Source organism: Microbacterium sp. JB110, assembly GCF_003335195.1.
In the GTDB taxonomy this organism is placed as follows: domain Bacteria; phylum Actinomycetota; class Actinomycetes; order Actinomycetales; family Microbacteriaceae; genus Microbacterium.
In genome coordinates this window covers 167,892-281,602 of record NZ_QPGM01000002.1, presented here as the reverse complement: position 1 = coordinate 281,602, position 113,711 = coordinate 167,892, and the positions used below count along the sequence as shown (strand labels likewise).

The window sequence follows — 113,711 nt, the reverse complement described above, 5'->3', positions numbered from 1 at the left end:
CGATCGGGATGATCACGAGGTTCGCCATGTAGCGCATGTCGCTGAACCAGTAGATGATGCTGCGCGCGGCGATCGCGCCCGCGGCCACGCCAGGGGTGAGGGCGAACCAGCCGAGCCCGCCTCGCTGACGGACCTCGACGGGGTTCTCAACGGTTGAGAGCAGGTGACGGACGAACCAGAACCAGAACCAGACGACCAGCCCGGCGGCGAGCACGCCGACGATGCTCGCCCACCAGCTGACGAAGCCGCTGCCCATCGCGATCGCTCCCGGCGCGCCCGCTGCCGCACCGAACGGTGTCAGCGCCAGGATCTCGACCACGAGCCGGATCTGCTCCGGCACCCGACCGTCCCATTCCAACGAGGAGAGGAATACGGCGACGGGGAAGACCACCACGATGACGCCGAGCACGAACAGGCTCGACAGCTCCCTGGTGCGGCGGCCGCGCATCAGAGTCGATGCGAGGCCCATGGCGATGCGGGCGAGGACCACGCACGTGACGACGTGCAGAAGCGCAGACACGACGGCGACCAGCGCCGGCACACCCAGCCTGACCCAGACGACGGCCGTGGAGACGTCGATCGCGAGCAGCGCGACGGACGGCACACTGATGAGCGAGCCGAGCAGGAGCGTCCCCGCCAGCGGCGTCGGTTCGGCGCCGAGCACGGAGAATCGTCGCGGATCGAGCTGATCGGTCGCCCCGGCGAGGAACGGTCCGACGGCGAAGCCGATGAGCAGCGCCGCACCGACGAGCGTCAGGACCGCGGAAGCGACATCGAGGTGGTCGTCGTCGAGACTCAGCGCGCCGACGCATGCCGACATGACGAGAGCGCCGATGACGACCAGGCCGGCGACCTGACGGATGACATGCCATGCCGAACCCCGGAGTGTGCCGAGGAACAGCGCGAGCCTCAGTTGGAGGACGCGTGCAACCACTCGAGGCCCCCCACATCACCGGTAGCGCCGGAGAGCTCGACGAAGCGCTCAGTGAGCGTCGCGCTGCCCTTCACTTCTTCGACTGTTCCCTCGGCGAGCACCTGACCCGACACGATCACTGCCAGCCGACTGCACACCTGCTCGACGAGGTCCATGCCGTGGCTCGACAGCACCACGGTGCCTCCCCCTCGCACGTACTCGCTGAGGATGCCGAGGATCGTCTCGGACGAGACCGGATCGACAGCTTCGAATGGCTCGTCGAGGACCAGCAGTCGCGGCGAATGGATCATCGCCGCAGCGAGCATGACCTTCTTCGTCATACCGGCCGAGTAATCGGAGACGACGCGGCCGAGCGCGTCGGTCAGCTCGAGCACTCTGGCGAGGTCGTTCGTGCGATCGGCGATGACGCCCGGCTTCAGACCGCGCAGCACGCCGACGTAGTAGAGAAGCTGCCGCCCGGTGAGACGGTCGAAGGTGCGCAGACGATCCGGAAGCACGCCCATCAGTCGTTTGGCGTCGCGCGGATGCTTGCGCAGGTCGACGCCGCACACCTCGAGGGTGCCAGCCGTCGGGCTCAGCAGCCCGGCGATCATCGACAGCAGTGTGGTCTTACCCGCACCGTTCGGGCCGACGAGTCCGTAGAACGCGCCGCTCGGCACTGTGAGATCGATTTCGGTGACGGCATCGGTCCCGCCGTACGTCTTCGTCACCTGGGTCAGCCGCAGCGCGGAAGGCACAGGCTCCGCCTCCTCCGGCGCCTGCGGAGCGGACTCGGGATCCGCATCGGGTTCCGCAGGTGAACCGCCGACCGGTCGCGCCGCGGCCTCGGCCGCATCCGTCTCCGGCAGCGGTGGCATCGGAGCGGCCACGACCGGATTCTCACGCGTATCGACCGACAGCTCTGAGGCACCGACTTCCCGACCGCTGCGCGCACCCGCCTGTTCGTCGGACAAGCGTGCGTTCGACGGAGCTGTTGCGAGAGATTCGTCGCGGGATTCGGAGGTCACTAGAAAACAGTACCCATCCGACTCGGTCACTTCACCCAGGCGTCGCCGTAAGACCGCAGAGTCGTCATCAGAATGTAGCCGATCGGTCAGGGAAATCCGCCAAACCGACGAATGTCCTGCCGTTGTCCAGCGTTCACCGCTACCCTGGGTTGCACACCGTACGGTGAACGGTGCTGGAACGTGCAGTGAACACGCTCCGACGCGCACCGTGCAAACACACGAAAGCTTGAGAACCATGAGCACTCAGATCGTCATTCTCGCCGCCGGCATGGGCACGCGGCTTGGTCGCGCCCTGCCGAAGTCGCTCACGACTCTGAACGACGGCCGCTCGATCATGCAGCAGCAGCACGACAACATCCGCGCAGCGTTCGGCGACGACGCGCATGTGACGGCGGTCGTCGGGTACCGCGCCGAGGAGATCGTCGAGCGCTTTCCTCAGGCCGACTACGTCTACAACGAGCGCTACGACCAGACCAACACGTCGAAGAGCCTTCTGCGCGCCCTTCAGGCCACGGGCCGCAACGGCGTGCTGTGGATGAACGGCGATGTCGTCTTCGATCCGCGCGTCCTCGGCCGTGCGATCGCGCACGTCGAGGCTGACCAGTCGTTCGTCGCGGTGAACACGGCGAAGGTCAGCGACGAAGAGGTCAAGTACACGGTGTCCCGCACGGGCCACATCGATGAGTTGTCGAAGCAGGTCGTCGGCGGCATCGGTGAGGCCGTCGGCATCAACTACATCTCGCGCTCCGACAAGAAGGCACTGATCCGCGGTCTGCAGCGCGTCGACGACCAGGAGTACTTCGAGGGCGGCATGGAGCTCGCGATCGCCGACGAGGGCGTTCGTGTGCTGCCGATGGACATCTCGGATCTCTACGCCGTCGAGGTCGACTTCGCAGAAGACCTCGAACGCGCGAACGAGTTCGTGTAACCCTCACCAGACTCGGCGCCCCGCCGGTGATGCTCAGGCATCGCCGGCGGGGCGCGTCGTCTCCTCACCAGGCGACTCAGCACGACGAGTTATCCACATCCGGATGCCTCAGCGCTGTTTCCCTGCCTGAGCGTCGCAGGTCGTTCATAGCGTCGGGGCATGACGACATCCGCCTCTCCAGGAGAGCCGCCCTGCGGCGTGTACGCGGTGCCGTGGAAGGTCGATCGCAGCGACACCCGGCACCCCGTCGTGACGAACGTCTCGGCTGATGTGCTCGACACCGTGCGCTGCTTCATCGGCGACCGGCACGGCCGCGCCCGCACTGACGGATTCGGGGCGCTGCGGCCGGGTGACGCCGTTCAGGTGTGCCTGTGCCGTGCCGATCTCTCCAGCGCCATCGTGACGCTCGCCTGGTATCGACCAGGAACCGACGAGGAGTTCCTGTGGCGATTCGTCCTGTGACTGCGGACTGCCGTCCGCCCCTCAGGTGCGAGCGCTCCACTCTTCCCACTCGCGCATGAGACGTGCGATCGCCTCATGGAAGCGGCGAGTCGGCGCCCCGCTGCTGGTATCGCCGAAGTAGCGCTGCGACCAGGCCTCGAGGCGGTGGAACGTCTCAGGGTCGTTCTGCACCCGGTCGATGTGCGAGACGATGTCTGCGGCGTCTTCTGCAGTGAGCCATTCGCACGCACCGAGGTATCCGCCCTCGTCGATGCTCGCCCGCTCGTCCTCCGGCCTGGTGATCAGGAGCGGCTTGCCGACGGCGAGCCTGTCGTACACCATCGCCGAGATGTCCGTCACGGCGACATCGGCACCCGCGAGCTGCCAGCCGAGCGATGGCCCGTCGTCGAACACATGCTGTGCCGTCGCGTCGTTCTTGTTCGCCTCGGCGATGGCACGGATGATGCGGCGGTTGGCGTCGCCGAATGCCCGATCGAGCACACCGCTGCGCGGGTGGGGCCGATACACCAGCCGGAACCGGTCGTCGGCGAGCAGAGCGCTCACGAGCTTCTCCCCGTGGCTGAGGATCGAGCCGTAGTGCGCGGCCGGCCGGTCGCCCTCCCACGTCGGCGCGTACAGGATGACGGTGCGTCCGTCCGATTCGTAGGGCGGTTCCCCCGTGTAGTGGTCCGCCTGCGGGCGGCCGATCTCGATCGTGCGCTCGTCGAGATCGTAGGCCCACAGCGTTCGCGACAGCCGCTCGCGGGCCGCCGCACCCGCGACCAGCGCGTAGTCGTACGCCTTGAACTGATTCGTGGTCATGTACATCTTGTCCGACTCGCCGTGATTGATGTACACGTGCCAGCGACGGCCGTACCGGAACATCTGGAAGTTGCGCGCGTTCTGGTTCACGTAGAGGACGATGCGGATGTCCTCGTGCTCCAGGAACTTCTCGATGCCGCGCACCTCGGGTTGGAAGGTCACGGGCAGCTCGCCGTCGTCGATCAGCGCCCGCGCACCGCCGGGATTGCGCGCGATCACCACGACCGGCCACTCCCGTGCGATCTCCTTCAGCGGCGCGTACCACTGGCGCATCTGATACATGTTCACTTCGCTGTCGGCGAAGTAGACCGCGACGGTGAACCTGTTTCGTTCCAGCGGCCCCCTGGCTTTCAGATCGCGGACGACGCTTCGGTACATGAGCCGCATTCGCGCCGCTTTCTGCACCAGCGCAACGGCTTTGCGGACATCACTCACAACAGACACGCGTTCCAGGCTAAGTCGGGAAGAACACCGGGAAGGCATGGGATGATCGTCGAATGGGTAACGATCGTGGTGAGGGCATCGCGCCGAAGCCTCATCGCAGCGCTCCCAGGGTTCCCGCGAGTGCCGGCGTGTCGTTCGTCATGCCCGTTCTCAACGAGCGCGAGTATCTCGCACGCGCGGTCGAGACGGTGCTCGCGCAGGATGTGCCTGGCCCCATCGAGCTCGTGCTCGCCCTCGGCCCTTCCGCCGACGGCACGACGGAACTCGCGGGAAGGATCGCGGCGGACGACGCTCGCGTGCGGCTCGTCGACAACCCGGCCGCCGACATCCCCGTCGGCCTCAATGCCGCGATCCGCGCCAGTCGCTACCCCACGATCGTACGTGTGGACGCGCACTCGGAGCTCGCCGCCGGCTATACGGCGCGCGCGCTCGACACTCTCGACCGCACCGGCGCGGCGAACGTGGGCGGTGTGATGCATGCCTCCGGCCGCACGCCCTTCCAGCGCGCTGTCGCCCGCGCATACAACTCACGCATCGGGCTCGGCGGCGGGGCGTACCATTCCGGTGGTGACGACGGTGAGGCGGAATCCGCCTATCTCGGTGTGATGCGCCGTGAGCCTCTCGAAGAGATCGGACTGTTCGACGAGTCGATCCGGCGCGGAGAGGACTGGGAGCTGAATCTGCGCTTCCGCACCGCAGGGTACCGAGTCTGGTTCGACCCGGACCTGTCGGTCACCTACTGGCCGCGCGAGAGCTGGGCGAGACTGGTGCGCCAGTTCTTCTCGACAGGCACCTGGCGCGGTGAACTCGTGCGACGGTACGGCAGCCGCAACTCATTGCGTTTCTTCGCGCCGCCTGCGCTCGTCGTCGTCGCGTTGTTCGCGCTCGTCATCGGCGCGCTTCAGCTTACGGGGGTGCTGGCCGGGATGTGGTCGGTGCTCGCCTCCGTCGTCTATGTGCCGCTGGCAGCATACGTGCTGCTGATCCTCGCGGTTGCGGTGGGGCGCGGCGGCGGCTCCGGATGGCGGGACAAGCTGTGGAGCGCCGCTGTGCTGCCGACGATGCACCTGTCGTGGGGGTTCGGCTTCCTGCGCGGCGCTGTCACGGGTGCGCGCGACAACGTCGACACTTCGAGGTTGTCCGGCCGCAACACTCCCCTGCCGTAGAGCCTCTCGCAATCGGTCGCCTACGGCGTGATCATCCCTGCATCGATCAGTCGCGCCACAACGCGCTCTGACGCGTGCCCGTCGTCGAGGCGGTTGAACGCGGCCTGCCACGTCGCGTATCTCTCGGCATACTCCGCACGGTCGTGGTCGAGCGCCGTGAGCAGTTCGTCGTAGGAGCGGACGACAGGGCCGGGAGCTCGGGCGAGCAGGTCGAAGTAGAACCCGCGCAGCGCCCCTCGGTAGTGCTCGAGATCGGGCACGAGGAAGTGCATCGGCTTGCCTGTGACTGAGAAGTCGAACATCACCGAGGAGTAGTCGGTGATCAGCGCGTCGGCTGCGAGCATCAGCTCTGCGGTGTCGGAATAGGCGGTCACGTCGATCACGCGAGGCGCCGTCACGTCGTGACCTGGCAGCAGCGTGCGCGTGTGGCCCCTCACGAGGACGACGGCACCCCGTTCGGCGGCGAGGCGCTCCGGATCGACGAAGTCCACCATCTCCTCGCGATCGTCGCGCCAGGTCGGGGCGTACAGCAGCACTTCCTCGTCCGGAGCGATGCCGAGCCGCGCGCGCACCGCTGCACCGTCGCCGGTGGTGAGCACGTCGTTGCGCGGATACCCCTCGACCCACAGCTGCCTGTCGAGCAGAGGCCGCCCGCCGAGGTACGCATATGCCTTCCGCAGCACCCGGAACGCATAGCCGTTCTGCGCGAGAAGCACATTCCAGCGCAGCGACTCGCGCACGACCGCGGCCCACCGTCTGGGCTGGAACCCTCTGCGATGCAGAGCGAGTCGCTTCAGCGGCGTGCCGTGCCAGGTCTGCAGCACGCGCTGGCCGTCACGGCGCACGAACGGTCGCCGCAGCCAATCGTTCACGACCAGCAGTCGTGCCTCGGCCCGCGCCCGCCACCACTCTGGACTGCCGTCGACCACCGCGATCGCGCCGTCCGGCACCTGCACAGAGCGGTCGACGACGCTCCAGTAGCGCGTCACGTGCGGGGCGACGCGCGCGATCTCGCGGTCGATCGCCAGCGGGTTGCACCCCGCGACACGGCCGTAGAAGCTCTCGAAGAACACGGCGTTCTCGAGCCGGTGTGCGCCTGTGTTCCCGCCCATGTAGCGCAGCTCGAGCGCGCGGCTGCCCTCGCCCGATTCGTACGCCGGGTCGATGGGCGGCCAGACCAGCAGCTCGCCGGCGGCCAGCTGCGCGTGGAACAGCTCGAACATCTCTCTGCCGATGGAAGCGTCGGCGCCGAGCTCGGCGCCGCCTTCTGTGGTCAGCGACATCCGGTATGCGCCGCTGGGCGCCGGAAGCGCTGGACCTCCCCAGCGCGAGACGAGGAGGCGGAAGCGCACGCTCCACGTCCCCTCACCGACGGTGATCTCGCCGACGATGCGCGCACGCGCCCCCTCGAGGCACGCACGCTCAGGCGGTGCGCCGGAGCCGGAGACGATGAGCGATGCTCCGCCGATGTCGAACCGCGCCTTCGTCATCCGTGGCTCGTCCCCTCTATTCGCGCCGCGCTGCGTCGCCCGTGTTCGTCCTGATCGACGCGGGCGCGCACCGCGTCGTAGACGCGCCGTGCGTTCCCTCCGTCACAATACGCGTGCACGCGCTCACTCAGCGCCTCCGACCGCGCCACGAGCGCGTCTCGCTCACGTGAATCGCCCAGTACACGGTCGAGGCGCTCGGCTGCCGCGGACCAGTCGCGCGCGTAGTCATCTCCTGCCACGGCCTCGTAGCGTCCGTACAACCCGCGCGTTGCCGCGTACTCCTCGGCATCCGGAGCGAAGTACACGACGGGAAGCGGCACCAGCGCCGCGTCGAACGCGAGCGACGAGTAGTCCGTGATCAGCGCGTCGCACCCGGCGAGCGCCGGAGTGATGTCGCGCAGACGCTCCGCGCCGAGGTCGCGGATGAGCGGGGTCTCGAACGGCGGCTCGTAGCTGCCTGCGCCCAGCCGATGCGAGCGGACGAGCAGAATCGCACCGTGGCGCTCGAGCACGCCACGGATGAGCGCCCACTCCTGCGCCGACGGCACTGCGGGGTCGGCCGCGCCGTCGCGCCAGGTCGGGGCGTAGAGCACGAGTGGCGCGCCATCCGGGATCTCCCCCGCGGCGTCAGCGATGTCGCGCCGCGCCCGTGCCCGTCTCGCATGTGCGTCACCCGTGCTGAGCGGGTCGACGCGCGGCTCCCCCGTGACCAGGACACGGCCGTGCGGGAGTTCGAAGGCGGACTCGAGACGCCCCCGGATGAGGTGGTGCGATGCGGGCATCAGGTCGATGCGCCGTGCGGAGCGTGCGTAGGCGAACGCCAGCAGCGCACTGACCAGGCTCCGCGCGAACGGGACGGGGCTTCGCGTGGTCTCCGATGAGTCCATGCCGATGCGTTTGAGCGGGATGCCGTGCCACAGCTGCACGACGAACGCGCCAGACGCGCCGTAGGGGTTCACGTCGCCGAGCCCGAACGCGACCACGACGACTCGTGCGCGGACGGTTGCCCAGAAGCCTCGCCACGAATCGCGGCGGATCGTGGGGATGCCGATGGCTGCGACTTCCCGCGCCTCAGCATCGTCGGTGACGAGCCAGACCGCGGCGACGCCGTCCTCCTGCGCGACGCGCCATACCTCGAGCGGTCCGTCGCCGATGCCGGCGCCGCATCCGAACACCCAGCGCTCGCCCCTGGGCACGAGAAGCGTGACGAGCCGGCCGAGCGCGTACAGCGGTGCGCGGAGCAGCTTGGCCGCGTTTCCGGCGCGGAACGAGAAGGACGCCACCCCGCGAGCCTATCCGGATCTCGCGGGGCGGCGCCTCAGGCCGATCTCAGTCAGAGCGTGCCGAGGGTCAGGTCGACCGTGTGGCTCTCGCCGTCGCGCACGTAGGTGAGAGTCGCCTCGCTGCCTCCGGACGCCGCGCGCACCTGCGCCGTCAGGTCGGTCGAACTGCGAATCTGCTTGCCGTTGAACTCGGTGACGATGTCGCCTTCCTGCAGGCCGGCGTCCTTCGCCGCACCGTCAGGAAGCTCGACGATCGCGGCACCTTCGACGGTCGCCTCCTCGTAGGCCGATGCCGTCGTGACGCTCGCGCCCAACAGGCCGTGCGTCGCCTCACCGCCGTCGATGATCTCCTGCGACACCCGCTCGGCCACGTTCGACGGGATCGAGAATCCGATGCCGACCGATCCGGATTCGCTCTCCGAGCTGCCGTTCGCTGTCGCGATCGCCACGTTGATGCCGATCAGCTGGCCCTCGCTGTTCACGAGCGGACCGCCGGAGTTGCCAGGGTTGATCGATGCGTCGGTCTGGATGACGCTGAGCGAGATCGACTGCTGCTGTGTGCTCTGCTGATCCTCTTCCTGGCCCGGCAGATCGAAGAACCAGGGCGACTCCTCCTGTTCGCCCTCGTCCTCCTGCGTGTCGGGCGAGTCCGGGGCCGCAGAGGACTGGATCTGGATGCTGCGGTCGAGCGCGCTCACGATGCCGGTCGTGACCGTGTTCGGCAGGCCGAGCGGTGCACCGATCGCGACAGTGGTGTCCCCCACGTTGAGCTTGTCGGAATCGGCGAACTCGATCGGGGTGAGGTCGGAGGCGTCCTTGAGCTTGATCACCGCCAGGTCGTACACGGGGTCGGTCCCGACGATCTCGGCATCGTAGATCGTGCCGTCAGATCCGGTGACCCGGATGGTGCCGTCCGAAGCCGATCCGCCGAGGGTCACCACGTGCGTGTTGGTCAGAACGTAGCCGTCCTCGCTGAGCACCACACCCGTACCGTTGCCCGATTCCTGCCCGTTCGCGACGGTGATCGTCACAGTGCTGGGCATCGCCTCGGTCGCCACGGCGGTCGCCTCGTTGACGGAGCCGGGGTTGTTCACCGTGATCGTCGATGGACCCTCGGATGAGGCCGTGCTCGACGGCTCGCCGCCCCAGATCGCGTTCCCCGCATAGGACCCGCCGAGGCCGGCCGCTCCACCGATCAGCGCCGCGGCGACGAGGAGGCCCGCAACCGCGGTGCCCCGCTTGCGCGACGGGCCCTGCTCTTTCTTCTCACCGACCGCAGTGCCGAATGAGCTGCCGGGCTGTGCCGGCGGGCCGTACGGCGGCAGCGGCTGTGTCGGCTGCTGTCCGATGGGCGGCGTCGGCGGCACCACCTCGGTGTGCTGAGAATCCGTGGGCGCGGCGGGCCGCTGCGCCGCGGCTTCGGCCGCGGGCATTGCGGGGCGCGGCGGGACGGAGCCTGCGCCGCCGCCCGACGTCGGGCCGACAGCGGGTGAGCCGTTATCCGGCTCCTGGTTCGAGAACGAGTTGTCCATCGTGTGCTCCTTCTGACGATTCCCCTTAAGACTGATCCCGAAACCTTTGCGGAACCTATGACTCGGTTCAGATCTGGGAATGAGTCGATGACGTACCGTGATGACATGCCAACCGTGCCTGGCGCCTGGCGGCGCACCGCATCCGGAGCTGGTCTGCTCGGAGACGACGGATCCATCGCTCCCACCATTTTCGCAGAGATGTCGCACCTGGCGGCCGAAACGGAATCGATCAATCTCGGGCAGGGCTTCCCGGATGAGGACGGTCCTGCCGAGGTGCTCGAGGCCGCGCAGCGCGCGATCGCGGACGGGCACAATCAGTACACGCCAGGGCGCGGCGTTCCGGAGCTGCTCGAGGCGATCAGCGAGCACCAGAATCGGTTCTACGGGCTCAGCGTCGACCCCGCCACTGAGGTTCTCGCAACCACGGGAGCGACCGAAGCACTGTCGGCGACGCTGCTGGCGCTGATCGACTCCCCCGAGGACGAAGTCGTGGTGTTCGAGCCCTACTACGACTCCTACGCCGCCTGCGTCGCACTCGCGGGAGGACGCCTGCGGACGGTGCCGCTGCGCCGCCCCGACTTCCAGCCTGACCTGGATGAGCTGGCCGCCGCGGTCACGGACCGCACCAGGGTGATCCTGCTCAATGACCCCCACAATCCGACGGGAGCGGTGTTCACCGCGGAGATCAGACAGCAGATCGCTGATCTCGCCGAACGGCACGACGCCGTCATCGTCACCGACGAGGTGTACGAGCACCTGGTCTTCGACCAGCCGCACGTGCCGATAGCGACGCTTCCGCAGGCCGCCGCCCGCACCCTCACGATCTCCTCGGCGGGCAAGACGTTCCGCGCGACCGGATGGAAGATCGGCTGGGTGTCCGGCCCTGCCGAGCTGATCACAGCGGTGCTCACCGTGAAGCAGTTCCTCACCTTCGTCAACGGCTCGCCGTTCCAACCGGCCATCGCCGCAGGGCTCCGGCTGCCCGATGCATTCTTCGCCGAGCTCCGTGAGGACATGCGCTGCAAGAAGGACTTGCTGGGTGCCGGGCTCCGTGCCGCGGGCTTCGACATCTTCCAGCCGGCAGGCACCTACTTCACGGTCGCCGACGGCGCATCGTTGGGCTTCTCAGATGCGGCGGCGCTGTGCCGTGAGCTGCCGCAGCGTGCGGGGGTCGTCGGCGTGCCGCTGACGGCATTCGTCACAGACGAGAACCGTGCCGACTACGCGAGCCTGGTGCGGTTCGCGGCATGCAAGCGGGTGGACGTGCTCGAGGAGGCCGCCGCACGGCTGGGCCGACTCGGCGCGAGCTGAACGGCAAGGGCGCATCTCACGATCAGACGTCGGCTGCGCAGGTCGCTGCGGCTCGACCTATGAGACGCGCCCTACGCCTCTGGCAGCACCCGGTACCGACGCAGCGACAGGGCGGGGTTCTCACGCCGCGTGGTGGCGATCTTTGCCGGGTCGACCTCCGCGACGGCCACGTCCGTGTCGACGGCGAGGCGCGCGATCGACACACCCTGCGGGTCGATGATCGCGGATGCTCCGACTCCGATGGGTGCCGGGTGGTCGGCGGCGATGACGTACATCGTGTTCTCGATGGCCCGGGCGGTCAGCAGCGTCGACCAGTGGTGCTCCTTGAGCGGCCCGCGCACCCACTCCGCCGGCACGACGGCCGCATCCGCGTCGGCATCGGCGAGCATGCGCGCAACCTCGGGGAATCGCAGGTCGTAGCAGGTCATCATGCCGAATGTGAGCCCGTCGAGCACGAAGGTCTGCGGTTCACCGATCGCACCTGGTTCGATCCACTCGGATTCCCGCTGACCGAATGCGTCGTACAGGTGCTGTTTGCGATAGACGGCGAGGATGCCTGTGGCGTCGACGGCGACCACGGCATTGCGCACTCGCGTCGCGGAGCCCTGTTCCACCAGCCCCGCGACGATCGTGATGTCGAGCTCGGTCGCCAGCTCGCGCAGCCGCGCCGTGAACGGGCCGTCGAGCGGCTCCGCGTTCGCCGCGCAGCGGTCGTCGAGCGGATTGACGAACCAACTGGAGTACTCGGGGAACACCGCCATGCGCGCGCCCCGCGCCACCGCGATGCGCGCCAGCCGCTCGATCTCGTCGAGGTTCGCACCCTTGTCGTCTGTGGGCGCGAACTGAGCAACGGCAACCAGGGTCATGCCCCCACCTAACCACCCCGGCCCCACCCCCGCCAACACCCGCACCTGCGGCCGAGATGCGCACTTCTCGCCGAGATGCGCCGCTTCGGACGCGGCCTCGTCGAAAACGTGCGCATCTCGCGGACGCCCCGCTGCGGATCATCCGGATGTCTCGGTCGCACCTGAGCGGGCACCTGCCATTCGGCTGACAGAATGCACCCAGGTGTTGCCGAAGGAGACGACCGTGGACGAAGCAGACGAAGAACGCACGCCGACGCCGGGAAGCGTGCCGAAGCTGGCCCGCTGGCTGCTGGGTGCGGGGCTCCTGGTGGGCTTCGCGGCCGCAGGCGAAGCGCTCCGCGCGCTGACCCATCTGCCCGTCCCCGGGTCGACGCTGGGCATGATTCTGCTGCTGGCTGTGCTGCTGCTTCCTCTCGGCCGCCGCCTCACGCGCATCATCGCTCCTGCCGCGGACACCCTCATCGCGGTGCTGCCGCTGCTGCTGGTGCCGCTGGCCGTCGGGGTGATCGCCGCCTTCGGGCCGCTCGCCGAGCACGCCATGGCGATCATCGCTGCACTCGTGGTCGGCTGGCTCGCGACGTTCCTCACTGCGGCCTTCACCGCGGACCTGCTGATGCGGCGGGTGCGTCGTTCATGATGTGGGCCCTCGCGCTCACCCTGCTGGTCTGGACGGGCGCCGTATGGCTGGCACGATTCGGACGCGGGTGGGTCAATCCCGTACTCGTCAGCACGATCGTGATCGTGGTCGTTCTCCTCGTCACACGTGCACCGCTGGCCGAGTACCAGGAGGGCACCCTGCCGCTCACGGCCCTCCTCGCTCCCGCAATCGTCGCGCTGGCACTGCCCATCCGGCGCCACGGGCGTGAGCTCGGTCGACTGCTGCCTGCGCTGCTCGTCGCCGGCCTGGTCGGCACGATCGTCGGCATCGCCGCCACCGCGCTCGTGGCATGGCTGCTCGACGTGCCGCACGACATCCTGCTGACCCTCGCTCCCAAGCACGCGACCTCAGCGGTCTCCGCGGCCGTCGCCGGAGTGCTCGGCGTCGACGTATCGCTCGCGGCGGTGTTCTCGATCCTCACCGGCATCCTCGGCGCCGTGGCCGGCCCGCCGCTGCTGCGGCTGCTGCGGCGGAGGGACCCGGTATCGCAGGGGCTCGCGATCGGTCTGTCAGCCCACGCGATCGGCACCGCACGGGCGATGGAGCTCGGAAGGACGACGGGTGCGTCATCGGCGCTCGGCCTCGCCCTGGCCGCGCTGTTCGTCCCCGTCGCGATGCTGATCGCGTCGCTGCTGGGCTGGTTGTAGCCACGACGCCCGGCGTGGAGCTCGCGAGATGCGCCGTTGTCGGTCATCCGCGCGTCCGAAGCGGCGCATCTCGACAAGATGTGCGCATTTCGGCGGACACGTCAGCGAGCGGGAACGACGAAGGCCCGGATCTCGACTGAGATCCGGGCCCTCGTTCTCTGTTGCGGGGGCAGGATTTGAACCTGCGGCCTCCGGGTTATGAGCCCGGCGAGCTACCGAACTGCTCCACCCCGCGGCACATCCACCAGTCTAGACGGGGTGCGGCCAGAAGGCGAATCAGCGGCGGGTCGATCGCGCCGTGTCGGACGGGTGCTTCGTCGAAACGGATGTCCTGACGACATCCGCACATTCGCTGCTCCGCGGGAACGACGAAGGCCCGGATCTCGACTGAGATCCGGGCCTTCGTTCTCTGTTGCGGGGGCAGGATTTGAACCTGCGGCCTCCGGGTTATGAGCCCGGCGAGCTACCGAACTGCTCCACCCCGCGGCACGTCCAATAGACTAACACGCGGGTGAACAGCCGTCGAACTCGGCCCCCTCCGACACGCCCTACGGCGCGTCGCCCTCCAGGTCGATGAGCGTCTGAACGGCCTCGCCGAGCCGCTCGTTGGCCTCGGCGATCGCAACCTGGTCACCGCTGGCGAGAGCGTCGTTCCGCTCTGCGATGGCGTCCTGGGCATCGGCGAGCGCCTGCTGCCACTCGGCCGACCCCGCATCGGTGCCGCCTGTGTCGGCGCCGTCTTCTGTGCCCTCGTCGCCTGCGTCCTCGTCGCCGGTCCCTTCGGAGTCATCCGGAGTGTCCGGAGTGTCCGGCGTGTCCGGCGTGTCCGGCGTCGGGACGTCCTCCGCCTCGTCCGGGTTCTCCGCCACCTCGGAGTCACCGGTCTCGGTGCCCGAGTCGCCGCCGAAGATCTCGTCGAGGCCTTCGGCGAGCGTGTCCGTGAATGCGAGCTGGTCACCGAACGAGACGAACACGCGTTGGAGCAGCGGATACGAGGTGCCAGCAGTCGACTGCACATACACGGGCTGCACATAGAGGAATCCGCCGCCGACCGGCACGGTGAGCAGGTTGCCGAGCTCCAGCTCCGAATCACCCAGTTGCAGGATGTTTCTCTCGTCGGCGATCGACGGGTCGGAGTCGAAGGTGTTCTGCACCTGTCCAGGGCCGGCCACCGTGGTATCCGACGAGATCTGCAGCAGCCTCAGTGTGCCGTAGTCATCGCGCACTTCTCCGTCCGCCGACCCAGCGTCCGCATCGGCGGAGAGATAGCCGAGCAGCACGTTGCGGCTGTCCTCGCCCTCCCCCGGCGGAATGAACGTCGTGTACAGCGAGTACGACGGCTCGTCCTGGTTCGGCATCTGCATCGTGAGGTAGTACGGCGGCTGCTTGACGTTGGTGTTCTGCGGGTCGTCCGGCGAGTTCCACACGTTGTCGCGCTGGTAGAAGCTGTTCGCGTTGTCGACGTGGTAGACGCCGAGCATCTCGCGCTGCACCTTGAACAGGTCCGTCGGGTAGCGCACGTGACTCATCAGCTCGCCGGACATCTCGGAGATCGGCTCGATGGTCGACGGGTACACGTTCTGCCACGCCTTGAGCACCGGATCCTCGTCGTCCCACGCGTACAGCGTGACCGATCCGTCGTAGGCGTCGACGGTGGCCTTGACCGAGTTCCGGATGTAGTTGATCTCGTCCAGACGCACCTGCGGCTGAGGCACGTTCGAGTCGCTGATCGCATCGCCCAGGCCGACAGGCGTCGAGTACGGGTACGTCGCGCTGGTCGTGTAGCCGTCGACGACCCACTTGACCTTCCCATCGACGACCGTGGGGTACGGGTCGCTGTCGATGGTCAGGTACGGCGCCGCCTTCTGCACGCGCTCGACCGGGCTGCGGTCGTAGAGGATCTGCGACTCCTCGTTCACGTACTGCGACAGGAAGATCTGCTCCGACTGGAACTTCAGCGAGTAGACCAGCTGATTGAGGAAGCTGCCCACGCTGGGACCCCCGTCGCCGGTGAACGTGGTGCGCGTCTCGCTCGCACCGTCCTCACCGCGGGCGTAGTCGAGCTCGAGCGGCTCCGCACCCTCAGGCTGCCCCACCACCGAGTACTCGGGCGAGTTCTCGCCGAAGTAGATCCGCGGCTCGTAGTCCATCTCGCTGAAGATGCCGCTGGTCGGGATGCCGCTCTCGAGGAACACCGGCCATCCGTCGGTCGTGCGCTCGTTGCCCTTCGCGGCGACCAGGCCGTAGCCGTGGGTGTAGACCATGGCGGTGTTCTGCCAGGTCTGGCTCTCCAGGTTCTCCTGGTTCAGCTCGCGCACCGCCACGACGGTGTCCTGCGTCTCGCCGTCGATCTCGTAGCGGTCGACGTTGAGCGTCTGCTCGAAGCTGTAGTACGGGAAGTGCTGCTGCAGCTGGCGCACAGTCGGGCTGATCACCGCGGGGTCCATCAGGCGCAGCGACGCGGTCGTCGCGACGTCGTCGCGGAGCTGACCGGCCTCCGTATCGGTCGAAGCCGAGTACGACTCCACCTCGATGTCGTCGATGTCGTACGCGGTGCGCGTTCCGTCGACGTTGCGCTGGTAGTACTCGCTCTCGTAGGCGAACTGGTTCGGCTGCACCTGCAGGGTGTTGATGATGGCCGGGTAGGCGAGGTTCACCACGATCGCGGTGACCAGCAGCAGGCCGGTGCCGACCAGCGGCAGCCGCCATCGGCCGATGAACGCAGTGACGAGGAACAGCGCCGCGACGAGCACGGCGGCGATCGACAGAATCGTCAGGCCGGGGATCTCAGCGTTCGTGCCGACGTAGCCGGGGCCCGTGATGCGGTCGCCTGGCTCGATGAGCTTGCCGTAGCGATCGAGCCAGAGGCTCACTGCCTGCAGCAGGATGTACACCGCTGCGGTGATCGCGATCTGGAATCGAGCGGCCTTCGAGATGCGCAGTTCGCCCTGACCGATGCGCACTGACCCGTACAAGTACGACACGACGAGCGTGAGCACGAGGCCGATCAGCACCACCGCGGACGCGAATGCGAGCACGCCCTGGAAGAACGGCAGCGTGAACATATAGAAGCCGAGGTCGAGGCCGAACTCGGGGTCGACCTCGCCGATCGCGCCGCCGTTCAGCCACAGGGCCGCCGTCTCCCAGTTCGTCGCGGCCGAGAAGCCGGCGAAGAAGCCGAAGAAGATCGGGATGCCCCAGGTGGCCAGGCGCCTCAGCGGCTCGATGACCTCTTGGTAGCGATCGAGCTGCGAGCTCAGCTGCGCGTACACCGGTCGCAGCCGGTGCGCCAGGTGGATCGACAGCCACAGCGGCACCGCCATCGCGACGAAGCCGATGACGAACATCAGCCCCCGCGCGCCCCACTGGGTGAGCAGCACGCTGTCGAAGCCTAGCTGGTCGTACCAGAGGAAGTCTGCGTACAGATTCGCGAACAGGAAGAAGCCCGCAACAAGGGCGGCGATCACGATCACCGCGATCGTGATCACTCTCCGCATAGTGCTGGGCGGTGATTTGGGAGTCGGCGCTGTCGTCGAGGTCACCTGTCCATCCTATGAGTGGATTCAATGCCTGGGCTGACAACGCCCCGATTCAGGGGCTCTCGCAGGTCGCCAGATCATCGGTCTGACCGGATGCGATCGCCTCCACCGCGTCTTCCGCCTGCGACAGGGTCGCGACGGAGAAGACGCTCAGGCCGTCCGGAACGTGCCCGACGACGTCTCCGCAGTTATCGGCGGGAGCGAGGAACCACTCCGCGCCCGCGTCGCGCGCGCCGTAGAGCTTCTGCCGGATGCCGCCGATCGCGCCGACTGTGCCCTCCGCGTCGATCGTGCCGGTTCCGGCGATGTTCTCGCCGCCGGTCATGTCCTCTTCGGTGAGGGTGTCGATGATGCCGAGCGCGAACATCGTGCCGGCGCTGGGGCCGCCGACGTTGTCGAGCTGGATCGTGACGTCGATCGGGAAGTCGAACGTCGTCATAGGCGTCAGCAGCACACCGATCGCCCAGCTGTCCTCACCGTCGATCGAAGCGCGGGTGGGCGTGACCGACGTCGTGTCCTGCTCGCCGTCGCGCTCGTAGGTGATCTCGACGGGCTCGCCGTCGCCCGCCGCGATGGCGAGGCGGAGATCGTCCGCGTCGGCGATCGGCTCCCCATCGGCGGTCAGCACGATGTCGCCGGGCTCGAGCCTGCCTGTCGCGGGCGCACCTTCGGTGACGTCGACGACGGAGATCTCCGTCTCACCGCCGACGTCGTAGCCGAGCTCGGTCAGCGCGGCGGCGGTCGCCTCAGCCTGTGAGTCGACCATCAGCGCGGCGTTCTGCTCCTCGCGGTCCTCTGTCGTGACGCCCTCCGGGTACACGGAGTCCAGCGGCACAACCGCCTTCGACCGATCGAACCAGGCCATCGCCAACTCGAACCAGCTCGGCGTCCGCTCGCGGTCGCCTAGCACCTGGACGGTGGTCAGGTCGAGGCTGCCCGTGGTCTCATACGACTCGGCGTCATGCACCTCGATGAGCGGCATCTCCTCGCCGTCTGCCGATTCGGCCGTGCCGATGGTGTTGTAGACCGGGCCAGGCTGCTGCACCACGAACGAGGTCGGCAGGAACGACATTCCGAACAGGCCGACGAGCGCGACCGCCAGCGCAGCAGTGCCGACCGTGGTCCGCTTACTCGTATTCACTCGGTCTCCTGTCGCACCTGTTCCGCGAGGCATTCCCGACCCGCGCCTGCGGCCCGTTCGCGAGCGGCGTACGATTCGCCGGCCGGTCGACGCGCCGCGAGCACTAGCGTAGAACGTGACAACCTCTCCGCACGCTGACAGCGGAGCACGAAAGGCGGCTGACGTGACCAGCGACGACTCCCCCCGCCCAGAAGACGACTTCCCTGAGTTCCTGCGCAAGCTGTTCGAGGACGCGGGCGCCGGCGGCAACCCGCTCGCCGATGGCGGGCTCGATCCCGAGCAGCTGAAGCGGCTGTCGGAGCAGATGGGTGCGGCAGGCATCGACCCTGCCATGCTGCAGCCACTGATGCAGAGCATGCAGCAGGCCTTCGCGACCGCCGGCGACGGCGGCATCTCGTGGGACGCGGCGAAGCGGCAGGCCCTGCATCTGGCCAATCAGGACGGCCACGCGATCACCACGGGTGAGAAGACCGACCATGAACAGGCCTTCGCACTCGCCGAGCTGTGGCTGAGCGAGGCGACGATGATCTCCGAGCTCGCGGAACCGGCACGCCCGATCACTCGCGGAGAGTGGGTCGAGCTCACCCTGCCCGTGTGGCAGGAACTCGCCGAACCGGTCGCGACGAGCATGGCGGACGGCCTGATCGACGCACTGCGGGCTCAGTCGCCTGACGACATGCAGCAGATGCTCGACGGAGCGGGCAGGATGCTGCGCGGCATCGGCGGACAGATGTTCGCCGGCCAGTTGGGCCATGTGATCGGCAAGCTCTCGCGCGAGGTGGTGTCAGGCGGCGACGTCGGCATTCCTGTGATGCCGGCGGGCGCGGCGGCGATCGTGCCGCAGAACTTCGCGGATCTGGGCCGCGGCCTGGAGATTCCGGATGATCAGCTCGCGCTGTACATCGCGGCACGGGAACTGGCGCACGCCCGCCTGTTCCGCCACGCGAAGTGGCTGCGGCTGCAGGCGATCGGGCAGGTGACCGATTTCGCCCGGGGCGTGGATATCGATGTCGAGCGACTCGAAGACCTCGCGAGCCGCTTCGATCCGCAGAACCCGGATGAGCTGCGAGAAGCTCTCGAGTCCGGTTCTCTGCTGCCGGAGCAGTCGGAGGCGCAGCGACGGGCACTGGAGCGGCTCGAGACCCTGCTCGCACTGATCGAGGGCTGGGTCGACGTCGTCACGGCAGATGCGACGAACCGGATGCCGAGCGGTGACCGGATCGCCGAGGTGATCAGGCGCAGGCGCGCAGCCGGCGGACCGGCAGAGGACGCGCTGGAGGCACTCGTCGGGCTGCGGCTGCGACCGCGTCGACTGCGCGAGGCCGCCGCCATGTGGCGGGCCGTGACGGATGCCGTCGGCATGTCCGCTCGTGATTCTCTGTGGGACTACCCCGACCTGCTGCCGGACTCCGCCGACATCGACGACCCGAGCGGGCTCATCACGAGACTCCAGGCGCGGGCCCGCGGCGAAGAGCCGGCGCCGGACGATTTCGATCAGGCACTGGCGCAGCTGCTGGAGGAAGAGTCGGGCGACGGAGGCGACGTACCCGACGACGACGCAGACGACGAGCCGGACTCGGGAGACGAGAAGCCGTAGGACGCGCTTCGCGCGGCGCCCTCCACAGGGCACGAGATGACCGGATGTGTCTGGCTGGTCTGTGGATAAGGCGCCGTCGCGGGTGCCCAGCGGCAAGAATCGGCTCATGAGCCTCGTTCGCATCGATCCCCGCCACGGCCCGCTGTGGCGGGATGCGCGCACGATGCAGTTCGGGCTCGATGGCACCCTGTCGCTGCGCGACCCCGCACCGTGGCAGGAGCGCGCAATCGCGCAGCTCGAGCATGGATTCCCCAGTGCGGGTGCCGAGCAGCTCGCCGTCGACCCGTCACCGCTCGCCCGCAGCGCAGACGGTCCGACTTCCGCGGTCGGCGAGCTGCTCCGTCTGCTGGCGCCGGTTCTCGAGACGATCGTGCCCGACGAGCACGGTGTGGTCGTCCGCGCGGCCGACGCCGTCTCACCCGTCGTCGCAACAGCAGTGATCGACGCGCTGACGGACGACGGCTGGCCAGCCGCATGGCTGGCGCCCGATGAAGAGCCCGTCGACCCTGCCACGCCCGTTGTGCTCCTGGCCGCGCATGTCGTCCCACCCCATCTCGGTGCCCGGTGCGCCCGTGACGACGCACCGCATCTTCCTCTCGTGTTCACGGCGTCCGGCGCCGAGGTCGGCCCCCTCGTGCTGCCTGGTCGATCAGCGTGCCTGGCATGCCTCGACTCCCACCGCACCGCCGCAGATTCCGCCTGGCCCGTTCTCGCCTCTCAGCTGCTGCTGCGATCCGCGCCCGCCGTCCCGCTCTCACTCGCCGTCGGGGCGGCGAGTCTCACCGCCCGCCTGCTCTATGACGGTCTCGTCGCCGAGCAGGCCGAGACCACCGCGGACGAACCGCTCGCCACGCGTTCAGCGATGATCGAACGCGCACCGGCAGACCCCACCGCACCCGAGTGGGCGCCGTCCCGCCGATGGCTGACGCATCGCCCGCACCCCGAGTGCCTCTGCCGCTCGGCCGAACGCGCGGCGGTCGCCGCGCAGGTGCACGCTGCCTGAGAGATCCGGCTTCCGCTTCTCGCGGCTGAGGAGTTCGTGTGCAGGTATCAGTCTTCGAGGGGGCGCAGCGCGACGGATCCGGATCCTGCGCGCAGCGCCTTGGGGCCGACGATCTCGCCGATGAACCGCGAAGGCGTGCGCTCGTTCCTCCCCGTTCCCCTCGCCCACGTCACCGACAGCGTGCGCGCCGCGCGGGTGATGGCGACATAGGCGAGACGACGCTCCTCATCGATCTGCTCGAGCGTCGTCGCATAGGAGATCGGCATCAGACCCTCGGCGACGCCCGCGAGGTGCACGTGCGGCCATTCGAGGCCCTTGGCGGCGTGCACCGTCGCGAGCGTCACCGTCTTCAGCGCCGGCTCGTGCTGGTCCTTGGCCCTGGCCAGCATCGCGTCGGCGAACGCGCGCATCGTCGTACCGCTGGGAGCCTCGTCGGCGAGGCGCATGATGGCCTGACGCGCCTCCCATGTGTCGCGCAGCGCACCGCCGGCCTCCGGCGGATCCTCACTGTGGCCGAGACTGCGCAGCACGTCTCGAACGTTGGCGATGCGCACCGCGTCCTCTCGCGTGCGCCCCGGCTCGACGTCCCCGGCGATCGATGCCGTCGACGGGGCGACGGCCGCCGCGCGCAGCCCGAGGATCGCCTGACGCACCTCGGGGAGGTCGAAGAAGCGCTTGCCGCCGAGCACAGTGGTGGCGATGCCCCGTGCGGCGATGGCCTGCTGGATCGCCGCCGACTGCGCATGCACCCGATACAGCACCGCGATCGCGTCCGGTGCGGCGCCCGCCGTCAGCTGCCGTTCGATCGCCTCGGCGATCGCCTCCGCCTCGCGCCGTTCGTCGTCGTGCGCCGAAACCGTCGGCGTCGGTGCATGGGCATCCGAATCATGGGCGACAAGCCTGAGCGCACCCGGGCGCCCTTTCACCAGTGCGTTGGCGACATCGACGATCGCTCGATCGGAGCGGTAGTTGCGCTCGAGCCGTACGACCTTCGCGTCGGGGTAGCGCCGGGAGAAGTCGAGCAGGAACTTCGCGTCGGCACCGGTGAACGAGTAGATGGTCTGGCTGGCATCGCCGACGACGCACAGGTCGCGGCGGTTGCCGAGCCACAGTTCGAGCAGCCGGTTCTGCAGCGGAGAGACGTCCTGGTATTCGTCGACTGTGAAGTGCCGGTACTGCTCTCGAACGGCGGTGGCGACCTTCGGCTCGCCCTCGAGCATTCCCGCACATGCCAGCAGCACGTCCTCGAAGTCGAGCTGGCGACGCTGATCCTTCAGCTCCTCGTACGACGTCATCATCGCGACCAGCGCATCCGGGCTGAGTTGGCCGACTCGGCGTTCGAGTTGGGCGTATGCGTCAATGGATCGCATCGTGACCTTGCGCCATTCGATCTGCGATGCGACGTCGCGCAGCGTCGCTGTATCGGGTTTGAGGCCGATGCCGTCGGCGGCGTGTGCGAGCAGACGCACCTTGTTGTCGATGATCTTCGGTGCGACGTCGCCTGCGACGGTCGGCCAGAAGTAGTTCAGCTGGCTCAGCGCGGCGGCGTGGAACGTCCGCGCGACGACGCCCTGCACGCCGAGGTCCCGCAGCCTCCCTCGCAGCTCCCCCGCCGCTTTCGTCGTGAACGTGAGCGCGAGCAATCGACTCGGCGTGTACGCGCCGGTGTCGACGCCGTGCGCGATGCGATGCGTGATCGCGCGGGTCTTGCCTGTGCCTGCTCCTGCGAGGATCGCCACGGGGCCGCGCAGGATCGACGCCGCCTCGCGCTGCTGCTCGTCGAGCGCATCGAGCGGGCTCACGCGCCACCGACCTGGCCGGTCGCGCGGCCTTCCTGCGCCCATTCGGCGATGAGTCTGTGAGCGATCGATACCGGACCGGGCAACCCGAAATCGGCGCGTCCGGCCAGACCGGAACGGATCTCGTCCCTGGTGAACCAGCGCACGTCGATGATCTCGGTGCCGTCCGGGCGCACCTCGTGCTCGGCTGCCGCCGTCGCGCGGTAGCCCAGCATCAGCGAGCGCGGGTACGGCCACGGCTGCGATGCGACGTAGCGCACGTCGTTCAGGCGCACGCCCGCTTCCTCGAGCAGCTCGCGATGCACCGCCGTCTCAAGCGACTCGCCGGCTTCGACGAAGCCCGCGAAGCACGAGTACATCCGCCCCTTCCATGCGGCGTTCGCCCCCAGCAGCAGTCGCTCTCCGTCGCGGCTCTCCGTCGCGACGATGACGGCGGGATCGGTTCGGGGGAAATGTTCGGCGCCGCACTCCGGGCAGGCCCGTGACCAACCGGATGTCGCGAGCGGGGCCTCGGTACCGCATCGCGAGCAGAATCGCTCGCTCAGGAATCGGCCCAGGCTGACGGCGACCGTGAACAGGTCAGCGATCGGCGCAGGCAGGCTCGTGGCGGTCTCGCGCAGCGATGCCCAGCCGTCGCCGAGATCGAGGGCCGGCCGTTCGCGTCCGCGGGCCGCCGCGACGAGCACCGCGCTCCCCTCATCGTCACGACCGAGGAACGCCCAGCCGACGGGTGAGGTCACGAGTGCTGCGACGTCATCGGGCGACAGCCAGCCCAGTCCGTCCGTCGCACGCGGGGCGGCATCGCCGTGGATGAGCAGCACGCGAGTGCGCGGATCCGCCAGTGCCCGTTCGAGAAGGTCGCTCTGCTCCCGTTCCTCTGCCGCTCGATCGACGATTCCTGCGGGGGCGGGTTGGAACATGCGGTGCCTCTCCTTGCGGGCGTGGCGTGAAGCAAATGCGGCCGGTCGACCTAATCTGAATCGCATGGCACGCTCTCCCCTCACTCTAGCGGCGGCTGTCACGGCGGCGGTTCCCGGCGCACGAATCGCTGGCGCGCGCCCGCTCAGCGCGGGAGGCGATGAGCGCTACGACTCGGCCGTCGCCACGCTCGGCGACGGGCGCGAGGTCGTCATCCGAGTACCCGTCGACGAAGAGGCAGAGCACGAGCTCGCCTCGCAGGTCGTCGCGCTGCGAGCCCTGACTCCCGGCGTGCGCGGCCTGCTCGGCATCGACGCCCCGGAGTTCCTCGGTCAGACATCGATCGATGGTGTGCGAGCCGTCGTGACCACGATGCTTCCCGGCTATCAGATCGATGCGGGCGAGATCCCACCGGGTGAGGGAGCTGCCCGTTCCATCGGCCGCGCGCTGGCCGCCATTCACTCGCTGCCCGCATCCGTCGTCCGTGCCGCGGGCCTGCAGGAGCATGGCGCGGCAGAGGCACGCGCCGATGCCGCGCACGTGCTCGACAGGGCGGCTGCCAGCGGACATGTGCCGGTGCGCCTCACGGTGCGTTGGCGCGAGGCGATCGACGACGACAGGCTCTGGTCGTTCGAGCCGACCATCGTGCTGGGCGGGGTCGGCGCCTCGGCGTTCCTGTTCGGCGACGATGAGCGCGGCGCCCCCGTTGTGACCGGTGTGTACGACTGGCACGGGCTCGCTGTCGAAGATCCCGCCATCGATCTGCGCTGGCTGTCGGCGGCGCAGACTGCGGAGGACGACGTCATCGATGCGTACGCGGACGCCGCGCACCGCGCTCCCGACCCGGCCCTGCGCGTGCGGGCTCGACTGCACGCCGAGATGGAGTTCGCTCGCTGGCTTCTGCACGGAGCGGACTCGCGGCGCGATGACGTCGTCAGCGACGCCGCCGGCCTGCTCGAGACGCTGGCCGACGACATCCGGGACTACGGGCTGCTCGATGAGCTTCCCCGCGACGGCGAAGTCGACGTCAACGAGGCGATCGCGCTCATCGGGCGCGTGCCGGAGCGCGCCGAGCAGCCGCACACTCCGACGGCGATGGAGACCGACGCCTATTCCCCCGAGGATCTCTCGTTCGCAGAGGGCTCGAGCTGGAACGAGGACGCTGACGACGACGCGGACGACGCGGAGCATCGCCGTCAGCAGGAGTTCCAGCAGACGGAGCCGGTGGAGTTGTCTGGCTTCGAGCACGGCGTGCTCGCCGACGACGCCGAACACGATTCGGACGACCGGGACGACGCTGGCCGCGCGTAGGGGCTGTCAGCCGCCCTCGCTCCTACCCCGCACCCTCCCGTGCCGCGTTCCAGCGGGCGATGATGTCCGCCTCACCCGGCACGTCGGTGTCGTCGCGCAGCACGAGGTCGTCGGCGACGTAGAACAGTGCGACGTCGATCCTGTCCAGCGGGATGCCGTGCCGCCGGTGATAGGCCAGCCGGTAAAGCGCGAGCTGGATCATCCGGTCTTCTCGCTCGGCCGCCGTTCGCGGCGCGCGCCCCGTCTTCCAATCGACGATCTCGACGCGGCCGTCGCGTTCATACACGGCATCGAGTTTGCAGATCACGATGTGGGGCGGCTCGCCCTCGACCGTCGGGAGGGCGAAGTCGATCTCTGTCTCGACCTCGATCGGCTGAAGGTCCGCCCACTCGCTTGCCTCGAAGATCCCGCGGAGCCGGGCGAGATCTGCCTCATCGGCGGCAGATGCATCCGCCGCGCCGCTCTCGTGCTCCGCAGGCGACGCTGTGGGCGCGGCGGTGACGAGCTCGTCGTCGTCCTCCCAGAGCAGGTCGTCGAGCGCATGGCCGCTCCCCACCAGACCTGAGCGCTGTTCGACCCATTGATGGAAAAGGGTTCCCAGCCGGGTCTGGCGATACGGCTTCTCCGGCATCGGGCGCACGATCTCGCTCACGGTGCCCGCGTAGTCGGTGACGTAGTCCTTGAACCGCGACGCAGGCAGTCGTGTGGGGGGCGCCGGCGCCTGCCCTCCCTCGCGCAGGCGGCGCTCCTCCAGCAGCCGGCGCAGCTGCGGGCTCGGCTCGAACGGCTCGCCTCGGTCCGCGGCGAGCGCGTCTCCGACGAGGCGAGCGGCGCCGTGGACGGCCGGTCGGCGCGCACCGAGCGGGTCGAGCGGCCACGTCACGGTGCGCCCCTCGCCCTCGTACGGGTTCTCCTCGCCCGCGTCGAGTTCGACGTCGTCCAGCCCCAGTTCGTCGATGATGTCGATCAGGTAGTCGCTGGCTGCGCGCGGTCGCTTCCCGCCCGACCACGACGAGCCGGTGAGCAGCAGATGCGACTTCGCGCGGGTGACGGCCACGTACGCGAGCCGTCGCTCCTCGGCGAGGTCGTGCTCTTTGTTCAACTCCTTGAACGCCTTGATCTGCCTGGCGAGCGTCTTGCCGTCCTCACCCGGTTCCCAGTCCAGCAGCGGCAGCGCCCTCCTGTCGCCCCGGAACGCGTACGGAAGCTGTCCGAAGCCGAGCCACCCCAGCGTGCTGCGGGGCTTCTTGGGAACCTCCTCCTCGACCATCCGGACGACCGCGACGGCGTCCCATTCCAACCCCTTCGATCCGTGGATCGTGAGCAGCTGTACGACACCGGGCTCCGGCGGCTCGCTGCGCGGCTTCAGCTCGTCGGTGTCCTCCGCGTGCTTCAACCACGCCAGCAGACTGCCGACCGTGCCGTGCTCGTCAGCCGAGAGGAACCCCCGCACCTCGTCGGAGAAGGCGCGCAGCTGCGTCGCTGCGGTGCGGGCCGGGCCGCGGCTCTCGTTGGCCGCGAGCTCGATGTCGAGCCGCAGCTCCAGTTCGATCAGTCGGATCACCTCGGGCACCGGTTGCCCCGCGGCGGCCCTGAGCCTGTCGAACATCGCGGCGGCCTCGCGCATCCGGGCTCTGCCTGCGGCGCTGATCTGGTCGAACAATCGGTAGTCGTCCGGCATCTGGCGCAGGAAGTCCAGCGCATCGATGATCGACACCTGCTCGTCTGCCCCCGTGGACGAGCGGATCTTTGCGCGCATCTCATCGCTCAGCGGCGCAAGCGCCTCGTCGCGCTGTGAGAGCGTCGTGGCGAGATCGTAGAGCGCACCCATGTCGGCTACCCCGATGCCGAAGCGCGGACCCACCAGCAGTCGGATGAGTGCGGAGCCCTGGGTGGGGTCGTGCACCACCCGCAGCGCCGAGATCACGTCGACGACCTCGGGTGTGGCCAGCAGGCCGCCGAGGCCGAGAATGCGATGGGGGATGCCCAGCCGATCGAGCGCATCGGCGAACTTCTGCATGTGCTTCTTCGCGCGGAACAGGATCGCCCCGGTGTGCGGTTTCGACTCGGCGTGCACGGCGCGCGCGTCGGCGAACCATTCTGCGACGGCTGCGGCCTCATCGTCGATGGTGAGCTCGAAGCGCACGTCGACGTGCCCCTCGCCCACGCCCGGACGGTCCTCGAGCGGTTCGACGCGGAAACCGCCGTCGGCGCGGAAGGGCGCAAGCAGGCGGTTCGCCGCGGACAGCACCGTGCGGTCGTTGCGCCAGCTCGTCATCAGGTCGTATCGGCTGGCCGGCACCCCGCGCGAGAACGCGCCCGAGAAGGCAGGCAGGTTGTCGGCGCTCGCGCCTCGCCAGCCGTAGATCGACTGGTTCGGGTCGCCGACGGCCATCACCGCCGTGTCGCGGAACACCGTCGCGAGCAGCTCCGTCTGCGTCACTGAGGTGTCCTGGTACTCGTCGAGCAGCACCACAGGGTACTGCTCGGCGAGCTCCGTTCCGACCTGCGGTGACCGCTCGATGATCTCGATCGCTCCGGTCACCTGATCGGCGAAGTCGAGCGCACCGCGGCGCTGCTTCTCTGTGCCGTACTCCTCGACGAGCTGCAGCAGCCGGCCGAGCGAGCGCAGGTTGCCTGCGGCGCTGCGTGCGTCCTCGTTCGTCGCGATCGCTGCCACTGCGTCGCCGAGACCGGCCGCGTACTCCGCCACGGCGGCGACGTCGGCGCGGTGGTCGAGCACGTCGCCTGCGAGCGACTTCACGCGTTCGATGATCGTGTTCAGGCCGTTGTCGATCTCGTCGAGCCCCGCCTCGTCAGCCCCCATCACGATGTCGCGGACGATCAGCCACGATGCGGAGTCGCTCAGCAGCGCCGCTTCCGGGTCGCGCCCGATCCGTGCGGCGTGCTCGCGCACGATCTGGTCGGCGAAGGCATTGTAGGTCGACACGCGCGGACGATCGAGCACACCGCGCATCTGCTGCCCCGTGGTCGGACTCCACCCTGTCCGGTACCGTTCGGCCAGTTCGTCGAGCACCGCCCGCCGCACGGCGTGGGCGCCGCGCTCTGTCGCCGCGTGCGCGCGCGTCAGCTCGCCGGATTCGACGATGCGGGTCAGATGAGGCAGCAGGCCGCGGTCGGCGAGTTCGCCGATGCGCTCGAGACGTGCGGCGATGCGCTCCGCCAGCTCGCCTGCGGCCTTGCGAGTGAAGGTGAGACCGAGGATCTCGCTCGGCGAGACGTGTCCGTTGGCGACGAGCCACACGACCCTGCCTGACATCGTCTCCGTCTTGCCGCTGCCCGCCCCGGCCACGACGAGCGCCGGCACAGGAGGCGCCTCGATCACGGCCTTCTGTGCGTCCGTCGGCGACGGCAGCCCGAGTGCTGACGCGATCGTCCTTGCGTCGAGCCGCAGCGGTCCCGACCATTCCGGCGCGCTCACGATGCGCTCACCGCCTTCACTGTGTGGGATCGGCAGAGTGTGGGTCGATGCGACCCCTGGCAGTGCGCGTCGACGCTCGCCGTGAAGCCGGCAGCCGACATGCCACGCGCGGCGTCGACCACACGCTGCAGGAAGGCGGCCCGCTCCTCCGGGCCGTGCGCACGCTGGTGTGCGACGCGGTACGCCGCCTTGCCCGTGGCTTTGGAGACGACGACGAGCCTCGCCCCCGCCAGCGCCGCGGGGGATGCGTCAGGGATCAGACCTGCCTCGACGGCGAGTTGGTACGCGGCCAGCTGCGCATCGTCGGTCACCTTACTGTCGCCCAGGCGGTCCTCGAAGGTGCCGGTCTTCAGATCGGCGATCACGACCTGCTCGCTCGCTGCGGGGTCGCGCGGGGCGATGGCTTCCCATGCGCGGCCGCGCGCACCGCTGTGGTCGCCGTGCCCCGCCGGATAGGCCTCGACGCGGTCGATCACGCCCCGGATCAGAGCCAGCGGACCCGCATCGTCGGGACGGCGCTCGCCATCCGGCACACCGATCACGGTGTGCTCCGCACCATCGGCGGCCACGGCATCCGGATCGAAGGGAATCACGACTTCGAACGGCGCCTCGACCTGGAGCACGCGCCCGCCGTCGGACGTGGTGGCGCTGGCATAGCGGTGCAGGTTCTGCAGCGAGAGTTCGACGCGGTCTCGGCTCTGCTTCTCGAGCCACCCCGCTTCGAACTCGAGCTCGCCCCACCGCTCGTCGACGACGCGGCGCATCTCGTCGATGTCACCGCCGGGCGAGGCCTCGAGGGCGGCATGCAGGATGGTGCCGATGCCCGTCGAAGCCGACTTCGACGTGTCGCCGCCGAGCATACGGATGGCCCAGTCCAGCCCGCAGTCCTCGAACGTCTGCATCATCGAAGGTGAGACTCTCACGGGCCGTTCGTGCGCATCGATCAGCGGTTCGACAGTCGTCGGCTCCGCCGCACCGTACCAGTCGGCAGGGTCGGCGCCTGCAACGCCCTCGCGCGCGAGCACCGCGAGCTGTTCCGCCGCGTGCCGTCGGCCGGCTGCTCCGGTAGTGGTGCTCGTCAGTGCGCGGCGGTGCCCGGCGACCAGGCCCCGCAGTGTGAGCGGATGCTCGAGCCCCGCTTCTCCGCCCGGCTGCCCCGTCTCCTGTGACGGCGGTTCCGGGACGAGGTCGAGCAGCGGACTCGGCGACTGGTCGTCATCGCTCACGGCCGTGAGCAGCACGCGTGAGCGGGCTCGAGCGATCGCTCGTACGAACAGCCTGAGCTCGTCGTGCAGCGCCGATCTGCGCCGGTCGAGGGAGCTGGGCGGCTCCGATTCGGCTCCGCCCCCTCGCGAGGCGCCGACCGCATCTGCGAGGCGCCATGCGTCGAGCATCCCTCCCCGCAGGCGCACGTTCGGCCACACGCCGTCCTGCAGGCCCGCGACGACGACCGCGTCGAACTCCCGCCCGAGGGCGGACGCCGGGGTGAGGAGCGTCACGGTACCCGGCCGCTCTGGGGCGTTCAGCGAGTCCTCCGGAACGTCGCTGTCAAGGATTCCGTGGATGAAGGGCGTCGGTCCCTCCCCCGGCGAGCGCTCGACGAAGCGCTTGGCCGCAGCGAACAGCGCGACGAGCCCGTCGAGCGCGCGCCCCGTCTCCGCCGCGAGGGGACGCGAAGACGTCGCCAGTTCCTGCCATGCCCGCGACAGCGTCCGACCATCGAGCGTGCGTGCGCTGCTCCATGCCTCCCAGAGCAGCTCGTGGATCGTTGCTCCCGCTTCGCCGAGCTCGGCCAACCGGCGCAGCGCCGCCCCGAATCGTTTCGCCGCGCGTGCCTCCGAGGTGTCGATCGCGTCGAACAGGTCGGGCTCGTTCAGTGCCTCAGCGAGGAGCTGCTTCGCCGAGCGCGTACCCCCGTCGGCGAGTTCGCGGTGACGCAGTCTCGCGCGCAGCCTGCGCAGCGCCACCCCGTCGAACCCGCCGTACGGCGAGCGCAGCGCTGTGACCAGCGCCTCGGGGTCGCGCTCCGACGCGTGCTGCAGCCCGAGGCGCACGATCTCGACGAGCTCCCGCACTGCACGCTCCTCGCCGAGCGGCTTCTGCACCCCGGCCGCACGCGTCGGCACCTCACGGGCGGCGAGTTCCGCCTCGAGCACCATGATCTGGCGGGTGTCGTGTGCGATCACCGCCATGTTCTGCCATGGCACCTCCTCGTCGAGATGCCACGAGCGCAGCGCCCACGCGATGCGATCGATCTCCTCGTGCGGCGATCCGGCGATGAGGCGCCCGACCGCCCCTGACTCCTCGACCTCCTGCCCTGGCGGGCGGCGATGGTCGACGCGACCTGCGGCGCCGATCTGCTGCGTGACGACACGGGCGAGGCGCGAGATCGCCGGATGGCCCCTGTGGTCCTCACCGAGCACGTGCACGCCGCCGAGAACACCAGCCAGCTGCGCGAACAGCTCGGGCGTGACGCCCCGGAACGCGCCGGACCCGATGTCGGGGTCGCCGAAGGCGAGCACCGCGACACCGCGGGCACGCAGCGCCTCGACCAGAGCGATTCCGCCGCGGGTGAGCTCCTGCGCGTCGTCGATCATCACCACGCGCAGCCGGTCGACCTCGCCGAGCGGGCCGTGCCCGTCATCGCCGAGCGCCGCCGCGGCTTCGCCGTACAGCTCCGAACTGTCGCGATGCGCCTCGCGCATGCCGACGAGCACGTTGCGATAGTCGCGGACGAACTCTGCCACCGCCGCCCACGTCTCGTCGCCGAGCCCCGCGAGCTCCGTCGGCTCGACGCCCATTTCGGTGAGCTCGCTGAGAAACGCCCGCAGCTCGGAGCGGAAGCCTGCCGAGCGCCGCACCAGCGGCCCGAGGTGGGACGGCCAACGGGCGCGGCCCTGTTCTTCGTCGCTCTCGTCGCCCGCGAGGATCTCAGCGATGATGCGATCCTGGTCGGCTCCCGTCAGCAGCTGCGGCGGTGCCTCGCCGCGGCGCACGGCATCGCCGCGCACGATCTGGAACGCCAGCGAGCCCACCGATCGCGCCAGCGGACCCGGCGTCGCGACCTCGACGCGCACGCCCAGCTCGTCGCGCAGCCGAGTCGCCGACGTACGGGTCGGTGTGAGCACGACGATCTCGCCCGGCTCCACCGCCCCGGCCTCGAGCATCCTGCCCACGCGTTCGACCAGCACCGAGGTCTTGCCGGTGCCGGACGCCCCGATCACCGTTCCCGATGCCGCCGCCGGCAGATCGAGCACCTCGCGCTGGTCGCCACTCGGCTGAGATCTCATCACGCGTCCACGCTATCCGCAGCCTCGGACATCGTCCCGGCGTTCGCCGTCAGCGTGCACGGGCCGCAGCGTCCGGGGCGTGCCATAGGCTGAGGAAAGGATCGGCAGGCGCCGGCCCCGACGTGACGAAAGGTAGCCCCGTGGACATCCGCATCGGCCTCACGAACACCGCCCGCGAGCTCAGCTTCGAGTCCACTCAGACCGCTGAGCAGGTGAAGAAGACTGTCGCAGAGGCGCTGACGAAGGGCACCGTGCACATCGATTTCGCCGATGTCAAGGGTGCCAGCTACCTCGTCCCGACGGCGAACATCGCCTACGTCGAGGTGGGCGCCGAAGCCAAGAACCCCGTCGGCTTCGTCTCGTAACCGATCATGTACATCCTGCTCGCGCTCATCACCGCAGCGGCCTTCGGCATCGGGCTGCACTTCCTGCTCCCGCACCGAAGCGACCGAGGCGTCATCCTGACCCCCGGCGTCGCCGTTGCCGCAGCGGCTGCGGCCTACGCGCTCCTGACCTGGGTGCAGTGGGGCGAGGGCAACGTCTGGCTGTGGGTCGTGACGTTCGCCGCTGCGATCATCGCCTCGACCGCCGTCACCCTCGTCGTCGGCATCAGGCGAGCGCGCTTCGATGCCGCAGAACGAGAGCGCCTCGGCATCGCCTGATCACCGCGGCCCGCTCCCCGGCACCTGCGACATCGGGCGCTCAGGAGTTGAGGCCGAGCTCGTCCATCCGGCGCGAGTGCGCCGCCATGAGCGCCGTGAACACGGGTTCGATGCGCTTCTCGTCGGTGGCGAGCCGCTCAGGGACAAGCGCGCTGCGTGCCACCAGAAGAGTGTCGCCCACCAGCCGTCGCGCCCACATCGAGAGCAGGTCGCGCCACTCCTCGTCGCTCGAGATCGTGTCGCGCAGGATCTCCTCGATCTGTTCGCGATCGCTGCTCTCCCCCAGGATCCGCTCGACGCGGCGCCCGACCTCGCCGTAGCTGGACGAGAGCGCGAGGTAGAAATCGTCGAGCATGCCTGCCGTGATGAGCACGGCGAGCATCGTCTCCCTGGGGCGCGCACCGATCGTCTTGCCTCGGAACTCGTCGAGCTGCTCACGGAACGGTTCCATCGCGTCCGTGGGGTCGCCGACGCGATCCCGGATCAGGTCGACCAGTCGGCGATGCTTGGCGAGCGCGCGTCCCGCTGCGAGCGAGATCGCTTCCTTCTCACCGAGACCGGGCGTGGCCCTGACAAGGCGGCCGAGCGTCTCGAAGTATCCCAGCTGCAGATACGCCGCCTGGCCGAGGAACGTCGACACATCTGGCGCCAGTTCCGCGAAGTCGACGCGACGGGCGTCGCCGAGATCGCCTCGGGCGCGAAGCCGCAGCACGCGCGCAGGCGGCCGTCGCCTCCAGAACCAATTCACCACGTCGCAAGCATACGGCCCGACTCAGCGTCTCCCTGCAGACGCGGCGCCGCCGCGAGCTTGGGCGCTCAGCGGCACGCGAAGGAGGTGCCGTAGTCTGGGTGGTGGCCCTGGCGGTGTGTTCGGGCCGCCGCGCCTGGGGAAGCAAAGGCGTGGAACCTTACTTCGAGGCGGCAGCGGCCGCCGGACAGGCAGTACATACGTGACACGTTTCGCAGATCTCAACGTCGATCAGGACATTCTCGATGCCCTGACCACCAAGGGCATCGAGGACTCCTTCCCGATTCAGGAGCAGACGATCCCGCTCTCACTCCCCGGTCAGGACGTGATCGGCCAGGCCAAGACGGGCACGGGCAAGACCTTCGGCTTCGGCATCCCCGTCGTGCAGCGCCTCGGCGAGACCCCCGAGCCCGGTGTGAAGGCCCTCATCGTCGTCCCGACCCGCGAGCTCGCGGTGCAGGTGTACGAAGACATGGACATGCTCACCTCGAACCGGCCCACGAGTGTCGTCGCGATCTACGGCGGCAAGGCCTACGAGGGCCAGATCGACCAGCTCAAGGCCGGCGCGCAGATCGTCGTCGGCACGCCGGGTCGCCTCATCGACCTCGCCAACCAGCGCCTGCTCGACCTGTCGAACGCGACCGAGGTCGTGCTCGACGAGGCGGACAAGATGCTCGACCTGGGCTTCCTGCCCGACATCGAGAAGATCTTCCAGATGGTGCCGGCCAAGCGCCACACGCAGCTGTTCAGCGCGACGATGCCCGGCCCGATCCTCTCGCTGGCGCGCCGATTCATGTCCTCTCCCATCCACATCCGCGCGACGGACCCGGATGAGGGCCTCACGCAGGCGAACATCAAGCACGTCATCTACCGCGCGCACTCGCTCGACAAGGACGAGGTCATCGGCCGCATCCTGCAGTCGCGCGGCCGTGGCAAGACGATCATCTTCACGCGCACGAAGCGTGCGGCTCAGCGGCTCATCGATGAGTTGAGCGACCGCGGTTTCAGCACCGGCGGCGTGCACGGCGACATGGGTCAGGAGCAGCGCGAGCGTTCGATGGCGGCGTTCAAAGCGGGCAAGAAGGACGTCATGGTCGCCACGGACGTCGCCGCTCGCGGCATCGACGTCAACGATGTCACCCACGTGATCAATCACACGATCCCGGATGACGACATGACGTACCTGCACAGGGCGGGCCGCACGGGTCGTGCCGGCAACGAGGGCACCGCAGTCACATTCGTCGACTGGGACGATCTGCACAAGTGGGCGCTCATCAACCGCGCCCTCGAGTTCGGTCAGCCGGAGCCGGTCGAGACGTACTCGTCGAGCCCTCACCTGTACACGGACCTCGACATCCCCGAGGGCACGAAGGGACGCATCTCGTCCGCGCCGAAGTCGGACAAGCCCCGCCGCCGAAGCGGCGAGAACCGCGGCCGTTCGCATGGCGGCTCCGATCGCCCCGCCGGCCAGGACGGTCAGTCGTCGCGCCGTCGCCGCCGCCCCGGATCATCCGGAGCCGGTGAGCAGGGCGAGCATCACGTCGAGGGCGCCGGCACCCACGACGGCTCGGGCGCGGAGCACCGCGACGGCAAGTCCGGCGGTTCGGCTCGTCGCCGTCGTCGTCGCCGTTCCGGTTCGAAGGAGCCGAACCAGGGCGCCTGACCCCGCCCCGGCGCGGTTCCGGTGTGCCGAATTGCGCCACCGGAGCCGGACATCCGGTTCAGGTGTGCGGAAGTGCGGCTCCCCCGCGGGTGTGCCACACTTCCGCACACCTGAACGAGGGTGCCGTCACCCGGAGGAAGGCCGTCAGCTGGAGACGAGCGCGACTCCGGTCGCCTGCGCGATGATGCGGGCGACCATCTCGTCGCTGGTGGTGTTCTCGCCGGGGCGGTTGAGCTTGCCTGTGCCGTGGTAGTCGCTCGACCCGGTCGCGATGAGGTCGCGCTCGGCGACGATCCTCGCCAGCCTCGCCCGACCATCCGGAGTGTTCTCCCTGTGGTCGAGTTCGAATCCCGCCAGCCCGGCATCGAGCAGCTCCTCCAGCACGGGCACTGGCAGCATGCCGCGCCCTGCGGGGTGCGCGATGATCGGCACTCCTCCCGCCGCCCGGACGGCGCGAACCACGTCGATCGGCGTCGGTGCAGGGTGCGAGACGTAGTACGGTCCGCGCGGCGACAGCAGCGACGCGAACGCTTCTTCTCTGGAGGAGACGATGCCGCGGGCGATCAGCGCGTCGGCGATGTGCGGCCGCCCTACGGTCGCGTCCCCCGTGCGCTGAGCGACGACGTCGTCCCACGTGACATCGAGATCCCGTGCCAGGTTCGCCACCAGCTGCTCTGCCCTGCCGTTGCGGTTCTCGCGCACGTCTGCCATCAGCGCGACGAGGTCGGCGGCATCCGGATCGAACAGGTATGCCAGCACGTGCACGCTGCGCCCTGCGTGCTTCGCCGAGAGCTCCGCGCCCTGCAGGAGCGTCAGCCCGAGCGTGCGCGCCGCATCGCCTGCCTCCGCCCAACCGGCAGTCGTGTCGTGATCGGTGAGGGCGACTGTGCGCACTCCGGCGCCGTGTGCCGCGGCCATCACTTCCGCTGGCGGCTCCGTGCCGTCGGAGCACCATGAATGAAGATGAAGGTCGCTGGGGCCGGTGAACACTCATCGATCGTCGCACACCGCCTGCTTCGCTTCCGCTCCGGCGTCGTCCAGCCGACGTGCATCTCCCACTCGGGTGCCATTGGACGTTTCCACAGGTGCCGGTCATAGGCTCGAAGCGTGCGATTGATCGGGGTGCTCATCACTGTGCTGTTCGCATGCGCGACCGCAGTGCTCACCTTCCCCGCGTTCTTCCGCGTCGAGCAGATGTTCCCCATCACGCAGATCGTCGCGATGCGCGGTCTGATCGTCGTCGGTTTCGCCGCGCTCACCGTGCTGTTCCTGCTGTTCGCCACGGCCAAGCCGATCCGGGGCTTCGCGCTCTCGATGGCGCTGGTGGCCGCGCTCGGCTCCATCTCGAGCGGCGTCATGCTCGGCGCGCGCGGCTACGGCGAGGACACCCTGCCGGAGGCGACCGACACGAGCGTCCGCGTGATGACATGGAACACGGCAGGCGAGGCGACCGGCGCGTACCGGATCGCGCAGACGGCAGTGGCAATGGACGCCGACGTCGTCGCGCTGCCGGAGACGACAGAGGACGGCGGTGAGCAGGTGGCGCTCGAGATGCGCGAGCTGGGGCGACCGATGTGGGTGCACCACGTCGCGTACAACGCCGCAGACTCGCCCACCCCGTATGCGTGGGAGACCACGCTGCTGATCTCGCCGGACCTCGGCGACTACTCGGTGATCGACTCCTCCGAGAACCGCTCCAGCAACACCACGACCCTTCCGAGCGCCGTCGCGATGCCCGTCGACGGCAACGGCCCCGTGGTCGTGGCCGTGCACGCCGTCGCCCCTCGCCAGGCGTACATGGACAGCTGGAGCAATGATCTGCAGTGGATCGCCGACCAGTGCGCGAGTGACAATGTGATCCTCGCCGGCGACTTCAATGCGACGCTCGAGCACATGTCGCGCCTCGGCGTCGATGGCCACGACCTCGGCTACTGCGACGCCGCCGCCCCTGAGTCGGGCAACGGCGGAATCGGCACTTGGCCGACTGATGTGCCCGCGCTGCTCGGCGCGCCGATCGACCATGTGATGCACACCGATGCATGGAAGGCGACGGGATCGATCGTGATGACGAACCTCGATGATGCAGGCAGCGACCATCGTCCCCTCGTCGTGCAGCTCGAGCCCACGGACCGGTGACGATTCGAACAGTGCATCCGGATCGCGTGCGGTGAGAGACTGGTGGGGACGCCGGAAGCGAACCAGGGAGCATACGTGAGCGATACCGTGACGACAGAGTCCGTCGACAAGCCTTCGAGCCGCCGCCAGCCGTACGGGCAGGGGTTCCTCGACACGATCTCGACCGGATGGGCGCCGCGGCAGGATCCGGAGCCCCGCGCCCGCGCCCAGGCACCGTTCGCCGCGAAGCGCCGCGCCGCAGTGTCAGCCGCGTTCCTCGGAAAGCGCGTCGTCATTCCGGCCGGTTCGCTGAAGCAGCGCTCCAACGACACCGAGTACCCGTTTCGTGCGCACAGCGCCTTCGCCCACCTGACAGGGTGGGAGGCGGATTCCCAGCCGGATTCGGTGCTCGTCTTCGACCCGATGGGCGACTCGCACGAGGCGACGCTGTTCTTCCGTGAGCGCGCCGACCGCACGACCAGCGAGTTCTACTCCGATGCGACGATCGGCGAGTTCTGGATCGGCCCCCGCCCCGATCGCTCAGGTGTGGCACGAGACCTCGGCATCGCGACGGCGACGCTCGAGGAGTTCGAACAGCGAGACGGCGATCTCGTGGTCGGCGAGGACGACGAACTGGACACGTTCCTCGACGAGCTCCGCCTGGTCAAGGACGACTTCGAGACCGCTCAGCTGCAGCTCGCCGTCGACGTCACTGCGCGCGGGTTCGACGACATCATCAGGGAGCTCCCCCGCGCTGCGGCTCACCGCCGCGGCGAACGCATCATCGAAGGCGTCTTCCACCAGCGCGCCCGCAGCGACGGCAACTGGGAGGGCTACGACACCATCGCCGCCGCAGGGCCGCACGCGTGCTATCTGCATTGGACGCGCAATGACGGGCCCGTGGTGCCGGGCGATCTGGTGCTGGTCGACGCCGGCGTCGAGGTCGACAGCCTGTACACGGCCGACATCACACGCACGCTTCCGGTGAACGGCACGTTCTCCGCGACGCAGCGCAAGGTGTACAACGCGGTGCAGGAAGCGGCGGACGCCGCGTTCGCCGCGGCGAAGCCCGGTGTGAGGTTCCGCGCCGTGCACGAGGCCGCCATGGAGGTGATCGCCGCGAAGGTCGCCGAGTGGGGACTGCTCCCCGTCACGGCCGAGGAGGCGCTCGACGCCGACAACGGCGGCCACCACCGCCGCTACATGGTGCACGGCACGAGCCACCACCTCGGCATCGACGTGCATGACTGCGCTGCGGCGCGGCGGGAGATGTACTACGACGGCGTGCTCGCACCCGGCATGGTGTTCACGATCGAACCTGGCCTGTACTTCCAGGCGGACGACGAGACGGTGCCGGCCGAGTACCGAGGCATCGGCGTGCGGATCGAGGACGACATCCGGATGACCGAAGACGGACCGGTGAACATGTCGGCGGCGATCCCCCGCACGGCCGACGAGATCGAGGCCTGGATGGCGAAGCTGAGCTGACGCGCCGGTCCTCCGGGGTCGGCGGGCACCGACCCATCTCACTGCGACGGGCTACGGGCGACCGAGATGCGTCGACGCTCCGATGCGACGGTTCCTGCGCACCGGATGGTGTGCAGCCGTGGACACCCGAACGTGGCCAGTGCCTATGCCGGTGGGGCCTGGTCCGTCCGTCTCGCGTCGTCGGCCTGCGAGTCGTTCGTTTCCTGCCCATGGTCGGCGCGCACCTGCTCGTCAGTCGAGCCCTGCTCATCCGGTCGCTCCTGCTCCGCACCGCGGGGCGCAGGAGGCACCGGATCGGCCGGACGCGGCGGCACGACCGGCGCCTGCGGCGCAGGCTGGGAGTTCGCGTCATCCGGTGCCAGCGGCGGAACGTCCGCATCAGCTGTTTCCGGCGGCGCGCTCGTCTGCGGGCGCCCATACTCGGCTGCTGACGGATCAGTCGGGTTGGGAACGGGGCTGTTCGTCGCGGGGTCGATCCGGATGCCGTACTGCGGCGGAGGCAGCGGACCAGTCGGCTGCGGCGCCCGACGCTCCTGGCCCGGCTGTCCCAGCACGCGTCGCGCCGTCGCAGCGTGCTCCTGCTGCACGGCGATCTCGTAGTGGTCGGCGACGGGCGACGTGGCGCTCATGTATTCACGGCGTCTGCGCACGATCCGGTAGCTGAGCAACTGCATGACCATCCCGAGCGCCATGCCGACGAGCATGAACCCGACGAGCAGCTGGAGCGTCGCCTCGGGCGACAGCAGCGTGTAGATCGCGCCGAACAGCAGGCCGAGAATCGCACCGTTGAGCGCGCCGGACCAGGCAGCACGGCCGTAGCCGAGACGCCCCGTGATCATCTCGACGGCGCGCAGGCCCGCCCACACGATCGAGATCTCACGAGCCGGCACCTCGGCCTCGATGAGTTTGCCCACTGCCTTCTGCGCCGCCTCGTACTCGTCGTACTTCGCGACCGTTTCGCCGACGTTCTTCGGCGAGCGAACGTTCCCGCCCAACATGCTCATGACCCCAGTGTCCCACGCACCCGCTGGTCCGGTGTCGGGGCGGGCAGTGAACCCGCTATGCATGCGCTTTGAGTCCGGCTACTCCACCCTCAGCGCCCCCTCATCCGGCTGCTCGGACACGCGCCCACTGGCAACGCACGCCGTAGGCTGGACGGGTGAGCACCCTCTCCGAGAACGTCCGTGACGCCGTCGGGCGTGTGCAGGACCCCGAGCTGCGCAGGCCGCTGTCCGAGCTCGACATGGTGCGCGATGTGGACGCGGACGGCACGGACGTGCGCGTGGGCATCGCCCTCACGATCGTCGGATGCCCCGCGGCTGATCGGATCGAACGTGACGTGCGCGAGGCCGCGGAGAGCGTGCACGGCGTCGGCGAGGTCACCCTCGACATCGGTGTGATGACTCCCGACGAGCGCAGAGCACTGACCGAGCGCCTGCGCGGACCGGGCAGGGCGATGCCGTTCGGGCCGGATTCGCTCACACGGGTGATCGCCGTCACGAGCGGCAAGGGCGGGGTCGGGAAGTCCACGGTCACGGCGAACCTCGCCGTCGCACTCGCCCAGCGGGGCCTGCGCGTCGGGCTGATCGACGCGGACGTGCACGGCTTCTCGATTCCAGGCCTGCTCGGGCTCAGCCGCGACGGGGAGACCGCGCAGCCGACGCGCATCGACGATCTGATGCTGCCGCCGATAGCGCACGATGTGAAGACGATCTCGATCGGTATGTTCCTGCAGCGAGGTTCCGACCGCGGCGGCGCGGTGGCGTGGCGCGGGCCGATGCTGCACCGCACGGTGAACCAGTTCCTCACCGACGTGCACTTCGGCGACCTCGACGTGCTGCTGCTCGACATGCCTCCCGGCACCGGCGACATCGCGATCTCGGTCGGGCAGCTGCTGCCGCACGCCGAGGTCCTCGTGGTGACCACGCCGCAGCCGGCCGCGAGCGACGTCGCCGTGCGCAGCGGACTCGTGGCCCGTCAGACGGGGCAGCGAGTGATCGGCGTCGTCGAGAACATGGCGGCGATGACGCTGCCTGACGGCTCGGTGCTCGACCTGTTCGGTGCCGGCGGCGGCGCCGAGGTCGCCGCGGCGCTGTCCGCCGATGCGGACGAGGTGCCGCTGCTGGCGTCGATTCCGCTCAGCCATGGCCTGCGCTCGTCCGGCGATGACGGAACGCCCGTGGTCGTCGCCGCGCCGAACGACCCGTCGGCGCAGGCGATCGTCGAACTCGCCGCCGCGATCGCGTCGCGCCCCCGCGGGCTCGATCAGCGCCCGCTCCCCTTCTCTCCGCGCTGAGGCCGAACCGCGGCTCACTGATTGGAACGCCACGGGTGCCGCCGCCCGGCGGCCGCTAGCGTCGCGATCAGACCGGCGCCCCTCCGCCGGGCACTCGGACGATCGAAGGAGATCATCGTGAAATCGCTAGTACGCTCCGGCTTCGCCCTGACAGGCGCCGCCGTTCTGGGCGCGACACTCGCCGTCGGCGGCGCATCGGTCATGGGCGCGAACCCCGGCAACGGCAACGGGAACGGCAACGGGAACGGGAACGGCAACGGGAAGCCGGCCACATCGGCTGAGATCTACCAGGACGAGATCAAGGACTACGGCGCGTGCCGCGGCCTCGATGCGTCCTGCTACAACGATTGGGGCAACGGGTTCGAAGAGGGCGACGACAAGCGCATCCTGATCTGGAGCCGTACGGCGGGCCCCCGTCACGCCCACCTCGGTACATCCCTCGGTGAAGGCATGAACCCGGAGCTCGGCGACGACAACGTCGCGCAGCGAGAACTCATCGCCTGGGCGGAAGAGCGCGGCATCGAAGCCGACTGGACGGAGGACCTGGACGAATTCCGCCGCCTTGGCGGGTACCAGGCTGTGGTGTTCCTCTCGGCCAACCGCGACACGCTCGGCGACCAGCAGCAGAACGCGCTGACGAAGTACGTGCGCGGCGGCGGCGGATTCGTCGGCATCCACAACGCTTTCGGCGCGGAGTACAACTGGGAGTGGTACGAAGGCCTCCTCGGCGGCGCGAACTTCTACGATCATGGGCCGAACCGTGCAGGCACCGTGGAGACGATCGACCACGAGGACGTGTCGACCGAGTTCCTGCCGGACGAGTTCGGCTTCACCGACGAGTTCTACAACCTGTACCCGTACCCGAGCCACGTCAACGTTCTGCTCGAGGCGAGCGAGGACACTGTGACCCTCGATCGTGACGGCGGACACCCCGGGCACGGAGACGCGCACCCGCTGAGCTGGAATCACTACTACGACGGCGGCCGCGCATGGCTCACGACGCTCGGCCACGAGGTCGACGCGTGGACCGGCGAGTCGGAGAACTCCGACCTGTTCGAAGAGCACGTGATGAACGGCGTGGAGAGCGCGATGGGCGTCTCCGAGTTCCTCGACGACTGAGACGAGGGCCCGGGCGGGGGCTCCTCGCCCTGGCCTCGTCTTCAGCGCTTTGCGTACCAAACAGTACATAATGGAGAGGAGCCGCAGTGCAGCGGCACTGAGAGGATCGACGATGACGAATCCGGAACACAGCATGCCCGAGGGCGATGCGGACGCACCGTTGTCGGTGCTCGACCGAGTGTTCGCCATCCTCGAGGTCGTCCGACGAATGACCGGCCCGATCTCCGTCGCAGGCATAGCCGCCGAGGCCCGCGTTCCCCGTTCGACGACCGCGCGCCTGATCGCCGAACTGATCGAGCAGCGCTACCTCGCCCGCGACGCCGACGGCGTGACGCTCGGCATGCGCCTGTTCGAGCTCGGCGCGCGCGCCACGATTCCGCGCCGCATCGCCGCTGCCGCAGCTCCCGTCGTGCACGAGCTCGCCGTGCGCACGGGCGAACGCGTCGGCGTGTGGGTGCAGCAGGGAACGGACATGGTCTCGCTCACGGCCGTTCCAGGGAGACTTCCGATGCTGCCCACGCGCGCCGGCATGCGCTCCCCCGCGCTCACGACCGCAAGCGGAAAGGCGTTCCTCGCATTCTGCGACGACGCGACCGTCGTCGAGCGCGTAGGCGCTCGACTCGAGCCGAACGACGCCGAGCGCTTCCACGACGAGCTCACCACGGTGCGCGCGGCAACGCTCGCAACGGATCCCGGCGACTCCTACGCCGGTGTCCTCGCCGTCGCCTGTCCCCTCATGGGACACGGACGAGTGGTCGGCGCGCTGTCGCTCGCCGGCCCCGCCGACGCGATGCGCGAGGAGCGCGTCGCGCCGCTCGTGCGAGCCGCGGGCGTATCCCTCACGCGCCGCCTCGCGGCCGTCTAGCCGCATGCGCACCGCGGCGTGGACCCAATCGGTCAGCGTTCTCGACCGGCTCAGCGCCGTACTCGACGCCTTCGGCGACGACGGCGCTGGGCTCACAGTCACCGAACTGGCACGGCGGGCGAATCTTCCGAAGTCCACCGTGTCGCGCATCGCGACGGAGCTGGTCGATGAGGGCTACCTCGACCGCGATGGCTCGCTTCTCTACCTCGGTGTTCGACTGTTCGAATTCGGCCAGAGCGTCGAGCGACCGCGTCGGCTGCGGAACATCTCGCGTCCCGCCATCAAGCGGCTGCGCGACGCAACGGGGCACAACGTGCACGTCGCCGTCATCGACGACGACAGCGTGATCATCATCACCGATGCACGGGGACGCTCCGGCCACGCCACCGCCAGCGTCGGCGATCGCTTCCCCCGCGACGCGACCGCACTGGGGTTGGCATACTCCGCGGTCACCGACGGTGGGAACGGCGACATCGCGACGGCGCACGAGCGCACTCACGGCGAGGCGCGCTGCGTCGCCAGCGCGGTCGTGGTGCGCGGCCGCCCCGTCGCGGCTGTGTCGGTCAGCGGCCCCGTCCCACAGGTCGATGTCGCCGATGTCGCGCCCCTCGTCCAGGCGACGGCCTTCACGATCGGGCGCGAACTGGCCGGCGGCTGAGCGCCACCGGCCGACACGAGGGAGGGGCGTGGAACTCGGTTCCACGCCCCTCCCTCGTGCTCGGTCAGCCCGCGAGCGCGCGGATGCTCTCGTAGGCAGCGAGGGTGTCGCCGTCGTAGTAGTCAGCGAAGTACGCCTCCGCCTTCTTGACGAACGCGTCGATGTCGATGTCTTCCTTCTCGATCACCGTGTACGTATCGTCCGCCTGGTAGCCGTCGACGATCTCGTTCGTTTCGTCTTCGACGCATGTACGGTTCTCGGCACGGATCTCGTGCAGCGTCTCGTCGAGCAGAGCCGCCTGCTCCTCGTTCAGCTTCTCGTAGGTCTTGTCGCTGACGAGCGTGAACTGTACGCCGATGTTGTGCTCGTTCAGGACGATCGTGTTCAGGATCTCGTCGTAGCTCGCCGAGTGGGTGGCGACGATGGGATTCTCCTGGCCGGCCGCGATGCCCTGCTGGAGCGCCGTGTAGACCTCTTCCACGGCGACCGAGACCGGGCTGTCGACACCGAGAGCTTCGGCGTTCGCAAGGAACCCTGGAGAGTCAGGGAACCGGATGGGCTCGCCCGCCAGATCATCCGGACCGTGCACCTCGACGTCCTTCGTCGTGAATGTGCGGTTGCCGAACCACCAGCCGTCGACGATCTTGACGCCCGTCTCCTCGTGGAACGCGTCGAACATCTCCTGGGACCCGTTGTCGATCCAGTCGAACAGGTGATCGACGTCGTCGAACGCGTACGCGGCATCGACAGCTTCGATCGCGGGGAACGTGGTGCTGAGCTCCGAACCGCCGAGCAGGTCGACGTCGATGTCACCCGACTGCACCTGCGGAAAGCGGTCCGCGTGCGGGCCGAGCTGGCTCGACGGGTACAGATCGACCGTGATCCCCACGTCGGCGGTCTCGAGGCGCTCCTTGAGCAGCTCGATGCCGCAGTAGTAGTTCGGCGTCTGCTCGTTCTGCGTGAGCGAGACCGACAGTGTGACGTCACCGCCGTCGCCGCCCGTTTCGCCGCTGCCGCTGTCCCCGCCGCAGGCGGTGAGGACGAGCGCCGTCGCGGCGGCGGCCGCGAACGCCGCCGCACGCTTCGTGGTTCGTGCTGTGATCATGATTCCTCCTGGTGTGCGCATCATTGCGCGATGTGGGGCTGACTCTGGTGCGCTTGCCGATGTGCGACAAGCGCCGTCTCATCGAATGGAATGATCGGCGGCTCGGATCGCGAGTTCGTAGCCGTAGGCCCCCGCTCCGGCGATCACCGTCGTCGCGACGGGTGACACCAACGAGTGGCGATGCGCCTCGTCTCTGCCGTGGATGTTCGTGATGTGGAGCTCGACGATCGGCACGGTCAGCATGCGGAGCGCATCGAGCACGGGAACCGAGCGGAAGCTGAATCCCGCCGGATTGATCACGACGCCAGCCGCGTCGCGGTAGGCGTCGTGCAGCCAGTCGATGATCTCGTGCTCAGCGTTCGACTGAGCGAAGCACAGTTCGAAGGCGAGCTCGGCCGCCACGCGAGCGCAGTCCCGCTCGATGTCAGCGAGAGTGGTCGTTCCGTATATCGCGGGCTCGCGCACGCCGAGCATGTCGAGATTCGGGCCGTTGAGCACGTACAGCTTGCGGGTCACGGTCAGGTCCTTTCACAGTGCGGCGTCACAGGCCGAGGAGGTCGGGCACGATCGTGGAGACGTGCGGAACGAAGATGAGTATGGCCAGAACGGCGAGCAGCGGGATCAGGAACGGCACGACGGCACGGAACAGTTCTCCCATCGGACGCCTGGTCACGGAGCCGATCACGAACAGCACAGCCCCGACTGGCGGCGTCAGCGTGCCGATCATCAGGCTGAGGATCGTGATCGTTCCGAGGTGCACGGGGTCGATGCCGTACTGCACGGCGATCGGAAGAAGGATCGGCACCATCACGAGGATCGCGGGCGGCGGCTCCAGGAACAGCCCGAGGCCGATCAGCAGAACCACCACGAGCAGCAGGAAGACCACCGGGCTATCCGTCGCCGTGGTGAGCCAGTCGGTGAGTGTGCGCGAAACCTGCTCGCGGGCGAGCACCTGGCCGAGGAGATTCGAGGCTGCGAGGATCAGCAGGATGCCCGCCGACGTCACCACCGTGTCCTTCGCCGCCTTCCAGAACGTCTCCCAGGTGAGCGTGCGATAGCAGGCCCCGAGGACGAGCGTGACCAGCGCGGCGACGCCGGCGCTCTCCGTCGGCGTGAACAGGCCGCTGAAGATGCCGCCGAGCACGATGATCGGAAGCAGTGCGGGACCGAGCACACGCAGCGTCGCGGTCGCGAAGATCCTGCCGTCGAACTTCGCGCCGCCCGCGATCTCACGATGGAAGAACGTCCACACTCCGATGTACGCAGCCAGGCCCACCACGATCAGGATCGCCGGCAGCATCGACCCGGCGAAGAGTGCTCCCGTCGAGATCGACGCTGTGGCCGCGAAGAGCACGGCAGGGATCGAGGGAGGCATGACCGAGCTGATCAGCGATCCGGCAGCGGTCAGACCCGCCGAGAACCCGTACGGGTAACCGGACTTGAGCATCTGCGGAATCTGCACCTTGCTGACCGATGCTGCGTCGGCGAATGCGGTGCCGCTGATCCAGCTGAATCCGAGCGAGGTGCCGAGGTTGACATAGGCGAGGTTTCCCGGGAGGCGCGGCAGCAGCGCACGTGCGAAGTCATACAGCCGCGTCGCGATGCCGAGCCCGTTCGCGAGCGTTCCCATGAAGATGAACAGCGGCACGGCCAGCAGTGGGAAGCTGTTCACGCCGTTGAACATGTAGGTCGATGCGTAGCCGACCGACAGGCCCTGGCTGGTGAAGTAGAGCAGGCTCGGCAGGATCATTGCGAACGCGACGGGGACGCGCAGCAGAAGCAGACCGACGACGAGCAGGATGTAGAGCCAGAGATCCATCAGCGCTCACATCCCATCGACTTCGAGGCGCCGCTCGGGACGATTCGCGTAGCGGACCTTGAGCGCTGAGTGGATGAGGCCGGACGCACACCCGATCAGCGCGAACACGTAGACGATGCCGACAGGGAGCCCGATCGCCGCACTCGCCCTGCCCATCTCCGCGCCGATCTTCTCCCATGATTCGAACGCCAGCCAGGCACAGCTGATCAGCACCACTGCGGCTGAGAACACTCGGAGGGCGACGAACAGACGGCCGCCCCGGAGCAGCCGGTCGAAGAGCTCGATCGTCACGTGGCCGTTGCGGCCGACCAGGTATCCGATCATGACGAAGGTCATCGACACCATCGACAGCAGCGCCAGCTCCCCCGCGCCGATCCAGCTGATCGACGGAACGTAGCGGCCGAGCACCTGGTAGATGACGCCCACGAGGATGCCGACGAAGAACACGGAGCCCACGACGATCTCGACCTTGGAGAGCAGCCGCATCGGCAGCGGTTCCCGGGGAACGCCTACGTTCTGGTCTGGCGCTGAGAGGGCCGTGTCCGTGTGGCCGAAGATGGACTCGTCCTTCTTCCTTCTTCCCATGACCGACCTCCCTGTCGATGCGGCCTCGTGCCGCACAGCCACTTTCGCGGTGCTCTGCATCGGCGCAAAGCTGCGTCTCATCGAATGGAACCGCGTCCACGCACAAGCGCCGCGTCCCCCTGGGAGGACGCGGCGCCCGGCGCCACTGGGCGGGCTACTTCTTCACTTCCACCTCTGCACTCGAGGCGATGCGATGCAGTCCGTCGCCGGTCGCGACGTTCGCTTCGACCGTCAACGATGTCGCCCCATCCGGCACGTTGTTGTCGAGATCGGCCTTGTCGAAGGTCAGGATGACCCGATTCCGGTTCGCCTTCACGTCTGCGGGTTCGATCGGCTGGAGCCCGAGGGGCGTGACGAGCTGCGCACCGCCGTCGTACGCGTAGCCGTTCGGCAGCTCCAGATGCGCACGAACGGACCCGCGCACGTCGTTGAAGGTGGACCCGGTGAAGGCCAGCGTGCCCGGACGGAATGAGAGCGCGCCGTCCAGGTGCTCGGTCTCGTCGAAGACCACCTCGATCTTCCCCGTCGGGCGCGGGTCGGTGCAGTCGTTGAAGAAGTACTCTCCCGGCCGCGTGAACTCGTGCTCATAGCTTTCTCCCGGCGCGAGCTTCGCATGGAACTCACCTTCGAAGAACTGCGTCGCGCAGTGCTCGCGCTGGTTCGGGTGATCGGGGAACGTCTCCGTGCCCGGATTGAGGAACGTCACCGTTTCGCCGACGGAGACGCGCAGGTGGGTCGGCTGCATCGCGGTCTGGCTGACGCTGTCCGCGGCCTCTGCCGTGTCGGACGTGCGATCCTCACGCGCCAGCAGCACGGTGTTGCCCACGTCATCGCCGTCGACGGCACCGCCGCCCTGCACCGGCCGTCGCATCTGCAGCGGCGCGGTGAGCGGCCCCTCCTGGCTGCCGGATTCCGCGGTGAAGTCGCCGTCGAGCTTGAAGGCCCACATCGAATCTCCCGCGGTGATCGACTGTCCGTACGGATTCGTCGTTCCGGCTGCGAATACGGCGAGGTACTGCTCGCCGTCGACGGTGTAGGTCACGGGAGGCGACCCGATGGAGCTGCCGGTCTGGAACTCCCACAGCACCTCACCGCTGTCGTCGTCCATGGCGAGCAGCCTGCCGTCGGCCTGGCCGACGAAGAGCAGCCCGCCGGCTGTGACGAGCGGGCCCTGCCCGTGCGACATGTCCGTGCCGAGGTGGTTGCGCCAGACGACTTCACCGTCGGTCGGGTCATAGGCGAGGATCCCGCCTGTCTGGTACTGCCCGATCGCTCGCTGGCCGTTCATCCGCGCCTCCCGCCAGTGCGCCACGGGGTTGGTGCCGTACGGGAAGTACACGAGACCGGTGCGGTGACTGAACGCCTGCGCGGACCAATCCGCACCGCCGTTCGGGCTCGTCGTCGACAGGATCGGCTGGTCCCAGTGCGGGTCGTACAGGCATCCCTCGCGGTGGTCGCCTGCACCTGCCGGGTAGGTGAGGTGCTCCTCGTCCGCCGCGACGTAGCTGTCAGGGTTGAACACCAGGTTCCCGTCCTCATCCGGCTGATAGCCGTTGTAGTTCGGCACACCGCGATAGGGGTCTCCCGGCACGTTCTCCGGGTCGAGCTTCTGCCACGCGATGCACTCCGGGAGCAGCTGAGCTTCCGGGATCGGCTGTGTCGACGAGCTGTGCTGGCGATCATCCGTGATCATCGGCGCATCCTCGACGGGCCGCAGCGGCTCGCCTGTGGCGCGGTCGAGCACGAACTGATGGCCGGACTTCGCACCGTAGAACAGCACCTGTCGCTCCTCGCCGCCGATCTCGGTATCCGCGAATGTCGGTGAATGGACGTTGTCCATGTCCCAGACGTCGTGGTGGATCGACTGGTAGTGCCAGCGGTGCTCCCCTGTCTCCACATCGAGCGCGACGATCGTCGACGAGAAGAGGTTGTCGCCGGGTCGGCCGGAGCCGTCCTGCGAAGAGTCACAGCTGCGCGGGTTGCCGAACGTCGCGTAGTACAGTCCGAGCTCCGGGTCGGCAGAGCCGCTGATCCAGCTCGTTGCACCGCCGGTCTCGGAGCAGTCCTCCTCACCTTCCGCCGGCGCGGGTCCCCAGGTCTCGGACGCGTCGAACGTCGAGCCATCCGGGTTCGTGAACACTTCGCCGCGAGTCGGGCTGCCGAAGAAGTGCCAGAGGTGGCTGCCGTCGCTCGCGTCGAGCGCGACGACCGCGCCGCGGTCTCCGTCGGCGGCGTGGACGTACACGGTGCCTTCGGAGTACACGGTCGCCGCTTTGGCGACGCGACCGATGTCTTCGCCCTCGTCGCCCACGGGCTGAACCGACCAGAGCTCCTCGCCGGTGTCCTGGTCGAGGGCGACGACGTGATTGTCGCCGGCGAGGGTGTAGATCCGACCTTCCCCCGCAGAGACGCCGCGCCGGGTGGACGACATCCCGATGTCGTGGTTCTCCCACTTCCACTTTGCTTCTCCGGTCGCCCCGTCGAGCGCGATGACACCTCCGGATGGCGTATCGAAGTACATCACGCCGCCCACGACGATCGGTGCCGTCTGCTGACCGGCGTCGTCCGATGCGGGTGCGACCTCCGATACGTGCGTACGCCACGCCGGAGCGAGCCGGTCGAGCGTGCGATGGTCGATGTCGTCGAGCGCCGAGTAGCGCTGACTGCCGAGGTTGCCGCCGATCGTCGGCATCTCGGCCTCCGTCGCCTCGGTCGCACCGAGAGGCTCGTCGTCCTGCCCGCCCTCTGCGAATGCCGGCGCGACGATCGCTCCGGACAGAACGACGGCGGCGCCGAGCGTGAGCGCGACGCCGCGTGCTAATGGTCTGATCTTCATCGTGCAGCTCCTTGATCGTCGTCGATCTCCTGACGATTCGGAAGCTATCGGGCAGCCGCGCACGCGGCTACAGGTGATCCATCGGGTGAGACTCCCGGCGTATCCGCGCACCGGGCAGCCGCGCGCTCGATCGCGCTTCGGGCACCTGCCGGTCTTGTCGGTGCAAGACGGAGTTCCGTCTACGTCGCCTCGTCGTCGTGGGGCGGGGGCTCTTCGAAGCTGAAGACGCTGCGGCGCGGCGGAGGCGGTGGAGGCGTGTACTCCTGCGGACCTGACGGCGACTGCGGCTTGCCCCCCGCCGCTGCGCCCACGCGTGCGGGCGGCGCGTCGTCGAGGAGCGCCTCGCGCACGATGCGGCGGGGGGCGTACTGGCGCGGATCGAGCTTGCGCCAGTCGACGTCGTCGAAGTCCTCACCCATCTCGGTCTTGACGCGCTCCTGGGCATTGCGCAGGTAGTCGCGGGCGTTGCGAACGAAGCGACCGAGCTTCTCGGCATACGTCGGAAGGCGTTCCGGGCCGAGGATGAGCACAGCGATGAGACCGATCAGGAGGATCTTGTCCCACGTCATGCCGAGTTCCACGGAAACAGATTACCCGCGACGTACCCTTAGAAGCATGAGTGAGCAGGCAGCCGTCGCACGATTCGTGCGCGAGAACGTGGTCGAACCCGAAAACATCGCTCGGGCGCGACAGCACGCCCGCGAAATCGGGGCCAACCCGGTCAGCGCGGCGCTCGGCGCACAGCTCGCCTTCGTCACCGCCGCAACCGCGCCGTCCTCGATCATCGAGATCGGCACGGGCGCCGGTGTGTCCGGCCTGTGGCTGCTGCACGGGGCGCTCGGTGCAACCCTGACCACGATCGACAAGGAACCGGAGCACCTGGGCGCGGCACGGGAATCGTTCCAGCACGCGCGCGTGCCGTCGTCGCGCGTGCGCTGGATCACGGGGCGCTCGTCGGAAGTGCTGCCCCGGATGAACGAGGCCGCATACGACGTCGTGCTCGTCGACGGCGGTTCCGACAGCGTGATCGAGGATGTGGAGCACGGGCTCCGCCTGGCGCGTCCAGGAGGGTGCGTGCTGATCCCGCGCGTGCTCTCGGGGGGCCGCGTCGCCGATCCGGTGCAGCGCGATGAACTGACCACCGCCTATCGCACGCTCCTCGCCGAGACGCGTGAGTCCTCATCCGTCATCGCCTCCCTGACCCCCGTGGGCGAGGGCCTGCTGCAGCTGGTCACCATCGCTTCAGACGAGTAGCTCTCGGCCCGGGCGAGCAGCTCGGCAGACGTGTGCGACGTCCTGACGTGCTGAACCCCCGGGAACGCGTGGTTCCCGGGGGTTCAGCAGTGCTGCCTTATGCCGCGGCGCCTTCGACGACGCCGGACAGCACGCTGTGCAGTTCCTTCGCCTCATCGTCGTTCACCGAGACGACCAGGCGGCCGCCGCCTTCGAGTGGCACGCGCACGATGATGAGGCGCCCCTCCTTAACGGCCTCCATCGGTCCGTCGCCAGTCCTGGGCTTCATGGCTGCCATAGCGGGCTCCTTTTCTTGAGGTCTCACGTCAAGTTTAACCGCGTCGGACGCCTCGCGACGATTCCCTGTCCGCTCGAATTCGAAACGCGCCGCAATACATCCGGATCCGCCCGGCGTGCCTGGGCACGCGCCCGGCCGTGTCGACGCAGTATTCCGTCCCGCGCTACGGCACCTGCCAGTAGTCGCTGCCGCGCGCCCACATGAACCAGATCCACGCCCACTGCCCGGCCAGGCACACGACCATGACTCCCGCCCTCACCAGCCTCGCACGCCGGCCCGATCCGGGCAGGACAGCGGCGCCCGCCATCGCCGGGGCGAGTGGCACCATCAGCCGGAAGATGCTCGATTGCGGGAAGAACACCAGCAGCAGGTAGATCAGATAGCTCGCCGCCCACATCCGCAGTTCGGGACCCACCCTGCGCACCGCGGGGAGGAACAGGACGAGCGCGGTCAGCGCCGCCACCAGCGCCACCACCGCGACCGGTGCCATCCCCGCGGGCAGCCCCCACACAGCGAACCAGACGTCCGCCGCCGCGAACCAGCCCTCGACCGGAGCGAACTCCTCCGTGCCCACCCATCCGCGCCGCCATGCCAGCTCGGTGTCGAGATACGCGCCAGGGTCGCCTGTGACGACTCCGGCGATTGCGGGCCACGCGAATCCCGCAGCGGCCGCGAACAATCCGATCACGACGATGTGCACGACGTCCCGCGCCGGCAACGGATCGCGTCCGCGCGTGAACCAGCGCCATATCCCGTACATGGCGAGCATCAGCGCGAACGCCTGCAGCCCCGGCCTGGTGAAGGCCATCAGCGGCACGAGCAGGTAGAGCCACCACCAGCGCCGCTTCAGCACGCACAGCAGCGCCGCGAACAGCTCAGCGAGGAACAGCGACTCCGCGTATCCGACGTGGAACAGCGCAGCGAGCGGCCCGAACGCGAAGAAGGCCACGGCCCACATCGCCTGCGCCCGCCCCTGCCTGATCCGGATGATCGCGCACAGGCCGAGGCATGCCAGGTAGCCGGCGACGAACGACACGACGAACGCGCCGACCGCCCAGTTGCCGCCGAACACGGCGCCCACGGCCTTCGCTGCATAGGCGTAGACGGGCAGGAACGCCCACGCGTTCTGTATGACGTGCCCGTTCTCGTCCACGGGAAGCTCATCCGGATAGCCTTCGACCGCGACGAGCCAGTACCACTGCGCGTCCCAGGCGAGGGTGAAGTCGCCGAGCGGATTCAGCGATCCGAGCTGCGACTGCGCCGGTGCGAGCTGCGCCGCCAGCAGTACGAGCGCCACGGTGACGAGTCGCGCGAGGGCGTACACCGCCGCGATCTTCGCCCATGACGGCAGCGCGGCCCAGGAGCGCGTCATGCCGGCCCGCAGGCTCAGGCCGCTGACAGCCACGCTCTCAGGCCCCGCTCGACCCGTTCGATCTGCGCGACGGGAACCCGTTCCTCATCATGGTGGGCGAGCAGTGCGTCGCCGGGGCCGTAGTTGACGGCAGGCACGCCCATCTCGCTGAAGCGCGCCACATCTGTCCAACCGTACTTCGGCTTCGCCTGTGCGCCGACCGCAGAGAGGAACTCCCGCGCGAGCGGAGCGTCGAGACCGGGCCGCGCCGCGGAGGCCCCGTCCGTCACTTCGATGTCGAAGCCTTCGAACACCTCGCGCACGTGCGCGATCGCCTCGTCCAGGGTGCGCTCCGGCGCGAAGCGGAAGTTCACCTCGACCTCGCAGGCGTCAGGGATGACGTTGCCCGCGATGCCCCCCGAAATGCGCACGGCGTTCAGACCCTCGCGGTATTCGAGCCCTTCGACAGCGATCGTGCGGGGCTCGTAGCGGGCGAGGCGCTCGAGAATCGGCCATGCGGCGTGGATCGCGTTCTCGCCCATCCAGGCGCGGCCCGCGTGCGCACGCGTGCCTGCAGTGCGGACGACGGCGCGCATGGTGCCGTTGCAGCCGCCTTCGACCTCGCCCGCCGTGGGCTCGCCCAGGATGGCGAAGTCGGCTTCGAGCAGCTCGGGCGCCTCGCGCTGCAACCGGCCCAGGCCGTTCTTGGCCGCTTCGACCTCCTCGTGGTCGTACCAGAGCCACGTGATGTCGACGGCCGGTTCGATCAGCTCCGCCGCGAGCTTGAGCTGCACGGCGAGCCCCGCCTTCATGTCGACGGTGCCCCTGCCCCAGATCACGTCTTCGCCGCTCTCGACGATGTCGCGCGTCGGCAGGTTGGCGTTGATCGGCACCGTGTCGATGTGCCCGGCGATGGCGACGCGCTGGTCCCTGCCCAGCTGAGTGCGAGCGACGATCGTGTCTCCGTGGCGCGTGACAGCGAGGTGGGTCAGCGCCGAGACGGCGGCGAAGATCTCGTCAGCCAGCCGAGTCTCGTCGTCGGAGACGCTCGGGATGTCGCAGATGTATCGCGTGATGTCGGCAGATGAGGCCGTGAGATCGAGGGGCACCCTCCCACCCTAATTTCTCTCCGCCCCGGTCCCCGACGTTCGACTCCTCAAGACGCCGTCGAATCCGCTGCTGTCCGCAGAAGAGCGTCAGGAGACGCGAAGAACTGCGGCTACGCGTGCAGCGCGTCGTTGAGCACGACGCCGACGCCCGATCGCTCGACCGCCTCGACAGCGCCGGTGACGGAGTTGCGCCGGAACAGCAGGCCGGACGAGCCGGACAGTTCGCCCGCCTTGACGGCACGGCCGTCAGCGAGCGTCACCTTGGTTCCTGCTGTGACGTACAGGCCGGCTTCGACGACGCAGTCGTCGCCGAGGGAGATGCCGATGCCGGAGTTCGCGCCGAGCAGCGTGCGCTGACCGATCGAGACGCGGTGCGTACCGCCGCCCGAGAGCGTGCCCATGATCGAGGCGCCGCCGCCGATGTCGCTGCCGTCGCCGATCACGACGACCTGCGAGACACGGCCCTCGACCATCGAGGCGCCGAGCGTTCCCGCGTTGAAGTTCACGAAGCCCTCGTGCATCACGACAGTGCCCGATGCCAGGTGTGCTCCGAGCCGCACGCGGGAGGCGTCGCCGAGGCGAACGCCGTCAGGCAGCACATAGTCGGTCAGGCGCGGGAACTTGTCCTGCGCGTACACCTGAATGCCCGCACGGCGCAGGGCGGGCAGCGCGGCCGCTGCGATCTCGGGCTTCATCGGGCCGGCGTTGGTCCACGCGTTGTTGGGCAGGTGCGCGAAGACGCCGTCGAGGTTGACGTCGTTGGGCCGCACGAGTCGGTGGGAGAGCGCGTGCAGGCGCAGGTACGCGTCGGGCGTCGATTCCGGCGCGGCGTCGAGATCGATCTCGAGCGCGACGACCTCCGTCTTCACCCCGCGGACGTCGTCGCCTGCGACCTCGCCAGCCAGCTCCGCCTCCGCGGCAGAGGAGTCGCCCAGGCGCGAGGCCACGGGCGCGGGGTACCAGGTATCCAGCACAGTGCCGTCCGCCGCGATCGTGGCGAGCCCGACACCGGAAATCCAACGCTCATCCGTCATGCTTCCAGCCTACCGGCCGCCGCACCCCCTCAATTCCTCATATCTGGCACATTTCTGATGCTGTGCACCCCCGGAGATGTGCCAGAAATGAAGAGATGCGCGGTGCGTTTCGGCGCGGGGTCAGATGCCTGGGTAGCTGCGCTCGGTGGCGCCCGTGTACAGCTGCTGCGGGCGGCCGATCTTGGTCTTGGGATCGAGGTTCTGTTCGCGCCACTGGGCGAGCCAGCCCGGAAGCCGGCCGATCGCGAACAGCACGGTGAACACGCGATTCGGGAAGCCCATCGCCTTGTAGATGACGCCGGTGTAGAAGTCGACGTTCGGGTACAGGTTGCGCGCCTGGAAGTACTCGTCGTTGAGCGCGATCTCCTCGAGCTCCTTGGCGAGATCGAGCATCGGGTCCTTGACGCCGAGCGAGGCGAGCACCTCGTCCGCCGACTGCTTGACGATCGTCGCGCGCGGGTCGTAGTTCTTGTAGACGCGGTGCCCGAAGCCCATCAGCTTCACGCCGTCTTCCTTGTTCTTCACGCGCTCGACGAACTTCGCCACGCCCTCGCCCGACTCCTGGATCTGCGAGAGCATCTTCAGCACGGCCTCGTTCGCGCCGCCGTGCAGCGGGCCGGACAGCGCCTGGATTCCCGCCGCGACCGAAGCGAACTGCGATGCGCCGGTCGACCCCACCAGGCGCACGGTCGAGGTCGAGGCGTTCTGCTCGTGGTCCTCGTGCAGGATGAGCAGTCGCTCGAGCGCCCGCACCATGACGGGGTTGATCTCGTAGTCCTCGGCCATCGTGCCGAAGTTGAGGCGCAGGAAGTTCTCGACGTAGCCGAGTTTGTTGTCGGGGTACAGGAACGCCTGCCCGATCGACTTCTTGTGCGAGTAGGCCGCGATGACGGGAAGCTTCGCCAGCAGCCGGATGATGTTGAGTTCGACGTGCTCTGGATTGGCCGGATCGGTCTGTCCCTCGTAGTACGTCTCCAACGCGGACACCGCCGATGAGAGCACCGACATGGGGTGTGCGCCCGCCGGCAGCCCCCCGAAGAAGCTCTTGAGGTCCTCGTGCAGGAGCGTGTGCCGGCGGATTCGTTCGTCGAACGACGCCAGCTCGTCGGCAGACGGCAGCTCGCCGTAGATGAGCAGCCACGCGACCTCGAGGAAGGTGGCATTCTCGGCGAGCTGGTCGATCGGGTAGCCGCGGTAGCGCAGGATGCCCTGTTCACCGTCGATGAAGGTGATGTCGGATCTGGTCGATGCCGTGTTCACGAAGCCGTAGTCCAGCGCCGTGTAACCGGTCTGCTTCATCAGGGTCGACACATCGACGGAGTGGCGGCCCTCTGCTGACTGCAGGACGGGGAGTTCGGCGGTCTTGTCGCCGACGGTCAGTGTGGCCTTGTCCGGCAGGCTTCCTGCGTCGCTCACGGCTTCTCCTTGCGAATCTTCGTCAATCGCGTCTCATGCCGCCAGCGCTGATAGCGCCGCGACGGCCCCGGCCAGCCTAGCGGGCACAGGGCGGTGGTTCGAAACCGGCTGCCCTGGCAGGGCACCGGATGGTCGGTGACTCCGGGGTGCGTCGGCCCAAGGCACCGGACGTGCGTGCGCGTCTCTCAGAACCCGCGCCCGTCGCGATGAGCGCGGCGGGCGACAGACTGCCTGGCACGCCCTACGCGCCGCGCAATCGATCGGCCGCTGCGGCGATCCGGTCGTCGGCGGCAGTCAGTGAGAACCGGATGTGCTGAGCGTTGCCCTCGCCGTAGAAGACCCCGGGCCCGGCGAGGATGCCGAGGCCGGCGAGCCGGTCCATACTCTCCCACGCGTCGCGCCCTTCGCTCGCCCACAGGTACAGACCGGCGCTGCTCAGGTCGATGCGGAATCCTGCCGCCTCCAACGCGGGCTTGAGCACGTCTCGGCGCGCGCGGTACCGCTCGCGCTGCTCGTCGACGTGTGCATCGTCGCCCAGGGCGACGGCCATGGCATGCTGCACAGGTGCGGGGAGCATCAGCCCGAGGTGCTTGCGGTTCTTCAGCAGTCCGGACACGATGTCGCCGCAGCCCGCGACGAACGCGGCGCGGTAGCCGGCGAGGTTCGACTGCTTGCTGAGCGAGTAGACGCTGAGCAGGTTGGCGCGGCTGTCACCGGCAACACGCGGATCGAGCACGCTCGGGATGCGCTGATCGGCCCATTCGCCCTCCCAGCCGAGTTCGGCGTAGCACTCGTCGCTCGCGAGCACGGCGCCGATCTCGCGCGCCCGTGCGACGGCTGCCCGCAGCTCGTCGACGCCCCACACCCGGCCATCCGGGTTGCCGGGAGAATTGATCCAGACGAGCTTCGTCCCCTCCGGCCACTCGGCGGGGTCGTCGGCGGTGACGGCGGTCGCACCGGCGACGGCGGCCCCGACGGCGTACGTCGGATACGCAGCGCGCGGGTGCACGACGACGTCTCCTGCACCGAGCCCCAGCAGTGTCGGCAGCAGCGCGACGAGCTCCTTGGAACCGATCGTCGGAAGAACGTTGCGCGGCTGGAGCCCCGCCACGCCCCGGCGGCGTTCGTACCACGAGCAGATCGCGGCCCGCAGCTCGTCCGTCCCGACGGTCGCGGGGTACGCGTGCGCGTCGGTCGCCGCCAGGAGCGCCTCGCGCACGACGGCAGGAGTCGGGTCGACAGGAGAACCGATCGACAGGTCGCACAGACCGCCCGGATGTGCCGCCGCTCGCTCACGGAACGGGACGACGGCATCCCACGGATAGTCGTCGAGATCGTTGATCGACATGCGACGGCTCACTCCGCCTGCGGCGGCAGGGCGGAGATGACCGGATGATCCTTCGGGATCACACCGACCTTGGCCGCGCCTCCCGGCGAGCCCACGTCGTCGAAGAACTCGACGTTCGCGGTGTAGTAGTCCTGCCACTCGTCAGGCAGGTCGTCCTCGTAGTAGATCGCCTCGACCGGGCACACCGGTTCGCAGGCACCGCAGTCGACGCACTCGTCCGGATGGATGTACAGGCTGCGCTCCCCCTCGTAGATGCAGTCGACCGGGCACTCATCGATGCACGCACGGTCTTTGACATCCACGCAGGGAAGGGCGATCACGTAAGTCACACCAACGATTCTATCCGTCGCGGCTGATCGTCGGCGCAGTGCGCGGAGCCGTCAGTGGTTGCGCCGGCAGTGCGCAGGTGGAGCGGGCGGGACGCCTCAGCGCGATTCGTCGGGAGAAGCTGCGTCAACCTGCCTGGCGCGCGCCGCGCGCGCCGGGCGAAGATCGGGCCAGGCCGCCACCAGGAGCACGACGATGGCGAGCGTCCACGCCCAGATCATGCCGAGCGGGGCCTCGCCCTCCGCCACCTGCGGCACCACGACCGAACCGCCAGGACCCTGAAGGGAGAACACGTACAGCGCGATCAGCATGCCGAGCCCCGCGCCGAGCACGGCGCCGCGGTCGTCAGCAAGCAGCCGGATCGCCAGCAGCAGCCCGAGACAGGCGACGGCCGCAAGCATCAGCCCGAGCGGGATCACGATCAGTCCCCCGGCCGGCTTGAGCACGGCCGAGGCGTAGCAGATCGTACCGGCGACGCCGAAGATCGCGCCGGCCAAGACGGCGCCGAGCCACGAAAGCGCCTTCATCACCCACTGCATGTTCCCACCCTACGCACGCTCGCTGAGCACCTCATCCGGCCGATTCCGGTACCCCGAATGCACCTTCAGCTCGATTCTTGGCGCAATCTGTCGCACCCGAACGACGCTCCGGCCGTCGCAGCGCACAGAACGGCGGCCCAGGCGATCTATCGCCTGGGCCGCCGTTTCGCGAGGTGCTACGCGTTCGCGTCCTGGCGCTTGCGGCGCGCGGTCTCACGGCCGCGGGCGGTCGCGTCGAGCTCCACCTTGCGCATGCGCACGGCCTCTGGCGTCACTTCGACGCACTCGTCGTCGCCTGCGAACTCGAGGCTCTCCTCCAGCGACAGGCGCCGAGGCGGCGTCATCGACTCGAAGGAATCGGCCGTGGCCGAGCGCATGTTGGTGAGCTTCTTCTCCTTGGTGATGTTCACGTCCATGTCATCGGCGCGCGAGTTCTCGCCGATGACCATGCCCTCGTAGACCTCTTCGGTGGGACCGACGAAGAACGACATGCGCTCCTGCAGGGCGATCATCGCGAACGGCGTCACCACGCCGGCGCGGTCGGCCACGATCGATCCCTGCGGGCGCGAGTCGATGGCCCCGGCCCACGGCTGGTGCCCGTACGAGAGCGTGTTGGCGATGCCGGTGCCTCGCGTGACGGAGAGGAACTGCGTGCGGAAGCCGATCAGCCCGCGCGACGGCACGATGAACTCCATCCGGATCCAGCCGGTGCCGTGGTTTGTCATGCCCTCCATGCGGCCCTTACGTGCCGCGAGCAGCTGGGTGATCGCGCCGAGGTACTCTTCGGGCGCGTCGATCGTCAGCTGGTCGTAGGGCTCGAGCAGCGTGCCGCTCTCGTCACGGCGCGTGACCACCTGGGGCTTGCCGACGGTGAGCTCGAAGCCCTCGCGGCGCATGTTCTCGACGAGGATCGCGAGCTGCAGCTCGCCGCGGCCCTGCACCTCCCAGGCGTCAGGACGTCCGATGTCGTTGACACGGATCGACATGTTGCCGATCAGTTCGCGGTCGAGACGATCCTTCACCATGCGGGCGGTGAGCTTGTGCCCCTTGACCTTGCCGACGAGAGGCGAGGTGTTCGTGCCGATCGTCATCGAGATGTTCGGCTCGTCGATCGTGATCTGCGGCAGCGGGCGCACGTCGTTCGGGTCGGCGATGGTCTCGCCGATCATGATGTCCTCGAAGCCGGCGATCACGGCGATGTCGCCGGGGCCCGCCTGCTCCGCGGGGTAGCGGTCCAGCGCCTTCGTCATCTGCAGTTCGGTGATGCGGGCGTTCTGCGTGGTGCCGTCGCTGCGCAGCCACGCCACTGTCTGACCCTTCTTGAGCGTGCCGTTGAACACGCGCAGCAGGGCGAGACGACCGAGGAACGCGGAGGAGTCGAGGTTGGTCACCCACGCCTGAAGCGGCGCCTCGTCGTCGTAGCTCGGAGCCGGCACGTGCTTCAGGATCGCGTCGAACAGCGGTTCGAGGTTCTCGCTGTCGGGAAGCGAGCCATCGGCGGGGCGCGTCTCACTCGCGACGCCCGCACGACCGGATGCGTACACGACCGGCACGTCGAGGAGCGCGTCCACGTCGAGGTCGGGCACGTCGTCGACGAGGTCGCCGGCCAGGCCGAGAAGCAGGTCCTGCGCCTCGCCTTCGACATCCTCGATGCGCGCGTCAGGACGGTCGGTCTTGTTGATCACGAGGATCACCGGCAGCTTCGCCTCGAGCGCCTTGCGCAGCACGAAGCGCGTCTGCGGCAGCGGGCCCTCACTGGCGTCGACGAGCAGAACCACGCCGTGCACCATCGACAGACCGCGCTCGACCTCGCCGCCGAAGTCGGCGTGGCCAGGGGTGTCGATGACGTTGATCGTCACCGGCGTGTCGGTGTGCTCACCGTTGTACGTGATCGCCGTGTTCTTGGCGAGAATGGTGATGCCCTTCTCGCGCTCGAGGTCGTTCGAATCCATCGCGCGCTCGTCGACGTGCTCGTGGTCGCCGAACGACCCCGTCTGCCGGAGCATGGCGTCGACCAGCGTGGTCTTGCCGTGGTCGACGTGCGCGACGATCGCGACGTTTCTCAGGTCGGTACGGAGGGCGTGCGCCATGAAGTTCCTTGCCGTGAGTGGATTGTCGCCCCAAGAGTGGGACGTTCCATCCTATAGCGGCGGGGCGGAGCTCCGGTCAGCGGATGGACAGGAATCCGCAGGTCACAGCGAGACGGCGATCGACGCGAGCAGCCAGATCACGATCACGGCTCCCGCGACGAGGCCTGGAACGTCCCACCTGATCGCACGTGTCGCAGCCTGCGCCGGCGCCTCCTCGAGCATGGCGCGCAGACGCTCTATCTGGCCCGAGCTCGGGTGCTCCTTCTTGGGCGAGCGCGACGGTCGCTGTGTGGGGGCGCCCCACGCCTGCACCGGTTTGTCGCCGAACGGCTCCTTCATCCGGAACTCGATCTGCCACCTGGCGGTGATCGACTCGATCGCGCCCCAGCTCAGCTGCGTGACCCGCAGCACGTTGTGCACGGCAACGCCATCGGGAGTCGCGACGATCCTCGGCGCGAACAGGAACAGGTAGACGAACCACAGCAGAAGCAGCAGCCACGGGCTGACCAGCACGGCCTGCTCGAGCGTGCCCCGGATGAGCATGTCGCCGATGAGCAGGGCGCACACGATCGAGGTCACCGTCATCCACACCGGTCCCCCGACCGAGCGGAAGACGACCCGCTCGGAGGCGCTCGAAGCTTCTGACATGTCCCCACCCTATAGACGAACGCCGGATGCCCCTCTCAGGGCATCCGGCGTTCGTCTCTTCTGCGTCAGTTCGCGCCGAGAGCGAGGCCCCGGCCAGGGATCGCGTTCAGCAGTCGCTGCGTGTACTCCTGTTCAGGCGAGTCGAACACCCGGTCGACAGAGCCCTGCTCGACGATGCGCCCCTTCTCCATCACCGCGACGAGGTCGGCGGCGACACGGACGACGGCGAGGTCGTGCGTGATGAACAGGTACGTCAGGTCGAGTTCGCTCTGCAGCTCGCTGAGCAGCTGCAGGATCTGATCCTGCACCAGCACGTCGAGCGCGGAGACGGCCTCGTCGAGCACGACGATCGACGGCTTCAGCGCCAGGGCGCGCGCGATCGCGATGCGCTGACGCTGCCCGCCTGACAGCTCGTTCGGGTAGCGCGAGGCGAGTTCCTTCGGCAGTGCCACCTGATCGAGCAGTTCGTACACGCGCTCGCGGCGCGATGCCTGATCACCGATGCCGTGGATCCCCAGCGGCTCCGCGATCAGCGCACCCAGCGAGCGCATCGGGTCGAGCGAGCCGTACGGGTCCTGGAACACCGGCTGCATGCGCCCGCGCAGGCTGAACACATCGCGGTGCGACATCTCCGTGGTGTCCCGACCCTCGATCAGCACCGAGCCGCTGGTCGCCTTCTCCAGCTGGAGCACCATCTTCGCAACGGTCGACTTGCCCGATCCGGATTCGCCGACCAGCGCCAGCGTGCGCCCCTTCGGGATCTGGAACGACACGTTGTCGACGGCGCGGAACGGCTCGCTGCGGAACCCGCCCTTGCGGATCGAGTACTCCTTGACGAGGTCGCGGACCTCGACGATGGCTGCCTGATCCGTGAGCGCGGTGGTCGTGGCCGCGGTTCCCGACTCCTGCACCTGCGCCTGGATGCGCGTGGACGCCAAGCTCGGGGCAGCGTCGACGAGTCGGCGCGTGTACGGATGCTGCGGCGCCTCGAGGATCTCCCGGCTCGGGCCCGATTCGACGATCTCGCCCTTGCTCATCACGATGATCCGGTCGGCGCGCTCCGCGGCCAGGCCGAGGTCGTGCGTGATGAACAGCACCGATGTGCCCTTGTCGCGCGTGAGCTTTGCGAGGTGATCGAGGATCACCTGCTGCACCGTCACGTCGAGGGCGCTGGTGGGTTCGTCGGCGATCAGCAGGGTCGGATCTGCGGCGAGGCCGATGCCGATCAGCGCGCGCTGGCGCATACCGCCGGAGAACTGGTGCGGGAACTGGTGCAGGCGCCGCTCGGCGTCGGCGAGCCCCGCGTTCTGCAGCACCTCGACGGCCATCCGGTGCACGTCCTTGCGGTTGTTCGCAAGACCGTTGGCCCTGATGGTCTCCTTGACCTGGAATCCGATCGACCAGACCGGGTTGAGATTCGACATCGGGTCCTGCGGAACGTAGCCGATCTCGCGGCCGCGAAGGCTCTCCATCTCGGCGCGCTTCACGGTCGTCAGCTCCCGGCCCGACAGCTGCACCGAACCCGCCGTGACCTTGCCGGTGCCGGGAAGCAGATCCATGATCGCGGTCGCCGTGGTCGACTTGCCGGATCCGGACTCGCCGACGATCGCAACCGTCTCGCCCTCGTAGACGTCGAAGTCGACGCCATGCACGACCTCGCGCTGCTTCTTGCCCTTGCCGAACGAGATCGACAGATCGCGGACGGAGAGGAGTGTGTTCTCGCTCATCTCTGTGCCCTCGCCTTCGGGTCAAGGGCGTCGCGCAGAACTTCGCCCAGCATGATGAATGCCAGCACCGCAGTCGTCAGCGCCAGCGACGGCCAGATCAGCGCCATCGGCGCCGTGCGGATCGCCGTCTGCGCCTGGCTGATGTCGGCACCCCACGAGACGGTGTCGCCGCCGAGGCCGACGCCGAGGAACGACAGCACCGACTCGGCGACCATCGCGTTGCCGAGGCTGAGCGTCGCGACCACGATCACGGGAGCCATTGCGTTGGGCAGCACATGCACGAGCATGGTCTTGAACCGCCCCATGCCGAGCGCGATCGATGCCATCACGAAGTCGGACTGCTTCACGCGAAGAATCTCGGCTCGCACGATGCGTGCTGTGCTTGCCCAGGCGAACCCGCCGATCGCGAACGCGAGCGTCAGCATGGTGCGCTGGTCCTGCGGCATCACCGTCATCACCACGATCGCGGCGATGATGTAGGGAATCGTGAAGAAGATGTCCCCGACTCGCGAGAGCAGTGAGTCGAGCCACCCGCCGTAGAAGCCGGCGAAGGCGCCCATCACGAGCCCGATCACGGTGCCGATGAGCGTGGCGAGCAGGCCGACGACCACCGAGGTGCGCGCACCCCAGGCGATGCGCGACCAGATGTCGCAGCCCTGGCGGGTGAAGCCGAGCGGGTGCCCGGCCTCTGCTCCCTCATTGCTGTACATCAGACTGCACGCGCCGCCAGACGGAGCAACGTTGGTGAACAGCTGCGGAACGACCGCCATAACTACGACGATCAACGCGACAACCGAGGCGATCCAGAACAGCGGACGGCGGCGCATATCGCGCCACGCGTCGAGCCACAGGTTGCTGCGCTTCTCACCGACCTCGATGCGATCGACGACGACCTCGGTGTCCTTGACGGGAGCGACGAAATGAGAACTACGAGACATAGCGGATCCTCGGGTCGAGCAGGCCGTAGAGCAGATCGATCAGCAGGTTGATCAGCACATAGACGACGACGAACACGGTCACGAAGGACACGATCGTCGGTGCCTCGTGCTTCAGGATCGCCTGATACAGAGTGTTGCCCACGCCAGGGATGTTGAAGATGCCCTCCGTCACGGTGGCACCCACCATCAGGATGCCGAACACGGTGCCCATGTCGGTCACCATCGGAATGAGCGAGTTGCGCAGCACGTGCACGGGGATGACCCGACGCCGCGGTAGCCCCTTACCGTACGCCGTGCGTACCCAATCCTGGCCCATCGTCTCGATCGTCGACGCACGGGTCAGCCGCATACTGGTCGCGTACACGCTGAACGCCAGCGTGATCGCAGGCAGGAGCAGCCCGAGCCAGCCGTTGTTCGATCCCACGGTCGGGTCAGCCCAACCGAGTTGGACGCCGATGAAGTACTGCGCGAAGAAGCCGACCACGAAGACCGGAACAGCGACGAAGACGAGCGCCAACACAAGCATTGCGTGGTCGAACCACGTGTTCTTGAAGAACGCCGACAGCGCACCGATCACGATGGCGAGGATGAACGCCATCGCAACGGCCTCGACTGCCAGGCGCAATGTCACAGGGAACGTACGCGCGAGCACGTCGATGACATCCTGCCCGCTGAACGTGGTGCCGAAATCGAGGCGGAAGATGCCACCGAGGTAGTTCAGATACTGCACGATGAACGGCTGGTCGAGCATGTACTGCGCGCGCAGTTCAGCGAGCACGGCGGGCGCCGGCTGCTTGTCGCCGAACATCGCGGCGATCGGGTCACCGGGCATGGCGAACACCATGAAGTAGATCAGCAGCGTCGCCCCGAGGAACACCGGGATGACCTGCAGGACCCGCCTGAGGATGTAGAAAAGCACCCTCGATCCTCCTTTGATTGTTTTCCAACACAACAGGATACGAGGCGGTGGCTGTGAGCCACCGCCTCGTATTCAGAGGTTGGTGTCAGGGATTACTCCCAGGGGCTGATCTCGTTCGCCTGTTCCCAGAGTTCCTTCGCCTTCTCCGGGTTGTACTCCAGCACGCTCTCACCTTCGAGCTGGTCGGTCCAACCGTCGATAACGGGCGACGTGAAGTCACTCGCCGGGGTGCGCGTGCCCTGGAAGATCTTGTCGGTGATCGCCTCGCGGTCGATCGCCATCGAGATCGCCTGGCGGCGCAGCTGCCCCTCTTCGCCCGAGAAGTGCTCGAGGTTCTCCGCAATCGTGAAGGACTGGAAGATGGCGGCGGGGTCGTTGACCCAGCGGTCGCCGAGCTCGTCCTGGTAGGTCTCGAACGCCGAGTCCGGGATCGCGTCCAGGACGTCGAGGTTGTTGGCCAGCAGGTCGTTATACGCTGCCTCCTGCGTCGAGTAGAAGACGATCTGCAGACCGTCGTTCTGCGCGGTGCGCGGACCGTCGTAGTCCGGGTTGACCGCGAGATCGATCTTCACGTCGTGCTCCCAGGCGCCCTCGCCGTCGGGCATGTACGGGCCGTTGCCGATCGGGTTCTCGCCGAACGCCTCCATGTCCTCGAATGCGACATCCGGAAGCGGGTAGTACGCGGAGTAGCCGAGGCGCTGAGCGAAGTCTGCGGCCGGCTTGTTCAGCGTGATCTCGAACGTGTAGTCGTCGATCTGGTTCAGGCCGGAAAGGCCGTCGCCCTGCGCGCCGTAGAGATCATCCTCAGTGTCATCCGGCGTGCCGTTGTCGTCGTTCTCGAAGCCTTCGATGTCCTCGAAGAAGTAGCTGTTGAGCTGTGCGTTCTCCTGCTCGGCACCGTAGTTCCACGCATTGATGAAGTTGTCAGCGGTGATCTCCTCACCGTTGGTGAAGGTCAGGCCCTCGCGGAGCTTCACCGTGAGCTGCGTCGGCGAGTCGACGGTGATCTCCTCGGCGACGTCGTTCACGACCGCGCCGTCAGCGTCATACGAGATCAGCCCCGTGAACATCGCGTCGAGGATCTTGCCGCCGCCGGTTTCGTTCGTGTTCGTCGGGATCAGCGGGTTCTGCGGCTCGCTGCCGTTCGCGGTGACAACACCGTCGTCCTTGGTGATCTCCTCGAAGATCGGCACGGAGCGCCAACTGAACGCCACGTTGTCGACGTTCTCGCTCCAACCGCCGACCACGTTGGAGTACCAAAGCGGGATTGCCGGAAGGTCCTTCAGCAGCACGTCCTGAGCCTGCAGGTACAGCTCGTTGGCGGCCTCAGGGTCCTCGGTCGAGATGCCCTCCTCCAGAAGCGAGTCGAACTCCTCCGACGAGTAGTCGCCGTCGTTGGCACTGGCGTTCGTGGCGTAGAGCGGCCCGAGGAAGTTGTACAGGCCCGGGTAGTCGGCCTGCCATCCGGTGCGGAACGCACTCTCGATCGTGCGGTTGGTGACCTCTTCGCGGAATCCCGCGAAGTCGGGGTACGGAACCCCGACGGCCTTGATGTCGAGCGCTCCGGCGATCGAGTTGACGGTCGCGTCGACCCAGGCCTGGTGGCCGCCGTCCGCGTTGTAGGCAAGGCCGAACTCAGGACCGGCGGCCTCTTCGCCGCCGCCGTCTGAGTCAGCGGGGCCGCAGCCGGTGAGGGCCAGCGACCCGGCACCCAGAACGGCGAGACCCGCGATGGCAAACTTGTTGCGCTTCACAGTTGCTCCTTGTGGAAGGGATAAGAACGCCCGATGCGTTGCGTGAACGCGCTCGGACTGCCCAGTGACTCTATGCCTCTGAAAGGAAACCATCAAAGCCGACTAGCGAACCGTTACACAGGATTTACACGGATCGGGGCTCCAGTTGCGCAATATGCACAACTGGCATCCGGCTCCCCTGTCCTGGTCGCACTGTCTTCGCGGCGCTTCCGGTTCGTCTTCGTGTCATCGCCGACACGTTCGCCGCTGTCGGCACAGATCCGTGTGGCACGCTGGCCGATGTGAGCCAGCGGCAGGACATCGAGACAGGCGCGACCCGAACCCGTCTCTGGTGGGAGATCGGCATCGTCGTGTTCCTCACACTCGGGCAGTCCGCGCTCTATTCGCTGCTGTCGCTCATCCGGGCCGCTCTGCGCGGTCCGCTCTCCGAGCAGTCTGCTCAGCTGAACCCCTCGCAGACGGAGGAGCCGTTCTGGGACGTCGTGTACCGCGTCCTCGATGTGTTCTTCGATCTGTGTCTGGTGGCGCTGGTGGTGTATCTGCTCTGGGAGCCCGGGCGCAGCGCGCTGCGGCGCATCGGTCTGGACCTCACGCGGTTCTGGCGCGACACCGGCGTCGCCGTGATGCTCGTCGCAGCGATCGGTGTGCCAGGGCTGGCGCTGTACGCCGTCAGCCGGATGATGGGACTCACCGTGCAGGTGCAGGCGGGCGAGCTCGACCAGGCGTGGTGGACGATTCCGCTGCTCATCCTGTCGGCGGTGCGCGCCGGCCTGCTCGAGGAGGTCATCCTGAACGGCTACCTCGCCACACGCCTCGGCGCGCTGTGGCGCAGCCGCTGGGCCATCCTCGTCGCCGTGGCCCTTCTGCGCGGCGCGTACCACCTCTATCAGGGCCCGGCGATGGCCGTGGGGAACGTCGTGATGGGCCTCGTCTTTGGCTGGTGCTTCCTGCGCTGGCGCCGCGTCATGCCCCTGGTCATCGCCCACGCCCTCATCGACACCATCGCCTTCGTCGGCTACCCCCTCGCCGCCCCCTACCTCCCCTGATTCTTCATTTCTGGCACATCTCCGGGTGGGCACACCACCGGAGATGTGCCAGAAATGAAGAGTTGTACCGGTGGTCGTCGTTTCCTCCACAGTGCGGGGAAAGGCGGAAGTTCTCCACATTCCGCACGTTCTTCCCTGAAGCGCGGCACGATCGTCGCATGACGACGACTGTGTCTCCGCTGGTTTCCCTCCCAGTTCGCCCCTGCCCGGTGCCGCTGATTCGCCGCGTTGAGGGAGGGATGCGGTTCGATCACGCTGTGCGCAGAGGCGAGCTCCGTCGAGTGCGAAGCGGCGTGTACGTCCCCAGCCACGACTGGGAGCAGCTGCCTCCTTGGGACCGGTACCTCGTGCGGGTCCATGCATTCGCACTCAAAGCGCCCTATGCCGTGCTCACGCACGAGTCGGCGGCTGCGCTCTGGGGGCTTCCACTGCTGGGGGCACAGCCGCACATCCACGCCATCGCTCCCCGATCCGGAGACGCGCGACTCGTCGGTGACGTCCAATGGCACCATCTCAAAGACGAACCCGATGTCGTCACAACGCCCGGTGCAGCGTTGACGCCCCCTGTCGACACTGTCGTGAACCTTGCCCGGAGCCGTCATCCGGCCGTTGCGCGCGTCGCTGCTGACGCTCTGCTGCGTCTCGGTGACTGCAGTTCGGACCTGCTCCTGGACGCAAACGAATCGCGCCAGAGCAAGCGCGGCAGGGCAGCGGCTCGCTGGCCGCTTACGACAACGACGCCACTTCCGGAGTCACCGCTCGAGACGCTGTCGATCGTAGAGATCGAATGGCTCGGGTTCGAGGCGCCGGAGCTTCAGGTCAGCGTCGGCGGCATGGACGGGAACGAGTATCGCGTCGACTGCTTCTGGAGACGCGCAGACATCATCGGCGAGGCGGACGGCCGTTCGAAGTACACATTGGACGGGCAGCTCCCCGAGCGAGCCGTATGGCTTGAAAAGCGCCGAGAGGATGTGCTGCGACGAAGCGCATCGGGCTTCACCCGGTGGATCTGGGAGGACGTCGGACGCCCCACCCGCCTACAGGCGATCCTCCGCGCCGTCGGCGTACCTGAGGTGCGAGTGCCGCGCTGGGAACCGCTCAGAACCCTCGCCGCCATCCTGTAGCGGTCATTCGTCCGAGATGAGGCGCTTTCCCGTCACCAGCACGTCGGAGCGGTCGTAGCCGCGGGCATCGTAGAAGTCGAGCACATCGGTGTTCCCGGCTCGCACCATCAGCTGCACTTTCGGACAGCCGAGTTCCACGAGCCTCTGCTCCGCCTCCGCCACGAGCGCGGCGGCGATTCCTTCCCGTCGGCGCGACGGGTCGGTGGCGAGGTAGTACAGCCATCCACGATGCCCGTCGTAGCCAGCCAGCACGGAGCCCACGACCGCCTCGCTGACGACGGCCACCAGCAGAAGCTCCGGCCAAACGCTGCGCGCTCGGTTGATATCGGCGCGCGGATCGTTCCACGGGCGGGTGAGCCCCGTCATCTCCCACAGCGCGATGACCGCGTCGATGTCGGAAGCCACCAACGTGCGGATGTCCACGCCCGTCATCGGCCGTCTCCGACCCGCGCTTCCAGACCGCGCCGCACGGCAATCGATGCAAGGCTCACGGACCGAGTCGATTGGTGCGATCGCAGGCAGTCATCGAAGCGCGACACTACCGAAACGGCCCACGCATCGACGTAGGCTGGACGCATGGCGACGCCCGATTTCATCCTGCGACTGCGCGAGAAGGTCGGGCACGAGATGCTCTGGCTCACGGGTGTGACGGCTGTTGTGGTGCGCGGCGACGACGTTCTGCTCGTCGAACGCGGCGACAACAGCATGATCACCCCTGTGACGGGCATCGTCGATCCCGGCGAGCAGCCGGCCGTTGCCGCGGTGCGCGAGGTCGCCGAAGAGGCGGACATCATCGCCGAGGCCGACGCGCTTGTGCAGGTGCGCTCGCTTCCGCCGATGCGGTACGCCAACGGCGACGAGGCCCAGTACCTCGACATCGTATTCCGTTGTCGATATGTCTCGGGAGAACCGCATCCGGCCGACGGCGAGAACGTCAGCGCGTGGTGGCATCCGGTCGCCGATCTCGATGCCGCTGGTCTGAATGCCGACATGCTCGACCGTGTGCGCGCCGCACTCGAGCACGCTGGCACCGCTCGCTTCGAAACGGAGCCGGTCTCCCCGGCGAAGGCGCATCCGAGCAGCGCCGTCAGCGCGGAGGCCGACGCGTGATCGATCACGAGAACCGGATCATCCACGTCAGCGCCGTTGTGCTTCGGCACCCGGAGACGGGAGCGGTGCTCTCCGTGCGCAAACGGGGCACCCGGATGTTCATGCAGCCGGGAGGCAAGCCGGAACCCGGGGAGAGCGCGGTCGATGCGGCAGTGCGGGAGATCCGGGAGGAGCTGAGCGTCGAGCTCGATCGAGACTGTATGAGCCTGCTCGGCACATTCGAGGCCCCCGCAGCGAACGAGGGTGGCTACCGCGTGCGCGGCACCGTGTTCACGCACCCGCCGGTCGAGGTCGTCTCCCCCGCCGCCGAGATCGAGGAGCTGCGCTGGGTGGATGCCGACGGCCCCCTGGGCGACGAGTTCGCCCCGCTGATGATCGATCACATCCTCCCCGCACTGCGCGCTCGCGCACTCTGACGCGTATCTCTTCATTTCTGGCACATCTCCGGGTGGGCACACCACCGGAGATGTGCCAGAAATGAAGAATTACCCCCGCGCTACGCGAACGCGTCGACGGGTGGGCAGGTGCAGACGAGATTGCGGTCGCCGTAGGCCTGGTCGACGCGGCGCACCGGGGCCCAGTACTTGGACGGCGCCTGCGCGGCGACACCGGCCGGATACACCGCCTGCTCCCGCGAGTAGGGGTGCGTCCACTCGCCGATGAGCGCAGCTGCGGTGTACGGCGCGTTCACCAATGGGTTGTCGTCTCGCGGCCACTCCCCCGACCCCACGCGGGCTGCCTCCGACTCGATCGCGATCATCGCATCGACGAAGCGATCCAGCTCGGCGCGATCCTCCGATTCCGTCGGCTCGACCATCAGCGTGCCCGCGACCGGGAACGACATCGTCGGCGCATGGAATCCGTAGTCGACGAGCCGCTTGGCGACGTCGTCCACCGTGATGCCGGTCGCTGCCCGCATCGGGCGCAGATCCAGAATGCACTCGTGCGCCACACGATTGTTCTCCCCCGCGTACAGCACGGGGTATGTGCTGCCCAGGCGCGCGGCGATGTAGTTCGCATTCAGCACGGCGGCGTCGGTGGCCGCCGTCAGGCCGTCGAGGCCGAGCATCCGGATGTACGCCCACGTGATCGGCAGGATGCTCGGTGAACCGTACGGTGCGGCCGACACGGGCCCGATCCCGTCGCGCGGCTCCTGCGCCGCGTCGTGCGACGGCAGGAACGGAGCGAGGTGAGCCTTGGCCGCGACCGGACCGACGCCGGGGCCTCCCCCGCCGTGCGGGATCGCGAACGTCTTGTGCAGGTTGAGGTGCGACACATCGCCGCCCAGGTCGCCGAACCGCGCGTGCCCCACCAGCGCGTTGAGATTCGCGCCGTCGATGTAGACCTGCCCTCCCGCGTCGTGCACCGCTGAAGTGATGTCGAGCACATCGTGCTCGTACACGCCGTGCGTCGACGGGTAGGTGATCATCAGCGCCGCAAGCGTCGCCCCGTGCTCTGCGATCTTGGCGCGCAGGTCGGCCAGGTCGACGTTGCCGCCCTCGTCGCACGCCACCACGACGACCCGCAGCCCCGCGAGCACCGCCGACGCCGCGTTCGTGCCGTGCGCCGACGACGGGATCAGGCACACATCGCGCCCGTCGTCTCCGTTCGCGGAGTGATAGCGCCGGATCGCCAGCAGACCTGCGAGCTCGCCCTGCGACCCCGCATTCGGCTGCAGAGAAACCTCGTCGTACCCCGTCAGATCGGCGAGCCACGCCTCGAGCTGCGTGATCAGCTCGAGGTAGCCCGCGACGTCCTCACGCGGCGCGAACGGATGGATGCGGGAGAACTCGGGCCACGACGACGCCTGCATCGCTGCGGCCGCATTGAGCTTCATCGTGCACGAGCCGAGCGGGATCATCCCTCGATCGAGGGCGTAGTCCCTGTCGGCCAGGCGCTTGAGATAGCGCATCATCGCCGTCTCCGACCGGTGCTCGTGGAACACCGGATGAGCGAGGAACTCGTCGTCGCGGAGAAGTCCGGCTGGAAGGTGGGACGGCACGGCATCCGCAGACCGCTGCGCGGTGCCGAACGCCTCGCACACCGCGCGCAGATCGGCATCGGTGGTCGCCTCGCCGACGGAGATGCCGACGGTGTCGTCGTCCACCTGGTGCAGCAGCACGCCGCGCTCGCGTGCCTCCGCGACGACTTCTCGGGCCCGCTCGGGAAGCTGCACCCGGATCGTGTCGAAGAAGCTCTCGTGCACGAGCGAGAATCCGGATGCCGCGATCGCGGCCGCCAGCCCTGCCGTGCGCGAGGCGATCCGCTCGGCGATCTCGCGCAAGCCATCCGGCCCGTGGTGCACGGCGTACATCGACGCCATCACCGCCAGCAGCACCTGCGCCGTGCAGATGTTGCTCGTCGCCTTCTCGCGCCGGATGTGCTGCTCGCGCGTCTGCAGGGAGAGGCGGAACGCCTGCGCCCCGTCGGCGTCGACCGACACCCCCACCAGTCGACCCGGCAGCTGCCGTTCGAGTCCCTCACGCACTGCCAGGTACCCGGCGTGCGGGCCGCCGAAGCCGAGCGGAACCCCGAACCGCTGCGTCGATCCGGCCACGATGTCCGCACCCAGCGAGCCGGGTGAGCGCATCAGCACAGCGGCCATGATGTCGGCGGCCACGACGGCCTGCGCGCCCGCGGCGTGCGCCGCGCCGATGACGGCGGTGGGATCCCACACCCGGCCCGAGGCGCCGGGGTACTGCACCAGAACGCCGAACGCACCGTCCGGCAGCCCTTCTCCGCCGGCCAGGTCGCGCTCGGCCAGGTCGATCCCGACCGCGGCCGCGCGCACGCGCAGCACCGCCCTGGTCTGCGGCAGAGCGTCCGAGTCGACGACGAAGACATGCGCATCCGCGCCCTTCACTGCACGCCGGGCAAGCAGCATCGCCTCCACCACCGCTGTGGCCTCATCGAGCATGGACGCGTTCGCGAGCGGCAGGCCGACGAGCTCGCCCACCATGGTCTGGAAGTTCAGCAGCGCTTCGAGCCGGCCCTGCGAGATCTCGGGCTGATACGGCGTGTACGCGGTGTACCACGACGGATTCTCGAACACGTTCCGCTGGATCACACTCGGCGTGACGGCGTCGCTGTAGCCGAGACCGATCATCGGCGTGTGCACGCGGTTCTTCGACGCGAGCACGCGCAGCTCGCCGAGCGCCTCCGGCTCGGAGACGCCGTGCCGCGGCACGGCCCCCGAGGTGGCGCCGTCGTTCCGGATGGCGGCGGGCACGGCCTCGTCCATCAGTGCGCCGGTGCTGTCCGCATCCGGATCGCCCGCGAGACCGACCACACCCAGCATCGCCGCGCGGTCTGCCTGCGACGTGCCGATGTGACGGGCGACGTAAGGTGTCATTCCTCACCGCCGGTCAGCCGGAGGTACGCGGCGCGATCGAGCAGTCCCGCGAGCGGCTGGCCGAACAGCTGCACCCTGACCAGCCACCCGTCACCGAACGGATCGCGGTTCACCAGCGCCGGGTCGACATCGACCTGCCCGTTGAGTTCGATCACCTCACCGTCGACGGGCGCGAACAGCTCCGACACCGATTTGGTGGATTCCAGTTCGCCCATCACCTGGCCCGAGGTGAGCGTCGCGTTGTCGGTCGGCAGGTCGACGTAGACGATGTCCCCGAGCTGTTCTGCGGCGTAGTCGGTGATGCCGATGGTCGCGATGCCGTCCGCGACGGCGACCCACTCGTGTTCGCTGGTGTACCCCAGTGCGTTGAGAGCGGTCATTTCTTCCTCCTGTAGAAGGGCAGTGCGGTCGTGGTGGCGGCGATGCGCGTTCCGCGCACGTCGATGGTGAGGTCATCGGCTCCGACCGCGGACGGGTCGATGAAAGCCATGGCGATGGGATGGCCGAGCGTGGGGCTGAGCGCGCCACTGGTGAGCTCGCCCACTCGTTCCTCGCCGCGCAGCACGGCGTAGCCGGCCCTGCCCGCGCGGCGACCATCGCTGACGAGCCCGACGAGCACAGGCGCATCAGCGCGCGGGATCTTCGCGGCTTCGCCGATGAAGCCGGTCTTGTCGGCCGGGATCACCGTGCCGAGCCCCGCCTGCGCCGGCACGATCTCACGCGACAGTTCGTGGCCGTAGAGCGGCATGCCCGCCTCCAGGCGGAGCGTGTCTCGCGCGGCGAGCCCTGCGGGCACGAGGCCGTGTGCCTCCCCCGCTGCCAGCAGCGAGCGCCACAGCACGGCGGCGTGCTCACGCCGGATGAGAAGCTCGAACCCGTCTTCTCCGGTGTAGCCGGTCCGCGCGATCAGCAGCGGGGCACCGTCGAAAGTCGCGTCCGTCCAGCCGTATGGGCGCTGTTCGTCCCATGGATCGCCGAGATCCTCGATTCCGGATGTCGACCCGAGGATCGCCTGTGACGTAGGGCCCTGCACTGCGATCAGCGCGTACGAGTCCGAGACGTCTTCGACCGTGACGTCGTTCGACGCGACGCGCGCCGCGAGCGCCTCGCGCACCGCGTACGTGTTGCCGGCGTTCGCGATCACGAGGAACTGATCGTCAGCGAGCCGGTACACGATCAGGTCGTCGATAGTCCCGCCGTCCGCGGCGAGAATCATGGTGTACCTCGCGCGCCCCACCGCCAGCGCGGAGAGCCAGCTCGCCAGGGCGAGGTCGAGGAACGACGCGGCATCCGCGCCGGTGATCCGCAGTTCGCCCATGTGCGAGATGTCGAACAGACCGGCGGCATGGCGCACGGCGTGATGCTCAGCCAGATCGGAGCCGTAGAGGACGGGCATCATCCATCCGCCGAAGTCCGTGAAGCTCGCGCCGAGCGCTTCGTGCTCAGCGCGCAACGGGGAATCGCGCTGCGAGGTCGTCTCGTCGATCGAGTTCATCCGGGCCCTCCTTCATCGCCAGGGCGGGTGTTCGATGAGGCGCGGATGCGCCGCCATGAACTCCCCCTCTGTCATGAACCTGAGAGCTTCGACGGACTGCTTCGGTGCGCTTGCTGCACCGGTGTCTTTCACCTTCGGCGGGAGCACGGGCTCCGCTTTTCAGAGTGGCCCGACCTGCGCGGTACGCGTACCTGAGAGATTGGCGGGGAGGCTTGCTCCTTCGGTGCCCGATGGCGATCGGGGCTCTCCCGCAACAGGACGTTGGGCCGATGTTCGGTTGTCATCGGCGGTGATGCGTGCCGACACGTTCAGAATAGAGCAGGGCGGCCTCGGCCGATAGAGCAACCCATCGGCATGTCCGCGGCATGCGACTCCTGCCGTGGGCCGCATAGGATTCTGGGGTGAGTACTGCGCCCTCCACCGGACAAGCGGACCCCGCCGCAGCCGACGGCATCCGGGTGGCGGTCTCGGCCGCCATCTTCTCGCTGCGTTCCACCGGCAACGGCACCGATTCGCTGATGCTCCCGCTCGTGCGGCGCACGCGCGAGCCCTTCCACGGTCGCTGGGCGCTGCCGGGCGGATGGCTCGGAGCCGACGAGGGCCTCGATGCTGCAGCGGCACGCGCCCTCGAGGAGACGACGGCGCTGACGCCGAGCTACCTCGAGCAGCTCTACGCGTTCGGCGACGTGGACCGCTCCCCGACCCGTGTGGTCTCGGTGATCTACTGGGCGCTGCTGCGCCAGGACCACGTCGAGGCCCAGCGCGCAGCGGCCGATGCTCCGGAGAACGTCGAGTGGTTCGACGTGGACGATCTGCCGGAGCTCGCCTTCGACCACAATCGCATCGTCGAGTACGCCGTGTGGCGGCTGCGCAACAAGGTCGGCTACAGCCGCATCGCCGCAGGCCTCCTTCCCGACCGCTTCACCCTCACCGAGCTGCGGGAGGTGTACGAACTGGTGCTGGGCAGCCGGCTCGACCCGTCGAACTTCCGCCGCCTGATCGAGACCAGCGAGGCGCTCATCCCGACCGAGGAGTTCCGCAAGGGCAAGCACCGCCCCGCGCGCCTGTTCCGCTACAACGCCGACCTCGACACGGCCGACACCTCCGCTTTCTGACCCGCGCCCCGCTGCCGAGATGCGCATCTCTCGTCGAGATGCGCCGCTCTGGTCGCCCGGACGTCGCAGAAGTGCGCATCTCGGCAGCCGTGAGCCTGGCCGATCGACCGACCTCAGGCGTGGCCGAGCTGCTCCGCGGCGAGCGCGGCGTAGAGCCCGCCGGAGGCGACGAGCTCATCGTGCGTTCCCGACTCGGCGATCCGCCCTCCGTCGACGACGTGGATCACATCGGCATCGATCACGGTCGAGAGTCGGTGGGCGATCGACAGCGTCGTGCGTCCTCGGGCCGCCTGGTCGAGCGCTTCCTGCACGATGCGCTCGCTGACGGTGTCGAGCGCGCTTGTCGCCTCGTCGAGCAGCAGCACCGGAGGATCCTTCAGCAGCACGCGCGCGATGGCGATGCGCTGCTTCTCCCCGCCGGAGAGCCGGTAGCCGCGTTCGCCCACCACCGTGTCGTATCCGTGCTCGAACCCGGCGATGACGTGATGGATGTTCGCCCTCCGACACGCCTCGACGAGCTCGTCATCCGTCGCCTCCGGCTTGGCATACCGCAGGTTGTCCCGCACGGTCGCGTGGAAGAGGTAGGTCTCCTGCGACACGATGCCGACGTGGTCGATGATCGATCCCTGTCGCAGGTCGCGCACGTCGGCCCCTGCGAAGAGCACCTCGCCTCCAGAGGCCTCGTGCATCCGCGGGGCCAGGTACACGATCGTCGTCTTTCCCGCACCGCTCGGGCCCACGAACGCGACGTGCTGCCCCGGCTCGACCGAGAACGACACCCCGTCGAGCGTCGGTCGGGACTCGCCAGACGCATCCGGATAGCGGAACGTCACGTCGCGGAACTCGATCCGCCCGAGCGGCTCCGGCGCCTCTGTCGCCTCCATCGCATCCGGACGGTCGATGATCGCCGGTCGCAGATCGAGGTACTCGAAGATGCGCGCGAACAGCGCCTGCGATGTCTGGATCTCCAGCGCCACGCGCATCAGGCTGGTCAGCGGCTGCAGCAGCCGCGCCTGCACGGTCGTGAACGCCACGATCGCGCCAGCCGTGATCGACCCGGCGTCCGCATCGAGCAGCAGGCCCGCCACCAGATAGATGACAGCGGGAACGCTCGAGATCAGCACATGCACCACGGCGAAGAACACCTGCCCGCTCATCGCCTGGCGCACCTGCAGCCGGATCTGATTGCGGTTCTCCAGCGCGTAGCGCTCCGACTCCGAGCTCTGCCGGTTGAACGCCTTCGACAGCATGATGCCCGACACGCTCAACGTCTCCTGCGTGATCGCGGTCAGTTCGCTCAGCGACCTCTGCGTCTCGGCGGCGATGCGCGCCCTCACCTGCCCCACACGGCGCTGCACCATCACCAACGGCGGCATGATCACGAGCGAGATCAGCGTCAGACGCCAGTCGATCAGGATCATCGCCACGAGCGACGCGATGACGGTGACGGTGTTGCCCAGGATGCTCGTCACCGTCGTGGTGAGCACGCCGGAGACTCCGCCGACGTCGTTCTGCAGTCGAGACTGGATGGCGCCGGTCTTCGTGCGCGTGAAGAAGCCGAGTTCCATCGACTGCAGATGCTCGAACATCGTCACCCGCAGGTCCCCCGTGACCCGATTCCCGACGTTCGAGGTGAACCACGTCTGCAGGGCGCTGATCCCGGAGCTCAGCATGTACAGCGCGATCATGGTCACGACCAGCCAGACCAGCAGCGGCACCTGCACGACTCCGGATGCCGGGAACAGTGCTTCGTCGAACACGCGCTGAATGATCAGGGGCGGGATCACCCCGGCGGCGGCGCCGGCGATCACGAGACCGGCCGTGACGGCGATCCTGCCCCGATACGGCACGAAAAGTGCGATGACCCGACGGCCGAGGTTCTCCACCTTGGGCGCCTGCGCGTTCTGATCCCGCAGCGCGCGCTCGTCGACCCCGCGCATTCCCGGCGGACCGCCCATTCCTCGCCCCATACTCACCCGCTCAGCCTATGACTCCCCGACACCCCGCGGCGCGGTTGCCGTCCGGTGACCGGCATCGGTCCAACCGGTGACATCTGTGCCTCAACGGAAGTTTCTCCTCCGAGCGGGAATGTCGGTCCCGGCGGTGGGGTTACGATTGAAGGCTGCGGATTCGCCTCCGCGCAGCGCCTTTCGTCCCGTCTCCCGGGATCGCGCTCACTGCCGTGTTCGTCTCCGCGAGCGGCATTGTCACCCCACGACCGCAAGGAGCCAATCTATGGCCGCCCCTGAGACCACCGGATCCGTCACGGTGCCGACACCCGCACCTGCGTCGGGCATCGACCCGCGCGGCATGCGAGTGATCTGGCTGCTGCTCATCGCCGCGTTCGTCGCAATCCTGAACGAGACGACGATGGCGATCGCCATTCCCCACCTCAACGAAGATCTCGGCCTGCCGCCCGAACTCGGGCAGTGGCTCACGAGCGCCTTCATGCTCACCATGGCCGTCGTCATCCCGACCACCGGCTTCCTGCTGCTGAGGTTCACGACCCGCCAGATCTTCCTCGCGGCGATCATCTCGTTCTCGCTCGGAACCCTGCTGTGCCTGGTCGCTCCCGGCTTCCCGTTGCTGCTGCTCGGCCGTATCGTCCAAGCTGCTGGCACGGGTGTCATGCTTCCGCTGCTGATGACGACTGTGATGAACGTCGTCCCCGCGCACTCCCGCGGCCGGATCATGGGCCGTGTCGGCCTGGTCATCGCGTTCGCGCCCGCACTGGGCCCGACGCTCTCCGGCGCAGTGCTCGAGGCACTGAGCTGGCGCTGGCTGTTCGCCATCATCCTGCCGATCGCCATCGTCGCGATGCTCATCGGCGCCAAGTGGATGACCAACCTCGGCGAGACCACCCGTGCTCCGATCGACGTGCTGTCGATCATCCTGTCGGCGCTCGGCTTCGGCGGCCTCGTGTTCGGCCTCAGCGAGTTCGGCGGCGGCCACGGCGGCGAGAGCGGCGGCGGCGAGGGCGACGACGGCAGCGGCGCACTGCCCTGGATCATGTTGACGGTCGGCGCGATCGGTCTCGTACTGTTCGTGCTGCGTCAGGTCGCGCTGCAGCGCAAGGACGACGCCCTGCTCGATCTGCGCATCTTCCGCTCGGGCAACTTCACGGTCTCGGTCGTGATCATGGCGGTCGTCGCATTCGCCATGCTCGGCACGTTCTCGCTGCTGCCGCTGTACCTGCAGACGGTCGCCGGGCTGAACTCGCTCCAGTCAGGGCTCGTGCTGCTGCCGGGCGCACTTCTGATGGGCTTGCTCGGCCCCGTGATGGGCAGGGTGTACGACGCCCGCGGGCCGAAGACGCTGCTGATCCCCGGCACGATCCTGATCGCCGCGGCGATGTTCTTCTACTCGACCGTCGGCGAGAGCACCCCGTACTTCGTACTCGTCTCGGTGCAGATCATGATGTCGCTGGGGCTGGCCGGGTCGTTCACGCCGCTGTTCTCCGCGTCGCTCGGCTCGCTCGAGCGTCGCCTGTACTCGCACGGCTCGGCTGCGCTGAACACGATGCAACAGGTCGCGGGGGCGGCGGGAACTGCTCTGCTGATCTCGATCTACTCGTCGATCCTGCACGCGGGCCAGGCCGATGGCCTGTCAGAAGCCGCGGCAGGTGAGCCGGGCACTCACGCAGCGTTCTTCGTCGCGGGATGCGTCGCCCTCGTGCCGATCGTGCTGGCGTTCTTCGTCCGCAAGCCGGTCGAGAGCGGAGAGACTCCCGTCGCCGCGCACTGATCCGAGCAACGCAGGCCGGTGTCCCTCTGTGAGAGGCACCGGCCTTCGTCGTTCACACGGACCGTGAACGACATGCTCGGCTCAGTCAGGGGCGGACGATCTCGTCCCCGGATCGGCGATCATGGCCTGTGCCTTCTTCTCGCTGATCGTGTGAGCGCTCTCCTGCACCAGGCCCGTCTGAGCGTGGTGGTGTGCGATTCTGCGCCTCATCACGCGATGGAACACCGGCAGGCTGAAGACCGCGACGAGAAGCAGCGCCACACCGATGAAGCCGACCGTGCCGGCGAGCGACTCCGACGCACCCGTGGCCGGCAGCACGAAGAACCCCGCGACGATGGCACTGATTGCGGCGATCGCAGGAACGAGCATCAGCACGGAGGTCGCACTCGCCCTGCGCATCAGTCGGTCCCCCGCAGCGGTCAGCCCGATGAGCTCCTCGAGAGTGACCGTCCTGGTGGTCTCGTAGAGCACATACTTCTCTTTCTGCTCCGGCCCGAGTCGATAGGACTCCAGCACCTCGCCGCGCGCCGTCACGTGCCATCTGTGGTCGACGGGTCCGGATGCCATTGCGCTCCTCCTGGTTCGGTTCCCGCCACCCTACTCGGGGCGCGTCAGGCTTCGAGGATACGGCGCAGCCGGTCGAGGTCGTCGGCCACGGCCGCGCAGTCCGCGTCGAATGCTTCGTCCGTCGCATCGAGCCGGCGCACCGTGAACACGACCTCCGCACCGTCCGGATGCGCCACGACTCGCAGCGGGTTGCTGACCGTCTCGCCCGTCGGGAGCGTCACGTCGTGATCGAGCACCCCGAGGTCGTTCCTCGGCACGAATCGCACCGTGACCTCCCCCATCGGCGACTGCGCGACGAGCTCCCCATCGCGCACCTCGACATCCGACTGCGCGAGACCTGCTGCCCAGCTGACCAGATTCTCCGGGTCGCGTGCGAAGACGTACACCCGCTGAGCGTCGGCCCGGATGACCCGGCTGATGTGTCGTGACTCCATGCGCTCAGCATGGCACGCCTGTCGCCGCAACGGGCGAGGCTGCTATGAACGCAGCACCTTCTCCATGGCCCTTCCTCGGGCGAGCTCGTCGACGAGTTTGTCGAGGTAGCGGATCTTCTGCGTCAGCGGCTCCTCGATCTCCTCGACGCGCACACCGCACACGACGCCGGTGATCAGCGATGCGTCGGGGTTGAGATCAGCCTGTTCGAAGAAGTCCTCGAATGTGGTGCCACGATCGAGGTGCGCCGTCAGCTCGGTATCGCCGAAGCCCGTCAGCCACTCGATCACACGGTTGAGCTCCGCCGTCGTACGTCCCTTGCGCTCGAGTTTCGTGACGTAGTGCACGTACACGGACGCCACGGTCATCCGATAGACGCGTTCCATCCGGCTCATACTGCCGAGAATACTCGGCCGCAGCGACGTCAGGTCATCGGCAGGTTCACCAGCACGACGAATGTCACCGTGCCGAGCCCGACGCTCAGCAGCGTGCGGCGCCCGCCGAGCAGGTGAGCGGCGATCGTGACCGCCACGGCGATGAGCCCGGGAATCAGATAGTCGATGTGCTCGGCGATCGTCGAACGGAACGTCGCCGCAGCGAGGATGGCGAGGATGCCCACGGGCATCCAGACGCTGAGGGCCCGCACGATCCTCGACTCGCGGAGCGGCTTCAGGATGACGAACGGCACAGCGCGCAGCGACAGCGTGATGACGAAGATGATGGCGAGCACGCCGACGATGTACCAGACGCTCATGCGATGCTCCCCCGTCGGCGTGCGACCACGAACCGGACGGCCAGCAGCGCCAGGAAGATCACCATCGCGGCGAACAGCGCCTGCTCGGGAACGAGGACGATCGCCGCGACGAAGCTCACCGCGGCGAGCAGCAGCGACGGCACCTCGGCCAGCGAACGGCACGCGTCGAGCACGAGCGTGACGAACAGGGCGCACAGCGCGAATTCGAGCCCCTCGATCCGGAACGGGATGAGCGACGCGATCGCGACGCCGACCAGGCCGCCGCCGACCCAGTAGGTCTGGAACGAGATCTGCGTCGTCAGCAGACTCCACGACGTCCACGTCTCGGGACGCGCGGCCGTGACCGCGTAGGCCTCGTCCGTCAGCGCGTACACCGAATACGCCTTGGCGAACGGATTCCGCACCGCCTTCAACGGGAAGGAGAACGCGTAGAACACGTGGCGGAAGTTGACCAGCAGGGTGGTGAGCGCGATCGTGGGCAGCGGCGTGCCCGCCGTCATCAGACCGATCAGGAGCAGTTCGAGCGAACCCGCGTATCCGAAGATCGACAGCGCGGGCGCGACCCAACCGGGCAGGCCGGACTGGACGACGAGCAGGCCGAAGGCGATGCCGAGCGGGAACATGCCGAGCCCTGCCGGAAGCGACGCCCTGATGCCGGCCGCGACCTCCTGCCTGCGCCATCCGGGGCTCCGACCCGCCGACGCGAGATGACTGTCCATGCGCACCGCACGATTCTCTCACCGACCAGTGTCGGTTCCGAATGGGCGAGCAGAACGCCGACGCGCCCTCGAGGCTGCTCGTTCGGCGGTTCGATCAGTCCCAGTCGAGGTACTCGGCGATGTCCTCGGCCGTCTCGAGCGGGTGCGTCGCCGGGAAGAGGTGCCCCGCTCCTACGATCGTCGTGATGCTGGCACGATCCGGCGCCGTGTCACGCAGCTTCTCGGCGTTGACCGGCGGGGTGACGTCGTCGTTCTCACCTTGGAAGATCAGCACGGGAACGTCCGGGGCGAGGTCGACGGGAACGTCCTCGACGCCGAGCAGAAGCAGCCCGTTGATGCGCTCGTGGCTGCGCAGCGCGATCTCACGCGCGACCGTACCGCCGAAACCGTGACCACCGACCCAGGTGTCGCCGAGACCGAGGTGGTCGATCACGTCGAGGGCGTCGGAGGCGAGCTCGCGCACGTCGACCCCGTCGACCTGACCGCGATAGCCGATCCGGATGATCCGGAACCCCTCCTCCTCGAGGATCGCCGAAACAGTGCCGAGCGCTTCAGCGTCGTGCCCGCGGCCCGGGATCAGCACGAGCGTCGGCCCGTCGCCCTCGTCGAAGTACGGCACGGCACGGCCATCCGGCTCGAAGATGCTGTTCTGGGTCACGGTGATCCGTTCTGCTGGCGTCGGCGCGACCAGCGGGTCGCGATCGGTACAAGAACATCCAAACAGACCTTGGCGGAGCGAAAGCGGAAATCTCCTGTCAGCCCGAATACGACGACGCGCACTCCCCCACAGATCGCGCCTTCGCGAACACGATCGTGCCGATGCCGTGTGCGGGAACGCGCGATCTGTTCTGATACGCGCGGACCACGGCGCGGTCAGTCGTCTGCGCAGCAGTCGTCATCGCACCCGCCGCCCTCCTGTTCCCCTGTGAGCACCGAGACCGGTGTCGCGCAGCACGCGTCGCCGCGCCATGCCTCGATTCCCTCGCGCACGGCGAAGCCCGCGATCACCAGCGCGGCGATCGCGTCGGCCCACGCCCAGCCGAGCAGGCTGTTCAGGAGCAGACCGATCAGAAGCGCAGCGGAGAGGTAGGTGCAGATCAGGGTCTGCTTCGAGTCGGCCATCGCGGACGCCGACCCGAGTTCGCGGCCGGTGCGGCGTTCGAACCAGCTCAGGAACGGCATCACCACCAGGCTCAGCGCCGCGATCGCGATGCCGACCGGCGAGTGCTCTGGCTCGCGCAGGCCTGCCAGCGACAGCACCGCCTCGACGCTGACGTACACCGCCAGCGCGAAGAACGACACAGAGATGACGCGCAGCGCTGTCCGCTCTCTTCGCTCCGGATCGGGAGCGGCGAACTGCCATGCAACCGCGACGGCCGAGACCACTTCCACAACCGAATCCAGACCGAAGCCGATCAGCGCGGCCGAGGATGCGATGCCTCCTGCGACGAGCGCGACGGCCGCCTCGACGACGTTCCAGGTGATCGTGATCGCCACCACGATCCGGATCCGCCTGCGCAGAACGGCGGTGCGCTCATCGACTGCCGTCTGGGTCACTGCTCGACCTCGCAGCATCCGGGAACCGTGCACGCCGGATCGATGCACGGCACGTGCTCGTCGACGGCGAGTGTGACGTCCACGAGTGCCATGAGAGCGGCTGTGAGGTGCGGATCCGCGATCTCGTAGCGGGTCTGACGCCCTTCGGGCTCTGCGACGATGATGCCGCACCCGCGCAGGCACGTGAGATGGTTCGACACGTTCGTGCGCGTCAGACCGAGCTCCCGCGCGAGCTGCGCCGGGTAGCCCGGTCCGGAGATGAGTTCGAGCAGAATGCGGGAGCGCGTCGGATCGGCCATAGCGCGACCGAGACGGTTCATCGCGTCCACTCGAGTCGTTAAGGTCAGCATAGGCTGACTATACAGTGCTTACTGACCTGAATGAAGACTCGAACCGCAGCGCTGGTCCGGCACGCGAGGACGTCGCCGCTCACATCTTCACGGCGAAGACGTGACAGATGTCATTCACCTTCGGCATCGGCGCGGACTATGGTCAGGACACATGAGCACCCAGGATCGAAGCCCACTCACGATCACTCTGGTGGTCGCGGTCTCCGTCGCCGGCGCCGTCGCGGTGATCAGCTTCGTCCTCTCACTGCTGCTCGCCGCGCCGGCGTCGGATGCGATGCGCACCGTCGCCATCGTTGCGGCCGGTGTGAGCGCCGTCATCGGCGTGTGCTTCGCCCTCGTGGGGGCGCGACGATGATTCCGCTCATTCTCGCGATCTCGATCATCGGCGCCGTTGCCGTCATCTCCTTCGTCATCGCGGTCGTCCTCGGCGGGCTGCGTCGACCGTGGCCGAGATCTGCACGACGAATGCTCGCGATCGCCGCCGTCGCCGGCGGGGTCTGCGCCGTCCTCGGCGCGGTCATCCCGTTGGTGTCGTCCTAGGCGCGCGGCCGCTCAGGCCGCGTCCCAGAGCCGGCGATACGCACGGATCCGTTCGCGATCCGGCTCGATCCCATAGGTGCGGAAGAAGAGTTCATCGTAGTCACGGCCGAAGTTCACGTTCCAGCTGATGCTGTACGTCGCGATGGACAGATCCGCCCATCTGTCAGCCGCCCCGAGACGGGCGAGGTCGACATGGCCAGCGAACTCACCGCTGTCATCCAACAGAGTGTTCGGGACGCACGGGTCGCCGTGGCACACCACCAAGCGCTCGGGCTCCGGCGCCAGGGTCGCCTTCGAACCGAGCCACGTTCCGCGGTACGGACACGCATCGACCGGAAGTGCGTCGTGCATCCGACGGAGCCCTCTGGCCATTGCGCGGACCACGAGTTCCGGTGAGTCGCGCCAACGCGGATCGAACGCGGAACGCGCGTCGATCGCCTCCGTCATGAGCCAGGACGCGTCTCGTTCGACACCGACGTCCACGACCCGCGGCACCCGAATGAAATCCCCTGCCCATCGAAGTCTCTCGGCTTCGGCGACGAGATCGACGTCCCGGTCGCGCTCCGCGCCCAGGCCGGTGGGCGGCTGCCATTTGATGTACCGATGAGCCCCACGACCGCGGATGCGAACCGTCAGCCCACCCATCTCATTGCGCCAGACAGCCTCCAGGGCGTCGTCTCCTGCCAACTCCACCAGGCGCGCTGGAATGTCGACATCGTCGCCTGGGACTCCTGCAGACGTTCGAGTTGCCGCCGATGCCCCTGGCCCGTCCGTTCCGTCGGTGCTCGCAGCGCCGCACTGCGACGCGCCGTCATCGTTCGTCATTGAACTTCAACACTGCCTCGGCGAAGACCGCCCATGCCAAAAACGTCGCTCCACCTGCGGCGTACGCGATGAGATGGCGGGCCCACGGCTGTTCAGCGCGATGACTCCTGGCGACGAGCGCCAGACCACCAGCCAGGTTCATCCCGCCCCAGACCAGATTGGGCCATCTGCCGGAACGTCGCCCTCGCAGCGGCGTCATCATCCGCTGACCGGCAACCGCAGTCGCCAGGTGCGGCAGGCTGTTGGCCGACAGCACGCCGGCCGAGTACGCACCGATGATGTTCTTCTTGCGCACGACGTCCTCGATTCGGTTCTCGCTCGGGCCGTGGTCGCACTATAACCCGACAGTACGGGCGAGGTGCGACCCGCGACGCGAAGCGTCCGACCTGCATTGTCGACCCCAGCGCGGCGAGAAAATCGTCGGCGTCGAGCGATGTGAGAGGCGGCACGGCCATCACATAGCGCCCGAAGAACACCCCGATCACGACCATGCGCAGAGCCGTCGTGCGTGCTCGTGCGTCAGCGGTGCCGAAGTATTCGACAGGACGTCCGCCGAGCTCCCGCTCGAGATTTTCGAGGAACGCCCGCCGGATGCCGTCATCGCTGACTGCCATGCGCACGAGTTCGGTCAGCGGCGAGCACGTTCACGGCAGCAGTGTCAGCCGTCCATGCCCTCGATCTCGTAGCGCCGCTCGATGCCGGCCGTGACTCGACCCCAGTCGCTGGCCGCGACCCGCTCCTGATGCGCCTCGAACGCAGCAGAATCGGCGAACACCTCATCGACCTGCCACACCAGCGGGTCGTCGGTCGCATGCACATCGAACCGGACGCACCCGGGTTCCGCGCGCGTCAGCTCGACGTGTCGCGGCAGGTGCTCGCGAACGATGTCGACTTCGGCGCCGCTCGCGCACACCAGCCGTCCGCGCAGAAGAACTTCACTCGTCACGACCACGATCGTATCGGCGCACGCCGTAGCCAGAGCACTGACCGCCTGGCACGAGCTCGACGCTCCTGAATGACCCCGCCGTCGAGCGTCAGGACGTCTGGAGAGCTCGCATCGATCACGCGCGCAGTCCGGCAACCAGTCGCTCGAGCCCGTAGTCGAAGGCACGGTCGACGTCGCCGCCGAGACGGAAGGCGCCGGAGAGCTCCATCTGCAGGAAACCTGTAGCCCACGCAGTGAACAGCCGGGCGGCATCGAGCGAGCGTTCGTCACCGACGAGCGCGGAGGCGGACCGGATCAGCGGCTCGGCCGCAGCGAGAAGTGACTGGTACGGCGCCGATGCTGTGAACATCAGCCGGAACGCTTCGGGGCGCTCGTGTGCGAAGTCACGGTAGGCCGCGGCCAAGCGCACCAGGTCGGGCGCTGCGGCAGCGAGACGGTCGCCGAGCGAATCGATGGTCGCGGCGATCACCTCGGCGAGCAGTGCATCACGATCCCGGAACCGCTTGTACAGCGAGGGAGCGCGTACCCCGACCCGCGCGGCCACGGCCTGCATCGTGAGCCCCACAGCGCCACCGGACTCGAGGATCTCGCCGGCGGCGGCGATGACCTGGTCGTTCGTCGTTCGACTGGGCGTCGGCATTCCGACCTCCTTTGGCTATTGACCTTAGCTATGATAGCTACGTATCGTAGCCATGTCGATCGAAGGGCACATCCATGAAGCTCGCACCGCACCTGCACCGTCTCGGCAACGACATCGTCGCCTGCTACCTCCTCGACCTCCCCGACGGAATCACCCTGATCGATGCGGGGCTGCCTGGCCACTGGCACGATCTGCGACGGGAACTGGACGCCATCGGCCGCCCACTCAGCGACATCCGGGGTCTCGTCCTCACCCATGGCGACAGCGATCACATCGGTTTCGCCGAACGCCTGCGCGCGGAAACCGGTGCACCGATCTTCATCCATCCTGCCGACGCCGAACGGGCTCACACCGGGAAGAAGCCCAAGACTCCGATGGGGCCGGCCAGACTCGGCCCGATGCTCCGCTTCCTCGCCTACGGGGCCCGCAAGGCCGCCTTCCGCACGCGGTACGTGCAGGAGGTCACCGAGGTCGCCGATGGTGAGACGCTCAGCGTCCCCGGCGAACCGATCGTGATCGGGATGCCGGGCCACTCCCCCGGGAGCATCGCCGTGCACGTGCCTGCGGTCGACGCGGTGTTCGTCGGCGACGCGCTCACCACGGGCCACGTGCTGACCGGGCGCGCGGGCGCACAGCCGGCCCCCTTCACAGACGAACCCGATCGGGCGATGGGCTCGCTCGATCGACTCGCCGCGGTCGACGCGTCGTGGGTGCTTCCCGGTCATGGGGCACCGTGGCACGGCTCCCCCGCCGCTATCGCTGCCGCTGTGCGGGGCGTCTGACACGGCGCCCTTCTTCGCCGCGCAGCCCGTCATTCGCGGGGCGGGGCGGAGTCGGCAGGCCCTTCGCCTCTGCCGTGAGGCTTCCTCGATGTCGGCCGATCCCGCCGCAGCATGATGATGAGCGAGACCACCAGCGCGACGAGGATCACCGTGAACGGGGCGGCTGCGATGACGGCGGCTCCACGAAGGTCCTCCTGGCCGCCGCTGAGCAGCAGCACGGCCGCGAACGCCGCGGCGAAGGACCACATCAGGCGCACGGGCTTCGGCGGCTTCATGCTGCCTCCGGTCGTCGTGCTGCCGAGCATGAACGACGCGGAGTCGGCCGAGGTGATGAACAGCAGCGCGAGTACGGGGATGAGCAGCACGAAGGCGATCTCCGTGAGCGGAAGCGTGTCGAACACCGCGAAGGTCGCAACCGACTTCGCCTTCCCGGCGATCCCCGCCACCGACACGGCGCCGGACAGCTCACGCTCCAGCGAAGTGCCTCCGAAGACCGAGAACCACACGATGCTGACCAGACTCGGCAGCAGCACGACGCCGGCGACGACTCCGCGGATCGTACGACCGCGAGAGATCCGCGCGACGAACGTGCCGACGAACGGCGCCCAGCCGATCCACCACGCCCAGAAGAAGTAGACCCACGCACCCGTCCATGACTCCCCCGCTGTACCCTCCGTCGCCAGGCTCATCGGCACGAAGTTCGCCGCGAAATCCCCGAGCCCCTGTCCGAGTGTGCCGAGTATGGATCCGGTCGGTCCCCAGACGAACACCAGCACAAGCAGCGCGACGCACAGGGCGGCGTTGGCGAGGCTGAGCATCCGGATGCCGCGCCCCAGACCGGTCATGGCGGAGACCGTCGCGAAGGTCATCAGCGCGACGATGATCGCGATCTTGACGATGTAGGAGTCGGCGACACCGAATCGATCGGTGAGCCCGGCGTTCAGCTCGCCCGTGCCGAGCCCGAGCGACGTCGCAACGCCGAAGAGGATCGCGAACACGGCGAGGACGTCGACGCATTTCCCGGCCCATCCGTCGGCGAACCTGCCGAGCAGGGGCCGCAGCGCCGCACTGACGAGCATCCCCCGACCGCGGTTGAAGGCGGCGTATCCGATGGCGATCGCGACGACGGCGTATATCCCCCACGCATGCGGCCCCCAGAACAGGAAGGAGTACCGCATGCCGTCGCGCGCCGCCTCGACAGATCCCGGTGCCGATGAGCCGTTCGGGGGCTCGGCGAGGTGGATGAGGGGTTCGGCGGCACCCCAGAACAGGAAGCTCAGCCCGACGCCCGCGCTGATAAGCATGGCGATCCACGAGACGACGCCGAACTCCGGAACTGCGTCGACGCCGCCGAGCCTGACGCGGCCGACCGGCGTGACGGCGAGAACGACGACGAAGACGAGGAGGAGTGACACCGTGATCGGATACACGGGGCCGAACGATCCGACCACGACGTCTCGAACTTCAGCCAGCGCATCCGAGAGCACGCGAGGGAGGGCGAGACCGACCACGACGAATGCGACCGACAGCCCGAGCGAGACGTAGAAGACGGCCCCGAGACGTCCCCGGGCACCGGATTCGGACGCTGGCGCGGTCATCCCCGCCGAGTATATGGGCACCCGCCCGCCCATGACAGGTGCGTGGCGCCCACGCCGATGCACTTCGGCGGCGTGCTGCTCACCGAGCTCGGCGCCGCGCACTGACGCCGATTCGCCGGCTGGTCACTGCTCGACGCGGTGGTCGGCGCCGCTGCCGGAGTGCCCGACGCGCTGCTGCAGCTCCCGGATCGTCGTCCCCAGCACGCCACGGGAGAGCAGACCGTTTCCGAGCGGTCCCGACGCGTCGGCGCCGAGCGGAGGCAGAAGCTGCAGTGCGTCCCGTTGACACCGGGTGAGGTGGTCCGACTGCCACCGGATCTCCCCGTTCACCGCGTCAGGGTCGGACAGGGAGATCGCCTTGACGGCATAGGCTGCGGCGCCGAGCGCATGCGCCCCCATATGTGCGACGGCAGCGGCCTGGCCGATCGCTCTCGCGGCCGCGGCACCTGCCGGCGTCGCCGCCGCAGCTGCCGCCTTCACACCGACGAGGCGCTTTCTGATCTCCTCTGCCGCGGTGCTCTCACCGCGGCTGTATGCACGCGTGCGATCGAGCGCGTCCCGGATCAGGTCGCGCGCGTTCGCATCCTCGGCGTCGAACAGCGGCAGCACGCGCTCAGCGCAATCCGCCGCCCATCCGGCGAGCGCGCGCCGGTCGTCGTCGCTGAGCGTCTGTGCCGACCCCATGCACCGAGAGTGCCACAACGAGCAGCATCTGCGGCACCACGCTCAGCCGCGCTCGACGGGGAGCCACAGCTCACACGTCGCCGTGCTGAAGTCGGGCGCGCGGTCGAGGATCGCGACGATCGACGGCCCCGGACGAAGCCGCCACGGGTTGGACGGGAACCATTCGGTCGCCGTTGCGGCCATCGCCGACTGCAGCGCGGCCGGATGCTCACCGGATGTGCGGAAGACGGCCCATTCTCCGGAAGCGGCCTCAATGACGTCCAGGTCGCTCGGCACCGAGTCCTCGACGTCGACGGCCACGCCGTGCAGATACGTCAGCTCGGTGCCCTGCGCATAGTCCGGATCGACGTCGGCACTCACCTGCAGCAGGCCGGCGGGTTCCGCACTGCTGAGCCGCTTGAGACGTTCGTGCTCCGCCATCGGAAGTGACGCGATGTGCGCCTGGATGTGCGGATTGACGCCCTCGTGGATCAGCGGCACGCGCGCGGCGTGGCCGATCAGTCGGAATGCGGGATGGTCGATGATTCGTGCGTCCATGGGGGAACTCCCTTCTACTGTCAGGCGGAACCTGATCTGCGGTTGGCTGCGAAGGGGGCCGCCGCTGCGACGCACGTCGCCGTGGCTGGTGCCGTGTACGGCACGGAACGCGCGACCGAATGCCTCGGTCGACCCGTACCCGTAGCGCACGGCGATCGTGAGAAGATCCTCGTCTGAGATCACGTCCGACGCCGCGACGGTCATCCGCCTGCGCCGCACGTACTCCGAGACGGGCATCCCCGCGAGCGAGGAGAACATCCGGCGGGCGTGATAGCCCGTCGTCCCCATCTCAGCGGCGAGCGCATCGATGTCGATCTCCTCGCCGAGGTGCGCGTCGATCTCGTCGACGAGCCGGTTCAGGATCTCGATCATGAGCGCCCCCTTTCATCGACCACTCTCCCGCGTCCGCGAGCCCGCCGCCCGATTCGTCCGGTCCGATTCGATCGGATTCCGCCCGCTCAGCTGCGCGACGACCGCGGCAGAGTTCTGCCGCCTGCTTCCGATCCTGTGACGAACGCGGCGCTCACGACGGCGCGTGCTGCTCGAGGAACTCGTACACGTCGGTCGCGTCGACGCCGGGGAACGATCCGGTCGGCAGCGTTGCGAGGAGGGTTCGCGGTGTGGCGACATTCGGCCATGCCCCGTCGCGCCAGCGCTCGGCGAGCGCCTCGGGAGGGCGACGGCAGCACACCTCGTCGGCGTGACGGGAGACGCCGCGGCTGAGCGTGTCACGGCCCACGAACCATTTCGTATCGTCGAACCGCACGCCCACGCTCACCGAGTGGGCGCCCTGACTCGACTGCTCGACGCGTGCTGTGCACCAGTACGTGCCGTTGCCCGTGTCGGTGTACTGGAAGTACGGGTTGAAGCGGTCGTCGACGTCGAATACGACGCGGCTCGTCCAGCGCCGGCAGCACATCTGCCCCTCGATGGACCCGAGCCGATCGGTCGGGAAGTTCACGTCGTCGTTCTCGTACGCCTTCGTGATCGTGCCGGACTCGTGCACCTTCAGGAAGTGCACCCGGATGTCCAGGTGCCGGGTCGCGAGGTTGGTGAACCGATGCGCTGCCGTCTCGTACGACACGGAGTACGCATCGCGCAGGTCTTCGATCGAGATCGCGCGGCGCTGCTTCGCCTCGCGCAGCGCCGCGACCGCGCGCTGCTCCGGAATCAGCAGCGCGCCGGCGAGATAGTTCTGCTCGACCCGCTGCCGCAGGAACTCGGCATACGAGGAGGGTTCAGTGTGGCGCAGGATGCGGCTGGCGAGGGCCTGCAGCATGGGCCCCCGCGGATCCGTCGAGACGCGGTTCGGCAGGTAGAGGCGGCCGTTGCGCAGATCGAGCACGCTGCGCGTGGACTGGGGCAGGTCGGGCACGTAGTGCAGCGTGACGCCGACGTGCGCGGCGATATCGCCCGCGGCGCGCTGCGTGAGAGGCCCACCAGGATGATCGATCGCGTCGAGCATCTCCTGCGCCGTCTTCTCGAGCTCCGGGAAGTAATTGTCCTGCGCGCGCATCAGGTGGCGCAGCTCGAGGTTCGCGCGGCGCGCCTCCTCCGGCGTCGCCTGGCGCTCATCGCGCAGGCGATCGATCTCGCTCGTCAGTCTCAGAATCGTGGTGAGCGCCTCATCCGGCATGCCCTTCGGAATCCGGAACGGCTCGACGCCCAGCTCTCGGAACCGCGGCGAGCGCATCTCGCGTTCGAGCGCCATCTCGAGCTCACTGCGCGGATCGAGTTCATCGACGGAGAGCAGCTGTTCCGGCGAGACGTCGAGCGCCTGCGCGATCGCCCGCAGCATCGACAGCCGCGGCTCCCTGCGCCCGTTCTCGATCATCGACAGCTGACTCGGCGCACGCCCGACCCTGTCGGCGAGCTGTGACAGGCGCATACCGCGCCGCGTGCGCAGTGCGCGGATCCGCCGGCCGACCGCGATCGCGTCGGCGCTGTCATCCGTCTCATCATCGAGAGTGGCCATGGCACAGATCCTGCCACATCGATCCGTTCTGCAGAACTTCCGAATATTTTCTTCTCGCTTGCCCGACGAATCGGGGTTGTTCTTCACTCAGTGTGGTCTTACCAGCCGCCGCGGCACCGCCGCCCACAGTGAGGAGATCGACGATGACCACCACCTCGAACCGACCGGGATCGCAGACGCAGACCGCCGAGGAGCTGCAGCTCGAGTGGGACGCCGACCCGCGTTGGACCGACGTCTCCCGCGACTACACGGCAGAGGACGTCATCCGGATCCGCGGGAGCGTCCGCGAAGACCCCACGCTCGCCCGCCGCGGGGCCGAGCGACTGTGGGACCGCCTCACGACGGGAGAGTACGTCAGAGCGCTCGGCGCCCTGACAGGCAACCAGGCAGTGCAGCAGGTGCGCGCGGGCCTCGAGGCGATCTACCTGTCGGGATGGCAGGTCGCCGCAGACGCCAATCTCTCCGGGCAGACCTACCCCGACCAGTCGTTGTACCCCGCAAACTCTGTGCCAGCCGTCGTGCGACGGATCAACAACGCTCTGATGCGGCAGGACCAGCTGGAGTCGGCCGACGGGTCCCTCTCACGCGATTGGCTGGCACCGATCGTCGCCGACGCCGAGGCCGGCTTCGGCGGCCCTCTCAATGCGTACGAACTCGCGCACGGGATGATCCAGGCCGGCGCCGCAGGAATCCACTGGGAAGACCAGCTCGCGAGTGAGAAGAAATGCGGTCACCTCGGCGGCAAGGTGCTGGTGCCGACCAGTCAGCACATCCGGACTCTCAACGCCGCCCGACTGGCGGCCGACGTCGCGGGTGTCCCGACGATCCAGATCGCGCGCACCGATGCCCTCGCAGCCGATCTGCTCACCAGCGACATCGACGAGCGCGATCGCGCCTTCCTCACCGGCGAACGCTCGAGCGAGGGTTTCCACCGGGTGCGCAACGGCATCGACCCCGTGGTCTCACGCGGTCTCGCGTACGCCCCGTACGCCGACCTGCTGTGGGTCGAGACGGGAACGCCGGATATCGAGCTCGCCCGCGAGTTCGCGGCCGCCGTGCACGCCGAGCATCCGGGCAAGATGCTCGCCTACAACTGCTCGCCGAGCTTCAACTGGTCGGCCGCGCTCGACGACCGCCAGATCGCGAGCTTCCAGGAAGAGCTGGCCGAACTCGGCTACCGATTCCAGTTCATCACCCTCGCCGGTTTCCACGCTCTCAACCACTCGATGTTCCAGCTCGCCCGCGGCTATGCCGAGAACGCGATGAGCGCATACGTCGAGCTGCAGAACGCCGAGTTCTCCGCCGAGGCCGACGGCTACACCGCCACCAAGCACCAGCGCGAAGTCGGAACCGGATACTTCGATCACGTGTCACAGGCACTCAACCCGGATGCCTCGACCCTCGCCCTCGCCGCCTCCACCGAGGCCCAGCAGTTCTGACTCTCGCCGCTGAAAGAGCGACGAGCTCCAGAATCCGGCGGCGGATCCGGCTTCGCCGTCCGCAGACGATCTCCCCACCGACACAACGACGAGATCCATCACCCGACGGCGAATCCGACTTCGCCGTCCGCAGAACAGACCAGGAGGCACATCATGACTCTCATCAACACGACAGCTGAACGCACCGACGACCGGGAGCGCGAGCGCACCCTGCCAGCGATCACCGTGGCGGGCCCGATGCGCGGGCGGTACGAGCAGATCCTCACGTCCGAAGCGCTGGCGTTCCTGGCGCAGCTGCACCAGCTGTTCGCCGGACCGCGCTATGACCGCCTCGCCGCGCGCATGCGTCACGGCTACGAGATCGGCAACGGAATCGACCCGAGGTTCCGCGAGGACACGCAGCACATCCGCCAACGCGCTGATTGGCGCGTCGCCGGCGCCGGGCCAGGACTCGAGGATCGTCGCGTCGAGATCACGGGCCCGACGGATCCGCGCATGACCATCAATGCGCTCAACTCGGGCGCGAAGGTGTGGCTCGCGGATCAGGAGGACGCGACCAGCCCCACGTGGCAGAACGTCATCGGCGGCCAGCTGTCCCTGTTCGACGCGATTCGGGGAGGGCTCGAGCACACGGCGCCGAACGGCAAGCACTACGCGGTGACGAACGAGGAGACGCCGACGATCGTGATGCGCCCGCGCGGCTGGCACCTCGAGGAGCACCACCTTCACTTCACCGACGTGCACGGTCGCACCATGGCCGCGTCGGGCTCGCTCGTCGACTTCGGGCTGTACGCGTTCCACAACGCGCACGAGCTGATCCGGCGCGGACGCGGGCCCTACTTCTACCTGCCGAAGATCGAGCAGGCGGAAGAGGCGCGCCTGTGGGACCAGGTGTTCACCTTCACGGAGCAGTACCTCGCAATGTCGCACGGCACGATCCGCGCGACTGTGCTCATCGAGACGCTGCCCGCTGCGTTTCAGATGGAGGAGATCCTGTACGAGCTCCGCGACCATTGCGCCGGCCTCAATGCCGGGCGATGGGACTACATCTTCTCGATCATCAAGACGTACCGGGGCCGCGGTTCGCGGTTCGTGCTGCCCGACCGCAACGAGGTGACCATGACTGTCGGGTTCATGAGGGCGTACACGGAGCTGCTCGTGAAGACCTGCCACAAGCGCGGCGCCTACGCGATCGGCGGCATGAGCGCGTTCATCCCGTCGCGGCACGATGCCGACGCGAACGACAACGCCATGGCGAAGGTCGCCTCGGACAAGAAGCGCGAGGCGGGCGACGGCTTCGACGGCACGTGGGTGGCGCATCCGGATCTCATCCCGATCGCTCAGGCGGAGTTCGATGCGGTGCTCGGCGATCGCCCGCACCAGCTCGATCGTCAGCGCGACGACGTGCATGTGCGCGAGCGCCAGCTGCTCGATCTCACGATCGGCCGCGGGATCACGGACGCGGGAGTGCGGGGCAACGTCGACGTCGCGATCCGGTACATCGAGGCATGGCTGCGCGGACAGGGTGCGGTCGCGATCAACGGGCTGATGGAGGACGCGGCGACCGCCGAGATCTCCCGCTCGCAGATCTGGCAGTGGATCCGCCAGGACCGCACGACAGAGGAGGGGACGCCGATCACCCACGAGTTCGTCTCCGGGCTGGTCGACGACGTGCTCGCCTCCGTCGAGCGCGCAGACGACGACAGGCTCGACCAGGCGGCAGAGGTCTTCCGCGACGTCGCCCTGTCGAACACATTCGCGCCGTTCCTGACGACGAAGGCGTACGCCGAGCACCTCGTGGAACGCCCCTGAGCGCGCCGGCATGGTGAATGCCTCGGGGATCCGGGGCATTCACCATGCCGCGCCCCGCGCCGGTCGTCTCCGCTCTGCCGACGTGCACGACAGGCGCGGCGGAACCGCAGCCCGTCACACGCCAGCGACTCAATCGTGCGTGCGCATGCGCAAGACTGGACGCATGAGCTCATCGCCCGAGGCGCGACCCGGTGTCCGATTCCTCCTGGGCGCCGTGCAGCCGGTGATCCTCCTCGCAGTGATGTGGGTGGTGCGTGCCCTTGACGCGATTCTTCCCGGGAGCTGGAATCGTGCGCTGGGCATCGTTTCGTGGCATTTCGACGGCCTCGATGGCGTGATCGCATCGCCGCTGCTGCACTCGGGCTGGTCGCACCTCGTCGCGAACTCTGTGCCGTTCGCAGTTCTCGGCCTGCTGGTGTCGTTCGACGGCATTCGCCGCTTCTGGGCAGTCACCGCGATCGCCGCCGTCGTCGGCGGCCTCGGCACATGGTTCGTGAATTCTCCCGGCACGCTCACCGTCGGCGCGTCGGGTCTCGTCTTCGGCTACTTCGGATACCTGTTGGTGCGGTCCTTCGTCGCACCGTCGCTCGGGCACGGGATCCTGTACGCCGTCGTCGCTGTTGCGGTGGCCGTCTTGTACGGCGGCACCATGTTCACAGGCATCTTCGGCGCCGCGAGCGGGATCTCCTGGCAGGCGCACCTGTTCGGGGCGATCGGCGGCGGCGCCGCGGCGATCGTGCTGCGGCCCCGCCGCGGTCGCCGGCAGGAATCCGCTCCGTAGGCGGTCGCGCGACGCTCGGATTCGGCGTGTAGCATCAGATGCATGTTTCAGCGAGTGACCCTTCGGGGAGTGAGGAGGTCGTCGTCGCGCTCTGCGTCGGCGGCGGACAGAGCCTGACCCGGCTCTCCCTTTCGCGTGCTCTTCTCGAGCCGCGCCCTCACGACATCTCCTGAACAGAAAGCTCATCTCATCATGCGCGTCATCGACGCTGCCCAGATCCGGGCATCGTTCGTCAACGTCTCCGTTCGCGAACGCAAGAACCTGCCCATGCCCGACCTCGACGCCGTCGCGTGGGATTCCATCGACTTCCTCGGGTGGCGCGACCCGAAGCAGCCGCTCGTCGGCTACATCGTTGCGATCGTCGACGACGAGCCGCTGGGCCTGCTCATGCGTCAGGCCGAGCAGACCCCTCGCAGCCGCACCCAGTGCGTGTGGTGCGCAGACGTGCACCTGCCGAACGACGTCGTCATGTTCAGCACGAAACGCGCCGGCGCCGCCGGACGCCGCGGCGACACGGTCGGCACCTACGTGTGCGCGCGGTTCGAGTGCAATCGCAACGCACGCAAGACGCCGCGCACCGCGTACGTCGGCTTCGACGTGGAGGCGGCCCGTCAGTCGCGGATCGCCGCATTCCGCGCGAACGTCGAGCGCTTCGTGCGCGATGTGACCGCGTCTCGCTGACCTGCCCGCAGGACGGGGTCAGCTCAGTCGGCGTCGGAGCCCGCGCTGGGTGTGTCGCCGCTCAACCGACGTGCCCCGGGGATGCGAGAGCCCCGGGGTGCGCCGCTTCTCACGATCGAGCTCCCGCGGTTCCACCGGCATGCTCGTCGAGGCATCACGCACACGCTCGCCCACGGCGGGCATCGCCTGCAGAACCATGTCGACGAGTCGGTCGAGGGGCCGCGTCAGCGGATCCGTCGCGGGCACGCCGTGCTCGAGTTCGATGTCATCGATCGCGTCGCCGATCTCCGCGTCCGTCATGCCCTCGTGGTTGACGGTGACGCCGATCACGCGTGTGGCGGCGAACGCCTCGATCAGGTCGATCTCGCTGCCGAGTGTCGGCATCGACACCATCGGGAAGTCGCCCAGCACTCGCCGTCGAGGCGCGTGCTGCACGATCACTCCCTCGGGTCGGCTGCCTCGAAGGATGTGGGCAGACGTGAGGTACGCCGGGTGGCTCAGCGCACCCTGCCCCTCCACGATGATGACATCGGGGTCTTCGCCCTCGAAGGCAGCGACGACCTGGTTCTCGACTTCACCGGAGCAGAACTGGGGCACGAGCGCGTCGAGCGCCACCCCGTACCGCCCGCCCTGGATGATCGTCGTCTGTCCCGTGCCGACCATCACGGCGCGGATTCCCCGCTCCACGAGGGCCTGCACGACGAGGGTCGCCGTTGTGCGCTTGCCGATGGCGCCGTCCGTGCCGAGGATGGCGATTCGGGGACAGGTGACTGAGTCGATTCTGCCGGAGAAGAGGTGAAGATCCTTCTTCTCGCGCGGGCGCCGGATGTCGGTGATCGTGACACCCGCGAGAAGGCTGGCGGCGGCGAACTCGACATCGTCGGCGAGGAACTCGTGCAGTCCGTTGATGATATGCATCCCGCGGGCGATGCCGTCGAGCAGCACGACGCGCTGTGCTTCGGAGAGCAGTCCGTCAGCGGGTGCGACTCCGCAGATCAGATATTCGGGAACCTGCCCCGCGAGCGAGATCGCCTCGTCGAGGCTCGAGAGCACGGGGATGCCGTTCCGGGTCCCGTCGAGGAGCTCTCCAGCGTCGCTGCCCGCGCGCTGGCTGTCGATGACGCTGAGGATCGCGTACTTCTCCGAGTGCCGGACGAGGCCGTTGGCCGTCTTTCCGTCCTGGGCGCCGAACTGGCCCTCGCAGTAGACGACGGCGGTGGACTGTGCTGGGGCGTGCGTGTTCATCGAACTCCTCGCGGTCACACAGAGGAGGCGACGGATCACGGAGAGCCCGAAGGCGGATCAGCAGACAAGAAGTCTTCTCTGGCTGTCGGCTAGATGCCGACGCCCTCAACATAGCAGTGCGGGATGTACGGGAGCCGTGCCTTTCGGGCTGACCGGGACGCAACCAGATGCACGACCGACCGCGGCGTGGCCCGCCGGAGACGCCGGGGCGCGGGAAGGAGAGCCTTCCTGTCAGCCCTCTCGGATGGTCATCCGGGTGAGACGGTCGCCGTCGACGTCGAAGACGAACTTCGAGCGTCCGTTGGCATGGGTGGAGCGCCAGTCGCCGACGATGGTGACTGCATCGCCCGCGGCCTCGATCTCTTCCACGGCGAGTGTGCCTCGTGCGCCGATGAACTCGTTGTCGCTCCACGATTTGATCTGCGCGCGCCCGGTGAAGACACGCCCCCAATCGTCGACGGAACCGTCCTTCGTGAAGGCATCGAGGAATGCTTCCTCATCGTGCCGGTTGACCGCGTCGATAAAGGATGCCACGGGCTCGGGGATCGTCTGGTCAGTCATGTGCGTGTTCCTGTTCATCGGGTCGTGCCGTCGTGCTCGGCGAAGGCCTTCCGGCCTGATCATCCATCTGGAGGCCGACTCAGACTACCTTCGCCGTCCCATCATCGATAGGTGGCCGAACCGCGCGTGCTGCGGAGAGACCTGTGGCGCTGCGGGGAGGAGTGCGTCTGGGATCATGGGACGATGCGGACTCCCGACCCTGGAAAGGCACGTTCATCGATGTCGACTGAGGCGCTCTTCACTCCTCCGAGCGGTCCGATCCAGGGGTGGCACGACGGGCAGGTGACCCGCGCGACGGGCATCCCCTACGCCACGGGCGCGCGATTCGCGGAGCCCACGCCCGTCCCAGATCGAGACGGGACCCTCACAGCGACGAACTGGTCGCCTGCCTGCCCCCAGCGCCCCGTACCGTTTCTGGACAGTGTGCTGGGCAGCTCCATCGAACGCCTCGCCGTAGATGAGCACTGCCAGAACCTCTCCGTGACCGTTCCCCGCAGCGCGGTACCCGGTGACGGCCTGCCGGTGATGGTGTGGTTCCACGGCGGCTCCTACGTATCGGGAGCAGGCGACATGCCGATCATGGACCCCGCGTCTCTCGTTGCCGAGCAGCGCGTGATCGTCGTGACGGTGACGTACCGGCTCGGTATCTTCGGCTATCTCGGCGGCGCAGATGGCCGCCCCGCCAATCTCGGCCTGCTCGACCAGATCACGGCCCTGAGGTGGGTGCAGCGCAACATCGCAGCCTTCGGCGGCGACCCTCAGCAGGTCACCGCGTTCGGGCAGTCGGCCGGCGGCGACGCGGTCGCGCATCTCATGGCCGCACCGGATGCCGCTGAGCTGTTCCGGCGCGCGATCATCCAGAGCGCCCCGTTCGGACTCTCCCGAGGGCGAGCCGCCATGTCCGAGGCCATGAGCGAGGCAGCCCGGGCGATCACGCCGGAGACTCCCGTTCAGCAGGTGCTCGGTCTGGAGCCTGAGGTGGAGGCGGCCGCATCCGGATTCGGCTTGCGCAGCGGAATGCCCTTCGGCACTCAGTACGGGAAGGCGCCGCTGCCTGCCGAGCAGGAGCTCGAGGACACCTGGAACCGGGTCGCACCGAAGATCGACGTGCTGATCGGCCACACCGCGCAGGAGGCGGCGCTCTTCGTCCTGCGTGTTCCTGCACTGCGACCTTTCATCCGGATCCCGGTCATCGGGCGCATCCTTTCGAGCGGTCTCATCGCGGCCCTGACGCGCATCATCTACGGCAGGGGCAGCCGGCGCTTCGCCCGCCGCCACGCGCGCGCCGGCGGCAGCGCCCACCACTACGTGGTGACGTGGGCGGCGCCGGGCAACTCGTGGCGTTCCGCACACACCATCGATCTCCCCCTGCTGTTCGGCGACGAGGACGCATGGCGAGCGGCGAACCTGGTCGAGGGAGCGCGCTGGGAGGACATCGACGCCGTCGCGAAGCGCGTGCGCGCCGTCTGGGGGCGGTTCGCACGCGGCCAGGATCTCGGCGAGCGCGGGACGATTCCGGATGCGATGAGCTACCGGCGAACTCGCTGAGCGCTTGGGACGCTCCTCACCACGGCATCGGAGACTCGCGATCCGGGCTCGCGTCATCCGGAACGTGCGTCAGCCTGTTCGGGCCGGCGCGGATGCACAACCAGCGCAGCAGTTCGGTGCCGTCCGGAGCACAGCGCCACGTGCGGCGGACGCCCGTCCCCACCCGGATCGTCGTTCCGGGGCCCACATCGACGACGTCGTCACCGAGAGCCATCTGACCGCGCCCCGCGAGGAACACGTACAGCTCCTCGTCACGGGAATGCGCGTGCCAGTAGCCGGCCTCCTCCCCCGGCGCCATCGCGTTCGCCGTCATCCCGATCCATTCCATCGGCAGCTCATGATCGACCACGCGCCGACCGGTCTTGGTCGTCTCGGGTCTGAAGCCTCCGACGAAGTCGCGCCATTCGTCGAGCCCGCCGAGTTCCGTGACCTGATATTCGCTCATGCCGCGATGCTCCCGCACGCGGCAGCGCGGGTCAACTGCCGAGCTCATGATCCGGGATCCACATGTCGAGGCTGAAGCTCTATCTCGCGGAAGCGATTCCCCCGCAAGCCCGACGATGTCTACGATCAGGCTCATGAGACCCGTGCTGTCGACGTCGCAGAAGGAGCAGACCATGGTTGATGCCGGCAAGCGCGTTCTCGTCGCTGGAGCAACCGGCTACGTCGGTCGACACGTCATCGCCCGCCTGCACGACGAGGGGTTCATCGTGCGGGCGGTCGTTCGGGACAAGGCTCGCGCTTGCGCGCCGGGCGCATACGATGCTCCTGCGCTCGCAGCGCTCGTCGACGAATGGGTGATCGCACCGGAGGGCGAGGTCGATCTCGGCCCGGATGTCATGTCCGGTGTGGACCACGTGATCTCCGCACTCGGTGTGACCCGTCAGAAAGCGGACCCGTGGACGATCGACTTCCTCCTGAATCTCCGTTTCCTCGAACTCGCGGAGCAGGCGGAGGTGGATTCTTTCCTCTATGTGGGCGTCATGAACGCAGCCAGCGGCACATCCGCCGTCAGCCGCGCCAAGCACGCCTTCATGGAAGCGCTGAGCCGATCGCGCGTCGTGCCGCAGATCGTCGATCCGTCGGGGTACTTCTCCGACCTCACCGAGATCTACGATCTCGCGCGACGCGGAATGGCGTTCGGCCTGGGCGACGGGAGCGTGCGCCTCTCCCCCATTCACGGGGCCGATCTCGCCGACTTCTGCGTGTCCCGCCTCGGCGGGAGTGCGGGCTCATGGAACGTCGGCGGTCCGGAGACACTCACCTACCGCGAGATCGTGCGGATCGCGTTCGAAGCGGCGGGGAAGAAGCCCCGATACACGCGCGTTCCCGGGCCGTTCGCCTCCGCCGCGGTCTGGACGGCCGACCGGATCAGCCCCCGCGCCGGATCGCTGACCCGGTTCTTCCTCGACGGAATGCAGACCGATTCTGTCGGAGATCCCCACGGCACGCACACCCTCGCCGACTACTACGCGGCGCTCGCGCGCTGACCGGCGAGACCGTCACGGCTCGAGCCGAAATCGGTGAATGGGTAGACTGACCCGCCTATTCACCGATTCGCACGCAGGAGCCGGCAGGTCACCTCTCGCTGCTGCTGGAGGGCGCCATGAGCCGTGCAGGCCTCGAGGGATCACTCGCGCACCTCACGCGCACCGGAACGATCGTCGAGCCGCTGATCACGACAGCGGCGTGAACAGGACACGGCTCGCCGGAATCGGCGCGATTCTCGCCACTGCTGCACTCTGGGGCACAACAGGAACGGCCGCGACGTTCGCGCCGGATGCCGGGCCTCTCGCCATCGGCGCAGCCGCGCTCGGCATCGGCGGCCTGCTGCAGGCGGTCATCGCCGTCCCCTCGCTGCGCCGAGCGGCCGTGTTGCTGCGCACCCATGCACGCGTCGTCCTACTGGGCGCAGGTGCCGTGGCTGCATATCCGCTCGCCTTCTACAGCTCGATGCACCTCGCCGGCGTCGCGATCGGAAGCGTCATCTCGCTTGCATCCGCTCCGCTGTTCTCAGGCCTGTTCGAACTCGTCATCGATCGCCGACCGCTCGGAGCCCGGTGGCTCGCTTCGGCCGCGCTCGGCATCGCCGGCGGCGTCCTGCTCTGCTTCGCCGAGTTCCACGGCACCGCGACGAATGGGCCGGCCACGGCATCCGGGATCGCGCTCGGGCTGGTCGCGGGCGTCACGTACGCGGCATACTCGTGGGCTGCGCAGCGGCTCATGGGCGCGGGCGTTCCGCGATCCGCTGCGATGGGATCCGTGTTCGGCGGCGGCGGACTGCTCCTCATGCCGGTGCTCCTGATCACCGGTGCACCCCTGATCGCCTCGCCCGCTGCGTTCGCCGTCGCGTCGTACATCGCGCTCGTGCCGATGTTCGTCGGATACGTGCTGTTCGGCTACGGGCTCACGAAGGTCCCTGCCAGCACTGCCACGACGCTCACACTCGCCGAGCCCGCCGTCGCGGCAGTGCTCGCCGTCGTCATCGTGGGCGAGCGACTCTCGGCGACGGGCTGGATCGGAATGTCCCTGTTCGCCGCGGCGCTACTCCTCCTCAGCACGGCTTCCGCGCCCGAGGTGCAGAACACGAGCAACCGTGCTGACACCGCTCGGAGGCGCGCAGAAGGATGAGTGGATCTCTCGTGGCGCTTCCCTCCGCGCCGCGAGAAGGACCCACAGGCAGAGGCGAACCGCCGACGACCCGCGGCACCATCAGGCTGCCGAGCGAGCCACGGCTCTCAGTACTCGATGGCAGTCGCGAGGCAGCGTTCTTCGCGGGCTGCGCGGACCCTCGAGACGCATTCGAAGGAGGGCGAAGTCGCTTGACGCATACCCATATGGGTATATGATCGGTGCATGGCACGGGCAGCGACGACATCGGATGTCTTCAACGCGATCGCCGAGCCTCGGCGTCGAGAGATGCTGATGCTGCTGCAGACGGGCGAACGGCACGTGACCGAGCTGTCCCACGAGCTGGGGATACCGCAACCAGGGGTGTCCAAACATCTGCGTGTGCTTCGGGAGGTCGGGCTGGTGCGTGACCGCAGAGCGGGCAAGCAGCGGCTCTACTGCCTCGATGCCCATGGGCTTCGCGCTGTTCATGAGTGGACCGGTGGGTTCGAACGATTCTGGAGCGAGAGCTTCGACCGATTGAACGCGTATGTGCAGGAACTCAAGGAGGAGTAGATGAAGGATTCATCCGGACGGAACGCACCGACACAGTCCCCGACGTCCGATCGGGAGACCGTGATCTCGCGATCGATCGATGCCCCGCGCGAACTCGTGTTCGAAGCGTTCACGAAGGTGCGGCACCTCTCACGCTGGTGGGGGCCCGAGGGCTTCACCACGACCACCAGGTCCTTCGAGTTCCGCGTCGACGGAGTATGGGATTTCGTGATGCACGGGCCGGACGGGACGGACTACCCGGAGTGGATCACCTGGACCGAGCTCACCCCGCCAGCACGGATCGCCATGCTCCACGGCGAGTACCGCGGCGATCCCAACGCCTTCGAATCGATTATCACCTTCGAGGCTGACGGTGAGACGACCCTGATCGAGATGCGCACGGTGTTCCAGACCAAGGAACTGCGCGACGAAGCCGTAGAGAAGTTCGGCGCGGTCGAGGGAGGCCGGCAGACGCTGGGCAGCTTGGCCGCCTACGTTGCAGCGATCGCGGGGACAGAGGCGGCGCCCTGATGGTCGGCTTCGCCCATTCGATCACGTGGACGCTGCGCAGGTGGGGCTGACGCAGATCGGCGCCGTACGCGAGACCGCGACCGGAATCACCGCCGCCCGCCCGCACCCGCTGTTCGCCGAGCTTCGCACCCCTACCGGCACGCTGGCGATCGCCAGCACGCAGACCGTGCCCTTGCTCGGCAAGGGCGCCGCTGAAGCGCGCTCCAATCGCAGTGTTGCGCTCGACTTCCTCGCCGACGATGTCGACGAGGCGCATCGCGCACTCCACGATGTCGTCGACACGTTCGTCAACGAGCCCACGGACATGCCGTGGGGCAACCGGTCACTCCTCATCCGGGATCCGGACGGCACGCTGATCAACTTCTTCACGCCGACCCGCCCGGATGCCCGCGAGCGGTTCGCCCAGCAGACTCCGTAACACCCCTGCCCGTGCGCGGGATCGGCGGCCTCCGCCCCGGACGCACGACGAGTGCCCCGCCCTCGGGACCAGTCGAGGGCGGGCACTGCATGCGCGCCGGAACTGCGCGAACGCCCTGGACCTGCGGCCGACACCTGGCATGCGTTGCACATCACAATGAGTGAGTGTACAGTCACTCACATGTCGCAACGACGTCTCTCCTCAGCCGATGCTCGACGCCCCGTCATCGTGAACGCGGCTCTCGCCGCATTCTCCCGCGGCGGATACGCAGGCACCACGGTCACCGACATCGCGCGCGAAGCGGGTATCTCGAGCGCGTATGTGCTCAAACTGTTCGGAGGCAAAGAGGCTCTCTTCGTCGCCGCCATCCACGAATGCTTCGACCGCATCGAGCTCGCCCTCGACGCGGCGCCCGTTGTCGGCTCCCCCGCCGCGACGCTCGAGGCGATGGGCGACGCGTATGCCGAGCTCATCGCAGACCGCACACTGCTGCTCATCCAGGTGCACGCACAGTCGGTCGCGACGGTCCCGGCTATCGGCGACGCCCTGCGTGCCGGACTCGCACAGATCACGCGGTTCGCAAAGCAGCGCTCCGGCGCCGACGACCGCGACGTGCAGCGGTTCATCGCGTACGGGCAGCTCTGCCACCTCGTTGTGACATCCGAAATCGCGGACATCGACGAGGACTGGTCCCACATCCTCTCCGATGGCCTGCGCCACCCTGATATCTGAAGGAGCCATCATCACAACCTCACCCGACATCCTCATCACCGGCGCGACCGGCTCCACCGGCGGCGCCACCGCCCACGCTCTCGCCGCGCGGGGCATGACATTCCGATCGATGTCTCGCAGCGCGTCCTCTGCGGAGTTCGCGGTGCAGGCCGACCTCGACGACCCCGACAGCGTGCGCACAGCACTCGACGGGGTGCGCGCGGCCTATCTGGTGACGCCGTCGACGGAGCGCGCAGAGGCGCAGCAACGGCTGTTCATCGATCTGGCCGCGGAAGCGGGAGTACGCCACCTCGTCCTGCTGTCGCAGCTCGGCTCCGTCACTGACTCTCCCGTCCGATTCCTGCGCTACCACGCCGCCGTCGAGCAGCACGCATTCGCATCCGGGCTCGACGTCACCGCCCTGCGGCCGAACCTGTTCATGCAGGGGCTGTTCGCCGTCGCGGCGATCGTGCGCGCGACGGGGGCGCTTCCCGCGCCGATCGGCGACGCAGGCGTGAGCGTCGTCGATGTGCGCGACATCGGAGAGGTCGCCGCTCGTGCCCTGACCTCCCCCTCCCCGCTGGGAGTCCAGACGCTCACAGGACCTGAAGCACTCACGCACGCCGAGATCGCCGCGCACCTCTCCTCCGCCACAGGGAGCGAGATACGCTTCGACGACATCGCACCGGAACGCTTCGGCGAGATGCTCACGGGCGTCCTCCCGCCCTGGCAGGTCGACGGCCTGCTTGAGGACTACGCCCACTACGCCCGGGGCGAGGCCGCAGAGGTCTCGCTGGCCGTGCCCGAGCTGCTGGGCCGTCCGGCACGAGCATTTGCCGACTTTGCAGGAGAGCACGCGACGGCGTTCCGGAGCGAGTGACCGAACCGTCGGCACTGCGCAGCACGCACAACCATCACCCGCAGTGGCGATCGCGGGGACGCGACTGCCATGCGTCCCCTTCTCTGACGAACGTCGCTGAGGCGAGAGCCCTGTCCGCCCCGCTCGCGCGTCGACCGCTCGGGCTCCAGTCCTACTCGTTCATCGGCCAGACCTCGACGACACCGTGCGCGACCGCGCACGGTGTCGTCGAGACCAGGGTGATCGCATGATCGAGATCGTCCGCTTCGAGGACGGTGAACCCTGCGACAGGCAGCGAGGACGTCATGTATGCGCCGCTCTCGCGGCTGGCTCCCGCTTCTCCCGGGTTCCGAACCTGCACCGGCGCTCCGGACGTCCACATCCGGGCGCCGCTTCCGCGCAGATCCGCATCGTGCGCATGAGCGCGTTCACGGACCGCGGGATCCGTCTTCTCGTATCCGGCGACATCTCCGTAGCCGATGGCGATGAATGTGGGCATGATCTCTCCGAACGTCGGGGATCCGCGACTGCCGAGCACGCGAAGCCGTTCCGCTCCGAAGCCGGACCCGACCGCACACAGACCTGCGCCTCAGCGTACCGGCGGCAGAATTCGGGTCAACGATTCCGACGACGACGCCGCATTTCTCGGACCACGAGAAGCACAGCACCTGGCCCGAAGAACCCGAATACGATCACACCGACTGGGAGCGCCATGGCCTGCCGGTGCCCGAGAAAGGGAATCTCCAGAAGGTGCCCGACGATGAGGAGCGCGCCCGAAACGGCGAAACCGAAGCTGCCGAGGATCGCCACCGCCGGATGGACGGCTTCCCCTGGGCGCATTGCCTGCAGCAGGCCCAGCACGAAGCACGCGCCGAAGAACGGGATCGCGACGACCCCCATCCACGGGTTGCCGATCGCCATGGTGAGGATTCCGAGCCCGACGAATATCCCTCCGACCAGGGCGAGAAGAATTCCTTCCCGCCGCTGTTTGCGCAGATACCGGCTCCGTTCGAAGTCCACCCCTTGAGGTTAGCCTCGATCCGGAAGCGGCGAATACCCCGGACGAATCAGCCCCACCCTTCACCGAAGGAGCGAAAGGGTCGATTCCCAGATCCACGCGCCGGCCGATCTGGTACTGATGCGGAGCGATGCCGTACGACTGTGAGAACACCCGAATCAAGTGACTCGGATGCGCACCAAGCTGCGCTGCCGCCTCGGCAACCGTGAATGACTCGGTCAAACGGTCATCGACGAGTTCGCGCAGGCTGCGCGCCAGCGGTGCGTCCTTGGGTGAGGAGACGATGCCCCCGCGTTGCGACATGACGCCACTGCGGAAAGTGAGCAGCCAGTGCTCGGCCGCCATCAGGTCTCCCGGTTCACGCAATGCCAAATGCACACGCCGGGCGGCCCCGAGCGGTCCAGGTCCCGTGATCGTCGGGTGCGGACGTATCTGCACGCCAAAGGGCCGCCCTCACGCCAGATGCCCGTCCGCGAGTGCGAAATCGACCGCGGCTGCGGCGTGCAGTGCAGTCGAGGCGAAGACCGGTACGGAGACGTCACCCTCCCCGATGAGCAGCTCGATCTCGGTGCATCCGAGGATGACGCCTTCGGCTCCAGCGGCGGCGAGACTCTCGATGATGCGGCGGAACTCGCGTCGGGATTCGTCGCTCACGATGCCGAGCACGAGCTCCTCGAAGATCACGCGGTTGACCGTGGCCCGCCCGTCCGCATCCGGGACGACCGTCTGCACACCGTTCGCCTCCATGCGCTCGCGATAGAACTGCTCCTCCATCGTGAACCGAGTGCCGAGCAGCACCACCTTCCTCAGCCCTGCTTCGACGATCGCGTCGCGGGTGACGTCGACGAGATGCAGGAGCGGCACGCTTACCGCGCTCTCGATGCGACTCGACACCTTGTGCATGGTGTTCGTGCAGAGCACGATCACCTCAGCTCCGGCCGCCTCCAGCGAGCGCGCTTCCTCCGCGAGCAGCTCGCCGGCTTGCGCCCACTCCCCCGCGGACTGCATGTGTTCGATCTCTGCGAAGTCCACGGACGCCATGACGCAGCGCGCGGAGTGCAGACCTCCCAGACGATCGCGCACGCCCTCGTTGATGAGTCGATAATAGAGCGCGGAACTCTCCCAGCTCATTCCGCCGATCAGGCCGATCTTCTTCATGCGAACGACGCTACCGCGCCGGACGAGTCGGTTGAAGCACGACAAGGTCCGGATCGTGCGCATGACGGAGCTCGACCTATCGAGGCGTGCACAGCAGTCAAGCGGCTCACAGTGCGCCCGCTCCGCCGGAAGCGGTCAGCGCGCATAGTTGGACGGCACGTCCTCGGGCACGAGATCCTTGCTGTCCGCGTGGGCGTCGAAGGACGCAGCTGCTTCACGGAAATACGTTGACATGCGTACTCGCGTTGCCCCTTCGATGCCTACCTCGTCGAGGGCCTGGTCGAAGAGCCGCAGACAGGCCTCGTTGAGCTCCTTCGCGCTGCCGTTGCCCGCGTGGAGCCGTCGCATACTGCTCTCGTCGCCGCACCCCGCGGCATAGAGTTCCGGCCCACCGAGCGCCTGGGCAAGATACGCGGCAAGTCGCTCGTCATGGCGGGGATGCAGGTCACCGGAGAAGGGATGCTCAGCAACCGGGGCGGCCAGGCAGAGCTCGTGCCAGCACCGACACAGACGCACCAAGACGTCGAACCCACCGATGTCCCGCTAGAGAGTCATGTCGGCGTCGAATTGATCTGGATGAAGCCGCGTCAACGGACGCGGGACACGCGCTCGTTCCGACCTGCACAAGGCGGTGATGAACCGCATGCTGAGCATCGACGTGTTCGGTCAGCGGCGAATGCAGCGCTGAAGTCCGTCGAGGATGAGGTCAAGGCCATCGGCGAACCAGTCGCGGTCAGCCGCCGGCCCCGGTCCCGCAATCAACCGATGCAAACGCGGAAAGGCCGCCAAGTCGGCGTCCTGGAGGCGTTCTCGCCACGCGTGACCCGGATCGTCGCTGATCGCGTCAGAGGACTCACCGAGCGCAACGCGCGCGCTTCCTTGGACATAGTTGTTGATGGTCATGATCGCTCGCGCCGCATCTGCAGACGGAATGCCGACGGCTTCGAGTACGTCGAGTGCCCATTCCATCGCGGCAAGCGATGCGGCTCCGAACGGCGGGGTGACGGTGGCGGTCGCGACAAGCATCCAGGGGTGCGCATGAAACGAGGCTCGGTCCTGCTCGGCGAGCGCGTGCATGCAGCCGCGCCAGTCGAGCCCATCGCGGTCAGGGTAGGAGAAGTCGGACGTGACGCGCTCGACCATCGCGACCAGGAGGTCCTCTTTGCCTGCGACATGGCGGTAGAGCGACATCGCCCCCGCTTCGAGGTTCGCGGCGACGCGGCTCATCGTCACGACCTCGAGGCCGCCCTCGTCGGCGAGGTCGATCGCTGCCTCGACGATCCGGTCGCGTGATAACGGTCCGGACGGACCGACACGTGGACTCATAGAACACCTCCGATGCTAGTCTATCGCGTTGCGTATGGCGTACGCTATCGTTGCGTACAACATACGCAACACCGATCGGAGACTGCCATGCCTGCATCAAGAGCTTCTTCGGCAAGCACCACGTCGCGCTGGCTGGGGCTGACCGCGCTGACGCTGCCGGTGATCCTGACGTCGATGGACATCACGATCCTGCACATCGCGATCCCGACGCTCACCCGGGAGCTCGAGCCGTCCGCCGGCCAGACCCTGTGGATCCTCGACGCCTACGGCTTCCTTCTCGCGGGACTGCTGATCGTGATGGGGAACATCGGCGATCGCATCGGCCGGCGCAGGCTGCTGATGATCGGAGCGGTCGTGTTCGGCGGAGCCTCCGCAGTGGCGGCGTTCTCGCCCACGCCGGAAGTCCTCATCGCGGCTCGGGCCCTGATGGGCGTCGGTGGCGCGACTCTGATGCCATCGACTCTCTCCCTGATCCGCAACATGTTCACCGATCCGACCGAACGCACGAAAGCGATCGGCATCTGGACCGCGAGCCTGTCCGCGGGCATCGCACTCGGTCCGATCGTCGGCGGCCTGCTTCTGGAGGCATTCTGGTGGGGATCGGTGTTCCTGATCAACGTGCCGGTCATTCTGGCACTGCTTCTCATCGCACCTCTGGTGGTCCCGGAGTATCGCAGCACATCGACGAGTCGGCTCGATCTGGTGAGCGTCATCCTGGCGTTCGGAGCGATCCTGCCCGTCGTGTGGGCGGCGAAGTCGGCGGCCGAGGATCTGTCGCTGACAGCAACAACCTGGGTCGCGTTCGGCATCGGACTCTCCGCCGGGACGGTGTTCGTTGTTCGACAGCGCCGGATCACGAGTCCGTTGGTCGATATCGCTCTGTTCGCGAACCCTCGGTTCACGGGAGCGTTCATCGGTGCAGGGCTGGCGATGTTCGCGCTCGTCGGCGTGATGCTCTACAAAGCCCAGTACCTCCAGCTCGTGGCGGGCCTCTCCCCGCTCTTCGCGGGGCTGGCGATCCTGCCGGTCATGGTCGCCGTCGGAACGATGGCCGTCGCATCTTCATCACTCGTGCAGCGCTTCGGCTATCCCCTCGTGTTCGGTGTCGGCGCGACCATCGCCGCGGCCGGCATGTTCGCCTTCAGCAGGGCATCCGCCGACGGGAGTCTGATGTTGGTGATCGTGGCCTCCGCACTCATCGGAGCCGGTATCGCACCGATGATGACGCTCGCCACTGACGTGGTCGTCAGTTCGTCACCCGCGGAGCGCTCCGGCGCGGCATCTGCACTGTCCGAGACCGCGAGCGAGTTCGGTGCCGCGATGGGAATCGCCGTCCTCGGGTCGATCGGGTCAGCCCTGTACCGCTCGAACGTCCTCGAGGGCATCCCCCGTGATGTTCCGACCGAAGCGGCCGATGCGATCACTTCCAGTCTGGGTGCGGCGCTCGGCGTGGCCGAGCAGCTCCCTGCCGAAGCGGCCGAGCACCTCACCGCCCTCGCGAGTCAAGCCTTCGTCGACGGTCTCGCCATTGCATCGATCGCCGGCAGCGGGTTCCTCGTCATCGCAGCGATTGCCTGTCCGGTCCTGCTCCACCGCGGCCGATCGCCCGGGCCGCGCCGGTGATGCCTGACCGTGGAGTCGTCGCGCTCCAAGCGCGCACGACTCGAACAGAGTTGATTGCCGCTCCGGCCGCGCTCCTCCAGATCTGAATCCGGATCCAGATCCCCGCGATACATTGACGCGGAGATCGACCCCGCGCCGGCACCGAGCAGCCTCGTCTGCCACGTCAGTCCACAACCGCTGCGACGGCCTCGATCTCGACCAGCTGGTCGTCATACCCGAGGACGGTCACGCCCATCAGCGTGCTCGGCACGTCGTGGGAACCGAACGCGTCGCGCACGACCTCCCACGCTGCTACGAGATCAGACTGCGCCGACGTTGCCACGAGCACGCGCGTGCTAATGACGTCGTCGATCCGCGCACCCGCAGCGGCGAGCGCTTCCTTCATGGTCTCCACACACGCCGCCGCCTGGCCGGCATAGTCACCGACCGCGAGCGTCGTACCGTTCTCGTCCAATGGGCAGGAACCCGCCAGGAAGATCATCCGGGCGCCCTTCGGTGCGGTAGCCGCATAGGCATACTCGGCGACGTCGGAGAGCTTGTCGGAACGGATCAGCTGCACTGCACTCGGCATGTCATCAGTATATGAACTCGGCGTGGCGGCCCGACTCCGCACGTTGAGCCGGAACTCCACGATGTTCGGGCAGTCCTACCTCGTCGCCCGAGCGGACGCTTCCGAGCACACCAGGAAGCTCACCGAGTCGACCGCACCGGGCTCCCGCATCACTCAGCAGCGAGTGCTCGGTGAGGGACCCACCCTTCGCCGCCGACCGCGTTCCGGCACCACGACCAACCGCTGTCCGGGTCATCGCGGATGACGTCGACTGCTTCGCCACGCGACGCGGCAAGCTCGGTCGTGTCGTAGGCGACGCGCACTGTGCCTGCTGCGCCATCGATGTCGAGGTGTCTGGCAGGCATCCACCCTGCACCCCACCGCGCCGTGACGAACACGAATGCGGGCCACTCCGCATCCTGATCGCCCACCTGAACCGAGTCCCCTGGAGAAACCTTCAACGGCTCGCGAACCGGAATCTCGTGATCAACCGTCACCACACATCTCATGCAGCGATCCTCTCATCGGCAGATTCACGCACCATGTGCATTCGGCATCGCTCGCACCCACAAGTTCCATTCGGCTCGAGGAGGACGACCCCTCGAACAGTCAGGAGTCGACGATGGCGCGAAGTGCGGCGAGGTGTTCGCGATAGGCGTCGCGTCCCTCCGGAGAGAGCGTGAGCCAGACCCGCTGCCGAGTGTCACGCACCGCCTTGCGCTGTTCGACGTATCCAGCACTCATCAATACGGACACCTGCTTGCTGAGCACGGATGCCGACACCCCGAGCTGCTGCTGCACGACAGCGAACTCCGCCTCCCCCGCCGTCTCCAGCAGCGCGCAGATACGCAGTCGATTGGGCGCGTGGATCGTCGGGTTGATGCCCTCCAGAGCATCCGCAGCACTCACCGCCGCCCCCTGTGGAGCCGGACGAACCAGAGGTGGAAGCCGATGGACAGACCGGCCCCGAGCGCAGCTGCGACGAACAGCCACCACGGTTGCTCCGTCATCCGGAATGCCAGCGCGGCACCCAAGACGATCACTGGCAGTCCGATCATCGCCGGGATGGTGGCGGCCTTCGGCAACACATCCAGGCGCAGGGCGACCCCGGTTCTGCTCGTCCAGCGTCGGCTGGCCACGAAGAACAGCATGAAGAATGCCGCCTCCGAGACGAATATGACGACGGCCCAGGCCCATCGCGGCATCAGCCACTCGGGTTCGGCCAGTGCACCGCCGATTCCGATCGGCAGGGTGACCAACATCGCTGTGAGCACGGCCGTGAACCAGACCGGCCAGGGTGTGGCAGAAAGCGCACCCACAGTCGTTCGGACACGTTCGGCGTCGGCGAGAGCGGCGCGCGCCTGCTCCTGCGTCGGCCGGGCACCTTCATCGCTGGTTTCCATACTGGAAACTGTAGTACTAACTTTCCAACTTGGCAAGAGATGACTTTCCACCAAGGAAAGTCACCCCGCCTCTCCCCGACGACGAGGCCGCGATCGGTCGGCGTCGGGGAGAGGCGCGTTGCGCGATGCTCAGGAGACGACGGAGCGGACGATCTCGATGATGCGCTTCTCGGTGGGCTCGTCCACGGTCTCGAAGTACCACGCAGCCGGCATCAGCGCGCCGTCCGCACCGCCAGCGGCCCGAAGATCGACCTTCTCGGTGAGCGCGAGATTCAAGCGCTCGTCATTGCGCAGCGTCACCAGAGCCGGTGTGCTCGCCGAGACCGCATACGCGGGCATGCCGTACCAGATCCGCGGTTTCAGCGTGGGCGCCGCCGCGACGATGACGTCGTGCACACGCCTCATCATCGAACGTCGCGGCTCGTCCATCTTCGCGATCTTGTCGATCACCTGGTCGAGGTTCTTCTCGTCCTTGCCAGACATGTCATGTCCTTTCGTCAGCCGATGGCGAGCATCGGCGTACTGAAGTCGGCGCGCATATGCGCCGCACCCCATCCGGACATGTCCTGAGCTGCTCGGATCTCTCCGCAATGATTCACGTGGTCTTCACGTGGAAGTGCCGTCGGTGGCGCGAACCACCGCCCCCAGGGTACCTGCTGCGTGTGTGTTGCGTCATTGAGTTCGCGGACGACGTCACCCGTTGCGTCCGATGCCTGGTGCGGGCTCGCACG

111 protein-coding genes, 2 tRNA genes, 2 pseudogenes and 2 riboswitches (1 of these 117 only partly in view) are annotated in these 113,711 nt (G+C 67.9%); of the genes and pseudogenes, 41 read left to right on the top strand and 74 right to left on the bottom strand.

All coding sequences use genetic code 11. From position 1 onward, the window contains the following. Positions 1-934, bottom strand: the 5' portion of a protein-coding gene (locus tag CIK77_RS04850) for a hypothetical protein (RefSeq protein ID WP_087053581.1). Its footprint begins 638 nt before the window's first position; 934 of the gene's 1,572 nt are visible here — the first part of the coding sequence; the start codon lies at positions 932-934; its stop codon lies off the left edge, out of view. Then, the gene (locus tag CIK77_RS04845; RefSeq protein ID WP_249268448.1) at positions 910-1,941 is read right to left on the bottom strand and encodes an ABC transporter ATP-binding protein; all 1,032 of its coding nucleotides are present in this window, start codon (positions 1,939-1,941) and stop codon (positions 910-912) included. The genes CIK77_RS04850 and CIK77_RS04845 overlap by 25 nt, the downstream gene beginning before the upstream one ends. A 235-nt stretch (positions 1,942-2,176) precedes the next feature. Between CIK77_RS04845 and CIK77_RS04840 the strand changes: the two genes are divergently transcribed. Further along, the gene (locus CIK77_RS04840) at positions 2,177-2,869 is read left to right on the top strand and encodes a phosphocholine cytidylyltransferase family protein (RefSeq protein WP_087053583.1); all 693 of its coding nucleotides are present in this window, start codon (positions 2,177-2,179) and stop codon (positions 2,867-2,869) included. 159 nt (positions 2,870-3,028) lie between these two features. Next, positions 3,029-3,331 carry a hypothetical protein gene (locus tag CIK77_RS04835; RefSeq protein ID WP_140403475.1) on the top strand — a complete coding sequence of 101 codons (303 nt, stop codon included), beginning with the start codon at positions 3,029-3,031 and terminating at the stop codon, positions 3,329-3,331. A gap of 21 nt (positions 3,332-3,352) precedes the next feature. Here the strand turns inward: CIK77_RS04835 and CIK77_RS04830 are convergent, their stop codons facing one another. Next, positions 3,353-4,576, bottom strand: a complete 1,224-nt coding sequence (locus CIK77_RS04830) for a CDP-glycerol glycerophosphotransferase family protein (RefSeq protein ID WP_249268449.1) — start codon at positions 4,574-4,576, stop codon at positions 3,353-3,355. Between the two features lie 140 nt (positions 4,577-4,716). On the opposite strand from CIK77_RS04830, the gene CIK77_RS04825 reads away from it, so the two are divergent. Then, positions 4,717-5,742, top strand: a complete 1,026-nt coding sequence (locus CIK77_RS04825; RefSeq protein WP_249268451.1) for a glycosyltransferase family 2 protein — start codon at positions 4,717-4,719, stop codon at positions 5,740-5,742. Positions 5,743-5,762: 20 nt separating this feature from the next. On the opposite strand, the gene CIK77_RS04820 is transcribed toward CIK77_RS04825, so the two are convergent. Genes CIK77_RS04820 through CIK77_RS04810 form a run of 3 tightly spaced genes read right to left on the bottom strand, consistent with a single transcriptional unit; the run spans position 5,763 to position 10,047 of the window. Then, positions 5,763-7,232, bottom strand: coding sequence for a CDP-glycerol glycerophosphotransferase family protein (locus CIK77_RS04820; protein WP_087053586.1), 1,470 nt, complete (start codon positions 7,230-7,232; stop codon positions 5,763-5,765). Beyond that, positions 7,229-8,515, bottom strand: coding sequence for a CDP-glycerol glycerophosphotransferase family protein (locus CIK77_RS04815; RefSeq protein WP_087053587.1), 1,287 nt, complete (start codon positions 8,513-8,515; stop codon positions 7,229-7,231). Before CIK77_RS04815 ends, CIK77_RS04820 begins: the two co-directional genes overlap by 4 nt. A 50-nt stretch (positions 8,516-8,565) precedes the next feature. Further along, a complete protein-coding gene (locus CIK77_RS04810) occupies positions 8,566-10,047 on the bottom strand; it encodes a S1C family serine protease (protein ID WP_087053588.1) in 1,482 nt (493 codons plus the stop codon). Between the two features lie 105 nt (positions 10,048-10,152). Between CIK77_RS04810 and CIK77_RS04805 the strand changes: the two genes are divergently transcribed. Next, entirely contained in the window at positions 10,153-11,358 is a 1,206-nt protein-coding gene (locus CIK77_RS04805) for an aminotransferase class I/II-fold pyridoxal phosphate-dependent enzyme (protein WP_087053598.1), read from the top strand. Positions 11,359-11,429: 71 nt separating this feature from the next. On the opposite strand, the gene CIK77_RS04800 is transcribed toward CIK77_RS04805, so the two are convergent. Next, positions 11,430-12,224 carry a carbon-nitrogen hydrolase family protein gene (locus CIK77_RS04800; RefSeq protein WP_087053589.1) on the bottom strand — a complete coding sequence of 265 codons (795 nt, stop codon included), beginning with the start codon at positions 12,222-12,224 and terminating at the stop codon, positions 11,430-11,432. Between the two features lie 223 nt (positions 12,225-12,447). Between CIK77_RS04800 and CIK77_RS17875 the strand changes: the two genes are divergently transcribed. Both CIK77_RS17875 and CIK77_RS04790 read left to right on the top strand, forming a co-directional pair. Next, positions 12,448-12,861, top strand: coding sequence for a CidA/LrgA family protein (locus CIK77_RS17875; RefSeq protein WP_212647521.1), 414 nt, complete (start codon positions 12,448-12,450; stop codon positions 12,859-12,861). Further along, a complete protein-coding gene (locus tag CIK77_RS04790; RefSeq protein WP_087056314.1) occupies positions 12,858-13,529 on the top strand; it encodes an LrgB family protein in 672 nt (223 codons plus the stop codon). The genes CIK77_RS17875 and CIK77_RS04790 overlap by 4 nt, the downstream gene beginning before the upstream one ends. Before the next feature lie 161 nt (positions 13,530-13,690). Here the strand turns inward: CIK77_RS04790 and CIK77_RS04785 are convergent. The 4 genes from CIK77_RS04785 to CIK77_RS04770 form a co-directional block, all read right to left on the bottom strand. After that, positions 13,691-13,764, bottom strand: a tRNA-Met gene (locus CIK77_RS04785). Positions 13,765-13,941: 177 nt separating this feature from the next. Continuing rightward, a tRNA-Met gene (locus CIK77_RS04780) sits at positions 13,942-14,015 on the bottom strand. 62 nt (positions 14,016-14,077) lie between these two features. After that, positions 14,078-17,026: a UPF0182 family membrane protein gene (locus tag CIK77_RS04775; protein ID WP_249268720.1), complete on the bottom strand. Its 2,949-nt coding sequence runs from the start codon at positions 17,024-17,026 to the stop codon at positions 14,078-14,080. A gap of 94 nt (positions 17,027-17,120) precedes the next feature. Next, positions 17,121-18,209 carry a YlbL family protein gene (locus tag CIK77_RS04770; protein WP_249268714.1) on the bottom strand — a complete coding sequence of 363 codons (1,089 nt, stop codon included), beginning with the start codon at positions 18,207-18,209 and terminating at the stop codon, positions 17,121-17,123. A 163-nt stretch (positions 18,210-18,372) separates the two neighbouring features. On the opposite strand from CIK77_RS04770, the gene CIK77_RS04765 reads away from it, so the two are divergent. Together CIK77_RS04765 and CIK77_RS04760 are read left to right on the top strand one after the other, a co-directional pair. Further along, positions 18,373-19,806 (top strand): zinc-dependent metalloprotease, encoded by a 1,434-nt coding sequence (locus tag CIK77_RS04765; protein WP_170934244.1) that lies wholly within the window; start codon positions 18,373-18,375, stop codon positions 19,804-19,806. A gap of 106 nt (positions 19,807-19,912) precedes the next feature. Next, positions 19,913-20,809, top strand: a complete 897-nt coding sequence (locus CIK77_RS04760) for a hypothetical protein (RefSeq protein WP_140403573.1) — start codon at positions 19,913-19,915, stop codon at positions 20,807-20,809. 47 nt (positions 20,810-20,856) lie between these two features. Here the strand turns inward: CIK77_RS04760 and CIK77_RS04755 are convergent, their stop codons facing one another. Both CIK77_RS04755 and nudC read right to left on the bottom strand, forming a co-directional pair. Beyond that, on the bottom strand, positions 20,857-22,611 hold the full coding sequence (locus tag CIK77_RS04755; protein WP_249268713.1) for an ATP-dependent helicase: 1,755 nt from the start codon (positions 22,609-22,611) through the stop codon (positions 20,857-20,859). Continuing rightward, positions 22,608-23,528, bottom strand: a complete 921-nt coding sequence (gene nudC, locus CIK77_RS04750; protein ID WP_087056308.1) for an NAD(+) diphosphatase — start codon at positions 23,526-23,528, stop codon at positions 22,608-22,610. Before nudC ends, CIK77_RS04755 begins: the two co-directional genes overlap by 4 nt. 64 nt (positions 23,529-23,592) lie before the next feature. Between nudC and CIK77_RS04745 the strand changes: the two genes are divergently transcribed. Beyond that, entirely contained in the window at positions 23,593-24,837 is a 1,245-nt protein-coding gene (locus tag CIK77_RS04745) for a hypothetical protein (RefSeq protein WP_087056307.1), read from the top strand. Between the two features lie 22 nt (positions 24,838-24,859). Here the strand turns inward: CIK77_RS04745 and CIK77_RS04740 are convergent, their stop codons facing one another. Further along, entirely contained in the window at positions 24,860-28,279 is a 3,420-nt protein-coding gene (locus CIK77_RS04740; RefSeq protein WP_249268712.1) for an ATP-dependent DNA helicase, read from the bottom strand. Continuing rightward, entirely contained in the window at positions 28,276-31,569 is a 3,294-nt protein-coding gene (locus CIK77_RS04735; protein WP_087056306.1) for an ATP-dependent helicase, read from the bottom strand. The genes CIK77_RS04740 and CIK77_RS04735 overlap by 4 nt, the downstream gene beginning before the upstream one ends. Positions 31,570-31,709: 140 nt before the next feature. Here CIK77_RS04735 and CIK77_RS04730 point away from each other — a divergent pair, with 140 nt between their 5' ends. Both CIK77_RS04730 and CIK77_RS04725 read left to right on the top strand, forming a co-directional pair. Then, on the top strand, positions 31,710-31,934 hold the full coding sequence (locus CIK77_RS04730; protein WP_087056305.1) for a DUF3107 domain-containing protein: 225 nt from the start codon (positions 31,710-31,712) through the stop codon (positions 31,932-31,934). A gap of 6 nt (positions 31,935-31,940) precedes the next feature. Then, complete coding sequence (locus tag CIK77_RS04725) at positions 31,941-32,231, top strand: hypothetical protein (RefSeq protein WP_087056304.1); 291 nt, start codon at positions 31,941-31,943, stop codon at positions 32,229-32,231. Positions 32,232-32,271: 40 nt separating this feature from the next. Here CIK77_RS04725 and CIK77_RS04720 read toward each other — a convergent pair whose 3' ends face one another. Further along, on the bottom strand, positions 32,272-32,982 hold the full coding sequence (locus tag CIK77_RS04720; protein WP_087056303.1) for a ferritin-like fold-containing protein: 711 nt from the start codon (positions 32,980-32,982) through the stop codon (positions 32,272-32,274). A 199-nt stretch (positions 32,983-33,181) separates the two neighbouring features. Here CIK77_RS04720 and CIK77_RS04715 point away from each other — a divergent pair, with 199 nt between their 5' ends. Further along, a complete protein-coding gene (locus CIK77_RS04715) occupies positions 33,182-34,642 on the top strand; it encodes a DEAD/DEAH box helicase (RefSeq protein ID WP_087056302.1) in 1,461 nt (486 codons plus the stop codon). Positions 34,643-34,786: 144 nt separating this feature from the next. Here CIK77_RS04715 and CIK77_RS04710 read toward each other — a convergent pair whose 3' ends face one another. Then, a complete protein-coding gene (locus tag CIK77_RS04710) occupies positions 34,787-35,632 on the bottom strand; it encodes a PHP domain-containing protein (RefSeq protein WP_087056301.1) in 846 nt (281 codons plus the stop codon). 117 nt (positions 35,633-35,749) lie between these two features. Here CIK77_RS04710 and CIK77_RS04705 point away from each other — a divergent pair, with 117 nt between their 5' ends. Continuing rightward, positions 35,750-36,778: an endonuclease/exonuclease/phosphatase family protein gene (locus tag CIK77_RS04705; protein ID WP_249268710.1), complete on the top strand. Its 1,029-nt coding sequence runs from the start codon at positions 35,750-35,752 to the stop codon at positions 36,776-36,778. A gap of 75 nt (positions 36,779-36,853) precedes the next feature. After that, positions 36,854-38,245 carry an aminopeptidase P family protein gene (locus CIK77_RS04700; protein ID WP_087056351.1) on the top strand — a complete coding sequence of 464 codons (1,392 nt, stop codon included), beginning with the start codon at positions 36,854-36,856 and terminating at the stop codon, positions 38,243-38,245. A 143-nt stretch (positions 38,246-38,388) separates the two neighbouring features. Here CIK77_RS04700 and CIK77_RS04695 read toward each other — a convergent pair whose 3' ends face one another. Then, positions 38,389-39,249, bottom strand: coding sequence for a general stress protein (locus CIK77_RS04695; protein ID WP_140403572.1), 861 nt, complete (start codon positions 39,247-39,249; stop codon positions 38,389-38,391). 155 nt (positions 39,250-39,404) lie between these two features. On the opposite strand from CIK77_RS04695, the gene CIK77_RS04690 reads away from it, so the two are divergent. The 4 genes from CIK77_RS04690 (at position 39,405) to CIK77_RS04675 (ending at position 43,183) form a co-directional block, all read left to right on the top strand. Continuing rightward, positions 39,405-40,541 (top strand): Mrp/NBP35 family ATP-binding protein, encoded by a 1,137-nt coding sequence (locus CIK77_RS04690; protein WP_087056299.1) that lies wholly within the window; start codon positions 39,405-39,407, stop codon positions 40,539-40,541. 117 nt (positions 40,542-40,658) lie between these two features. Beyond that, complete coding sequence (locus CIK77_RS04685) at positions 40,659-41,660, top strand: ThuA domain-containing protein (RefSeq protein ID WP_087056298.1); 1,002 nt, start codon at positions 40,659-40,661, stop codon at positions 41,658-41,660. Between the two features lie 112 nt (positions 41,661-41,772). Further along, positions 41,773-42,525, top strand: coding sequence for an IclR family transcriptional regulator (locus CIK77_RS04680; protein WP_170934243.1), 753 nt, complete (start codon positions 41,773-41,775; stop codon positions 42,523-42,525). 4 nt (positions 42,526-42,529) lie between these two features. After that, complete coding sequence (locus CIK77_RS04675) at positions 42,530-43,183, top strand: IclR family transcriptional regulator (protein WP_087056296.1); 654 nt, start codon at positions 42,530-42,532, stop codon at positions 43,181-43,183. Positions 43,184-43,247: 64 nt separating this feature from the next. Here the strand turns inward: CIK77_RS04675 and dctP are convergent, their stop codons facing one another. The 6 genes from dctP to CIK77_RS04645 form a co-directional block, all read right to left on the bottom strand. Continuing rightward, the gene (dctP, locus tag CIK77_RS04670; RefSeq protein ID WP_170934242.1) at positions 43,248-44,288 is read right to left on the bottom strand and encodes a TRAP transporter substrate-binding protein DctP; all 1,041 of its coding nucleotides are present in this window, start codon (positions 44,286-44,288) and stop codon (positions 43,248-43,250) included. A 78-nt stretch (positions 44,289-44,366) separates the two neighbouring features. Continuing rightward, complete coding sequence (locus tag CIK77_RS04665; RefSeq protein WP_087056294.1) at positions 44,367-44,804, bottom strand: type II 3-dehydroquinate dehydratase; 438 nt, start codon at positions 44,802-44,804, stop codon at positions 44,367-44,369. 25 nt (positions 44,805-44,829) lie between these two features. After that, positions 44,830-46,107 (bottom strand): TRAP transporter large permease, encoded by a 1,278-nt coding sequence (locus CIK77_RS04660; protein WP_087056293.1) that lies wholly within the window; start codon positions 46,105-46,107, stop codon positions 44,830-44,832. A gap of 6 nt (positions 46,108-46,113) precedes the next feature. Further along, complete coding sequence (locus tag CIK77_RS04655; RefSeq protein ID WP_170934241.1) at positions 46,114-46,692, bottom strand: TRAP transporter small permease; 579 nt, start codon at positions 46,690-46,692, stop codon at positions 46,114-46,116. 154 nt (positions 46,693-46,846) lie between these two features. Continuing rightward, the gene (locus CIK77_RS04650) at positions 46,847-49,528 is read right to left on the bottom strand and encodes an outer membrane protein assembly factor BamB family protein (protein WP_087056291.1); all 2,682 of its coding nucleotides are present in this window, start codon (positions 49,526-49,528) and stop codon (positions 46,847-46,849) included. 179 nt (positions 49,529-49,707) lie between these two features. After that, complete coding sequence (locus CIK77_RS04645) at positions 49,708-50,109, bottom strand: twin-arginine translocase TatA/TatE family subunit (protein ID WP_114347204.1); 402 nt, start codon at positions 50,107-50,109, stop codon at positions 49,708-49,710. A gap of 34 nt (positions 50,110-50,143) precedes the next feature. Here CIK77_RS04645 and CIK77_RS04640 point away from each other — a divergent pair, with 34 nt between their 5' ends. Next, positions 50,144-50,782, top strand: coding sequence for an O-methyltransferase (locus CIK77_RS04640; RefSeq protein WP_087056289.1), 639 nt, complete (start codon positions 50,144-50,146; stop codon positions 50,780-50,782). 97 nt (positions 50,783-50,879) lie between these two features. Here the strand turns inward: CIK77_RS04640 and CIK77_RS04635 are convergent, their stop codons facing one another. The 14 genes from CIK77_RS04635 to CIK77_RS04570 form a co-directional block, all read right to left on the bottom strand. After that, on the bottom strand, positions 50,880-51,059 hold the full coding sequence (locus CIK77_RS04635) for a DUF3117 domain-containing protein (protein WP_087056288.1): 180 nt from the start codon (positions 51,057-51,059) through the stop codon (positions 50,880-50,882). A gap of 163 nt (positions 51,060-51,222) precedes the next feature. Beyond that, a complete protein-coding gene (locus CIK77_RS04630) occupies positions 51,223-52,431 on the bottom strand; it encodes a hypothetical protein (RefSeq protein WP_087056350.1) in 1,209 nt (402 codons plus the stop codon). Between the two features lie 14 nt (positions 52,432-52,445). Next, positions 52,446-53,519, bottom strand: coding sequence for a succinyl-diaminopimelate desuccinylase (gene dapE / locus CIK77_RS04625; RefSeq protein WP_087056287.1), 1,074 nt, complete (start codon positions 53,517-53,519; stop codon positions 52,446-52,448). A gap of 110 nt (positions 53,520-53,629) precedes the next feature. After that, positions 53,630-54,553, bottom strand: a complete 924-nt coding sequence (dapD, locus tag CIK77_RS04620; RefSeq protein ID WP_114347203.1) for a 2,3,4,5-tetrahydropyridine-2,6-dicarboxylate N-succinyltransferase — start codon at positions 54,551-54,553, stop codon at positions 53,630-53,632. A 120-nt stretch (positions 54,554-54,673) separates the two neighbouring features. Beyond that, positions 54,674-55,969 (bottom strand): citrate synthase, encoded by a 1,296-nt coding sequence (locus CIK77_RS04615; protein ID WP_087056285.1) that lies wholly within the window; start codon positions 55,967-55,969, stop codon positions 54,674-54,676. A gap of 241 nt (positions 55,970-56,210) precedes the next feature. Beyond that, the gene (dapC, locus tag CIK77_RS04610) at positions 56,211-57,317 is read right to left on the bottom strand and encodes a succinyldiaminopimelate transaminase (RefSeq protein WP_087056284.1); all 1,107 of its coding nucleotides are present in this window, start codon (positions 57,315-57,317) and stop codon (positions 56,211-56,213) included. Positions 57,318-57,325: 8 nt separating this feature from the next. Then, a complete protein-coding gene (gene fdxA / locus CIK77_RS04605) occupies positions 57,326-57,646 on the bottom strand; it encodes a ferredoxin (protein WP_087056283.1) in 321 nt (106 codons plus the stop codon). A 96-nt stretch (positions 57,647-57,742) separates the two neighbouring features. Beyond that, complete coding sequence (locus CIK77_RS04600) at positions 57,743-58,183, bottom strand: hypothetical protein (RefSeq protein WP_087056282.1); 441 nt, start codon at positions 58,181-58,183, stop codon at positions 57,743-57,745. Positions 58,184-58,359: 176 nt separating this feature from the next. Then, positions 58,360-60,273, bottom strand: a complete 1,914-nt coding sequence (gene typA, locus CIK77_RS04595; RefSeq protein ID WP_087056281.1) for a translational GTPase TypA — start codon at positions 60,271-60,273, stop codon at positions 58,360-58,362. Between the two features lie 102 nt (positions 60,274-60,375). Continuing rightward, a complete protein-coding gene (locus CIK77_RS04590; RefSeq protein WP_087056280.1) occupies positions 60,376-60,921 on the bottom strand; it encodes a PH domain-containing protein in 546 nt (181 codons plus the stop codon). 65 nt (positions 60,922-60,986) lie between these two features. Continuing rightward, entirely contained in the window at positions 60,987-62,648 is a 1,662-nt protein-coding gene (locus CIK77_RS04585) for a dipeptide ABC transporter ATP-binding protein (protein ID WP_087056279.1), read from the bottom strand. After that, entirely contained in the window at positions 62,645-63,586 is a 942-nt protein-coding gene (locus CIK77_RS04580; protein WP_087056278.1) for an ABC transporter permease, read from the bottom strand. The genes CIK77_RS04585 and CIK77_RS04580 overlap by 4 nt, the downstream gene beginning before the upstream one ends. Then, a complete protein-coding gene (locus CIK77_RS04575) occupies positions 63,576-64,505 on the bottom strand; it encodes an ABC transporter permease (RefSeq protein ID WP_087056277.1) in 930 nt (309 codons plus the stop codon). Before CIK77_RS04575 ends, CIK77_RS04580 begins: the two co-directional genes overlap by 11 nt. Positions 64,506-64,597: 92 nt before the next feature. Beyond that, a complete protein-coding gene (locus CIK77_RS04570; protein WP_249268709.1) occupies positions 64,598-66,259 on the bottom strand; it encodes an ABC transporter substrate-binding protein in 1,662 nt (553 codons plus the stop codon). Positions 66,260-66,540: 281 nt separating this feature from the next. On the opposite strand from CIK77_RS04570, the gene CIK77_RS04565 reads away from it, so the two are divergent. Both CIK77_RS04565 and CIK77_RS04560 read left to right on the top strand, forming a co-directional pair. Further along, entirely contained in the window at positions 66,541-67,305 is a 765-nt protein-coding gene (locus CIK77_RS04565; protein ID WP_249268708.1) for a CPBP family intramembrane glutamic endopeptidase, read from the top strand. A 293-nt stretch (positions 67,306-67,598) separates the two neighbouring features. Beyond that, positions 67,599-68,429, top strand: a complete 831-nt coding sequence (locus tag CIK77_RS04560; RefSeq protein WP_140403571.1) for a hypothetical protein — start codon at positions 67,599-67,601, stop codon at positions 68,427-68,429. Positions 68,430-68,432: 3 nt separating this feature from the next. Here the strand turns inward: CIK77_RS04560 and CIK77_RS04555 are convergent, their stop codons facing one another. Next, on the bottom strand, positions 68,433-68,861 hold the full coding sequence (locus CIK77_RS04555) for a GNAT family acetyltransferase (protein WP_087056273.1): 429 nt from the start codon (positions 68,859-68,861) through the stop codon (positions 68,433-68,435). 144 nt (positions 68,862-69,005) lie between these two features. Here CIK77_RS04555 and CIK77_RS04550 point away from each other — a divergent pair, with 144 nt between their 5' ends. Together CIK77_RS04550 and CIK77_RS04545 are read left to right on the top strand one after the other, a co-directional pair. Next, complete coding sequence (locus CIK77_RS04550; protein WP_087056272.1) at positions 69,006-69,539, top strand: NUDIX hydrolase; 534 nt, start codon at positions 69,006-69,008, stop codon at positions 69,537-69,539. Next, complete coding sequence (locus CIK77_RS04545) at positions 69,536-69,955, top strand: NUDIX hydrolase (protein WP_087056271.1); 420 nt, start codon at positions 69,536-69,538, stop codon at positions 69,953-69,955. Before CIK77_RS04550 ends, CIK77_RS04545 begins: the two co-directional genes overlap by 4 nt. Positions 69,956-70,035: 80 nt before the next feature. Here the strand turns inward: CIK77_RS04545 and gcvP are convergent, their stop codons facing one another. From gcvP to gcvT, 3 genes are read right to left on the bottom strand one after another with little or no spacing between them, the layout of a single operon-like run. Further along, positions 70,036-72,891, bottom strand: coding sequence for an aminomethyl-transferring glycine dehydrogenase (gene gcvP / locus CIK77_RS04540; protein WP_087056270.1), 2,856 nt, complete (start codon positions 72,889-72,891; stop codon positions 70,036-70,038). Continuing rightward, positions 72,888-73,271 (bottom strand): glycine cleavage system protein GcvH, encoded by a 384-nt coding sequence (gcvH, locus tag CIK77_RS04535; protein ID WP_087056269.1) that lies wholly within the window; start codon positions 73,269-73,271, stop codon positions 72,888-72,890. The genes gcvP and gcvH overlap by 4 nt, the downstream gene beginning before the upstream one ends. Continuing rightward, positions 73,268-74,386: a glycine cleavage system aminomethyltransferase GcvT gene (gene gcvT, locus CIK77_RS04530; protein WP_087056268.1), complete on the bottom strand. Its 1,119-nt coding sequence runs from the start codon at positions 74,384-74,386 to the stop codon at positions 73,268-73,270. Before gcvT ends, gcvH begins: the two co-directional genes overlap by 4 nt. A 58-nt stretch (positions 74,387-74,444) precedes the next feature. Beyond that, a riboswitch (glycine riboswitch) is annotated at positions 74,445-74,555 on the bottom strand. Next, a riboswitch (glycine riboswitch) is annotated at positions 74,556-74,647 on the bottom strand. It abuts the riboswitch before it with no gap. A 140-nt stretch (positions 74,648-74,787) separates the two neighbouring features. On the opposite strand from gcvT, the gene CIK77_RS04525 reads away from it, so the two are divergent. Next, positions 74,788-75,501: an NUDIX hydrolase gene (locus tag CIK77_RS04525; protein ID WP_258861449.1), complete on the top strand. Its 714-nt coding sequence runs from the start codon at positions 74,788-74,790 to the stop codon at positions 75,499-75,501. A gap of 113 nt (positions 75,502-75,614) precedes the next feature. Here the strand turns inward: CIK77_RS04525 and CIK77_RS04520 are convergent, their stop codons facing one another. Next, positions 75,615-77,471: an ABC transporter ATP-binding protein gene (locus tag CIK77_RS04520; RefSeq protein WP_087056267.1), complete on the bottom strand. Its 1,857-nt coding sequence runs from the start codon at positions 77,469-77,471 to the stop codon at positions 75,615-75,617. Between the two features lie 265 nt (positions 77,472-77,736). Between CIK77_RS04520 and CIK77_RS04515 the strand changes: the two genes are divergently transcribed. Further along, the gene (locus CIK77_RS04515) at positions 77,737-79,245 is read left to right on the top strand and encodes a DHA2 family efflux MFS transporter permease subunit (protein ID WP_087056266.1); all 1,509 of its coding nucleotides are present in this window, start codon (positions 77,737-77,739) and stop codon (positions 79,243-79,245) included. A gap of 81 nt (positions 79,246-79,326) precedes the next feature. Here CIK77_RS04515 and CIK77_RS04510 read toward each other — a convergent pair whose 3' ends face one another. The 8 genes from CIK77_RS04510 to cmtR all read right to left on the bottom strand — a co-directional run bounded on the left by CIK77_RS04510 (position 79,327) and on the right by cmtR (position 83,624). Then, the gene (locus CIK77_RS04510) at positions 79,327-79,812 is read right to left on the bottom strand and encodes a hypothetical protein (RefSeq protein ID WP_087056265.1); all 486 of its coding nucleotides are present in this window, start codon (positions 79,810-79,812) and stop codon (positions 79,327-79,329) included. A gap of 44 nt (positions 79,813-79,856) precedes the next feature. Beyond that, a complete protein-coding gene (locus CIK77_RS04505; protein ID WP_170934240.1) occupies positions 79,857-80,246 on the bottom strand; it encodes an SRPBCC family protein in 390 nt (129 codons plus the stop codon). A gap of 42 nt (positions 80,247-80,288) precedes the next feature. Then, a complete protein-coding gene (locus CIK77_RS04500) occupies positions 80,289-80,630 on the bottom strand; it encodes a DUF2200 domain-containing protein (RefSeq protein WP_087056264.1) in 342 nt (113 codons plus the stop codon). 38 nt (positions 80,631-80,668) lie between these two features. Then, a complete protein-coding gene (locus CIK77_RS04495; protein WP_087056263.1) occupies positions 80,669-80,998 on the bottom strand; it encodes a branched-chain amino acid transporter permease in 330 nt (109 codons plus the stop codon). Beyond that, complete coding sequence (locus CIK77_RS04490; RefSeq protein ID WP_087056262.1) at positions 80,995-81,717, bottom strand: AzlC family ABC transporter permease; 723 nt, start codon at positions 81,715-81,717, stop codon at positions 80,995-80,997. The genes CIK77_RS04495 and CIK77_RS04490 overlap by 4 nt, the downstream gene beginning before the upstream one ends. Before the next feature lie 94 nt (positions 81,718-81,811). Next, complete coding sequence (locus tag CIK77_RS04485; protein ID WP_249268707.1) at positions 81,812-82,375, bottom strand: alpha/beta fold hydrolase; 564 nt, start codon at positions 82,373-82,375, stop codon at positions 81,812-81,814. Positions 82,376-82,590: 215 nt separating this feature from the next. Beyond that, positions 82,591-83,292, bottom strand: a complete 702-nt coding sequence (locus CIK77_RS04480) for a cation transporter (RefSeq protein WP_087056260.1) — start codon at positions 83,290-83,292, stop codon at positions 82,591-82,593. Beyond that, a complete protein-coding gene (gene cmtR, locus CIK77_RS04475) occupies positions 83,271-83,624 on the bottom strand; it encodes a Cd(II)/Pb(II)-sensing metalloregulatory transcriptional regulator CmtR (protein WP_087056259.1) in 354 nt (117 codons plus the stop codon). Before cmtR ends, CIK77_RS04480 begins: the two co-directional genes overlap by 22 nt. A gap of 151 nt (positions 83,625-83,775) precedes the next feature. Here cmtR and CIK77_RS04470 point away from each other — a divergent pair, with 151 nt between their 5' ends. After that, positions 83,776-83,979, top strand: coding sequence for a hypothetical protein (locus tag CIK77_RS04470; protein ID WP_114347202.1), 204 nt, complete (start codon positions 83,776-83,778; stop codon positions 83,977-83,979). Beyond that, complete coding sequence (locus CIK77_RS04465; protein WP_087056258.1) at positions 83,976-84,164, top strand: hypothetical protein; 189 nt, start codon at positions 83,976-83,978, stop codon at positions 84,162-84,164. Before CIK77_RS04470 ends, CIK77_RS04465 begins: the two co-directional genes overlap by 4 nt. Before the next feature lie 12 nt (positions 84,165-84,176). Here the strand turns inward: CIK77_RS04465 and CIK77_RS04460 are convergent, their stop codons facing one another. The 5 genes and pseudogenes from CIK77_RS04460 to CIK77_RS04445 all read right to left on the bottom strand — a co-directional run bounded on the left by CIK77_RS04460 (position 84,177) and on the right by CIK77_RS04445 (position 86,575). Continuing rightward, positions 84,177-84,989, bottom strand: a complete 813-nt coding sequence (locus CIK77_RS04460) for an aminoglycoside 3'-phosphotransferase (RefSeq protein ID WP_087056257.1) — start codon at positions 84,987-84,989, stop codon at positions 84,177-84,179. Beyond that, complete coding sequence (locus CIK77_RS18065) at positions 84,976-85,284, bottom strand: hypothetical protein (RefSeq protein WP_087056256.1); 309 nt, start codon at positions 85,282-85,284, stop codon at positions 84,976-84,978. Before CIK77_RS18065 ends, CIK77_RS04460 begins: the two co-directional genes overlap by 14 nt. 103 nt (positions 85,285-85,387) lie before the next feature. After that, a pseudogene (locus tag CIK77_RS18295) lies at positions 85,388-85,621 on the bottom strand (TetR/AcrR family transcriptional regulator); the annotation flags it as partial. Positions 85,622-85,647: 26 nt separating this feature from the next. Next, entirely contained in the window at positions 85,648-85,935 is a 288-nt protein-coding gene (locus CIK77_RS04450; RefSeq protein WP_087056347.1) for a putative quinol monooxygenase, read from the bottom strand. 115 nt (positions 85,936-86,050) lie between these two features. Beyond that, positions 86,051-86,575: a TetR/AcrR family transcriptional regulator gene (locus tag CIK77_RS04445; RefSeq protein ID WP_087056255.1), complete on the bottom strand. Its 525-nt coding sequence runs from the start codon at positions 86,573-86,575 to the stop codon at positions 86,051-86,053. 74 nt (positions 86,576-86,649) lie between these two features. On the opposite strand from CIK77_RS04445, the gene CIK77_RS04440 reads away from it, so the two are divergent. Further along, a complete protein-coding gene (locus CIK77_RS04440; RefSeq protein ID WP_087056254.1) occupies positions 86,650-87,357 on the top strand; it encodes an MBL fold metallo-hydrolase in 708 nt (235 codons plus the stop codon). Positions 87,358-87,386: 29 nt separating this feature from the next. Here the strand turns inward: CIK77_RS04440 and CIK77_RS04435 are convergent, their stop codons facing one another. From CIK77_RS04435 to CIK77_RS04420, 4 genes are all read right to left on the bottom strand, one after another. After that, a complete protein-coding gene (locus tag CIK77_RS04435) occupies positions 87,387-88,955 on the bottom strand; it encodes a BCCT family transporter (protein ID WP_170934238.1) in 1,569 nt (522 codons plus the stop codon). Between the two features lie 123 nt (positions 88,956-89,078). After that, the gene (locus CIK77_RS04430) at positions 89,079-89,639 is read right to left on the bottom strand and encodes a putative immunity protein (RefSeq protein ID WP_087056252.1); all 561 of its coding nucleotides are present in this window, start codon (positions 89,637-89,639) and stop codon (positions 89,079-89,081) included. 42 nt (positions 89,640-89,681) lie between these two features. After that, complete coding sequence (locus CIK77_RS04425) at positions 89,682-90,548, bottom strand: AraC family transcriptional regulator (RefSeq protein ID WP_087056251.1); 867 nt, start codon at positions 90,546-90,548, stop codon at positions 89,682-89,684. A 151-nt stretch (positions 90,549-90,699) separates the two neighbouring features. Beyond that, entirely contained in the window at positions 90,700-92,151 is a 1,452-nt protein-coding gene (locus tag CIK77_RS04420) for a helix-turn-helix transcriptional regulator (RefSeq protein WP_087056250.1), read from the bottom strand. 143 nt (positions 92,152-92,294) lie between these two features. On the opposite strand from CIK77_RS04420, the gene aceA reads away from it, so the two are divergent. The 4 genes from aceA (at position 92,295) to CIK77_RS04400 (ending at position 96,864) form a co-directional block, all read left to right on the top strand. Beyond that, positions 92,295-93,590 (top strand): isocitrate lyase, encoded by a 1,296-nt coding sequence (aceA, locus tag CIK77_RS04415; RefSeq protein ID WP_087056249.1) that lies wholly within the window; start codon positions 92,295-92,297, stop codon positions 93,588-93,590. 153 nt (positions 93,591-93,743) lie between these two features. Beyond that, positions 93,744-95,402 (top strand): malate synthase A, encoded by a 1,659-nt coding sequence (aceB, locus tag CIK77_RS04410; RefSeq protein WP_087056248.1) that lies wholly within the window; start codon positions 93,744-93,746, stop codon positions 95,400-95,402. Between the two features lie 163 nt (positions 95,403-95,565). Continuing rightward, positions 95,566-96,183 carry a rhomboid family intramembrane serine protease gene (locus CIK77_RS04405; protein WP_087056346.1) on the top strand — a complete coding sequence of 206 codons (618 nt, stop codon included), beginning with the start codon at positions 95,566-95,568 and terminating at the stop codon, positions 96,181-96,183. 192 nt (positions 96,184-96,375) lie between these two features. Next, positions 96,376-96,864, top strand: coding sequence for an FBP domain-containing protein (locus tag CIK77_RS04400; RefSeq protein WP_087056247.1), 489 nt, complete (start codon positions 96,376-96,378; stop codon positions 96,862-96,864). Between the two features lie 18 nt (positions 96,865-96,882). On the opposite strand, the gene CIK77_RS04395 is transcribed toward CIK77_RS04400, so the two are convergent. Beyond that, the gene (locus CIK77_RS04395; RefSeq protein WP_087056246.1) at positions 96,883-98,109 is read right to left on the bottom strand and encodes a DUF1611 domain-containing protein; all 1,227 of its coding nucleotides are present in this window, start codon (positions 98,107-98,109) and stop codon (positions 96,883-96,885) included. A gap of 231 nt (positions 98,110-98,340) precedes the next feature. Beyond that, positions 98,341-98,670, bottom strand: coding sequence for a nuclear transport factor 2 family protein (locus tag CIK77_RS04390; protein WP_087056245.1), 330 nt, complete (start codon positions 98,668-98,670; stop codon positions 98,341-98,343). Between the two features lie 219 nt (positions 98,671-98,889). On the opposite strand from CIK77_RS04390, the gene CIK77_RS04385 reads away from it, so the two are divergent. Beyond that, on the top strand, positions 98,890-100,218 hold the full coding sequence (locus CIK77_RS04385; RefSeq protein ID WP_087056244.1) for a carboxylesterase family protein: 1,329 nt from the start codon (positions 98,890-98,892) through the stop codon (positions 100,216-100,218). 16 nt (positions 100,219-100,234) lie between these two features. Here CIK77_RS04385 and CIK77_RS04380 read toward each other — a convergent pair whose 3' ends face one another. Further along, complete coding sequence (locus tag CIK77_RS04380) at positions 100,235-100,663, bottom strand: cupin domain-containing protein (RefSeq protein ID WP_087056345.1); 429 nt, start codon at positions 100,661-100,663, stop codon at positions 100,235-100,237. Between the two features lie 133 nt (positions 100,664-100,796). Between CIK77_RS04380 and CIK77_RS04375 the strand changes: the two genes are divergently transcribed. The 7 genes from CIK77_RS04375 (at position 100,797) to CIK77_RS04345 (ending at position 105,923) form a co-directional block, all read left to right on the top strand. Continuing rightward, complete coding sequence (locus tag CIK77_RS04375; protein WP_181861395.1) at positions 100,797-101,708, top strand: SDR family oxidoreductase; 912 nt, start codon at positions 100,797-100,799, stop codon at positions 101,706-101,708. Between the two features lie 199 nt (positions 101,709-101,907). Continuing rightward, on the top strand, positions 101,908-102,849 hold the full coding sequence (locus tag CIK77_RS04370) for an EamA family transporter (RefSeq protein WP_170934236.1): 942 nt from the start codon (positions 101,908-101,910) through the stop codon (positions 102,847-102,849). A gap of 225 nt (positions 102,850-103,074) precedes the next feature. Beyond that, on the top strand, positions 103,075-103,404 hold the full coding sequence (locus CIK77_RS04365) for an ArsR/SmtB family transcription factor (protein ID WP_087056241.1): 330 nt from the start codon (positions 103,075-103,077) through the stop codon (positions 103,402-103,404). Then, entirely contained in the window at positions 103,405-103,914 is a 510-nt protein-coding gene (locus CIK77_RS04360; RefSeq protein WP_087056240.1) for an SRPBCC family protein, read from the top strand. Between the two features lie 40 nt (positions 103,915-103,954). Continuing rightward, positions 103,955-104,332 (top strand): VOC family protein, encoded by a 378-nt coding sequence (locus CIK77_RS04355; protein ID WP_249268706.1) that lies wholly within the window; start codon positions 103,955-103,957, stop codon positions 104,330-104,332. 180 nt (positions 104,333-104,512) lie between these two features. Beyond that, on the top strand, positions 104,513-105,064 hold the full coding sequence (locus CIK77_RS04350) for a TetR/AcrR family transcriptional regulator (protein WP_087056238.1): 552 nt from the start codon (positions 104,513-104,515) through the stop codon (positions 105,062-105,064). Beyond that, complete coding sequence (locus CIK77_RS04345; protein ID WP_087056237.1) at positions 105,039-105,923, top strand: NmrA family NAD(P)-binding protein; 885 nt, start codon at positions 105,039-105,041, stop codon at positions 105,921-105,923. Before CIK77_RS04350 ends, CIK77_RS04345 begins: the two co-directional genes overlap by 26 nt. Positions 105,924-106,074: 151 nt before the next feature. Here CIK77_RS04345 and CIK77_RS04340 read toward each other — a convergent pair whose 3' ends face one another. The 6 genes and pseudogenes from CIK77_RS04340 to CIK77_RS04320 form a co-directional block, all read right to left on the bottom strand. Then, positions 106,075-106,401 (bottom strand): transcription initiation protein, encoded by a 327-nt coding sequence (locus CIK77_RS04340; protein WP_087056344.1) that lies wholly within the window; start codon positions 106,399-106,401, stop codon positions 106,075-106,077. Positions 106,402-106,517: 116 nt separating this feature from the next. Then, a complete protein-coding gene (locus CIK77_RS18060; protein WP_249268721.1) occupies positions 106,518-106,922 on the bottom strand; it encodes a hypothetical protein in 405 nt (134 codons plus the stop codon). Positions 106,923-107,046: 124 nt separating this feature from the next. After that, a pseudogene (locus tag CIK77_RS18055) lies at positions 107,047-107,223 on the bottom strand (helix-turn-helix transcriptional regulator); the annotation flags it as partial. Positions 107,224-107,373: 150 nt separating this feature from the next. After that, on the bottom strand, positions 107,374-108,078 hold the full coding sequence (locus CIK77_RS04330; protein ID WP_087056343.1) for an aspartate/glutamate racemase family protein: 705 nt from the start codon (positions 108,076-108,078) through the stop codon (positions 107,374-107,376). A 135-nt stretch (positions 108,079-108,213) separates the two neighbouring features. After that, complete coding sequence (locus CIK77_RS04325) at positions 108,214-108,615, bottom strand: globin domain-containing protein (RefSeq protein WP_087056235.1); 402 nt, start codon at positions 108,613-108,615, stop codon at positions 108,214-108,216. 129 nt (positions 108,616-108,744) lie between these two features. Next, the gene (locus tag CIK77_RS04320) at positions 108,745-109,404 is read right to left on the bottom strand and encodes a TetR/AcrR family transcriptional regulator (protein ID WP_087056234.1); all 660 of its coding nucleotides are present in this window, start codon (positions 109,402-109,404) and stop codon (positions 108,745-108,747) included. Between the two features lie 87 nt (positions 109,405-109,491). Here CIK77_RS04320 and CIK77_RS04315 point away from each other — a divergent pair, with 87 nt between their 5' ends. Beyond that, positions 109,492-111,027: an MFS transporter gene (locus CIK77_RS04315; RefSeq protein WP_087056233.1), complete on the top strand. Its 1,536-nt coding sequence runs from the start codon at positions 109,492-109,494 to the stop codon at positions 111,025-111,027. A 163-nt stretch (positions 111,028-111,190) separates the two neighbouring features. On the opposite strand, the gene CIK77_RS04310 is transcribed toward CIK77_RS04315, so the two are convergent. From CIK77_RS04310 to CIK77_RS04290, 5 genes are all read right to left on the bottom strand, one after another. Continuing rightward, on the bottom strand, positions 111,191-111,598 hold the full coding sequence (locus tag CIK77_RS04310; protein WP_087056232.1) for a RidA family protein: 408 nt from the start codon (positions 111,596-111,598) through the stop codon (positions 111,191-111,193). A gap of 149 nt (positions 111,599-111,747) precedes the next feature. Further along, complete coding sequence (locus CIK77_RS04305; RefSeq protein WP_249268705.1) at positions 111,748-112,008, bottom strand: SH3 domain-containing protein; 261 nt, start codon at positions 112,006-112,008, stop codon at positions 111,748-111,750. A gap of 178 nt (positions 112,009-112,186) precedes the next feature. Continuing rightward, on the bottom strand, positions 112,187-112,486 hold the full coding sequence (locus CIK77_RS18050; protein ID WP_087056230.1) for a transcriptional regulator: 300 nt from the start codon (positions 112,484-112,486) through the stop codon (positions 112,187-112,189). Then, positions 112,483-112,980: a hypothetical protein gene (locus CIK77_RS18045; protein WP_087056229.1), complete on the bottom strand. Its 498-nt coding sequence runs from the start codon at positions 112,978-112,980 to the stop codon at positions 112,483-112,485. Before CIK77_RS18045 ends, CIK77_RS18050 begins: the two co-directional genes overlap by 4 nt. 129 nt (positions 112,981-113,109) lie before the next feature. Further along, a complete protein-coding gene (locus CIK77_RS04290) occupies positions 113,110-113,463 on the bottom strand; it encodes a DUF1801 domain-containing protein (protein ID WP_087056228.1) in 354 nt (117 codons plus the stop codon). Positions 113,464-113,711 lie beyond the last annotated feature (248 nt).

Excerpts from the sequence above, each read along its gene's own strand:
- dapC (WP_087056284.1), bottom strand. The coding sequence starts at position 57,317 with ATGTCGATCAACGATCTCGACGACTATCCGTGGGATGCCGTCGTCCCG.
- CIK77_RS04745 (WP_087056307.1), top strand. The coding sequence starts at position 23,593 with ATGGCACGCTCTCCCCTCACTCTAGCGGCGGCTGTCACGGCGGCGGTT.
- CIK77_RS04380 (WP_087056345.1), bottom strand. The coding sequence starts at position 100,663 with ATGAGCGAATATCAGGTCACGGAACTCGGCGGGCTCGACGAATGGCGC.
- gcvH (WP_087056269.1), bottom strand. The coding sequence starts at position 73,271 with ATGACCGCTCTCAACGCACTGGGGTACACCAGCGAACACGAGTGGGTC.
- CIK77_RS04630 (WP_087056350.1), bottom strand. The coding sequence starts at position 52,431 with ATGACGCGCTCCTGGGCCGCGCTGCCGTCATGGGCGAAGATCGCGGCG.
- CIK77_RS04440 (WP_087056254.1), top strand. The coding sequence starts at position 86,650 with ATGAAGCTCGCACCGCACCTGCACCGTCTCGGCAACGACATCGTCGCC.
- CIK77_RS04320 (WP_087056234.1), bottom strand. The coding sequence starts at position 109,404 with ATGAGTCCACGTGTCGGTCCGTCCGGACCGTTATCACGCGACCGGATC.
- CIK77_RS04460 (WP_087056257.1), bottom strand. The coding sequence starts at position 84,989 with ATGACGAACGATGACGGCGCGTCGCAGTGCGGCGCTGCGAGCACCGAC.
- CIK77_RS18045 (WP_087056229.1), bottom strand. The coding sequence starts at position 112,980 with ATGGAAACCAGCGATGAAGGTGCCCGGCCGACGCAGGAGCAGGCGCGC.
- CIK77_RS04490 (WP_087056262.1), bottom strand. The coding sequence starts at position 81,717 with ATGGACAGTCATCTCGCGTCGGCGGGTCGGAGCCCCGGATGGCGCAGG.
- CIK77_RS04835 (WP_140403475.1), top strand. The coding sequence starts at position 3,029 with ATGACGACATCCGCCTCTCCAGGAGAGCCGCCCTGCGGCGTGTACGCG.
- CIK77_RS04600 (WP_087056282.1), bottom strand. The coding sequence starts at position 58,183 with ATGCAGTGGGTGATGAAGGCGCTTTCGTGGCTCGGCGCCGTCTTGGCC.
- CIK77_RS04445 (WP_087056255.1), bottom strand. The coding sequence starts at position 86,575 with ATGCCGACGCCCAGTCGAACGACGAACGACCAGGTCATCGCCGCCGCC.
- CIK77_RS04500 (WP_087056264.1), bottom strand. The coding sequence starts at position 80,630 with ATGGAACGCGTCTATCGGATGACCGTGGCGTCCGTGTACGTGCACTAC.
- CIK77_RS04775 (WP_249268720.1), bottom strand. The coding sequence starts at position 17,026 with ATGCGGAGAGTGATCACGATCGCGGTGATCGTGATCGCCGCCCTTGTT.
- CIK77_RS04810 (WP_087053588.1), bottom strand. The coding sequence starts at position 10,047 with ATGGACAACTCGTTCTCGAACCAGGAGCCGGATAACGGCTCACCCGCT.
- CIK77_RS04465 (WP_087056258.1), top strand. The coding sequence starts at position 83,976 with ATGATTCCGCTCATTCTCGCGATCTCGATCATCGGCGCCGTTGCCGTC.
- CIK77_RS04405 (WP_087056346.1), top strand. The coding sequence starts at position 95,566 with ATGAGCTCATCGCCCGAGGCGCGACCCGGTGTCCGATTCCTCCTGGGC.
- CIK77_RS04825 (WP_249268451.1), top strand. The coding sequence starts at position 4,717 with ATGCCCGTTCTCAACGAGCGCGAGTATCTCGCACGCGCGGTCGAGACG.
- CIK77_RS04340 (WP_087056344.1), bottom strand. The coding sequence starts at position 106,401 with ATGCCCACATTCATCGCCATCGGCTACGGAGATGTCGCCGGATACGAG.
- CIK77_RS04695 (WP_140403572.1), bottom strand. The coding sequence starts at position 39,249 with ATGAGCATGTTGGGCGGGAACGTTCGCTCGCCGAAGAACGTCGGCGAA.
- CIK77_RS04580 (WP_087056278.1), bottom strand. The coding sequence starts at position 63,586 with ATGTCTCGTAGTTCTCATTTCGTCGCTCCCGTCAAGGACACCGAGGTC.
- CIK77_RS04385 (WP_087056244.1), top strand. The coding sequence starts at position 98,890 with ATGTCGACTGAGGCGCTCTTCACTCCTCCGAGCGGTCCGATCCAGGGG.
- CIK77_RS04330 (WP_087056343.1), bottom strand. The coding sequence starts at position 108,078 with ATGAAGAAGATCGGCCTGATCGGCGGAATGAGCTGGGAGAGTTCCGCG.
- CIK77_RS04585 (WP_087056279.1), bottom strand. The coding sequence starts at position 62,648 with ATGAGCGAGAACACACTCCTCTCCGTCCGCGATCTGTCGATCTCGTTC.
- gcvP (WP_087056270.1), bottom strand. The coding sequence starts at position 72,891 with ATGACACCTTACGTCGCCCGTCACATCGGCACGTCGCAGGCAGACCGC.
- CIK77_RS04360 (WP_087056240.1), top strand. The coding sequence starts at position 103,405 with ATGAAGGATTCATCCGGACGGAACGCACCGACACAGTCCCCGACGTCC.
- CIK77_RS04590 (WP_087056280.1), bottom strand. The coding sequence starts at position 60,921 with ATGTCAGAAGCTTCGAGCGCCTCCGAGCGGGTCGTCTTCCGCTCGGTC.
- CIK77_RS04640 (WP_087056289.1), top strand. The coding sequence starts at position 50,144 with ATGAGTGAGCAGGCAGCCGTCGCACGATTCGTGCGCGAGAACGTGGTC.
- cmtR (WP_087056259.1), bottom strand. The coding sequence starts at position 83,624 with ATGCTGACCTTAACGACTCGAGTGGACGCGATGAACCGTCTCGGTCGC.
- CIK77_RS04655 (WP_170934241.1), bottom strand. The coding sequence starts at position 46,692 with ATGGGAAGAAGGAAGAAGGACGAGTCCATCTTCGGCCACACGGACACG.
- CIK77_RS04310 (WP_087056232.1), bottom strand. The coding sequence starts at position 111,598 with ATGCCGAGTGCAGTGCAGCTGATCCGTTCCGACAAGCTCTCCGACGTC.
- CIK77_RS04480 (WP_087056260.1), bottom strand. The coding sequence starts at position 83,292 with ATGCTGCGAGGTCGAGCAGTGACCCAGACGGCAGTCGATGAGCGCACC.
- CIK77_RS04315 (WP_087056233.1), top strand. The coding sequence starts at position 109,492 with ATGCCTGCATCAAGAGCTTCTTCGGCAAGCACCACGTCGCGCTGGCTG.
- CIK77_RS04680 (WP_170934243.1), top strand. The coding sequence starts at position 41,773 with ATGACGAATCCGGAACACAGCATGCCCGAGGGCGATGCGGACGCACCG.
- CIK77_RS04365 (WP_087056241.1), top strand. The coding sequence starts at position 103,075 with ATGGCACGGGCAGCGACGACATCGGATGTCTTCAACGCGATCGCCGAG.
- CIK77_RS04725 (WP_087056304.1), top strand. The coding sequence starts at position 31,941 with ATGTACATCCTGCTCGCGCTCATCACCGCAGCGGCCTTCGGCATCGGG.
- CIK77_RS04650 (WP_087056291.1), bottom strand. The coding sequence starts at position 49,528 with ATGAAGATCAGACCATTAGCACGCGGCGTCGCGCTCACGCTCGGCGCC.
- CIK77_RS04435 (WP_170934238.1), bottom strand. The coding sequence starts at position 88,955 with ATGACCGCGCCAGCGTCCGAATCCGGTGCCCGGGGACGTCTCGGGGCC.
- CIK77_RS04550 (WP_087056272.1), top strand. The coding sequence starts at position 69,006 with ATGGCGACGCCCGATTTCATCCTGCGACTGCGCGAGAAGGTCGGGCAC.
- CIK77_RS04345 (WP_087056237.1), top strand. The coding sequence starts at position 105,039 with ATGGCCTGCGCCACCCTGATATCTGAAGGAGCCATCATCACAACCTCA.
- CIK77_RS04800 (WP_087053589.1), bottom strand. The coding sequence starts at position 12,224 with ATGACCCTGGTTGCCGTTGCTCAGTTCGCGCCCACAGACGACAAGGGT.
- CIK77_RS04805 (WP_087053598.1), top strand. The coding sequence starts at position 10,153 with ATGCCAACCGTGCCTGGCGCCTGGCGGCGCACCGCATCCGGAGCTGGT.
- CIK77_RS04470 (WP_114347202.1), top strand. The coding sequence starts at position 83,776 with ATGAGCACCCAGGATCGAAGCCCACTCACGATCACTCTGGTGGTCGCG.
- CIK77_RS04555 (WP_087056273.1), bottom strand. The coding sequence starts at position 68,861 with ATGACGGGCGTGGACATCCGCACGTTGGTGGCTTCCGACATCGACGCG.
- CIK77_RS04520 (WP_087056267.1), bottom strand. The coding sequence starts at position 77,471 with ATGGGGCGAGGAATGGGCGGTCCGCCGGGAATGCGCGGGGTCGACGAG.
- CIK77_RS04350 (WP_087056238.1), top strand. The coding sequence starts at position 104,513 with ATGTCGCAACGACGTCTCTCCTCAGCCGATGCTCGACGCCCCGTCATC.
- CIK77_RS04430 (WP_087056252.1), bottom strand. The coding sequence starts at position 89,639 with ATGGGGTCGGCACAGACGCTCAGCGACGACGACCGGCGCGCGCTCGCC.
- CIK77_RS04840 (WP_087053583.1), top strand. The coding sequence starts at position 2,177 with ATGAGCACTCAGATCGTCATTCTCGCCGCCGGCATGGGCACGCGGCTT.
- gcvT (WP_087056268.1), bottom strand. The coding sequence starts at position 74,386 with ATGAACTCGATCGACGAGACGACCTCGCAGCGCGATTCCCCGTTGCGC.
- typA (WP_087056281.1), bottom strand. The coding sequence starts at position 60,273 with ATGGCGCACGCCCTCCGTACCGACCTGAGAAACGTCGCGATCGTCGCG.
- CIK77_RS04790 (WP_087056314.1), top strand. The coding sequence starts at position 12,858 with ATGATGTGGGCCCTCGCGCTCACCCTGCTGGTCTGGACGGGCGCCGTA.
- aceB (WP_087056248.1), top strand. The coding sequence starts at position 93,744 with ATGACTCTCATCAACACGACAGCTGAACGCACCGACGACCGGGAGCGC.
- CIK77_RS04510 (WP_087056265.1), bottom strand. The coding sequence starts at position 79,812 with ATGGCATCCGGACCCGTCGACCACAGATGGCACGTGACGGCGCGCGGC.
- CIK77_RS04420 (WP_087056250.1), bottom strand. The coding sequence starts at position 92,151 with ATGGCCACTCTCGATGATGAGACGGATGACAGCGCCGACGCGATCGCG.
- CIK77_RS04390 (WP_087056245.1), bottom strand. The coding sequence starts at position 98,670 with ATGACTGACCAGACGATCCCCGAGCCCGTGGCATCCTTTATCGACGCG.
- CIK77_RS04760 (WP_140403573.1), top strand. The coding sequence starts at position 19,913 with ATGAGCCTCGTTCGCATCGATCCCCGCCACGGCCCGCTGTGGCGGGAT.
- CIK77_RS04290 (WP_087056228.1), bottom strand. The coding sequence starts at position 113,463 with ATGTCTGGCAAGGACGAGAAGAACCTCGACCAGGTGATCGACAAGATC.
- CIK77_RS04735 (WP_087056306.1), bottom strand. The coding sequence starts at position 31,569 with ATGAGATCTCAGCCGAGTGGCGACCAGCGCGAGGTGCTCGATCTGCCG.
- CIK77_RS04400 (WP_087056247.1), top strand. The coding sequence starts at position 96,376 with ATGCGCGTCATCGACGCTGCCCAGATCCGGGCATCGTTCGTCAACGTC.
- CIK77_RS04660 (WP_087056293.1), bottom strand. The coding sequence starts at position 46,107 with ATGGATCTCTGGCTCTACATCCTGCTCGTCGTCGGTCTGCTTCTGCTG.
- CIK77_RS04425 (WP_087056251.1), bottom strand. The coding sequence starts at position 90,548 with ATGATCGAGATCCTGAACCGGCTCGTCGACGAGATCGACGCGCACCTC.
- CIK77_RS04635 (WP_087056288.1), bottom strand. The coding sequence starts at position 51,059 with ATGGCAGCCATGAAGCCCAGGACTGGCGACGGACCGATGGAGGCCGTT.
- CIK77_RS04820 (WP_087053586.1), bottom strand. The coding sequence starts at position 7,232 with ATGACGAAGGCGCGGTTCGACATCGGCGGAGCATCGCTCATCGTCTCC.
- CIK77_RS04375 (WP_181861395.1), top strand. The coding sequence starts at position 100,797 with ATGAGACCCGTGCTGTCGACGTCGCAGAAGGAGCAGACCATGGTTGAT.
- aceA (WP_087056249.1), top strand. The coding sequence starts at position 92,295 with ATGACCACCACCTCGAACCGACCGGGATCGCAGACGCAGACCGCCGAG.
- nudC (WP_087056308.1), bottom strand. The coding sequence starts at position 23,528 with ATGTTCCAACCCGCCCCCGCAGGAATCGTCGATCGAGCGGCAGAGGAA.
- CIK77_RS04675 (WP_087056296.1), top strand. The coding sequence starts at position 42,530 with ATGCGCACCGCGGCGTGGACCCAATCGGTCAGCGTTCTCGACCGGCTC.
- dapD (WP_114347203.1), bottom strand. The coding sequence starts at position 54,553 with ATGACGGATGAGCGTTGGATTTCCGGTGTCGGGCTCGCCACGATCGCG.
- dctP (WP_170934242.1), bottom strand. The coding sequence starts at position 44,288 with ATGATCACAGCACGAACCACGAAGCGTGCGGCGGCGTTCGCGGCCGCC.
- CIK77_RS04395 (WP_087056246.1), bottom strand. The coding sequence starts at position 98,109 with ATGAACACGCACGCCCCAGCACAGTCCACCGCCGTCGTCTACTGCGAG.
- CIK77_RS04515 (WP_087056266.1), top strand. The coding sequence starts at position 77,737 with ATGGCCGCCCCTGAGACCACCGGATCCGTCACGGTGCCGACACCCGCA.
- CIK77_RS04505 (WP_170934240.1), bottom strand. The coding sequence starts at position 80,246 with ATGGAGTCACGACACATCAGCCGGGTCATCCGGGCCGACGCTCAGCGG.
- CIK77_RS04495 (WP_087056263.1), bottom strand. The coding sequence starts at position 80,998 with ATGAGCGTCTGGTACATCGTCGGCGTGCTCGCCATCATCTTCGTCATC.